The sequence below is a fragment of the Bifidobacterium sp. ESL0728 genome, from assembly GCF_029392015.1.
Taxonomy (GTDB): domain Bacteria; phylum Actinomycetota; class Actinomycetes; order Actinomycetales; family Bifidobacteriaceae; genus Bifidobacterium.
Genome location: NZ_CP113925.1, coordinates 115,343 through 230,685, shown reverse-complemented (window position 1 = coordinate 230,685; position 115,343 = coordinate 115,343). Strand labels below are relative to the sequence as shown.

The 115,343-nt window shown below is 56.8% G+C and carries 43 protein-coding genes, 6 rRNA genes and 3 pseudogenes (1 of these 52 cut by a window edge); 20 read left to right on the top strand and 32 right to left on the bottom strand.

Annotation, left to right across the window (positions count from 1 at the left end; genetic code table 11):
- Positions 1–140 precede the first annotated feature (140 nt).
- The gene (locus tag OZX67_RS00665) at positions 141–782 is read right to left on the bottom strand and encodes an iron transporter (RefSeq protein WP_277143200.1); all 642 of its coding nucleotides are present in this window, start codon (positions 780–782) and stop codon (positions 141–143) included.
- A gap of 105 nt (positions 783–887) precedes the next feature.
- Positions 888–2,657, bottom strand: coding sequence for an FTR1 family protein (locus tag OZX67_RS00660; protein ID WP_277143198.1), 1,770 nt, complete (start codon positions 2,655–2,657; stop codon positions 888–890).
- Positions 2,658–3,606: 949 nt separating this feature from the next.
- Between OZX67_RS00660 and OZX67_RS00655 the strand changes: the two genes are divergently transcribed.
- Positions 3,607–4,602: an alpha/beta hydrolase gene (locus OZX67_RS00655; RefSeq protein WP_277143196.1), complete on the top strand. Its 996-nt coding sequence runs from the start codon at positions 3,607–3,609 to the stop codon at positions 4,600–4,602.
- Between the two features lie 190 nt (positions 4,603–4,792).
- Here the strand turns inward: OZX67_RS00655 and rrf (OZX67_RS00650) are convergent.
- From rrf (OZX67_RS00650) to OZX67_RS00615, 7 genes are all read right to left on the bottom strand, one after another.
- Positions 4,793–4,909: ribosomal RNA gene (rrf, locus tag OZX67_RS00650) — 5S ribosomal RNA — on the bottom strand.
- Positions 4,910–5,072: 163 nt separating this feature from the next.
- Positions 5,073–8,140: ribosomal RNA gene (locus OZX67_RS00645) — 23S ribosomal RNA — on the bottom strand.
- A 419-nt stretch (positions 8,141–8,559) separates the two neighbouring features.
- A 16S ribosomal RNA gene (locus tag OZX67_RS00640) occupies positions 8,560–10,083 on the bottom strand.
- The 16S, 23S and 5S rRNA genes sit together here, the layout of an rRNA operon.
- A gap of 1,175 nt (positions 10,084–11,258) precedes the next feature.
- Positions 11,259–11,522 carry a type II toxin-antitoxin system Phd/YefM family antitoxin gene (locus tag OZX67_RS00630; protein ID WP_277143192.1) on the bottom strand — a complete coding sequence of 88 codons (264 nt, stop codon included), beginning with the start codon at positions 11,520–11,522 and terminating at the stop codon, positions 11,259–11,261.
- 887 nt (positions 11,523–12,409) lie between these two features.
- Positions 12,410–12,526, bottom strand: a 5S ribosomal RNA gene (gene rrf / locus OZX67_RS00625).
- Positions 12,527–12,689: 163 nt separating this feature from the next.
- Positions 12,690–15,760, bottom strand: a 23S ribosomal RNA gene (locus tag OZX67_RS00620).
- A 419-nt stretch (positions 15,761–16,179) separates the two neighbouring features.
- A 16S ribosomal RNA gene (locus OZX67_RS00615) occupies positions 16,180–17,704 on the bottom strand.
- Positions 17,705–18,575: 871 nt separating this feature from the next.
- Between OZX67_RS00615 and OZX67_RS00610 the strand changes: the two genes are divergently transcribed.
- Both OZX67_RS00610 and OZX67_RS00605 read left to right on the top strand, forming a co-directional pair.
- The gene (locus OZX67_RS00610; RefSeq protein ID WP_277143190.1) at positions 18,576–18,932 is read left to right on the top strand and encodes a hypothetical protein; all 357 of its coding nucleotides are present in this window, start codon (positions 18,576–18,578) and stop codon (positions 18,930–18,932) included.
- Between the two features lie 114 nt (positions 18,933–19,046).
- Positions 19,047–19,805, top strand: coding sequence for a Sir2 family NAD-dependent protein deacetylase (locus OZX67_RS00605; protein ID WP_277143188.1), 759 nt, complete (start codon positions 19,047–19,049; stop codon positions 19,803–19,805).
- Positions 19,806–20,389: 584 nt separating this feature from the next.
- Here OZX67_RS00605 and OZX67_RS00600 read toward each other — a convergent pair.
- From OZX67_RS00600 to OZX67_RS00590, 3 genes are all read right to left on the bottom strand, one after another.
- Positions 20,390–50,209, bottom strand: coding sequence for an InlB B-repeat-containing protein (locus OZX67_RS00600; RefSeq protein ID WP_277143186.1), 29,820 nt, complete (start codon positions 50,207–50,209; stop codon positions 20,390–20,392).
- 854 nt (positions 50,210–51,063) lie between these two features.
- On the bottom strand, positions 51,064–52,329 hold the full coding sequence (ilvA, locus tag OZX67_RS00595) for a threonine ammonia-lyase (RefSeq protein ID WP_277143183.1): 1,266 nt from the start codon (positions 52,327–52,329) through the stop codon (positions 51,064–51,066).
- Positions 52,330–52,387: 58 nt separating this feature from the next.
- Entirely contained in the window at positions 52,388–55,093 is a 2,706-nt protein-coding gene (locus OZX67_RS00590) for a bifunctional alpha,alpha-trehalose-phosphate synthase (UDP-forming)/trehalose-phosphatase (protein WP_277143181.1), read from the bottom strand.
- Between the two features lie 395 nt (positions 55,094–55,488).
- Between OZX67_RS00590 and OZX67_RS00585 the strand changes: the two genes are divergently transcribed.
- The gene (locus OZX67_RS00585; RefSeq protein WP_277143179.1) at positions 55,489–56,409 is read left to right on the top strand and encodes a sulfite exporter TauE/SafE family protein; all 921 of its coding nucleotides are present in this window, start codon (positions 55,489–55,491) and stop codon (positions 56,407–56,409) included.
- A gap of 295 nt (positions 56,410–56,704) precedes the next feature.
- On the opposite strand, the pseudogene OZX67_RS09575 reads toward OZX67_RS00585, so the two are convergent.
- Together OZX67_RS09575 and OZX67_RS09570 are read right to left on the bottom strand one after the other, a co-directional pair.
- Positions 56,705–56,950 (bottom strand): annotated as a pseudogene (locus OZX67_RS09575) (nucleoside deaminase); the annotation flags it as partial.
- Positions 56,951–57,118: 168 nt separating this feature from the next.
- Positions 57,119–57,298: pseudogene (locus tag OZX67_RS09570) on the bottom strand (deaminase); the annotation flags it as partial.
- A 398-nt stretch (positions 57,299–57,696) separates the two neighbouring features.
- Between OZX67_RS09570 and OZX67_RS00575 the strand changes: the two are divergent.
- Positions 57,697–59,775, top strand: coding sequence for a Na+/H+ antiporter (locus OZX67_RS00575; RefSeq protein WP_277143177.1), 2,079 nt, complete (start codon positions 57,697–57,699; stop codon positions 59,773–59,775).
- A 242-nt stretch (positions 59,776–60,017) separates the two neighbouring features.
- Here OZX67_RS00575 and OZX67_RS00570 read toward each other — a convergent pair whose 3' ends face one another.
- Together OZX67_RS00570 and OZX67_RS00565 are read right to left on the bottom strand one after the other, a co-directional pair.
- A complete protein-coding gene (locus OZX67_RS00570) occupies positions 60,018–60,905 on the bottom strand; it encodes an alpha/beta hydrolase-fold protein (protein WP_277143175.1) in 888 nt (295 codons plus the stop codon).
- 355 nt (positions 60,906–61,260) lie between these two features.
- Positions 61,261–61,926 (bottom strand): hypothetical protein, encoded by a 666-nt coding sequence (locus OZX67_RS00565; RefSeq protein WP_277143173.1) that lies wholly within the window; start codon positions 61,924–61,926, stop codon positions 61,261–61,263.
- 1,212 nt (positions 61,927–63,138) lie between these two features.
- On the opposite strand from OZX67_RS00565, the gene dcd reads away from it, so the two are divergent.
- Together dcd and rlmB are read left to right on the top strand one after the other, a co-directional pair.
- Positions 63,139–63,720 (top strand): dCTP deaminase, encoded by a 582-nt coding sequence (gene dcd, locus OZX67_RS00560; RefSeq protein WP_277143171.1) that lies wholly within the window; start codon positions 63,139–63,141, stop codon positions 63,718–63,720.
- 353 nt (positions 63,721–64,073) lie between these two features.
- On the top strand, positions 64,074–65,078 hold the full coding sequence (gene rlmB / locus OZX67_RS00555) for a 23S rRNA (guanosine(2251)-2'-O)-methyltransferase RlmB (RefSeq protein WP_277143168.1): 1,005 nt from the start codon (positions 64,074–64,076) through the stop codon (positions 65,076–65,078).
- A gap of 1,155 nt (positions 65,079–66,233) precedes the next feature.
- Here the strand turns inward: rlmB and OZX67_RS00550 are convergent.
- Both OZX67_RS00550 and ugpC read right to left on the bottom strand, forming a co-directional pair.
- Positions 66,234–67,592 (bottom strand): annotated as a pseudogene (locus tag OZX67_RS00550) (DUF4032 domain-containing protein); the annotation flags it as partial.
- Between the two features lie 578 nt (positions 67,593–68,170).
- A complete protein-coding gene (ugpC, locus tag OZX67_RS00545; RefSeq protein ID WP_277143167.1) occupies positions 68,171–69,298 on the bottom strand; it encodes a sn-glycerol-3-phosphate ABC transporter ATP-binding protein UgpC in 1,128 nt (375 codons plus the stop codon).
- Between the two features lie 620 nt (positions 69,299–69,918).
- On the opposite strand from ugpC, the gene OZX67_RS00540 reads away from it, so the two are divergent.
- Entirely contained in the window at positions 69,919–70,269 is a 351-nt protein-coding gene (locus OZX67_RS00540; RefSeq protein ID WP_277143165.1) for a hypothetical protein, read from the top strand.
- Positions 70,270–70,541: 272 nt separating this feature from the next.
- Here OZX67_RS00540 and OZX67_RS00535 read toward each other — a convergent pair whose 3' ends face one another.
- Together OZX67_RS00535 and OZX67_RS00530 are read right to left on the bottom strand one after the other, a co-directional pair.
- The gene (locus tag OZX67_RS00535; RefSeq protein WP_277143163.1) at positions 70,542–74,387 is read right to left on the bottom strand and encodes an ABC transporter permease; all 3,846 of its coding nucleotides are present in this window, start codon (positions 74,385–74,387) and stop codon (positions 70,542–70,544) included.
- Positions 74,384–75,085 carry an ABC transporter ATP-binding protein gene (locus OZX67_RS00530; protein WP_277143161.1) on the bottom strand — a complete coding sequence of 234 codons (702 nt, stop codon included), beginning with the start codon at positions 75,083–75,085 and terminating at the stop codon, positions 74,384–74,386. Before OZX67_RS00530 ends, OZX67_RS00535 begins: the two co-directional genes overlap by 4 nt.
- A 286-nt stretch (positions 75,086–75,371) precedes the next feature.
- Here OZX67_RS00530 and OZX67_RS00525 point away from each other — a divergent pair, with 286 nt between their 5' ends.
- Positions 75,372–78,431, top strand: coding sequence for an InlB B-repeat-containing protein (locus OZX67_RS00525; protein ID WP_277143159.1), 3,060 nt, complete (start codon positions 75,372–75,374; stop codon positions 78,429–78,431).
- Positions 78,432–78,688: 257 nt separating this feature from the next.
- Here OZX67_RS00525 and OZX67_RS00520 read toward each other — a convergent pair whose 3' ends face one another.
- The 3 genes from OZX67_RS00520 to OZX67_RS00510 all read right to left on the bottom strand — a co-directional run bounded on the left by OZX67_RS00520 (position 78,689) and on the right by OZX67_RS00510 (position 87,492).
- Positions 78,689–79,720 carry a class C sortase gene (locus tag OZX67_RS00520; RefSeq protein ID WP_277143157.1) on the bottom strand — a complete coding sequence of 344 codons (1,032 nt, stop codon included), beginning with the start codon at positions 79,718–79,720 and terminating at the stop codon, positions 78,689–78,691.
- A 216-nt stretch (positions 79,721–79,936) separates the two neighbouring features.
- Positions 79,937–81,919 carry a hypothetical protein gene (locus tag OZX67_RS00515; protein WP_277143156.1) on the bottom strand — a complete coding sequence of 661 codons (1,983 nt, stop codon included), beginning with the start codon at positions 81,917–81,919 and terminating at the stop codon, positions 79,937–79,939.
- Positions 81,920–82,017: 98 nt separating this feature from the next.
- On the bottom strand, positions 82,018–87,492 hold the full coding sequence (locus OZX67_RS00510) for a hypothetical protein (RefSeq protein WP_277143153.1): 5,475 nt from the start codon (positions 87,490–87,492) through the stop codon (positions 82,018–82,020).
- Positions 87,493–88,112: 620 nt separating this feature from the next.
- On the opposite strand from OZX67_RS00510, the gene OZX67_RS00505 reads away from it, so the two are divergent.
- From OZX67_RS00505 to OZX67_RS00495, 3 genes are all read left to right on the top strand, one after another.
- Positions 88,113–88,445, top strand: a complete 333-nt coding sequence (locus OZX67_RS00505) for a hypothetical protein (RefSeq protein ID WP_277143151.1) — start codon at positions 88,113–88,115, stop codon at positions 88,443–88,445.
- A 623-nt stretch (positions 88,446–89,068) separates the two neighbouring features.
- Positions 89,069–89,449, top strand: coding sequence for a hypothetical protein (locus OZX67_RS00500; protein WP_277143149.1), 381 nt, complete (start codon positions 89,069–89,071; stop codon positions 89,447–89,449).
- Positions 89,450–90,328: 879 nt separating this feature from the next.
- Entirely contained in the window at positions 90,329–92,026 is a 1,698-nt protein-coding gene (locus OZX67_RS00495) for a dicarboxylate/amino acid:cation symporter (RefSeq protein WP_277143148.1), read from the top strand.
- Between the two features lie 80 nt (positions 92,027–92,106).
- Here the strand turns inward: OZX67_RS00495 and OZX67_RS00490 are convergent, their stop codons facing one another.
- The 5 genes from OZX67_RS00490 to OZX67_RS00470 all read right to left on the bottom strand — a co-directional run bounded on the left by OZX67_RS00490 (position 92,107) and on the right by OZX67_RS00470 (position 97,113).
- A complete protein-coding gene (locus OZX67_RS00490; RefSeq protein ID WP_277143146.1) occupies positions 92,107–93,237 on the bottom strand; it encodes a hypothetical protein in 1,131 nt (376 codons plus the stop codon).
- Position 93,238: 1 nt separating this feature from the next.
- Entirely contained in the window at positions 93,239–94,639 is a 1,401-nt protein-coding gene (locus OZX67_RS00485) for a hypothetical protein (RefSeq protein ID WP_277143144.1), read from the bottom strand.
- Between the two features lie 2 nt (positions 94,640–94,641).
- Positions 94,642–95,019, bottom strand: coding sequence for a hypothetical protein (locus OZX67_RS00480; protein ID WP_277143142.1), 378 nt, complete (start codon positions 95,017–95,019; stop codon positions 94,642–94,644).
- On the bottom strand, positions 95,016–95,228 hold the full coding sequence (locus OZX67_RS00475) for a hypothetical protein (RefSeq protein WP_277143140.1): 213 nt from the start codon (positions 95,226–95,228) through the stop codon (positions 95,016–95,018). The genes OZX67_RS00480 and OZX67_RS00475 overlap by 4 nt, the downstream gene beginning before the upstream one ends.
- Before the next feature lie 376 nt (positions 95,229–95,604).
- The gene (locus OZX67_RS00470; protein WP_277143138.1) at positions 95,605–97,113 is read right to left on the bottom strand and encodes a hypothetical protein; all 1,509 of its coding nucleotides are present in this window, start codon (positions 97,111–97,113) and stop codon (positions 95,605–95,607) included.
- A 384-nt stretch (positions 97,114–97,497) separates the two neighbouring features.
- Between OZX67_RS00470 and OZX67_RS00465 the strand changes: the two genes are divergently transcribed.
- The 4 genes from OZX67_RS00465 to OZX67_RS00450 all read left to right on the top strand — a co-directional run bounded on the left by OZX67_RS00465 (position 97,498) and on the right by OZX67_RS00450 (position 101,707).
- Positions 97,498–98,217 carry a LytTR family DNA-binding domain-containing protein gene (locus tag OZX67_RS00465; RefSeq protein ID WP_277143135.1) on the top strand — a complete coding sequence of 240 codons (720 nt, stop codon included), beginning with the start codon at positions 97,498–97,500 and terminating at the stop codon, positions 98,215–98,217.
- Positions 98,214–99,560, top strand: coding sequence for a sensor histidine kinase (locus OZX67_RS00460; RefSeq protein WP_277143133.1), 1,347 nt, complete (start codon positions 98,214–98,216; stop codon positions 99,558–99,560). Before OZX67_RS00465 ends, OZX67_RS00460 begins: the two co-directional genes overlap by 4 nt.
- 178 nt (positions 99,561–99,738) lie before the next feature.
- Positions 99,739–101,091 carry an ATP-binding protein gene (locus OZX67_RS00455; RefSeq protein ID WP_277143131.1) on the top strand — a complete coding sequence of 451 codons (1,353 nt, stop codon included), beginning with the start codon at positions 99,739–99,741 and terminating at the stop codon, positions 101,089–101,091.
- Entirely contained in the window at positions 101,072–101,707 is a 636-nt protein-coding gene (locus OZX67_RS00450; RefSeq protein ID WP_277143129.1) for a hypothetical protein, read from the top strand. Before OZX67_RS00455 ends, OZX67_RS00450 begins: the two co-directional genes overlap by 20 nt.
- Positions 101,708–101,928: 221 nt before the next feature.
- Here the strand turns inward: OZX67_RS00450 and OZX67_RS00445 are convergent, their stop codons facing one another.
- The 4 genes from OZX67_RS00445 to OZX67_RS00430 all read right to left on the bottom strand — a co-directional run bounded on the left by OZX67_RS00445 (position 101,929) and on the right by OZX67_RS00430 (position 109,999).
- Positions 101,929–102,951 (bottom strand): LPXTG cell wall anchor domain-containing protein, encoded by a 1,023-nt coding sequence (locus tag OZX67_RS00445; protein WP_277143126.1) that lies wholly within the window; start codon positions 102,949–102,951, stop codon positions 101,929–101,931.
- A gap of 669 nt (positions 102,952–103,620) precedes the next feature.
- Entirely contained in the window at positions 103,621–104,196 is a 576-nt protein-coding gene (locus tag OZX67_RS00440) for a GtrA family protein (protein ID WP_277143124.1), read from the bottom strand.
- Complete coding sequence (locus OZX67_RS00435; protein WP_277143122.1) at positions 104,193–106,793, bottom strand: glycoside hydrolase family 3 C-terminal domain-containing protein; 2,601 nt, start codon at positions 106,791–106,793, stop codon at positions 104,193–104,195. Before OZX67_RS00435 ends, OZX67_RS00440 begins: the two co-directional genes overlap by 4 nt.
- Before the next feature lie 281 nt (positions 106,794–107,074).
- Positions 107,075–109,999: a glycoside hydrolase family 3 N-terminal domain-containing protein gene (locus OZX67_RS00430; protein WP_277143120.1), complete on the bottom strand. Its 2,925-nt coding sequence runs from the start codon at positions 109,997–109,999 to the stop codon at positions 107,075–107,077.
- A 542-nt stretch (positions 110,000–110,541) separates the two neighbouring features.
- Between OZX67_RS00430 and OZX67_RS00425 the strand changes: the two genes are divergently transcribed.
- From OZX67_RS00425 to OZX67_RS00410, 4 genes are all read left to right on the top strand, one after another.
- The gene (locus tag OZX67_RS00425; protein WP_277143118.1) at positions 110,542–111,507 is read left to right on the top strand and encodes a hypothetical protein; all 966 of its coding nucleotides are present in this window, start codon (positions 110,542–110,544) and stop codon (positions 111,505–111,507) included.
- 528 nt (positions 111,508–112,035) lie between these two features.
- A complete protein-coding gene (locus tag OZX67_RS00420) occupies positions 112,036–112,872 on the top strand; it encodes a histidine phosphatase family protein (RefSeq protein WP_277143115.1) in 837 nt (278 codons plus the stop codon).
- A gap of 255 nt (positions 112,873–113,127) precedes the next feature.
- Entirely contained in the window at positions 113,128–114,513 is a 1,386-nt protein-coding gene (locus OZX67_RS00415) for an ATP-binding protein (RefSeq protein WP_277143113.1), read from the top strand.
- 286 nt (positions 114,514–114,799) lie between these two features.
- Positions 114,800–115,343 carry the start of a serine/threonine protein kinase gene (locus tag OZX67_RS00410; protein ID WP_277143111.1) on the top strand. It continues 1,865 nt past the right edge of the window, so 544 of the gene's 2,409 nt are visible here — the first part of the coding sequence; it begins with the start codon at positions 114,800–114,802; its stop codon lies beyond the right edge, outside the window.

Sequence of the window (115,343 nt, the reverse complement as noted above, 5' to 3'; positions counted from 1 at the left end):
AAGCAAAATCAGAGATTTTGCCTTCGCGCTCGATACATCGCGCTCACCAAACCTACAGACAGCCCACAGGGCTGTCCGCTTAACGGTTTGGCCGGTAAGGGTTCCGAAGCAAGTATGCCTTCCTCCACCACGTCAGTTGGTCACCACTGATGCACGACGTAATTCCAATCGAAACTGGCCACAATCGGCTTCGTCCAGAAGCGGCCCTTGACGCCCGTATCCGGGTCGACGTGCAGCGTCCAGCCATTGGTTTCAGGGCTGTAGATGGTGTAGGTGAGTTTGTATTGCCCGGCCTTGTCGAGCTTGATGTTGGCGCCGTAGTGCGGCCCGTCGTCGGCGTTCATCTCCATGAACGTGCCGTCCTGCTTGTTGTTCGGGTCGTTCTTGTCCTGAATCTGATACTTGACGGTGAGCTTCGGAATGAAGTCGCCGGTGCCGTAGCCAAGGTTGTTGTCCTTGAGCGCATGGATGTCGGCCTCCAGGTGGAGGTTCGATTCGGCCGCCGAAAGTCCCATTCCCTGCGGATACATATCAACCGGCTGGAAGTAAACGGTCGCGATGTTCAACGGGAAGATCTGCTGGTCGTGCCCGATCGGAATCTCCTCGAACTTCGCACCGTTGCTGTTGGCCTTCTTCTGCGCGTTCTGCGAGGACGACGAGCTGGACTTGCCCTTGTCGCCGGAAGCAGAGCCCGAGCCGTTCGACCCGCACGCTGCGAGTGAGAACGCGAGCGCACCGGCGACGACTGCGGTCAGCAGACCGGTCAGTTTGTTCTTCTTCATGATTTTCTCCTGTTTATTTTGGAATATTTATTATCAAATGTTTATAAAAGGGATATACCAAGCGAATCCGTATGACGAATTCATCTCGTTTTCCCAAAGCCACGTCTATACCATGGTTCCAGCGGAATGAGCCGATTCCACAGCTTTCATCATTTTTTCGTGATGCTTGTGAATCCCGAAAACGACGAACAACGCGATAATCACCACGGCCGCGATAATCTGCGCGACAATCGTTTCGGTATACGGGTAAAGCCCGAGCCATTCGTTGGTCGGCATACTCGCCAGATAGGTTCCGTTGATGGCATCGCCTTCAATGAGCGAGTGCACGCCGCCGCCGGCAAACGTCACAGCCAAAACCGCGAGCAGCGCCGAGGTGATCAGGAAGAACGGATGCAGTGGAATGTGCACGGAAGTGAAACGAATCAGCACAAAGACAAGAACCAGTACGACCGCGGCCGCCAACCCGCCAATCCACATGCCCTTCGAATCCTTCGTCATCGAGTAGACGCTTTGATAGAACATCACCGTCTCGGCGCCTTCGCGGAAGACGGCCAGGAAGCTCAGCATCGCGAGCGACACCACGCCGGCGAACGTCAGCGAATCTGCAGCGGACACATCAGAAACGGCCTTTTTCGCCTTGCTTCCGATGTAGCTTTGCCACGCGTCGGCATCGGATTTCGAAAGCATCCAGTTGCTGGTGTAGATGAGCATGCACATCGCGATCAGCGCGACCACGCCCTCCATGTTCTCCTGCTGCGGCCCGTTGCCGTTGAAGAACACCGCGAACAGCACCGCCATCAGCCCCGAGCCCAGCAACCCGACGACCACGCCGAGATAAATCCACTTCACGAGCTTCTTGTTGTCGCTTTTGAGCATGTAGGCGATGATGGCGGCGACCACCAACAGCGCTTCGAGCCCTTCGCGCACCAAAATCAGGAACGACTGCCCGATTGAGCTGGTGGCGAATTTCGTGGCACCGTTGACCTGATCTTCGGCTCCGCCGTCGAGTTTCTTGGCATCGACGTTAAGGTTGGCCTTGAGCTCATCGGCCTGCTTCTTGATACCGGCCGGTGCATCCCCGCGCACCATGGCCTTGCGCAGTTCCTTGAAACAGCTTTCCATATAGGAGACGCGCGAGCCGGAAATCGCGTTCATCACGTTCTTCTCGAAACCGAGCTTTTCATAGTACTGGTAATAGGCTTCGTTGACCTTGTCGGCGCCTTTTTCGCCATTCCCGGCTTTGGCCGCGGCAACGCCCTGGTCGATGACCTTGCCCATCTGTCCGGCGACCTCAAGCCAAGTACGGTTCCCCTTGCCGTAGAACTTGGTTTTCTTGTTCTTCTGCAGAACCTTGCGCTGTTCCTTGACCGTCTTCTCGATTTGAGCCGCATATGCCTTGGGCTTGGCGAGATTTGGGCTGGCATCGAGCTGCCCGGCAGCCGCATTAAGTTCGTTGGAAAGCGTACCGATTTGCGCGGCCAAATCGGCACCGTGCCCGTCGCTATACGTCAGTTGTTGCACAGACTGGAACTGGTTCATCTCATTTTGCTGACGATCCGCGCCCAGAGTTTCCTGCACCGCACGACTGAAATTGGAAGCGGTATATCTGGTCGAAACCGCGCTCATCTGCGAGGCGGCCGTGGTCCTGTCCCCAGAAGCATAAGTCCCATTGACCTGCGCAAGTCCCTTGCCCAAGTCTTTGGCCACCCCGCTCCAATTGTCATCTTCCGCCGTAACGGTGTCCGCTGCAGTCCGTACCGAATAACCCTGATTCCCGCCAATCACCTGACCCTGCGACGTGGCAGCACCCGCAGTAACCACGTCCACTACAGAACGTATGAAATGACCTAAATCTCCGACCTGAGCCTGCGACATTTCAGCCCCAGCAACCGACCCGCTGAATCGAACCTGCCTCTCGACCGTATTCGCACCATTAGTCGTTACGGGCGTATCAACCGCAGCCCGCACTCGCGAAACAGAATTCCCGATGCTTGAATGATTTCGTACTTGTGCATCGTTTCGGGAAACACCAGCAGTGACCACTGAACCAGCAAGTTGTAATTGATTTTGATTCGACACTTCCTCATCGGAGTATTCTCGCTCTGCAGCTGTTTGATTACTTTGCACTAGCTGATTTGATTCGACTCGGCCATCCGAATCATAAGAAATATTCGAGCTTACAACATTCGAAGATTCCCTATCCGCCGGAATTGTTGGGTTCTGCGGGACCAGTAGCGACGCAATCATCGCCACTACCGCCAACAGTGGCAACAGTGCCACAAACTTGGTCAGCCTTGTCTTCGCACGCATTGGCGCTCCGCTTCACTCTGTTACGCGACACTATTGTGTCGTTGTGTCTCCAAATAGAGTAAAGGAAAACAAGAAAGAAAAAAAGACTTGTTTTTTAAATTTTTTTATGGTATTGAAGCCCGAAATTTCAACCTTTTGTGAGATTCTACATAATTTATGCATCCTGTTTTAAACGTCTGTAGAAATTAAAAATATCACTATTGAAGGGCTAGGATTTATTCTCCATTTTTATATCGTTTTCGTTGTCTGAAAGCGTTTGGTTTACTTTCCTGCAGAAAAGCGGAATTTGACCTTTTACAGAACCGAAAACAGCACCCGTTTTCAACTTCTTACCGATTAGGGCGTAAGGCCATTAAACCACTTTAAATCAGGTAATAAAATATAACGACTAACTTTTCTGAAGAAATTAATTGTCACCGACAGCAACAACAACATTTTATTTAGCAGACGCTTGAATTAAGATTTGAGTTACTTCGATTTTTCAGCTACTTCGGTGACAGATAGGAGATGGGCGATGGCACATGTCAGCGACGAGATGATTGACCTGGAACTTCGCAGCACCGGAAGAATAATCCGGCGGGTTTTGCCATATTTCACGCCCACATCCATACGTTGGGCGAATCGTGTGACGCATCTGCTGAACGGCGTCAACTACACCCATTTGCATTATGAACAGCGGCATCTGCGCAGACCGGACGGAACCGATCTTCGTATCTGCATCTATCGGCCAAAGGCAAAACTTGCTGACAAAACGTTCAATACAGATTCGTTTTTTGCTCCGGCACCCGGCATCCTGTGGATACACGGCGGAGGATTCGCCCTTGAATTCCCCGAACTCGAGGCCTTTTATTTTCAAAAGATAGTGGATGCCACCAATGCAGTTCTCGTCGCTCCCGATTATCGCAAATCCACCGAAGCGCCGTATCCTGCGGCCCTTGAGGATTGCTATTGGACTTTGCTCTGGCTGAAAGACCATGCCAAGCAGCTGGGCGTGCGCTCAGATCAATTGATTGTCGCAGGAGCCAGCGCAGGCGGCAATCTCACAGCCGCGGTCAGTCTCTTGGCACGAGACCGAAAGGACGTCAATATCGCGTTCCAAGTACCGATTTGCCCCATGCTGGACGACCGGGAAACTCCAAGCTCATGCGACAATGATGCTCCTGTCTGGAACACCGCTTCAAATCGTCTGTGTTGGAATATGTATCTGGGAAAGCGCAGAGTCACCGCCGCCGTACCGGCATATGCTGCTCCAGCCAGGGTTCAAGATTTAAGCGGACTTCCGCCGACACTGAGCTACGTAGGCGATATCGAGCCGTTCCATGATGAAACAGTCACCTATATGAATCGTCTGACCGCAGCCGGTGTAGAAACGAGGTTCCGTGTCTTCCCCGGCGCGTTCCATGTCTTTGATGCGCTTGTTCCACATGCGGAGATCTCAGAAGATGCGGCAAAGTTCCTGCTAGATGGTTTCGAATACGGAATTAAAAACTTCTTTGCCAACCAAAATTAATTGAGATTGCGGTGTTTATTGGAGTGCGGCAGAATCGTTCCCTGGTTGTCGTGTTGTGGCGGGAGCCCGGTTGGTGTGGTTTCCGGGTATGTGCGGGAGGGCCCCGGGCGGATCGTGTGGGCCCGGCCGTGGGGGCCCGGATACGGGAAAAGGGGAGCGGCCCTTGCGGGCGCTCCCCTTGTGAAGTGTGGTGCGGCGGCGGGCTACTCTCCCACACCCTGTCGGGTGCAGTACCATCGCCGTGCCAGGCCTTAGCTTCCGGGTTCGGAATGGGACCGGGCGTCTCCCCTGGGCTATGGCCGCCGCAAATCTTGAATTGTACGCAACCCGTGGGCTGCGGGATAGTGGCGGCTCGGGAACCGGAAAGCGGACGCGTTAGATGCAGATGAATCGTAGTGCGGTCATTCAGCGCTCATGCTGTCTGAATGTCTTTCGCAGAGGATGCCTCACGTCCCATCAATGGAGATGGGAGTGTGATTGCCTTTCGGCCGTTAGTACCGGTCGGCTCCGCCCCTCGCGGGGCTTCCACGTCCGGCCTATCAACCAGGTGTTCTGACCTGGGGCCTACAGGGACTCTAAGGTCCCAAGGAATACTGATCTCGGAGCAGGCTTCCCGCTTAGATGCTTTCAGCGGTTATCCCTTCCGAACGTAGCCAACCGGCCGTGCCGCTGGCGCGACAACCGGCATACCAGAGGTTCGTCCACCCAGGTCCTCTCGTACTATGGGCAGGTCTCCTCAATATTCCAACGAGCGCAGAGGATAGAGACCAAACTGTCTCACGACGTTCTGAACCCAGCTCGCGTGCCGCTTTAATCGGCGAACGGCCGAACCCTTGGGACCTGCTACAGCCCCAGGATGCGACGAGCCGACATCGAGGTGCCAAACCATCCCGTCGATATGGACTCTTGGGAATGATCAGCCTGTTATCCCCGGGGTACCTTTTATCCGTTGAGCGATGCCGCGCCCGTGCGCCGGCACCGGATCACTATCTCCGACTTTCGTCCCTGCTCGACCCGTCGGTCTCACAGTCAAGCCCGCTTGTGCGATTGCACTCGACACCCGATTGCCAACCGGGCTGAGCGGACCTTTGAGCGCCTCCGTTATCCTTTGGGAGGCAACCGCCCCAGTTAAACTACCCGCCAGGACTGTCCCTGACACGGATGACGTGTCGAGGTTAGACATCAAATGGAGACAGAGCGGTATTTCACCTTGCGGCTCCACGATGGCTGGCGCCACCGCTTCGAAGCCTCCCGCCTATGCTACACAGTTTCCACCTAATGACAATACCAAGGTATAGTAAAGGTCCCGGGGTCTTTTCGTCCTTCTGCGCTTAACGAGCATCTTTACTCGTACTGCAATTTCGCCGAGCTCCTGGTCGAGACAGTGGGGAAGTCGTTACGCCATTCGTGCAGGTCGGAACTTACCCGACAAGGAATTTCGCTACCTTAGGATGGTTATAGTTACCACCGCCGTTTACCGGGGCTTGAATTCACCGCTGCCCCCGCGCGAAGCGGGATGACGGATCCTCTTAACCTTCCGGCACCGGGCAGGCGTCAGTGCATATACAGCGGCTTGCGCCTTCGCATGCACCTGTGTTTTTGGTAAACAGTCGCTACCCCCTGGTCTGTGCCACCCCCGAGGCTCCCGCGCAAGGCGGTTCACCCCAGGGGGTCTCCCTTATACCGAAGGCACGGGAGTGATTTGCCGAGTTCCTTGACCAGGATTCGCTCGATCGCTTTGGTATTCTCTACCTGACCACCTGTGTCGGTTTGCGGTACGGGCGCCGCAGCACCTCGCGCCGAAGCTTTTCTCGGCAACGGAAACCACCGGGTTCGGCCCCAACGGGCCCCACCATCGCGCCTCACCCTCGATGCACCCCGGATTTGCCTGGGGTGCGGGCTGCACGCTTGGCCACGGACTACCACCGCCGCGGCCGGCTCCTCCATTGCGTCACTCCTGCGCTGGCCTACCGGAAGGTCTGTCCCAACCACCGAGCATCAGGCACCCCGAAGGGAGCCATCCGCAGGGCGGGAGGTTAGTACCCGACTTTCGGCCCGGACGGTCCTGCGCCGGTACGGGAATATCGACCCGTTCGTCCATTCGACTACGCCTGTCGGCCTCGCCTTAGGACCCGACTCACCCGGGGACGATGAACGTGGCCCCGGAACCCTTGGTCATCCAGCGGACGGGATCCTCACCCGTCTCTCGCTACTCATGTCTGCATTCTCGCTCCCGCACGGTCCACGGCGAGCTTACGCTGCCGCTTCACCCCGTACGGGACGCTCTCCTACCCAGCAACAAAAGCTGCTGCCGCGTCTTCGGTGGCGTGCTTGAGCCCCGCTACATTGTCGGCGCGGAACCACTAGACCAGTGAGCTGTTACGCACTCTTTCAAGGGTGGCTGCTTCTGAGCCAACCTCCTGGCTGTCTATGCGACTCCACATCCTTTCCCACTTAGCACGCGCTTCGGGACCTTAGACGACGATCTGGGCTGTTTCCCTTTCGACGACGGAGCTTATCCCCCGCCGACTCACTGCCGCGCTCTACCACAACGGGTATTCGGAGTTTGGTTGCCGTCGGTACGCGATACGCGCCCTCAGGCATCCAGTAGCTCTACCCCCCGGTGGAACCACGCGACGCTGCACCTAAATGCATTTCGGAGAGAACCAGCTATCACGGAATTTGATTGGCCTTTCACCCCTAGCCCCAAGTCATCCCCCCAGTTTTCAACCTAGGTGGGTCCGGTCCTCCACGCGGTCTTACCCGCGCTTCAACCTGCTCAGGGCTAGATCATCCCGCTTCGGGTCCAGGACAAGCGACTCAAACGCCTTTTGAGACTCGCCTTCGCTACGGCTCCCCCACGACGGGTTAGCCTCGCCACCTGCCACTGACTCGCAGACTCATTTTTCGATAGGCACGCCGTCACCCCACAAGGAGGCTCCGACGGTTCGTAGGCGCACGGTTTCAGAAACTGTTTCATTCCCCTCCCGGGGTGCTTTTCACCTTTCCCTCACGGTACTCGTTCGCTATCGGTCAGACAGTCATATCTAGGCTTACCCCACGGTCGGGGCGGATTCACACGGGATTCCACGAGTCCCGTGCTACTTGGGAACCTGGATCGGAAGGCAGCGCGCGACCGGCTACGGGGCCATCACCCTCTACGGCCGGGAATTCAATCCCGTTCGCCTAGCACGCCGCTTTATGACTTCCGCCGGACGCTCCAGCATCCGGGCACCAGGCCCCACAACACCCGCCGCGCAACGCCTGGAGGCTATCACACGCGGCCGGTTTGGCCTGATCCGCTTTCGCTCGCCACTACTCACGGAATATCCTTTCCTGCAGGTACTGAGATGTTTCACTTCCCTGCGTACCCCCCGCACGAATGCGGTGCCGGCCCATACGGCCGGCGGGTCCCCCCATTCGGAAATCCTCGGATCAAAGCCCTGTCGGCGGCTCCCCGAGGCCTATCGCGGCCCCACACGTCCTTCATCGGTACTGTCTGCCAAGGCATCCACCATACGCCCTTACCAGCAACACACACCCATACAGGCTGCATGCCGCAAGGACCTTCTGCGAAAAACTCTGGACAACACATCATCACACTATGAATGATCACAAAACGATCGACCAAATCCCCGATTGGAATCGGAGACCGGTCTTAAAAATTGCATCTAACAAAGCAAGATCAAAATCTTGCTCGCGTCCACTATCCAGTTCTCAAGCCACCACGCACGACCGGATCAGACGCCCCATCCGGGGCCGCCGTCAACGGAAGGCATCGAATCGCACCCGCACTAAGCGGGGGTGGCGATCCGGGAGCCCAAAAGCATGCCCGCACCACAATGTACGTGTAAAGTTGTGATTCTCTGATCTTTTCCACACCAGCAGGACCACACCAGGGAACATCCCCGGCAGGCCCGACACCGGCCACCATACAGTGGCCTGAATTCTCCGTAGAAAGGAGGTGATCCAGCCGCACCTTCCGGTACGGCTACCTTGTTACGACTTAGTCCCAATCACGAGCCTCACCTTAGACGGCTCCGCCCACAAGGGTTCGGACACCGGCTTCGGGTGCTGCCCACTTTCATGACTTGACGGGCGGTGTGTACAAGGCCCGGGAACGCATTCACCGCGGCGTTGCTGATCCGCGATTACTAGCGACTCCGCCTTCATGGAGTCGGGTTGCAGACTCCAATCCGAACTGAGACCGGTTTTCAGGGATCCGCTCCGCGTCACCGCGTCGCATCCCGTTGTACCGGCCATTGTAGCATGCGTGAAGCCCTGGACGTAAGGGGCATGATGATCTGACGTCATCCCCACCTTCCTCCGAGTTGACCCCGGCGGTCCCTTGTGAGTTCCCACCATAACGTGCTGGCAACACAAGGCGAGGGTTGCGCTCGTTGCGGGACTTAACCCAACATCTCACGACACGAGCTGACGACGACCATGCACCACCTGTGAACCGGCCCCGAAGGGAAGCGCCGTCTCCGACGCGATCCGGAACATGTCAAGCCCAGGTAAGGTTCTTCGCGTTGCATCGAATTAATCCGCATGCTCCGCCGCTTGTGCGGGCCCCCGTCAATTTCTTTGAGTTTTAGCCTTGCGGCCGTACTCCCCAGGCGGGATGCTTAACGCGTTAGCTCCGACGCGGAACCCGTGGAATGGGCCCCACATCCAGCATCCACCGTTTACGGCGTGGACTACCAGGGTATCTAATCCTGTTCGCTCCCCACGCTTTCGCTCCTCAGCGTCAGTAACAGCCCAGAGACCTGCCTTCGCCATTGGTGTTCTTCCCGATATCTACACATTCCACCGTTACACCGGGAATTCCAGTCTCCCCTACTGCACTCAAGCCCGCCCGTATCCGGCGCAGACCCATCGTTAAGCGATGGGCTTTCACACCAGACGCGACGAACCGCCTACGAGCTCTTTACGCCCAATAAATCCGGATAACGCTTGCACCCTACGTATTACCGCGGCTGCTGGCACGTAGTTAGCCGGTGCTTATTCGAAGGGTACACTCACTCTCGCTTGCTCCCCAACAAAAGCGGTTTACAACCCGAAGGCCTTCATCCCGCACGCGGCGTCGCTGCATCAGGGTTCCCCCCCATTGTGCAATATTCCCCACTGCTGCCTCCCGTAGGAGTCTGGGCCGTATCTCAGTCCCAATGAGGCCGGTCGCCCTCTCAGGCCGGCTACCCGTCAAAGCCTTGGTGGGCCGTTGCCCCGCCAACAAGCTGATAGGACGCGACCCCATCCCATGTCGGTAACCCTTTCCCGCGATCACATGCGATCACGCGGAACACCCGGCATTACCACCCGTTTCCAGGAGCTATTCCGGAACATGGGGCAGGTTGGTCACGCATTACTCTCCCGTTCGCCACTCTCACCCAAGTGCAAGCACCTGGGATCCCGTTCGACTTGCATGTGTTAAGCACGCCGCCAGCGTTCATCCTGAGCCAGAATCGAACCCTCCACAAAAAACATGAAAGGCCGAACAAATCGGCTCTATACAAAATAATTGACGGAACCATTCCATAAGGGGGAATGGCCCCCACTAAAAACCCCGACACGAATTAAGCCCCCTAGGACACCCCGAAAACGGGGCACGCGCCGGACTGGCAATCAAAAAAAGCTTTACAACAAAAAGTAGTACAGACACACTCTTGAGTTCTCAAACCACCACCACACCAATGATTTCAACTAATCTCGGGGATTTGTTGTCGCCATCAGGCAGCAAGTAGATAACTTACACTAGGTTGCCCCCAGACGCAAGTCCTATCCGAATAAAAACCCTTAATTCCTTGAAACGACAGCGTTTCAACGGCGTGTCGGAATTTGCTTTAATAATCAGTTTACGCTTGTTTAAAATATATAAAATCCGGAAATTAGCTAAAAAATACTTCTAATAATTCTGAATCGGCGTGTTTCCTTAGAACGATACAAACAGTTCTAACTTTTATCTTATAACCATGAAAGTCAACATCTTAGAAAGTCGGACAACGAGCGTCAGATCTTAGAAAGTATTTATAGAAATCCGATAATGGACATTATGTTCGTTTAAGTTGCCCCAGTTATGATCAACACCGGAGCGGAATATCGAAGACCACTCAAATACCGGTCTGTAAACCTCTAAAGCGCCAAAAGACTTAGACGTTTAACAACAGGCAAAATCATCTTTGAAGATTCAGGCTTCGCTTATTACGCAATCCGAATTTTCATTTTAACTGCTACACAAGTAGAAATTCCTGGTTCCAGACTAACTCTCATCGAAAAACCTGACTTCTTTCCTCGCAACTTCTCCGGTTCATCTCAATTCCGTGGTGTTTTAGAATTGATGATTTGCCAGATGTTGAATAGTGACTCGAGCATGAACAGAGCAAAATGGCACCGCTCTTATTCGTAATGGCTCCATGCTGCATATATCGTTACCGTCTGCGTATCGTCATCGATATCGTAAACCACACGGTGTTGGCTGTTGATCCTTCGAGAATACAATCCTCTGCTGGTCGGCTGCAGCTTTTCGAATGATTGGGTCGGTTGATATGGATCTGATTTCAGATCCGCAACGACCTGCATGAATGATTGCTGAAGATGTGAACGCTTGAGTTTTTTAAGATCGGACTTCGCTGAATTCTTGATGACGACGCGATAGGTCACAGCGTGTCCCAATCAATGTCATCAATATCTGTGGTTCCGCTGTCATCTGCACGACGCTTTTCAGCTGTGGCGAGGGTGCCGGTGTTTTCCAGATAGAGGGTTTCCATAATCGAGTTCCAATCGGCACGATTGACAACCACAGCTTCCTCGTCCTTGTTCCCCCTAGCGGGAGAGATAACTACAGGCTTGCGCTGCACGTTGACGTCCTTGAGAATCTGATACAGATTCTTCCTTGCCGCCGTCGGAGTATAGGTATCCATATTTGCCACCTGTATTGAAGTCTGAACATTAATATAACGTACGCTACACAAGTACGCTTATCTAGAGTGTAACATATTTAATTTTGTCATCAAGTTTATCGAACTTGCATACGGTTCTGAGATTTGGTGGCCAAGGACGACTGTCTCTATCCTCTAGCATATGAAGAGTTGAAGCTGTAACAATCGCGCGAGAGTCCGGAACGAGTTCCTATACGGGACCAAGAACCTTTCCGCCGCCCAGCATCGAGATTGCACGTGGTTGAGAATGCAGGACAGGTTTAATCTTGTCTTCCCATCATCATGTTTTGGTGAGAGCATATCGGCCGAATATCCTTCTCCTGCTGAAAGCATCGAGGATACACTTTCGTCGGTTTCCGGTATGGGAACATGAATCTTTCCGACGGCCAAAGTTGAGGCTGCCGCAGTCAGATGAAAACCTGGATCAGATTCCAGCTTGTGTTTTAAGGCCGACGTCCTAGTAAGCCTTAATCGCGACTTCATGCACGCCTGTCGTGATTCGGGCTGAGCGGTTACGGTGTGAATCAGGAATTTGATGATGCCCGATCGTGGGCTGTGGCGTATAGGCGGGCATTTCACGCCGATGCCCCAGCAAAGAAATCCGGCGGCGATTCGGCCGTCGAAAAGAGCCAAAACGAGCACGTGATCCGGGACCGGACGCGCCGGATACTGAAGGAATCTCGAAGAAATCACCATTCTTACAGTTTCGGCTGTGCGCCTTTGTCGTGTCCTGTGTTCGGGGTGTGGTGCCTCGTGGGTGTCCGGGTATGTGCGGGAGGGCCCCGGGCGGATCGTGTGGGCCCGGCCGTGGGGGCCCGGATACGGGAAAAGGGGAGCGGCCCTTGCGGGCGCTCCCCTTGTGAAGTGTGGTGCGGCGGCGGGCTACTCTCCCACACCCTGTCGGGTGCAGTACCATCGCCGTGCCAGGCCTTAGCTTCCGGGTTCGGAATGGGACCGGGCGTCTCCCCTGGGCTATGGCCGCCGCAAATCTTGAATTGTACGCAACCCGTGGGCTGCGGGATAGTGGCGGCTCGGGAACCGGAAAGCGGACGCGTTAGATGCAGATGAATCGTAGTGCGGTCATTCAGCGCTCATGCTGTCTGAATGTCTTTCGCAGAGGATGCCTCACGTCCCATCAATGGAGATGGGAGTGTGATTGCCTTTCGGCCGTTAGTACCGGTCGGCTCCGCCCCTCGCGGGGCTTCCACGTCCGGCCTATCAACCAGGTGTTCTGACCTGGGGCCTACAGGGACTCTAAGGTCCCAAGGAATACTGATCTCGGAGCAGGCTTCCCGCTTAGATGCTTTCAGCGGTTATCCCTTCCGAACGTAGCCAACCGGCCGTGCCGCTGGCGCGACAACCGGCATACCAGAGGTTCGTCCACCCAGGTCCTCTCGTACTATGGGCAGGTCTCCTCAATATTCCAACGAGCGCAGAGGATAGAGACCAAACTGTCTCACGACGTTCTGAACCCAGCTCGCGTGCCGCTTTAATCGGCGAACGGCCGAACCCTTGGGACCTGCTACAGCCCCAGGATGCGACGAGCCGACATCGAGGTGCCAAACCATCCCGTCGATATGGACTCTTGGGAATGATCAGCCTGTTATCCCCGGGGTACCTTTTATCCGTTGAGCGATGCCGCGCCCGTGCGCCGGCACCGGATCACTATCTCCGACTTTCGTCCCTGCTCGACCCGTCGGTCTCACAGTCAAGCCCGCTTGTGCGATTGCACTCGACACCCGATTGCCAACCGGGCTGAGCGGACCTTTGAGCGCCTCCGTTATCCTTTGGGAGGCAACCGCCCCAGTTAAACTACCCGCCAGGCACTGTCCCTGACACGGATGACGTGTCGAGGTTAGACATCAAATGGAGACAGAGCGGTATTTCACCTTGCGGCTCCACGATGGCTGGCGCCACCGCTTCGAAGCCTCCCGCCTATGCTACACAGTTTCCACCTAATGACAATACCAAGGTATAGTAAAGGTCCCGGGGTCTTTTCGTCCTTCTGCGCTTAACGAGCATCTTTACTCGTACTGCAATTTCGCCGAGCTCCTGGTCGAGACAGTGGGGAAGTCGTTACGCCATTCGTGCAGGTCGGAACTTACCCGACAAGGAATTTCGCTACCTTAGGATGGTTATAGTTACCACCGCCGTTTACCGGGGCTTGAATTCACCGCTGCCCCCGCGCGAAGCGGGATGACGGATCCTCTTAACCTTCCGGCACCGGGCAGGCGTCAGTGCATATACAGCGGCTTGCGCCTTCGCATGCACCTGTGTTTTTGGTAAACAGTCGCTACCCCCTGGTCTGTGCCACCCCCCGAGGCTCCCCGCGCAAGGCGGTTCACCCCAGGGGGTCTCCCTTATACCGAAGGCACGGGAGTGATTTGCCGAGTTCCTTGACCAGGATTCGCTCGATCGCTTTGGTATTCTCTACCTGACCACCTGTGTCGGTTTGCGGTACGGGCGCCGCAGCACCTCGCGCCGAAGCTTTTCTCGGCAACGGAAACCACCGGGTTCGGCCCCAACGGGCCCCACCATCGCGCCTCACCCTCGATGCACCCCGGATTTGCCTGGGGTGCGGGCTGCACGCTTGGCCACGGACTACCACCGCCGCGGCCGGCTCCTCCATTGCGTCACTCCTGCGCTGGCCTACCGGAAGGTCTGTCCCAACCACCGAGCATCAGGCACCCCGAAGGGAGCCATCCGCAGGGCGGGAGGTTAGTACCCGACTTTCGGCCCGGACGGTCCTGCGCCGGTACGGGAATATCGACCCGTTCGTCCATTCGACTACGCCTGTCGGCCTCGCCTTAGGACCCGACTCACCCGGGGACGATGAACGTGGCCCCGGAACCCTTGGTCATCCAGCGGACGGGATCCTCACCCGTCTCTCGCTACTCATGTCTGCATTCTCGCTCCCGCACGGTCCACGGCGAGCTTACGCTGCCGCTTCACCCCGTACGGGACGCTCTCCTACCCAGCAACAAAAGCTGCTGCCGCGTCTTCGGTGGCGTGCTTGAGCCCCGCTACATTGTCGGCGCGGAACCACTAGACCAGTGAGCTGTTACGCACTCTTTCAAGGGTGGCTGCTTCTGAGCCAACCTCCTGGCTGTCTATGCGACTCCACATCCTTTCCCACTTAGCACGCGCTTCGGGACCTTAGACGACGATCTGGGCTGTTTCCCTTTCGACGACGGAGCTTATCCCCCGCCGACTCACTGCCGCGCTCTACCACAACGGGTATTCGGAGTTTGGTTGCCGTCGGTACGCGATACGCGCCCTCAGGCATCCAGTAGCTCTACCCCCCGGTGGAACCACGCGACGCTGCACCTAAATGCATTTCGGAGAGAACCAGCTATCACGGAATTTGATTGGCCTTTCACCCCTAGCCCCAAGTCATCCCCCCAGTTTTCAACCTAGGTGGGTCCGGTCCTCCACGCGGTCTTACCCGCGCTTCAACCTGCTCAGGGCTAGATCATCCCGCTTCGGGTCCAGGACAAGCGACTCAAACGCCTTTTGAGACTCGCCTTCGCTACGGCTCCCCCACGACGGGTTAGCCTCGCCACCTGCCACTGACTCGCAGACTCATTTTTCGATAGGCACGCCGTCACCCCACAAGGAGGCTCCGACGGTTCGTAGGCGCACGGTTTCAGAAACTGTTTCATTCCCCTCCCGGGGTGCTTTTCACCTTTCCCTCACGGTACTCGTTCGCTATCGGTCAGACAGTCATATCTAGGCTTACCCCACGGTCGGGGCGGATTCACACGGGATTCCACGAGTCCCGTGCTACTTGGGAACCTGGATCGGAAGGCAGCGCGCGACCGGCTACGGGGCCATCACCCTCTACGGCCGGGAATTCAATCCCGTTCGCCTAGCACGCCGCTTTATGACTTCCGCCGGACGCTCCAGCATCCGGGCACCAGGCCCCACAACACCCGCCGCGCAACGCCTGGAGGCTATCACACGCGGCCGGTTTGGCCTGATCCGCTTTCGCTCGCCACTACTCACGGAATATCCTTTCCTGCAGGTACTGAGATGTTTCACTTCCCTGCGTACCCCCCGCACGAATGCGGTGCCGGCCCATACGGCCGGCGGGTCCCCCCATTCGGAAATCCTCGGATCAAAGCCCTGTCGGCGGCTCCCCGAGGCCTATCGCGGCCCCACACGTCCTTCATCGGTACTGTCTGCCAAGGCATCCACCATACGCCCTTACCAGCAACACACACCCATACAGGCTGCATGCCGCAAGGACCTTCTGCGAAAAACTCTGGACAACACATCATCACACTATGAATGATCACAAAACGATCGACCAAATCCCCGATTGGAATCGGAGACCGGTCTTAAAAATTGCATCTAACAAAGCAAGATCAAAATCTTGCTCGCGTCCACTATCCAGTTCTCAAGCCACCACGCACGACCGGATCAGACGCCCCATCCGGGGCCGCCGTCAACGGAAGGCATCGAATCGCACCCGCACTAAGCGGGGGTGGCGATCCGGGAGCCCAAAAGCATGCCCGCACCACAATGTACGTGTAAAGTTGTGATTCTCTGATCTTTTCCACACCAGCAGGACCACACCAGGGAACATCCCCGGCAGGCCCGACACCGGCCACCATACAGTGGCCTGAATTCTCCGTAGAAAGGAGGTGATCCAGCCGCACCTTCCGGTACGGCTACCTTGTTACGACTTAGTCCCAATCACGAGCCTCACCTTAGACGGCTCCGCCCACAAGGGTTCGGACACCGGCTTCGGGTGCTGCCCACTTTCATGACTTGACGGGCGGTGTGTACAAGGCCCGGGAACGCATTCACCGCGGCGTTGCTGATCCGCGATTACTAGCGACTCCGCCTTCATGGAGTCGGGTTGCAGACTCCAATCCGAACTGAGACCGGTTTTCAGGGATCCGCTCCGCGTCACCGCGTCGCATCCCGTTGTACCGGCCATTGTAGCATGCGTGAAGCCCTGGACGTAAGGGGCATGATGATCTGACGTCATCCCCACCTTCCTCCGAGTTGACCCCGGCGGTCCCTTGTGAGTTCCCACCATAACGTGCTGGCAACACAAGGCGAGGGTTGCGCTCGTTGCGGGACTTAACCCAACATCTCACGACACGAGCTGACGACGACCATGCACCACCTGTGAACCGGCCCCGAAGGGAAGCGCCGTCTCCGACGCGATCCGGAACATGTCAAGCCCAGGTAAGGTTCTTCGCGTTGCATCGAATTAATCCGCATGCTCCGCCGCTTGTGCGGGCCCCCGTCAATTTTTCTTTGAGTTTTAGCCTTGCGGCCGTACTCCCCAGGCGGGATGCTTAACGCGTTAGCTCCGACGCGGAACCCGTGGAATGGGCCCCACATCCAGCATCCACCGTTTACGGCGTGGACTACCAGGGTATCTAATCCTGTTCGCTCCCCACGCTTTCGCTCCTCAGCGTCAGTAACAGCCCAGAGACCTGCCTTCGCCATTGGTGTTCTTCCCGATATCTACACATTCCACCGTTACACCGGGAATTCCAGTCTCCCCTACTGCACTCAAGCCCGCCCGTATCCGGCGCAGACCCATCGTTAAGCGATGGGCTTTCACACCAGACGCGACGAACCGCCTACGAGCTCTTTACGCCCAATAAATCCGGATAACGCTTGCACCCTACGTATTACCGCGGCTGCTGGCACGTAGTTAGCCGGTGCTTATTCGAAGGGTACACTCACTCTCGCTTGCTCCCCAACAAAAGCGGTTTACAACCCGAAGGCCTTCATCCCGCACGCGGCGTCGCTGCATCAGGGTTCCCCCCATTGTGCAATATTCCCCACTGCTGCCTCCCGTAGGAGTCTGGGCCGTATCTCAGTCCCAATGAGGCCGGTCGCCCTCTCAGGCCGGCTACCCGTCAAAGCCTTGGTGGGCCGTTGCCCCGCCAACAAGCTGATAGGACGCGACCCCATCCCATGTCGGTAACCCTTTCCCGCGATCACATGCGATCACGCGGAACACCCGGCATTACCACCCGTTTCCAGGAGCTATTCCGGAACATGGGGCAGGTTGGTCACGCATTACTCTCCCGTTCGCCACTCTCACCCAAGTGCAAGCACCTGGGATCCCGTTCGACTTGCATGTGTTAAGCACGCCGCCAGCGTTCATCCTGAGCCAGAATCGAACCCTCCACAAAAAACATGAAAGGCCGAACAAATCGGCTCTATACAAAATAATTGACGGAACCATTCCATAAGGGGGAATGGCCCCCACTAAAAACCCCGACACGAATTAAGCCCCCTAGGACACCCCGAAAACGGGGCACGCGCCGGACTGGCAATCAAAAAAAGCTTTACAACAAAAAGTAGTACAGACACACTCTTGAGTTCTCAAACCACCACCACACCAACAAACAATCTCAACTCTTGGAGGAGAAGTTGCCGTGTTGAGCAGCAAGAGATAAATATACGCGTTAAATCGATTATGCGCAAGTTGAAGGGTGCAAAAATCTTAAGAACCGTTGCAATGATGCGGTTCTTTCGGCGTGTCACTACAGGTGCCTTGCACCTCTAAGTAATATGTTAGACCGAAAATATCAAGAATCAAATCGGCATAATTCTTTTTTCACGGCGTGTTGAAGCTACAGTGCCGAAAACCAAATAACCGCACGTCTTAAACCCTCCTTTTCCGTCTTGGATATTGAGATAAGCCAGCTGACATCGAAACATACGTATGCTATTTGGCGCTAGACCAACTCGTAGCAACCAAGTGTTTCGATACGTCAGATTCGCAGCTGATACGGTACCGACCGGTTAGCCAGCATCACCTTCCAGGAATGCTTGCCTTATTGCACGCCCTATTTTCATTGCGGCACGCATTCCCCACCTTGCACCTTGTTGCTTATCGGGTACCGGCCATAACCCAACACAGTTCTTAAGAAGCTCACCCTTGGCAAAAGCTCGATTTTGTAAAGCCCGCCTCATAAAGCAGCGCAAAAGAAAAATTCGATCATTGCCGGAAACCGAGCGGGAATCGACGATAAACGTCCAAGTAATATACTGTCTGTTATGGGCCCCAGAAAACACCGACGCAAACTCCACTTGCCTTGGTGGGCGTATCTGCTGGTTGCATTGCTGCTCGACGTGGAATGGGGAAGCGCTCTGGTGCTTAGCCACGGATTCGATAAAATTTCCTATGCGATAGCGTCGTTGGTGGGTATGGGTTTAAGCTGCCTATCCATTTACGCGGCCGGGGAGCGGGTCGGGGAGGAACACCCCAATCATTCGGTTGCCGGTCTTCTCGCTATGCTCAATATCTTAGTGGTGGCGTTCATTACCATGCACGTTGAAATTCCGGCAAGCTTCCTCGTCTTCATAGCAGTCGCGGCGCTCGTGATTTTCCTGGTGTTATTCTGCTTGCAATAGTGAATCGGCAAAAGCCACATTCCGCACAGAAATCGGGAGTGATTCCCCGTTTTTACCGCAATAGCGCGGCAATCGCAAAACCAAAGTTGCTCAAGCACGATTACAATAATATATATGACTAAAAAAATTGCGGTATTGACTGGTGCTGGTATTTCGACTTCGGCGGGAATCCCCGACTTCCGCGGGCCGGACGGGGTGTGGACCAAGCACCCGGACCAGATGAGCGTTTACGACATCGACGCGTTCATGCGCGACAAGAAGGCGCGTGAGTATTCGTGGGCTTGGCAGAAGGCTTCGCCGGTGTGGAACGCACAACCGGGCAAGGCGCACAAGGCGCTGGTCAAGCTTGAAAAGGCAGGGCTGCTGACGCTTCTGGCCACGCAGAACTTCGACGCGCTGCACGAGAAAGCCGGCAATTCCAGCGACCTCATCGTCAATCTGCACGGAACCATCGGCACCTCGCACTGCATGAAATGCCACGCCGAGTACAAGACGGCCGACATCATGGACAATCTCGACAACGAGCCGGACCCGCACTGCCACCGCAAACTGCCGTATAGCGGCAACACGACCTGCAATGGACTCATCAAAACCGACGTGGTCTACTTCGGCGAGATGCTGCCGGAAGGCGCGATGGAAAAGTCGATGGCGCGAGTGGCCAAGGCCGACGAGTTCTGGGTGATCGGCTCGACGCTTGAAGTCTTCCCCGCCGCATCGCTGGCGCCGACCGCGGTGCAGGCCGGAGTGCCGATGACCATTATGAATATGGGGCACACGCAATACGACAACATCGCCACGCGACTGATTCACGACGACATCGCCAAGGCTCTGCCGGAACTGGTGGACGAAGCCATCGCCGAAGCCGAGAAATAAACAAGGCGCGTGACGTAATTGGGGTGCCTGTCAAAGACATCCCGAATTCAATCATGAACTCTCCACTTGCATGAGGCCTTGATACGCAGTGATCCCCACTGGCTTGAAACCGGTGGGGATCACTGCATTTACTTATTGGGCCTGGCCTTGGTCACGTCCGATTCAACGTAAACGCGCCAAATGCAGATGCCGATGAATCATCGGATGCGGCTGGTCACGTTCCGGTCGAATTGGGTTTGGAACGTGTCTCATTCCGTTCGATTCAAATCCGGAATGCAACCGGACCGGGTCAAAATACTGGTCGAACTCGGTTCAAATCAAATCTAGAACACGACAAGATCGGCTCAGGTCAAGCTCGGGTCTGGGGCAGGGTTGGATCCGCGTCAGTTCGGATCTGGGTCAGGATTAACTCGGGTCAGTTCAAATCCGAGTTAGTCCGAGTCCGGGGTGGGGTTAGGTCCGGTTTGCGCGGGCCAAAAGGCGGACGCACAAACCGGACCCGATTGCGACCGATTGAAGACGACTCCGAAGGCTTCTAGGGGCCAGCCGAACCGCCGCCCATAGGGGGCCGACGCCGGTGGCTCTTAGAAGGCTGCGGGACCGACACCGGAGGGGCCGGCACCCATAGAACCGGGACCTACCGGACCGGCACCCATGGGACCAACGCCAGTCGAGTCGGGACCTGCTGATGGCGGCAACGTCGTTTCATCTCTCTGCTGCTGACCGGGGATCGGCCGCGACTTGCGACGCAGGTAAATCCAGAAGGCTGCCAGCGAGACGATGACGGCGATGGTGAGCACCGTGAAAGCGACAAGCGCGACAATCGCGGCGACCTCCAATGGCGTCAGGCCAGAAAGACCCTTCGGAGACTGATAAGCGGTATTGTTCGCCCTATCCGAAGAACCGCTATGGCGGGTGGAGTTGTTAAGAGGAGTTCCTCTCTTCTGCTGTCCCTGCGGCCCAGAAGCATTGGCTGGAGCCTTGCCCGCAGCGCTATTTTCGCCGGAACGAGCACCTCCGCCGTTGATCGTGACACGGTTGTCGGCGTTACGGCTGGCGTTGGAACCGCTACCGAGACCAGCTCCCGCACCGAAGATCGGGGAAGAACCAGCAAGGCCGTTTGCACCAACGAGACCGTTCGCGCCAACGAGGCCATTGCTGGTAGCCGGGAAGCGTCCACCGATAATATTCGGGTTTGAACCGTCACCGAAACCGTTTCCATTTCCGAAACCGTTTCCGTTTCCGAAACCGTTGCCGTTGTTGCCGTTGCCGTTACCAGAACCGTTACCGTTACCGCCGTGGCCGCCGTTTCCGTTACCGTTACCGCCGCCGTTTCCGTTACCGTTGCCAGAACCATTGCCGTTGTTGCCACCGTTGCCGGAATTGTCACCGTCACCGGAATTATTCGGCTTGGCGACGAGCGCCGCAAGGGCACCCAGCAGAGCAACCGTAGCGTTATACACATCAGCCTGAGACGCGTTGGACGGGTCGTCCAGCAGACCTTCAGCGGTATCAAGTGCATCGCTCAAACCAGCCCACGAACTACTCGTGTACTGATTCTTGTTCTTGCCCTTCGCTACCTTGACGGCCGCCTTCAATTTCTCCCAATCCGCTTCGCTCGGCTTCGTGTCGGCGCTGGCCGGCTTGAGCTGGAGGCGATTGATGGCTGAATTGAGGGCATTGATGGCATTGATGACGTCACTCTTCGAGGCGTTATCCGAATTGTTCACCACACCCTCGGCACCGTCGAGAGCATCTTGAAGGCCGTTCCACGAACCACTCGTGTAATCGTCCTTGTGCTTGCCCTTGGCCGTGTTGATGGCAGCCTGCAGCTTATTCCAATCATCCTGACTCGGCTTCTCATTCTTGTCGACCAGGTTATTGAGAGCATTCTGCAAATCGTCCGCAGCCTGCTCAACATCATGCTTGGACGGAGTATCGGCAACAGCCACTTCCTTGGCGTGGTCAAGAGCATGCTGAACTTCATTCCAGGACGCATCGGTGTAATCGCCCTTATGCTGTTCATCCTGCTTGGCTTGCTCGATGGCATCCTGCAGATCACTCCAATCGTTGGCGTCAGGAGCCTCGACCCAGACCGCCGAGACGACCGTATCGGCCGTGACGGGCTTGTCGAAGTCGAAGGGCTGGCCGTCGGGGCCGTGCCACCCGGCAAAGAGATAGCCGTTGCGGACCGGATTCGGGGTCGGGCGATGAGCCTTGGAGCCAGTGGGGATGACCTGATCAGGAACCGTGGAAGCATCCTTTCCGGTATTGAACGAGACCTTCACCGTGTTCTCCTGCCGCTTCCAGCCGGCCTGCAGCGTCAAGCTGCTACCGACCGTGTTGAGGTTGAAGTCCCACGGATTGTTGGAAAGCGAACCATTGGCGTTGACGACATACCAACCGGTGAAGTCGTAACCGTTGCGGTGCACCGCGTGCTGGCCGGGAAGCATGCCGGCATCCGGATCGGTCAGCTTGCCGTTGAAGGCAACGTTCTGATCCTTGACGCGTGACGGGTCATCGGCAATGCCGCCGTTCAGGTTGAACGTGACGAGCAGCTTCGCGGACTCACCGCTGCCCGGCTTGGTCAGCGTGAAGGAGATCTCGGACTCGTTGCCCGAGGCATCGGTCGCAGTGACCTTGACCGTTCCGGTGTTGTTCATGCCAACAGGTCGATCGAGGAACCAGTAACCATTGCTGTCACTGAAGTTCTCGTTGACCAGATTGCCGCCTTGCGCCAGCGAATCAGTCACCTCGACGCCCGGCTCATACCACTTGCAGGACGCGTTGGTGCACATCCAGCTGCTGATGCCGTTGAACCAATCGGCGGAGAGACCGCTTGCGGAGATGGCAGGTGCCGTCATATCGACGAATACCCAACCGGACGTGGCGGTCACCGGCTTGGTCAGGCCGGACCGCTTCAACGTGACGTTGAAGATCCAGTCATCACCGGTACCGATGGAATCCGTGAAGGTATGGACAGGGTCGTTGAAGGAGTAGTGCCAGGTGCCGTTATCGAGGTTCGGCACGATATTCGTAACCGTGATCTCGGGATGGGCGACGCCGCTGCGACGAGCCGTCAGGGTGAGGGTATCGCCGGACTTGCCGCCAGCGATGCCACCAGCCACATCGAGCTTGCCGCCATTGTCCAGCACGCCGTTGCGGACATGCGGGATCATGACCTCTTCGAGGCTGACCTGCGCATTCTCAACAGGAGTAGGTGCCGGGGCGGGCGCCTTGTCCTTCCAAACCGCATAGAGCGTCGTGTTCTGTGTCAACGTGGTGTTGAAGTCGAACTCGGCACCGCCCTTCGTGGTGGACCAATAGCTGAACTCCTTGCCATCGGGGCCAATGAGGGTGCGCGAAGGCTTGGCGATCTTGCCGTTCTCCGTTTCGGCGGTGAATTCGGTCTTGCCGGCGGCGGTCATGCCACCGTTGAGATCGAAGGTCACCTTGAACTCGGCAGGCGCAGGAGTTGGAGCCGGGGTGGGCTCCGGACGACCCTTCCAGTGCGCGTACACCGTAGTGTTCTCGCTGAATACGGTGTCGCCAGTGATCTGGTCGCCACCGGACCGCTCGGTGTACCAGCCGTCGAAGGACTTGCCGGTAGGAGCGACTGCCGGGCCGTCGGGCACGTTGGTAAGCTTCTTGCCAACGGTCTTCTGAGCCACAGGAGCACCGGAACCACCGTTCGCGTCGAAGCTCACGAGGAACTCGCCGGAATCAGGAACCGTGTTTACCGCCCAGTGCGCGTGCACCGTGACATCGCCGGTAATCGGGGCATCGAAATCGAACTTGTCGGAACCGTTGGCGGCCTTGAACCAGCCGAGGAACGAGTATCCGGGCAATGTCGGGTCCGAAGGCCGTGTGGCCTTCTGCCCATCATCCACCTGCTCGGGCTCGATGGTCGAGCCACCGTGCGTGTCGAAGGTCACCGTATGCTTGCCGGCAGGGGCGGCCTCGACGGTCTTCCAGTGGGCGTACACCGTCGAGTTCGCAGTGAACTTGGTGGACGTGGTCACCTTGTCGCCGTCGGAGGGCTGGGTATACCAACCGTCGAACGACTTGCCGTCAGGAGCAACGCTCGGTCCGGCAGGAACAACCGGCAACATACCGCCGACCGTGGCCACAGGAGCAGGAGCACCGGAACCGCCGTTGGCATCGAAGCTCACGAGGAACTCGCTGTCAGCGGGCGTCTCGTTCTTCTGCCAATGAGCGTAGACCGTGATATCGCCGGTAATCGGGGTGTCGAAGTCGAACGGTGCGCCGCCCTCTGCCTGCTTGAACCAGCCGAGGAAGGTATAGCCTTCACGCGTCGGATCGGTATTGGGCCTGGAGGCCTTCTTGCCGTTCTGGACTTTCGACTTCAAAGCAGGCTGGCCGTTGCCCATCTCGAACGTCACCGTGAACTGGGTGGACGCCGTGGGCTTGTCCTTCCAGACCGCGTAGAGCGTCGTGGCAGCGGAGAGCTCGGTGTTGAAGTCGAACGCCGTGCCACCCTTGGAAGCGGACCAGTGATCGAACTGCTTGCCAGCGGGAACAGTGAGCTTGCCCATTTCCTCGTCGGTCGGAGCCACGGCCTTCTTGGAGGCGGTGGACTTGCCGAAGGCCTGCGAAGCATGGCCGTTCTGCGGATCATAGGTGACCAGGAACTCGCCGTCAGCCGGAGTAGGCGGAGTCGCCATCCACACCGCATAGAGCGTGGTGTCTTCGGTGAGCTCGGTGTTGAAGTCGAACGCCTCGCCGTCGGGAGTCGCGGACCAGTGACGGAAGGTCTTGCCCTCCGGCACCGTGAACTGCGACATCTCCTCATCAGTCGGAGCCACGGCCTTCTTGCCGGACGTGGACTTGCCAAACGCCTCGGACGAATGGCCGTTCTGCGGGTCATAGGTGACGGTGAGCTCTTCGTCGGACGGAGCCGGAGGAATCGCCATCCACACCGCATAGAGCGTGGTGTTGGCGGAAAGCGGCGTAGTGAAGTCGAACGCCGGGCCATCCTTCGAAGCGGACCAGTGCAGGAACTGCTTGCCAGCAGGCACCGTGAGCGCCGCCACTTCGGACTCGGTGGGCTCGACAGCCAACTTGTTGACCGTGGACTTGCCGAATGCCTGTGAACCGTGGCCGTTCTGCGGGTCATAGGTGACCAGGAACTCACCGTCCGGCGTCACCGGCGGCTCGTCCATCCACACCGCGTAGAGCGTGGTGTCGGCAGCGAGCGACGTGGCGAAGTCGAAGCCATCGCCATCGACCGCCTGAGACCAGTGCAGGAACACCTTGCCATGCGGCGCGGTGAGGCTTGCGATCTGATCGGCGGTGGGTTCACCGACCTTGCCTGCGGAAGTGAACGCCTTGAACGAGGTGTCGCCGCCGGCTGTTCTGCCGCCTTGCAGGTCGAAGGTGACCGTGTGCTCACCATCGGCGGGTGCCGTAGCACTCATCGAGTAGTGCGCAGTAAGGGTCGTGTCTTGCGTGAACGGAGTGTTGGCGAAGTCATAGGCATGGCTTGCACCAGGCGCGAACCAGCCATCGAACGTATCGGCACCCAGCGGGACCTTCGGCGCGGCCGGCTGGCCGAGCTTCTGGTTGGTGGTGTTCATAGTGAAGTCTGCGTCAAGACCACCGTTGGCGGGCTTGAACGTGATCGTGTACTCGCCCTCGGACGGAACCTCGGTCTGCGCCTTCCAGTGTGCATAGACCGGCATGTCCACATTGAACTCGGTGTTGGTGGTGACCTTCTGGCCGCCTTCCTTGGCCGTGTACCATGCGTCGAACTCCTTGCCGATCGGCGCCGGGGTGGGCGCGTCGGGCAGCGAAGTCAGCTTGTGGTCTGTGGTCTGCATGGTCTTGTACGGGAGGGTGTCGGTGCCGTTGTTGGCATAGAACGAAATCTGGTACTCGACCGGAATCTGCTTCCAGATCGCATAGACCGTGGTGTTCTCGGTGAACACGGTGTCGGTAGTCACCTGATCACCGTTCTCGCGCTGCGTCGACCAGTGATCGAAACGCATGCCTTCCGGAGCGACGCTCGGGCCATCAGGCAGGGAAGCAAGCTTTCCGTCATTGGTCGTCTGGGCCGCAGGGGCACCGGAACCGCCGTTCGCGTCGAAGCTCACGAGGAACTCGCTGGGAGCGGGCGTCGCGTTCTTCTGCCAATGAGCGTAGACCGTGGTGGCCTTCGTAATCGGGGTGTCGAAGTCGAACTTGGCATCGCCATCGGCCGCCTTGAACCAGTCCACGAAGCTATAGCCCGCACGAGTCGGGTCGGTTTCAGGACGGGTGGCCTTCTGGCCGGAAGTCACGTTCTGCGAGGCGACCAGCGAAGCGCCGTCACCCGTTTCGAACTTGACGAGGAACTGGCCGGCCGGGACGCTCGACGAGGAAGACGAGTTCTTCCAGTGGGCGTAGACCGTCGTGTTCTGCGTGAATACGGACGATGTAGTGACGGACTTGCCACCGACCTTGCGCGTGTACCAGCCGTCGAATTCCTTGCCGTCAGGAGCCGTGGTCGGGCCGTTGGGCACGCTAGCCAACTTGTGGTCGATTGTCGCCTGCGGAGCCGGGGCACCGGAGCCGCCGTTCGCGTCGAAGCTCACAAGGAACTCGCTGGGAGCGGGCGTCTCGTTCTTCGTCCAGTGGGCGTAGAGCGTGACGCTTTGCATGACAGGCTTGCTGAAGTCGAAGACATCGGAACCGTTCTCCGACTTGAACCAGCCCGCGAAAGTATAGCCATCGCGCGTCGGGTCCTTCGGCTTGCTGACCTTCTTGCCCGCGTCGAACGCATCGGGCGAAGTGACATCGGAACCGCCGTTGGACCTGAACGTGACCTTGACCTGCCTGACCCAGCCGGCCGTCAGCGTGACGTTGGCCGTCACCTTGTCGGCGGATTCGCCTTGGTCGCTGAACTTCCAGGCCTTCGACTCGTCCTTCGGCGAGCCGTCGGCGTTGAGGTCGCCGGCGTTGGCGTACCAACCGGCGAACCGGTAGTCGTCCTTCGTCGGGTCGCCAGGATTGTCGAGTGTCGCATTGTAACCAACCGGATCGGATGTCGGGGCCGCGGAGGCTCCGTCACCGGTGACATACGTAACCGTGTACGAGCTGGCCTTCCAATGGGCGTAGACCGTGGTGGCCTGGGTGATGGAAGTGTTGTCGAAGTCGAACTGGTCGGAACCAGCGTCCTTCGAGACGAACCAACCCTTGAAGTCGTAACCGGTCTTCTTCGGGTCTTCAGGCTTGCTGGCCTTCTTGCCGCTGACCACATACTGCGGGTCAATCGTGGAGCCGCCGTCGGTGTCGAAGTCCACCTTATAGGTGGTGGCGCTCCTCCACTTGGCCTGCAGGGTCATGTCGCCGGTAACGGCAAGATCGAAGTTCCATTGCGTCGAACTCGGGGTGCCGGACTCCAGCTTGTACCAGCCGTCGAACTCGGAGTTCTCCTTGGTCGGATCGCCAGGCTTGGATGCCTTGCCATTGACGTCGAACGTCTGCTTGTCAACACTGGTGCCGCCGTTGGAATCGAAGGTGACCGTGACCTGCTTGATCCAGTGGGCATAGACCTCGGTGGGTCCGGTGATCGCGGTGTGTTCGAAGTCGAACTTGCCCGCAGCATCGTCAGCCGAGACATACCAATCGTCGAAGCGGTAGCCGCCGGACTTCGTCGGATTCTTGGTCGGACGCTTGGCGTGGCCCTTATAGGTCACCGACTGCGTATCCACCACGGAACCGCCACCGGTCTTGAACGTCACGTCGTAGCTCTTCGCTGTCCAATGGGCGAAGAGAGGCGTATCGGCGTCAATCGCGTGGCTGTCGAAGTCGAACTTCGTGCCGCCGTCCTTGGCATCGAACCAGCCCGCGAAGTCATAGTGCGGACGAGTCGGATCCTTGGGCTTCGAGGCGAAGCCGTCCTTCAGCACCTGCTGGTCGGCCTCGGCGTTCGAGCCGTCACCGGCCTTGGCCGGGTCGTCGTTGTCGCCATTGAGGTCGAAGGAGACCTTGAACTGCTGGGTCCAGTGGGCGAAGAACTCGACGTTGGCGCTCACCTTGTAGGGGAAGGTGACCTTGTCGCCGCCATCGGCCTTGGTGTACCAGCCGTCGAAGTGCCAGCCGTCACGCACCGGAGCGCCAGGCTCGGTGATGGTCTTGCCGTAGCCGACCGTCTTCGCCTCGGTGGTGGTTTGGCCGCTGGGATCGGTGAAGGTCACCGTGAGCTCATCGGCGTTCCAATGGGCGTAGATCTTGGTGTCCTGCGTGATCGGGGTGTGCTCGAAGTCGAACGCAGCAGCACCATCGTCAGCCGAGACGAACCAGCCGCCGAAGCTGTAATGGTTGCGGGTCGGATCGGTTTCGGGCTTGGTGGCATTATCGCCGTCGACAACCGGCTGGTCATCGACGTGCGAAGCACCGGCGCCGGTGATGAACTGCACCGTGTGCGCCTTGCGCCAGGTGGCCTTCAGCGTGATGTTGTCCGTCACATTGTCGGCGTCAAGATCGAAGTCCGTACCGTTGTGCTGCCACTTGTCGAACTTGTAACCGGCCTTCTTCGGATCGGCCGGCTTGCGAGCGCCGACAGGGGTGCCGTCGTCCACAGTCACCGGATCGATGGCGTTGCCGCCGTCGGTGTCGAAGCTGACCTTCCAGACCTTGACCCAAGTGGCCTTGAGCGTGATGTCCTCAGTCACCGGGGAGTCGAAATTGTAATCCATGCCGTCTTGCTGCCACTTGTCGAAGCGGTAGCCGTCGCGTGTCGGATCCTGCGCCGGCTTCTTGACGGTGCTGTTGTAATCGACGCTCTTCGAAGGAACCGCGGAACCGCCCTCGCCTGTATCGAAAGTGACCGTGTACTTCTTCGGCGTCCATGTGGCCTTGAGCGTGATGTCGCCCTCGACCTTGGTGTTGGCAAAGTCGAACGGATGCTTGCCGTTGGCGGGCTTGCCGCTTTCGTCAAGATCGGTCGACAGGTACCAATCGCCGAAGTCGTAATGGTCGCGCGTCGGCTTGCCGGGCCTTGTGGCCTTGCTGCCGGTGTCGAAGGTCTGCGGATTGACCGAGGAACCGCCGTCACCGGTATCGAAGGTGACCGTGACCTGCTTGATCCAGCCAGCCGTCAACGTGGTGACGCCTGTCACCTTGTCGGCGTCGGCCTGATCGCTGAACTTCCAGGCCTTGGCATCCTTCGCAGGCTTGCCGTCGGAGTCAAGGTCGTTGGCACCGGCGAACCAGCCGGCGAACCGGTAGCCGTCCCTGGTGGGAGCGGCCGGACGACCGAGAGTGCTGTTGTATGGCACCTCGGTGGAGCCGGGAGCCGGGGAGGCGTCCGGACGGGTCACGTACGTGACCTTGTAGGAGGAGGCGGTCCAGTGCGCGTACACATCGGTGTTCTTGTTGATGACAGTGGCGCCGAAATCGAACGCAGCGGCACCATCGTCGGCCGAAACATACCAACCGGCAAAATCGTAACCGGCCTTGGTCGGGTCGTTGGCAGGCTTCTGCGCCTTCTCGCCGTCCACCACCGTCTGCGGGTCAACATCGGAACCGCCGTCGGTATGGAACTTCACCGTCCACGTGGTGGCGTCGTCCCAATGCGCGTAGATCGTCGTGGCGCCGTAGATGGCAGTGGTATCGAAGTCGAACTTCGTGCCGCCATCAGCCTTGGTGTACCAGCCGGCGAACTTCTTGCCTTGCAGCGAGTAGGTACCGGTCGGTGCCTTGACCTTGTCACCCTTCGCAACCTGCTGCGCGGCCTCTTGCGGAGTGCCGCCCTGCATGTCGAAGTCCACGGTGTAGAGCTGCTTCCACTGCGCGTAGAGCGGGGTGTCGGTGCCGATGGTGTCGTTGAAGTTGAACTTCGTGCCGCCGGTCTTCTGCTTGAACCAGCCCGCGAACTTGTAGCCGTCGCGGCTCACCGCACCCTCAGGAGGCTCGGTGGCCTTGTGGCCGCCCGCGTCGACATACTGCGTCTTCAGGGCGTCCTTGAACTGCGGGTCTGTGGAGGCGGTGCCGCCGTTGACATCGAAGCTGACCTTGTAGGCACGAATCCAGTGCGCATACACATCGGTATTCTTGGTGATTTCGGTGGAATCGAAGTCGAACTTCGTACCGCCGTCAGCCTGGGTATACCAATCGTCGAAGCGGAAGCCGTTCTTGGTCAAATCGGTGACAGGCTTGGTGGCCTTGCCCTTGTAGACCACGGACTGGTCCTTCACCGCGTCGCTGCTGGCAGCGTCGCCGCCTTCGAGGTGGAAGGTGACCGTGAAGGTCTTCGGCGTCCAGTGAGCGTGGATGACGGTATCGGAATTGATCGCGGTGTGCTCGAAGTCGAACTTCGTGCCACCGACGGCTTCCGTATACCAATCGTCGAAATCATAATGCGTACGCACTGGGTCGTCCGTCGGGCGCTTGGCGTGACCGTTGCCCCCGACCGTCTGCGCCGGAATGGCCGCAGAGGTGACCGGCGATTCGGGATCGCCGCCCAAGTCGAAGGTGACCTTGGACTGCTGGCTCCAATGGGCGTAGAACTCAACGTCCTTGGTGACCTTGTAGGGGAAAGTGACCTTGTCGCCGCCGCTCACCTCAGTGAACCAGCCATCGAATTGGTATCCCTCACGCGTCGGGGCCGGGGTCGGCTCGTCCACGTTCTTGTTGTAGGAGACCTTCTTGGAGGGCACGTTGTTGCCGCCGTCGAAGTCGGTGAACTTGACGGTGTATTGCACAGCGACCCAGCCGGCCTTGAGGATCAGCTCGTCGTTGACCTTGCTGGCCGCCTCACCCTGGTCGTTGAACTTCCAGGCTGTGGTGGAAGGCTTCGGCTCGCCGTCCTCATTGATATCGCCGGACTTGAACCAGCCCTTGAACTCGTAGCCGGCCTTGGTGGGATCACCCGGGTTGTCGATGGTGGAACCCTCGTCAACGGTGAGCCCCGCGAGCTTGCCGCTGTCGGCAGGAGTGCCGCCGGCCACGTCGAACTGGACGTTGTGCTGGCGCACCCAACCGGCGGTGAGCGCCAGGTCGGACTCGATCAGGGTGTTGTCGAAGTCGAACGCCTGAGTGCCGTCCTTCGGCCTGCCGTTGCCGTCAAGATCGCTGGCCTTGTACCAGCCGGCGAAGCGATAGCTGTCCCTCTTCGGGTCGGTGGGCTTGGAGGAGCTGCCGATGGCAGTGGCGTCATCGACGGTCAGAATCGTCTTGCCCTTGCCGTTGGCCGGGTCGAACGTCACCTTGTGCTTGGCGTCGGTCCAGCGGGCCTTGAGGTTGAGGTTGTCGTTGCCGTCGAGCAGATCGCCCGCAATCGGGGTGTTGAAGTCGAACGGCGTCGCGCCATCTTTCGGGTTGCCTGCGGGATCGAGGTCGGCGAACTTGTACCAACCCTTGAACTTCTTGCCATCCGGCGTGAAGCTCGGGGCGGCCTGATCGTTTGCGGCGACCTTGTTGCCACGAAGCAGGGTGACCTTGTTGACATCCTTGCCGTTGTTCGGATCGAAGGTGACGGTGACATTGTCATCGACCCAGTTGGCCACGAACTTCGTGTCCTTGTCGATCTTCACACGGTCATTGCCCTCGAACTTGAGAGGCTCACCGGTAGGATTGCCGTCCTCATTGGCAAGATACCAATGATCAAACTTCTTCTTGTCGGGAGCGTGCGCCGGGATGCCAGGATCGTCAACGAGGCCCTTGCGGCCGACCGGCCTGGTGAAGACCGGATCCAGACCGCCGTTGTTCGGGTCGAAGGTGGCGGTGAAGCTCTGCTCCAGCCAGTGGGCGTGCAGGGTCATGTCGCCGTCGGCGACGCTAGGCACATCACCGTCGAAGAGGAAGCGTGTGCCACCTTCAGCCTGGGTGAACCAGCCGTCGAACTTGTAGCCTTTGCGCTTCGGATCCTGCGGCTTGTTAGGCGTGGTGCCGGCGGGGATACGCTGGCTGTCGATGGTGGTGGAGGTACCGTCCGCCGCGGTGGCGGGGGCATCCTCGGAACCGTTGAGATCGAAGCTCACCGTAGCCATCTTCGCCCACTTGGCGTAATACGTGACGGCCGAGGTGATAGGACCGGTCTGCGTGGCTTCGTCGGGGAACACCTCGTCGCCGGTGCCGTTGCCGGTCTCCGCGTCCTTCGCCTTGTACCAGCCGGCGAAGTCGTAACCGTCGCGGGTCGGGTTGGTGGCGGGCTTGGTAGCCTTGTCGGCATCGTAGACCTGATCGACATGCTTGGACGGCGTGCCGTCCTCGGAAGCGAACTTGCCGTCTCCCGCATCGTAGGTGACCGACCAGCGAGTGCCGGTGTAGGTCTTGATTGCGGAATAGGCGGATTCGTTCTTGTCGGTGTCAATGGCATAGGCACGAAGCTTGCCGTTGTGTGCACCTTGCGGCAAGTCGAGCGTCCAGTTGCCGTCCTCATCAGCCGTGGCTTCTTGGGTGGCGTCAACTGTATTGAAGGTGGAATCGCTGACAGGATCGGTCCAGTCGAAATCGACCTTGACCTTCGCGCCTGCCTCAGCCGTGCCCTTGACCACGCGGTTGCCGGACTTGTCGGGCACCGCGTCGACCGTGAACTTCGGCGGCACCATGTCGACATGGACCTTCTGCCAATCGTCGGAGGTGGTCGGCGAAAGCCGGTCGCCACCGTTGAGGATACGGCCCATGAGGTAATAGTCGCCGGGGACGGTGAACTTGGAGGTGTCAACATCGCAGGTCCAAGTCTGCAGTACCGGTTCACCGAGCGTCTGCCGGCAGCCTGTAAGTTCGGTGTTGTCACCCGGTTCGGCGGGCAGCACCAGGTCTTGAGGCGCGACACCGATGCTCGGCGAGGCAAGCCGGCTTGCAGACGCAGCGGAGAGGGAAGACGGGGCGGCAAGAGACTGCCCCGAAGCGGTGTCCGCAAGCATATAGAGCCTAAGCTTCGCACCCCTCACGTTTGGTATGGCAGCGCCGGTAATCGTCACCTTGGAATTGGGGGCGAGCTGGCCGTTATTGCCAACGGTGGTATGCGGAACACCGGCCTCGGTTTCGGGGACCTTGATCTTGGGTCCGGCGTTGACGATATCGACGTAGACGCCGGCGGAATCGATCAGCGAACCACCCACGTGCTGACGGGCGTAGTAGATACGCCTGCCCAGCCCGTCAAGACCATCGGCACGGGTGTGCCCAGCGCCTTCGGCCGCAGCTGCAGCCTTGGCCGTGCCATCATCGGTGACCTTCCAGGTGCCGTCTTGGGCGACCGTGTCGGTGCCGATCGGGATGAGGTCGACGCTTTGGGCGGATGCCGTCGCATCGAACGTGCCCAACGGATTGGCCGCGTAAAGGTCAATCTGCTGGCCGGGCATGCCGGAACCGGAGACGTCAAATTTCCACGTATAGACCTTGTGGTCTGGCGCGCCGGAAGTAACCGGACCGGTGATGACCGGCTTGTTGCTCTTGGTGGTGACGCCTATGCCGTGCGAATACTGGGACCAACGTCCGTCGCCGAGCTTCTGCCGCACATAGTAGACGGCTTGGCCCAGGGCGTTGACATGATCACCGAAGTGATTATCGGTGAAGGTCCAGGTGCCTGCCGCAGCATTGGCGTTGACGGGATCCTCAGCCGAGGAAACCTGATCCAGTGTGGCAGTTTCGCCGGGCACATTCGCACCGACGGAGCTGCTGGACGGGCTGGCCGCGTAGACCTCGACCTGCGCGCCAGGCAGATAGGTGCCCTCAAGGTCAACCTTCGAGCCGGAAATCTCGGCATCCTGCAACGGCTTGGTGATCGTCGGAGTGACGTTGCTAATCGTGATCGGATGGGCCGCCGAGAACTGGTGGTCGCTGTCGTCGTGGGCATCGCGCATCTGCTTGACGTAGTAGATGCGATGGCCGTCGGAAAGACGGGTGGTCTTGGCCGTGCCGTCGTCGGTGACGGTCCAATTGCCGCCTTCGTCGACGGTGGCTTCGCCGACCTTGACCAAGCTGCCTTCCTTCAGCTTGTCATCGCCGGTGGCGCTGGTGCTGAAGTTGCTCTTGTAAGGGTCGGCCGCGTAAAGCACAATGTGCAGTCCGGGCAGGCCATGACCGGTGACGTCGAAGTTCCACTTGTTGACGGTGGAGCCGGCGGCCGGCGAGGTGATCGTCGGAATCGCGCCCTCGAAGCGGGTGGAGATGGCACGGGAATACTTCTTCATGCCGTTGACGCCGGGCTGGGTCTGCTGGACGAAGTACCAGCGCACGCCGTCGGAACGGGTGCCGGTGAGGCCGCTGATCTGATCGGTGCAGGCCCACTTGCCGTCGCCGCCCACGGTGACCGGCGCGTTGCTGCACTGCACTTCCGTGGCGCCCTTGGTCACACCGTTTTCAGCGTTGTTGATGCTGCTGGACGGGTCGGAGTCCTTGTCGAACGCCTTGCTGGTATCGGGGGTCTCGAAGACCTTGATGGTGGAGTTGGTGTAGCCGGTGCCACGCAGGGTGATGGAGGTGTAAGGCACGGTGGAACCGGAGGTCGGCTCGACGATGACCGGGGTGGTGTCGCCCACGGAGTAGAGCACGCCATGCGAGAAGGCGTGCGCCAGTTCCGTGCCGGAATGGTCGCCGGAAGTCAGCGACTGACGCACGTAGTAGACACGCGTGTTGTCGCTTGCGGTGGCCACGCCGTTGGCATCGGCATCGGGAATCGAATAGGAGCCGTCGGGCTTGACCACAATGCCCGAAGCCACCTTCACCAGCTCGACGCCATCGGACTCGGCCGGGGCGTTCGGGTCGAAGACCCTGCCTTCATGGCCGGTTTCCTTGGGCTGGGCGGCCCAAAGTTCGAGGTGCATGCCGGGCACGCCCTTGCCGGAGATGATGGCGGTGCTGACACTCTCGCCGGCGACCGCGCTGTCAACAAGCGGGGTGACGTTGTTGACGCCCAACTGCTTGCCGTCGGAATAGAGCGATTGCACATAGTCGGAAGGCACAGGCGGTACGGAAGGCGTGACCGCGGAGTCGAGCTGCGGGGTGGTCTGGCGAGCGTAGTAGATACGGTGACCGCTGTCGAGATCGGTGGTGACGTTGCAGCCTGCAGCGCCCGGCGTGCAACCGTCGCGCAGATGCGAGCCGTCGTCGACGATCGACCAGCGGCCGTCGTTGCCGACCTTGCCGGAGCCGATCTTGATCAGGCCGACGGCCTCGGAGCCAGGAGTGACGGAGCTGAAGCCGGGCTTCTTCGGGTCGGCCGCGTAGAGCGTGACCGTCGAGGAAGGCACACCGGTGCCGCTGATGGTCTGCTGCCATTGATCACCGGGCAGCGTAGGAGTGTCGATGACTGGCCGCACTCCGGCGATGCTGGTTTCCATGCCGGAGGAGAAGATCGAGTACTTGGTCTCGGCGGGGGTGGAAGAGCTGCTGCTCTTGTCTTGCGCGGGGATGGTCTGGCGCGCGAAGTAGACGCGCTTGCCGTCGTCGGGCCGGGTGTCGCCGGTGTGACCATCGTCGGTGACCTGCCAGGAATGGGACTTCTTCTGCGCGTCGGTGACGGTAGGATCGACGTCATCGCCGATCTTGGCGTGGCCCACCTCGATAAGCTTCGAAAGGTCGAGCTTGCTCGGGTCGGCGTCGGCCGCATACCAGTTCTTCGGATCGGCGGCGTAGAGCGTGAGCGTCTCGCCGGTCAAGCCGGTACCGGAGACGTTGACCGTCCAGCCGTTCTTGTCGCTGCCAGGCGCGAACTGCGGGGCCTCGACCTTGGTGATGGACGGGTTGGAATAGAGGAAGTGAACCTCAAGCGCCATGGAGTAGAGCGACTTGTTCTTCTCCGAGGTGGACTGGCTGACCCAATACCAACGCACGCCGTCGGAACGAGTGCCGTCGTCCTTGGCATCGTCGTGGAAGCTCCACTTGCCGTCGGAGCCTGCAATCAGCTTGTTGCCCTTGGTGATGTCGTTCAGGGTGACGGACGAGTTGGTGTTCGGGTTGTTGTTGCCGTGGTCGAGCACGTGGTTGATGTCGGCCATCTCCCAGACGTGGATCTGCGCGCCGGGCACGCCGGTGCCGTTGAGCTGCACATCCCACTTATCGAGACCGGTGTTCTCCGCACCTGGGCTCGTAATCTGCGGGGTGGCTCCGGGCATCGTGTACCACTTCGGGGCGGAGTAGCGAGACTGCTTGACGCTGGACTCGCTGGAACCGGGCATCTGCTGCGTGGCGTAGTAGATGCGCTTGCCATCCTTCAGGCGCGTATCGCGCTTGGTGTGGTCGATGTTGCCGTTGTCTTCATCAGTGAAGTTCCAGACGCCGTCGTTGCCCACAGGCGCGGTTTCACCGAGCTTGATGAGCTTGACCGGGCCTTTGTCAACGCCGTCGACGATTGAGTTGTTATTAGGACTGACGTTCGGGTCGAACGGGCCGTCTTCAGGGTCGACCGCCCAAACGGTCACCTTCTGGCCGGCGATGGCCTTGCCCGTCAGCGGCACCTTCCAGCCACCGGCGTTGCCGGGGTTGTAGAGGTTGTTGGCGCCCGTAGGAGCCGGGCCGGTGATGGTGGGGATGACGTTGTCGACGTTCATCTTCACACCGGCCGAGTACGCGGAATACGCTTCGGGGTCGCTGCTAGACTTCGGCTTCCTCGGCAGGGTCTGGCGCGCATAGTAGATGCGGTGGCCGGTGCCGGTGGCGTCGCCGGAGTCGGTGTCCGGCTCGGTGCCGGAGTCGACGACGTGCCACTTGCCGTAGTTGTCTACCTCGGCGGGCACGCCATTGAGCTTGTGCAGCTGAATGCCGCTGGCCGTGTTGTTGGCGTCGACGGTCTCGTTGAATGTGCCGTCGTGCGGATCGGCATAGAAGACGGTGAGCTTCGAGCCGGGCACACCGGTGCCGGTGATGGTCTGGGCCCACTTGCCCTGGCTACCGTCACCCGCAGTGGCGTCGATGGTCGGAGTCATGTTGCCGAACTTGACGGAGACGGCGGTGGTATAGACGGAACGCTTGCCGCCGGGCAGCGTCTGCCTGACGTAATACCAACGCACGCCGTCGGAACGGGTGGTGCCGTCGCCATTAGAGCAGGCGGCAGTGACGCCCTCGCCGCAAGCCACTGTGGCAGGAGCCACGGGGTCGGTGGAATCGTTGGCCGGGTCGGTCCAGGTCCAGGTGCCATTGTCCTTCACTTCGACGTTGCCCTGCACGAGCACCGGATCCGGGTTGGAAAGAATCTGCGAGTTCGGGTCACGGGACTTGTCGAAGGCGCCACCGTTGTCGGGGGTCTCCCAAATCTCGATCTTCGACTTCGGCACACCCTTGCCGCTGACCTTCACACCCCATTCGATCTGGCTGGAGCCATGGACCGGGGTGAGGACCTGCGGGACAATGCTGCTGACCATGCCGTCAGAGGCATCAGAGAAATTGGCCACCGAATAATCCGGCTTGCTTTCCTTCACACCGGGCAGACCAGCACCGTTGGGCAGGGTCTCCTGGGCATAGTAGATGCGCTGGCCGCCGTCGGAGGTGTCGTCGTGGTCGCCGTTGTCGGTGATCGACCATGTGCCGTTGTTGTCGACGGTCATGGTGCCGTCGCTGTTCGGCTTGTCCTCACTGGTGGGGTCGATGGCGATGAGCTTGACCTTGGGGTTGGCGGCGGAGGCCGTCGGGCTGAAGGTGTCGCCCTTCGGATCGGCTGCATAGAGGCGAATCCTGGCTCCGGGCACACCGGTGCCGCTGACCACGCTCTTCCAGTCGATGGCACCGCCGTCCTTCGGGGTGAGAATCTGCGGGTGGGCGTCCTTGACCTTGGCGCCCTTGCCCACGGAGTAACCCAAATCAACCGGATGCGCGGTATCCGCCGGATTCGGCGCATATTGGCGCACATAGTAGATACGAGCACCGTCGGAGAAGCGGGTATAGTTCTCGGGCTTGGGGTCAGGTGGGTCGGAAGCGAAGTCATACAATCCGCCATTATCGGGCATGTTCCACGTGCCGTCGTCGCCAACAGTCACCGTGTTGCCCAGAGGCAGCAGCTTCACGGCGCTATCGGCGGTCGGGTCGAATTGCACGCCGAACTTGCCGGAGGCGCTGGCCACATAGAGCTGCACCTTCATGCCGGGCACACCACGGCCGCTGACGGTTGTGCTCCAGCCGTTGATGGGCTTCGACCACCACTTGCCGTTCTCCCTTGGATCGGAGCTTGTGGCCCACTGGCCGTTGTCGCCGCCGGCCGCAGAGGCCGTGGGCCGGTCGATCACCGGCTGGGTCAGGCGGAACTTGGCGCGGATGGCCTTGGAATACTTGGAGGCGGTACCTTCGGGCAGGATCTGCTGGGCGAAGTACCAACGGGTGCCGTCTGTGGCGGTGCGTCCCTTGACGTTGGCTTCGTCGAAGTCCTGCCAATTGCCTTCGTTGACCTTGTTGGTGGAGGAGGCGTCGGTATCGTCGGCCACGAGCACGGGGTTGAGCTTGTTCCAATCGTCCTGGCTCAAATCGTTCGGATCCGGGTTCTGCGCGAGGATCTTGTCGGGGTCATCGGCCTCGTAGATCTTCATCTTCGAGTTGGTGATGCCGGTGCCGTCGAGCTCGATGTGCATGCTGTCGAGCATGCCGTTGGCCGTGTCGGTGACGTTGTTGGTCGGTGTGGTGATGGTGGGCACCACGTTGCCGATGTTGAGGCTCAGGCCGTTCGAGAACTTCGAGATCTGCAGGTCCTCTGCGGCGACGCCGTCCTTGTTCGGCAGGGTCTGGCGCACATAGTAGATGCGTCGGCCGGAGTCGGAGAAGTCCTTGGTGAGCCCGGAAACGGTGCCGTTATCGGTGGCTTCCCAAGTGCCGTCATCGTGAATCGGGATCTCGTCGCGAATCAGCTTCAGCTTGGTGGTGGCGTCCGGATTGGTGATGGGGTCGACGATGGTGGTGTCGGTGCCGTTGGTGACGCTGTTGACGTCGATCTCGGAACCGAAGTTCTTGGAGGTCTTGTCGACACCATAGAGCGAGAGCTTCTCGCCGGGCACGCCGCGACCGGTCAGATGCTTCACCCAGGAGACGTCCTTGGTGCCTTCGGCGGGCGAGGTGATGGAAGGCACGGCGTCCTTGATCTTAATGGTGGACGAATCGGAATAGACCGAATTGCCGCCGTCCTTGTAGGTCTGGCGGGCATAGTAGATGCGCTGGCCGCGAGTGTCGAGCCTGTGGTCGGGCGTGGTGCCGATGCTCAGCTTCGTGTCCTTGGACTTGCCGGAATCGGAAATCGTCCAAGTGCCGTCGGCCTTCACCTCGTCGGTGCCGAGGTCGATCAAGGTATGGGAGTCCTCATAGGCCGAACCGTCCTTCGAGGGGTCGAAGCGCGTGTCGGTGGGATCGACCGCATAAAGGTGCATGGTGGCGCCGGCCACGCCGGTACCGGAAATCTCATGGTCCCAACCGCTCAATTCGCTGCCGTTGCCGGGCGAGGTAATCTTCGGCACCATGGCGTCCATATAGACGGCCAAGCCGTCGGAGTAGTTGTCGCCGGGCAGGTCGGTCTCATGACCGTGCTCGGGGGGCTGGTCGTTGGGCAGGGTCTGGTGTGCATAGTAGACACGCTTGCCGTCGGACTGCCGGGTGACGCCCTTCGCGTCGCCGAGGTCGGTGGCACTCCATGTGCCGTCGTCGCCGACGTTGGCATAGGCCACCGCCTTGAGCTTCACACCGGAACCGGTGCCCGCCGCGATGGACTCGTCGAACTTGGTGGTGTCTTGGGCGTTCTCGGGCACCTGGGCGGAGTAGATGGTCACGCGCTGACGCGGCACACCGCGTCCGGCGAGGTTGAGGCTCCACGTCTGGCTATGGAAGTTCTTGGCCGGTGAGGTGAAGGAGGGCTTGGTGTCCTCGAAGCGGGCGGAAGCGGGCTTGGAGAACTTGGAGACGTTGCTGTCGCTGGAAGTGCCCTGAATCACCTGACGCACGAAGTAACGGCGAACGCCGTCGGCACGGGTGCGGGTGTCGAGCGCAGGGTCTCGCCACGACCACTTGCCGGTCAGCGAATCGACGGTGACGTGGGCGAGCTCCTTGGACTTGGTGGCGTCCTGGGCTTCGTTCTCGTTCCATTTCTCGTTGGGGTCGTTGGCATCGGGGTCGAACTGACCCTCCTTTTCGAAGAGCCTGTCTTTATCAGGCGTCTCATAGATGTGCAATACGGCTCCGGGCACACCGGTACCGCTGAGGTTCATGCCCCAGTGGTTGACGGTATCGACCGAGGCCGAGACGGTGGGCACGGCCGACTTGACGATGATCTTGATGGAGCTTGAATACACCGAGTTGCCGCCGATGGGCAGGGTCTGACGCACGAAGTAGATACGTGAGCCGTCGGAGAGACGGGTGTCATTCTGGGCACCGTCGTCACGCAGGATCCAAGTGCCGCTGGGGTCACTTAGAGGAATCACGTAGCTGGAAATCGCGATGAACTTGTTCTCGTCCTGATGATTGGCGTCGAAGGAGCTGTCGAACGGCGTCTGATCAGGTTTGACCGCGTAGAGGGTCACCGTCTGGCCGGGGATGCCGGTGCCGGTGAGCTGCGACTTCCATTCGGTCTGCGAGCTGCCGTCGGTGGGCGTCAAGATCTTCGGGGTGATCTGGGTGAACTTGGTCGAGCGGATCTGCGAATACCACGACTTGGTGTCGTTGTCCGGCAGGGTCTGCTCCACCCAATAGGTACGGTTGCCGTCCTTAACGCGGGTGGATCCGGCCACGGAGGCCGGGCTGGTGGTTTCGTCGTTCACGGCGCGGTCGTTGAAGACCCAGCGGCCGTCGGTCACCGGAATGTTTTCGGCGAGCTTCTTGCCCTTGATCTTGGTCTTGGTGTCCGTCGAAGCGTCATAGGGGTTGAGGTCCGCGGCGCTGGTGGCATTGTCGAACACGCCGTCGTTGTCCGCGCTCTCCCACACGGTGACCGTCTGGCCGTTCATGCCGGTGCCGCCCAAGGAGATGGTCCATGGGATGGAGCCGAGTTTGTCGTCGGCGGGCTTGTCGATGGTGGGCATCACGTTGCTGATGGTGAAGTTCGACTTGTTGGAATACTGCGAGAACTTGGTCTTGCTCGGCAGGGTCTGGCGCGCATAGTAGATGCGGGTGCCGTCGGCCTTGAAGGTGTCCTTCAGAGTGCCCGGATCCTCGAGATGCCACTTGCCTTCATCAACAGCGCCCTTGGCACCGATGGTGGTGGTGCCGATGACGATCAGGCTCTTGTCCTGTCCGAACTTCGGGTCCGTGCGATCGTAGGGGTCGGGCTTGCACTTCGACTGGTCGTTGTCGACCAAGGCCGGGTTGCAGGCATAGAGCGTCAACGTCTCACCGGGCACACCGGTGCCGGAGACGTTTTGGGCCCAGTTCGGCTTCTGGCCGTTGGGCTGGGGGTCGATGGTCGGACGGATGTTGGAGTAGACCACACGCCGGGCCTGGCTGAACTGCGTGGTGGTGCCATCTGGCAGCACCGCACTGACGTAATACCAACGGGTGCCGTCGGGACGGGTCCGGTCGTCGGTCGACATGTCCTTAAAGCTCCAGTGGCCATATGTCGTCGGATCGGAGACGTCGTTGCCGACCTTCACCTTGACGGTCTTGAGCGTGGTCTTGCTGGGATCCGAAACAACAGGAACTTCCTCGACGTTGACCGGCTTGCCCAAAGCCTTCTTATTGTCCGTGAAACGAATCTTGTTCGGGTTGGGGTCGGTGTCGTAGACGCCGGTGTGGTCGTCGTTCTCGTCATCGTCGGTCTCATAGATGGTGACAAGCGAGCCGGGCATGCCGTCGCCCTTGAGCTCGGTGCCCCACGGCACGCTCGTGTCCTTGTCGTTGGGCGAGGTGATGGTGGGTACCGCGCGGTCGACGGTGGTCTGATTCGGCTGGGAGATGCCGGAAGTGGTGCCGTCGGGCCAGGTCTGCTGCACATAGTAGATGCGGTTGCCGTTGGCGGCGATGTCGCGATACGGTTCATCCTTGGCGTGGCTGTAGGTCTTGCGGGCCACGGTGTTGACGCTGCCGTCCGGGTTCGGATCGCCCTTGGCGATGGTGGACGTGGTATCGCTGCATGTCTTGGAGTTGGAAGGGTTAGCCGGGTCGCAGCCGAGCGAGGTATCGGTGTCGCCGGCTTCCTTGTACTTGCCGTTGTCGTTGATGGACCAGGTGCCGTACCAGCCGGAGTTATAGTCCCATCCGTCGGTCGGGGTCTCGCTACGCGTGACGTCGGAGGTGCCGACCTTGATGAGGTTGATGCCGTTGGCCGCCGCCTCGGCGAGGTTGTGGAAAGTCGCCTTCGCGTTGGCCTTGTCGAAGCCCTTGTCGTCGAAGGAATCCTGAGCGAACGCAGGGCTGCGCGGGTCGGCGGCGTAGAGCGTCACCTTCTGGCCCCAGGTGCCTTCGCCCTTGATGGTCTGGCTTTGGTTGCCCGGCCAGTTGTTGGAACCGTAAGAGGTCACCGTCGGGATGGACTTGTTGTAAACCCCATAGTTGCGGACGTCGGAGAACTCGGAGAAGCGCTCCTGCGGGACTCCCTGATTATCCTTGACCTTGGGCAGAATCTCACGCACGAAGTAGAAGCGGGCGCCGTCGGACTGGCGGGTGCGCCCGTCCTTGGCCTTGTCCCAGAACTGCTTGCCTGCGTAGACGCTGCCCGAGGTGTAGTCGTTGACCTTGATGTCATCGTCATCGGTGGTGCCGACCGTCATCTTCTTGGCGCCGAGCTTGGCCCGGCAGCCGCCTTCCGCGGTGTCGGCCATGCACTTGTTGATATCGAAACCGTCGGCGTCAATGACGTGCTTATTATCGGGAGTCTCGTAGAGCTCCATGCCGATCTTGGTGTTATCGGTATCGTTGAGCGTGCGGAAGCCGAAATTGGTGCCCCACGGACCCTTGCGGTTCCTATTCCACTTGTCGCCGTCAGACCATGGACGCGCATAGGCGAAGTCGACACGGTTCTCCTGGATTGTGGACTGGTTGGTATCCGGGTACTGCTGACGCACGAAGTAGGTACGCCGTCCGTTCACGTCGTTGAGCTTATAGGTGCCGTCGTGGTCGCCTGGATCAACCATGCTCCACGTGCCGGCTCTCTTGCCATCAGTGCCGTCAGAGACGGTGACTGTACCGATCTTATGGGCGTGGGCGATGGAGTCGGCAATCTTGTCGTCGCTGCTGGCGTCGAAGACTCGGCCGGTACCGTCAGCCTTGTTGGTGGGCAGTTCGACATACAGCGTCATCTTGGAGCCTGGCACACCATAGCCGGAGAGAGTGCGCTCCCACGGACGGTTGTAGTAGTCGTCATCCACGCTGTTGATACTCGGCTTCCAGTAGTTGAAGCCCATGAATTTGGCGCCGGAGTAGTTGGAATGTACGCCGTTGGGGAGGGTCTGGCGGGCGAAGTACCAACGCGAGCCCTCATCCAGGCGGGTGCGGCCTTTCTCCATGGCGGTGTCATCGAACGACCATGTACCATCGTTCTGTACCGTAACCGAGCCAATATTCTTGGCGTCGAGCTTGTCTTTGGCCTCCTGATCGATGGCATCATCGTCGAAGTCGCCGTTGGCCTTGGTCTTCTTCGCGCTGGCGAAGGAGTTCGGGTTGTACGGATCATGGTTGGCGTCGTCAGGGGTCTCATAGACGAAGACCTTCGCGCCGGCCACACCGGTGCCCTTGACCGTGTAGGTCCACGGAGCGGTGATCCAGTTGTTGGTAGGCGCGGTGATGGCGGGATCCATGTCGGAGACGCGGGTCATGCGGCCAGGCGAGTACGCGGTCACACGGTTGTCAGGCAAGGTCTCCTTGACGTAGAGCACACGCTTCATGGTCTTCTTGTCGACCTCGCAGCCGTTGTTTTCCGCCTCGTTGGGGCAGCCCTTGTCGGTGGAGACGCTCTGCCACTGGCCGGAAGGCAATGCGCCCTCGCCGGTGCCGTCGCTGACGGTCACCGGGTCGCCGATGGTGATGAGGTGGGGCTCCACATCCGGGTCGGTGGCCTGAAGGTCGGTGCCCTTCTGGTTGTCTTTGACGAACTTGTACTTCGGGTCGGCGCCGTAAAGCTGAATCTTGGCACCGGGCACGCCATGGCCGGTGATGGTCTGCGCCCACTGGTTGACGGCCTGGTTCTCGGTAGGGGTGTCGATCGTAGGCACCGCGCCGTTGATGTAGATGTAATGGCTGCCGGAATAGGCCGTGGTCTGGCTCTCGGCGTTCGCTTCAGTGGCCTTGGGCAGGGTCTGCCTGACATAGTAGATACGCCGGCCGTTCTCGTCGGTGTTGATCTGGTCATGGTCGTCCTCGTCCCTGAACGTGCCGGGGTCATCGATGCTCCACCGATGGTAGGTGGCGGCATTGGTCGAATCGGAACCGACGACGCCGGTGCCGATCTTGCGCAGGCACACGTCCTCATCAGTGGCGGAAGCGTTCGGATCGGCCTTGCAGCCCTGGTCGGCACGCGCGGTGTAGAGCGTGATTGTCGCGCCCGCGATGCCGGTGCCGCCTACGGTCTGCTTCCAGCCGTTGACGGTGCTGCCCTTGGTGGGGGTGTCGATGGTGGGAATGTAGCCGGCCACGGTGACGGTGATGTTCTCCGAATAACCGGAGATGCTGTCGTCGGGACGCTTCTGGCTCACGTAGTAGGCACGGCGGCCGTTGGTGAGCACCGTGTTGTTGTGCGAACCGTCATCGGTGAAGGTCCACTTGCCGAAGTCGGGCTTGCTGGAGTCGCTGCCCACGGTGGCATGGCCGATGTCGCGCAGGTGCACCTTCGAATCGGTGGCTTCGGCACCGTCAATCACCTTGCCGCTCGGATCGGCGGCCCAGATGGTGACGTCGGATCCGGCAACACCGGTGCCTTCGATGGTGTATTCCCAGCTCGGCGTGGTCTTGCCTGTCGGCGTGGTGATCTTGGGCTCCATGTTGTCGACCTTGAGCGAGACGACATTCGAAGGTGCGGAGATGGAGCCATCGGGCATCTTCTGATCGACGTAGTAGTAACGCAGGTACTTGCCGTCGCCCTTGTTCGGGGTCTTGGACTTAGTGCCGTCATCGGTGGCGTTCCATGCGCCGGCAGCTCTGCCATCGGTGCCGTCGGAGACGGTGACCGTGTCGAGCAGAATCTTCTTGACGCCTTCGGCCTCGGGGTCCGTGGTGTTGATGACACCACTCGGGTCCTCCTGATAGAGGTAGAGCGTCATGCCGGGCGTGGCCTTGCCGGAGAGAGCCTTCTTCCAGCCGGCGTCGTGTGCACCGTCCGCAGGGGCGTTGATGGTGGGTTTGACGTCCTTGACGTTCAGGTAATAGCCCTTGGCGCTGTAAGCGGTCTTGGTACCATCGGCGATGTCGTCGGTATCAGGCAAGGTCTGCTGGGCGAAATACCAACGGTTGCCGTTCTTGTCGGTGGTGTTGTGGCTGCCGTTGTCCATCGCCTGCCAGTCGCCATTGTCGTCCACGTCGCCGGAGCCGACGAGGATGAGGCAGTTCTCGCCCACTTCAGTGGCCTCATGGTCGGCGTCGGCCTTGCAAGGAGCCTTCGGATTGACGGAATAGAGGTCGATGTGGCCTCCGGGCACACCACGGCCGGCGAGATTACGCTGCCAATTGGTCACCGAGTCGCCGCTGGCTGGAGTGGTAATGGTAGCCACCGTCTCGTCAATCACCACGGCCATGCCGGGAGAATAGTGCGAGATGGTTTTGTCGGGCAGAGTCTGCTTGGCATAGTAGACACGGTTGGCATCCTTGATACGGGTGTTGGCGTGCTTGCCGGAGTCCACGGCCACCCATGTGCTGTCGTCCTGTACCTGGCCTTTGCCCACCTCGATGAGGTGGACCTTCGAGTCGTCGCCAGACAACCCAGCGTCGAAACCATTGGCCTGACTGGGATCGGCCGCGTAGAGCGTCACAGTGCTGCCAGGCACGCCGAGGCCCTTGATGGTCTGCTTCCAACCCTTGACGTGCATGCCGTTATCGAAGTGTGTATACACATCGTTGTTGGACTGGTCCTTGCCGGTGAGCACATCGGTCAGGGTCGGCGTGAAATTGTTCATTTCCGTATGCATGGCCTTGGAGTAAGGCGTCTTCACCGTCGTCGTGTCAGGGTTCTCCGGATCAGCGATAACCTCCTGACGTGCGAAGTACCAACGGGTGCCGTCCTCGGCACGGGTGTTGCCGGCCGAGTGGCCGTCGGCGGTATCGCTCTCATCCTGGGCGTCATCGTTGATTGTCCAAGTGCCGTCGTTACCGACCTGTGTACGACCGACGCGTGTGGCATACGTGGAGGGCACATCATCACCGGCGTTTGGTTCGGTGGTGGCGACGACATCCTCAGGATGCATCCGGTTAGGGGTAAGAGCGTTGGGATCGGTGTACTTGGTCGGATCCGTCTCACCCTTTGCAGCGAGCTTATGGCTTTCGTCGCCGGTCTCATAGAGATCGACCCACTGTCCAGGCACGCCATGGCCGGTGATGGTGGTGCGCTTCGGACCGGTGGTGCCGTTACCCCAGTCGAACTTGGTGCCATCGGCAGTGTCGATGGAAGGAATGTAATACTTTGGGACGATAGAACTCATCAAAGAATAGTTGGAACGGGAGTTGGCGTGGTGTTGTTCGGTGTCCACGTCGCCGTTCTTGTAAGTGGTGCGCACCCAATACCAGCGCTGGCCGTCCTCATAGCGGGTCTTGCCCTGCTTGTCGGTAAATGTCCATGTGCCTGTCGTGTCAGGAGCGGTGGGATCGCCCTCGACGGTGGCGGTGCCGAGCACTTCGGTGTGGAAGGTGGGGGCGCCACGGGTCTGCGCCGACTTGGCACCGAAGAGGGAAAGCACTTTCTTCTTCACAGTGGAGAAAAAGCCAGCCTTGGGCGCGGCGGAGAGGGTTGCAGCATCATTGAAAACGCCGGACTCATCCTTGGCCTTCAGATCCTTGCCCATGGTGACACTCACCGTTTTGGCAGCGGCACCCTGATTTTGGGCAGAGTTCTCCCCGGAAACGGCACTTGCCGGTGCGGCGAATGCCGCTTTGGACTTGACCAACGGTGAAGCGGGTTCAGGCAGCATCTGGCCTCCGGCTTCTTCGGCCGGGCCCTTGTTGCCTTCGTCCTCGCCTTCGGCATCCACGCCATCGACGTTCCATGTGGCGTTGAGATCACTGCTGTTCGGGTCACGATTGGCGGCCGTGAAAGCCGCATCGGAATCATCGGTCTTGTCGCCATCGGCATCGGTGATGCGACGCTCGGTGGTACGCAGGATGGTGACGGTGGATCCAGGCACACCCTTGCCGCTCAATGGCGTGCTGTAAGTGTTGTAAGTGCCGGTCTTGCCTTCCCCGTGCTTCGGAGAATCAATCGAAGGTATGGCGTCGGTGACATGCACCGTAATCGGGTCGGTGTAGAGCCACTGCTTGCCGTTGTGATTCACACGCACGATGTAGCGACGCGTGCCGTCGCGACGGGTTGTGAACTGCGAGTTCGCGCCCTTGTCCAGGAACGTATACGCGTCATCGGAACCAGTCGTCGTCGTGGTCGACGAACGGTAGACCTTGCACCCAGCTCTGCCCTTGACATCTTCCGTCTTCGGATTGCCATCCGCATCAACCGGCATCTCGCCATCGGATTCCTTGTTTTCGTCGTCGCAAGCCGCAATCATCTTCTCGGGATCGGTGGCGCTGCCCTTGGCACCCCATGGATGCTTCGGGTCCTCAGCCCACAGCTCCCAATTGCCGGCCTGATTGCTCGGCCCGGTAACGGTGGTGTTATACACGACATTCGTCTTGACTTCAGCGGTACTGTCCACCGGGGAAGTGATGGTCGGCTTATCGAGCGTGCGATCCTGATCATAGAAGGCGGTGCCGGCAACCCAACCTTTATTGATAAGATCCTGCATCTGGGACTGGCTCATACCGTCAGTGATTTGTACCGACGAATTGACCGGATCAGAGCTACGACCGGTACCAGGCCATGTTACCAGTTTGAAGTAGCCGTCAAGCCCTTGGTCAGCAGTTGCTTTACCAAAGTCGATGGAGCCATCAGAGTTCTGAGCGGGGCCAGGAGAAGATAAATCATAGTCTCCTGTAGCGGTCCGCGTAAAATGGCCTGCCGTATAATCACAACTTAATCTGGACCAGCATCCCCAATAACGGGCACTATGATCAGCTGCAGCAAAATGACCGATATGATTATAGAATGGCACCATGGTGAAATCATGATTAAACTCGATTTGACTGGGCTTCTTCGTTAAAGACGTAACGGGAACCCATTTTCCGTCTTTTAGTCCCATCCATTGATAATATACCGATTTTACGGCTACAGAATCACCTGCGTTCCAAACAAAGTTAAAAGAAGCAGGTGGTGCAATGCCTGGCTTCGCGGGGTTAGTGGTCCAAGCCGAAGCAGCTAAATCAAAATCGCCCTCATCGTAATACCGATATACACCCCAAGAGTCCCACCTTCTGTCATTACCGCCAATAGCGTACTCGCCTTTGCCGCCTTGCAACCCAGGCATTCCTCCAGTCAGGCCCAATCCGAATCCAAAATTTTCTTTTGCATCTTTTATGGAAGGAGAATTATAAGCGGCGACTCTTCCCCATGCCCCATATGCGATATAGCCTGATGTTGCTGCATTAATGCCTTTCTCATTATGCGTCGCACTCGGTCCATTTTGGCCGTTGAAATACACGCTCACCGGGCCAGAAGCCATGTTGGCGACCACATCGGGGTGACCGCTCAGCAGCGCATCGCCGTCAAGACCAGCAGCGGGAGCATCGGTGGGAACCGTAGCATCGTCGCGCAGTTCTTGCGTATCAGGGAAGAGGTTGTTGTCGGAAGGCGCGGTAATCGCGTCGCCTGCCCCCATGTAGGCCAAAATCTTGTTCGACACCGAGGTGCCGCCCTCGGTCGTTTTCGGCGTGACATCGGTCAAGGCAACCGTATTGTCATCCGCAGCCGCAATCGTGTATTTCAGGCTCACATACAGATCGGTGAGCGAGGAATCTTCCTTGTCATCGATGGTCTTCTGGATGGTCCAGCCGTTCTTGCAGTTGGCGTAGTTCATGGCGCCCTTCTGCTCCGAGCCGGCGCCATCGGGAATCATGCTCACATACGGCAAAGACCACCATGGGGTGGCCGCAACGTGGGTCTGCACAATGAATCGTAGTTTCGTGGAGACCGTGGGCTTGCTCGCCAACGGATTGCTGGGAGCGGGAGTCTCGCCGTCTTTGGTCAGGCTCCGATCGCTGAGCATCTGGGTGGTGACCTGGCCCTTGGGCACGGTCATGATGAAGTCGTAGCTGAAGTACGCGGTCTGGCCTTTGCCGCCCTGCACCTTGTTGGTGTAGCCAAGCATCGTCTTCAACGCCGGGCCGTTGCCCGACTGCGCCGAAGGCTTCTGACCGGCCTTCGCTACCTTGGCTGACTTCGTGGATTTAGTAGCCTTGGCAGACTTGCCGGATTGCGCATTGACGGCCTTGGCCGCCTGCTGCTGCTCGCTGGCGTTCATCGGCACCTGCGTGACCTTGCCGTTCTTGTCGACCATGACCTTGGTGAGCCCGGAAATCTGGTTATTCGCCTGCTGAGCCTGCTGCTCCTGCTGCTGCTTCTGCTGCTTACGCATCGCGTCGGCCTGCGCCTGCACCGCGTCGGGCCCGCCGTTCTGCTCCACCTCGGTGGCCGAAGCCATGCCCGGCAACGCCATGGACGCGGCGGCCACAATGCACACCAGGTTGCCGAAGAGGCCCAGTCTGCGGGCATACTTCGAGTGCGAATCGGACTTCGAGCCTCGGCCGAACCAGCCCATCACGGTGGCGCCGACGCGCGCGAACCAGCCGGACACCGCCTTCCCCAGACGCGCCATACTCGGCTTGGTGCCCGATGCACCTGAAGCGTGCGTGGAGCCCTTATCGATGCTGTTCATATCCGTGGCGTTCATGCCCCTGTCACTTTCACTGCTGTTTAAATCCGAGACGACTTCATTCAAAGAATTGTTCGATATATCTTGTATTACAGATTGAGGTTTCGGTTTCATACCGGATCCCGTTTTCGGAATCTTCGTGTTGCTTCGCTGCTCCGTTGCAGCCGCTTTCGTGAAAGTCCCTTCGGCATCGTTGCCGATACGGCCAGTGTGCATATCTGGTGTCGTGGTCATTTTTTCGTTAGCGTTGGTGATTTCTTCGGCAACTGCCGGAGGTCCCAAAATCATGGCGTAAAGACGGTCTCCGAGACCCTTCTTCTGCACGTCGCCCTCGGCGGCCTTCGCGCCGCGCACGCGGTTCCTCAGCTTGATCGACTCCACATCGTCGCCGTCTTTGCTGTCCAAATGGCACCAATAATCAAGGATGTGGCGCTTGGCCTTGCCGGAATGTTTCGTTTCAGCCTTTTTGAACGCATAGTCGTCCCCGCTCAACGACTTCTTCTCTCCAGACATGGCCGCACCTCTACCCTGACCGGGGACAACCTTGCCGTCGTCACCATGCACCTGCTTGTCGCGCGACACACCTTCGACGTCAGACATGGGCTGCCTCCCAATCTTTTTCACTTCTAACCGCAACTTCTCAACTGCAACTACAAACTGCCACGGGGCCAACCGCACGCTCCGCTTACTGCTTCACTGCTCAACTGCTCGTACTGCTAACTGCTCAACTGCTACGACGCCGAAACTGCGCACCGCACAACTACTCTGCGGCTTCGGCACCGCTGTCGGACCGCTACTGCATCGGCTCGGCACGACTGCTGCTTGTCACATCAATCCAAAGAAAGGTATGACAATACGCATACTTTATTATTATTTAATCCATCGCAAGGGACAATAAAATCCAGACATAACACCGTTTGACGCGGCTTCAAACGCCTAAATCGTTGATATTCCGTCATTTTTAAAATCTAATTTTAAAACGTCAAAGGTTTTAATAAAAATGTTATACTGTTGAAAATATTGCAGTTTATTGTTTGATGCATATTTGTCTAAGCAGATTAAATTACACCGTTGATATTTGTGACAAAAAGCACGACACGCCTCAAACTAAGCCGTTCTTGCCCGTGTCCGACAGATTCATTTATTAAATCAAACATTTCGGAATTTTTGCACAATATTGCGTGATATTTCTGTGACGGTTTCCCATTGAAGCGCCATCCGCGCTCAAAACTGTCGCAAACCGGGCCTCAGGATGCAACGTATTTTTGTACTTCTTCCCGCTTCCCTACCTTGATGCCAAGGAATATTTATCGGTCGCTTGCGGTCGCGTTATCGGTCGCACGCGGCCGATTCGCGACCGAAATGCGACTGAAAAACTGTAAATGCGCCGCAAAACGACCGCAAAGCGCAAATATGGACGCGGGCGAACGAAACTCAGCTGGGCGGAAACTCGGTCAGTAGATGCGCTTCGGGTCGAAACCGGCTTCTTTAAGGGCCTTCAAGACCTGGGCAATGTGGTCGGGGCCGTTCGTTTCGACGGTGACGCCCAATGAGACGGAATCCGTATAGTGGCTGGAAGCCTTGAACTGGTCGTGGTTGAGCTCGATGACGTTGGCGCGGGCCTCGGCGAGCACCTGCGCGACCTTGACCAGCTGGCCGGGGGTATCGGGCAGCTCGACCTCGAAGTTCATGATGCGGCCGCGGGCGATCATGCCTTTTTGTATGACGGCGCCGATGGTGACCGTGTCAATGTTGCCGCCGGAAATGATCGGAACGATGACGTGCTTGCCCTTGGCCGAGGCGAAAACCCGCGAGCGCAGGCTCAGGTGCTCAAGCGCGGCCAGCGAAACGGCGCCGGCGGCCTCGACCACGAGCTTGTGCTTCTCCATCATCAGAAGGATCATCTCGTTGATGTCGCGTTCGGTGACGGTGATCAGATCATCAAGGTATTCGTTCAAAATCGCGAAAGTGAGATCGCCGGGATGGCCGACCGCGACGCCTTCGGCGGAAGTGACCACCTTATCGGCCGGAACGACCATGCCGGCCGCGAACGAATTCTTGAAAGCGGGCGAGCCCTCCGGAATCGCGCCGATGACGCGAACCTCCGGCTTGAACGTCTTGATGGCGAGCGCCACACCTGAGCCCAGGCCGCCCCCACCCAAGGGAACGACGACGTCGGTGACGTTCGGGACGTCCTCGAGGATCTCCAAGCCGATGGTGCCCTGGCCGCAAAGCACCTCGTAATCGTCGAACGGACGGACGTAGACCAGGCCGTCGCGCTCGGAAAGCTCGGAGGCGTATTCGGCCGCGTCGTCGAAGAGATTGCCGTGCAGGACGACGTCGGCTCCGTAGGACTTCGTCGCGTCGACCTTCAGCGGCGGAGTGCTCTCGGGCATGACGATCGTCGCTTTCGCGCCGCGCTCGCGGGCCGCGTAGGCGACACCCTGCGCGTGGTTGCCGGCCGAGGCCGTGACGATGCCCCTGTCCAACTCCTCGTCTGACAGCGAGGCGATTTTGTTGTACGCGCCGCGAATCTTGAAGGAACCCGTGACCTGAAGGTTCTCCGGCTTCAGAAGAACCTCGTGGCCCGTGGCCTCGGAAAGGGCGGGCGAAGGGATAATACGCGTATGGCGCGCGGTCCCTTTCAGTCTTTCGGCGGCCTTCTTCAACTCGGCCGCATGATCGTGCTGCAGCGCTTTGACAACGTCAACTTGTTTCATACGCCGATTCTACGGCCGCGCCGCGCGGCATCCAGCTCAATGTTCCAAAATACGAATACTACTTTTGGGACTTTGAAGCGGCCTTGGCCTTAGACTTGGCGGAAGTCTTTGACTTGGCTTTGGACTTTGACGCGCGCTTCGTCTTGGGCTTGGACTTGGGAGCCTCGGGAACTTCATCAGGAGCGGTGCCGGCGGCTACGGCCTCGGACTCGGCTACCAGGTAGCCCAGCAGGCGGGCCGTATCGGTCGGGGTGGCAATGCGCGAACGGGCGTTCGTATCTCCGGCGCCGACCTTGATGGTCCACGCAACGGAAGGCTTTGCGGACTTCTTCGCAGGCTTCGAGCCATCGGCTTCAGACGCTGCGCCGCCATCTGCGGCTGAGGTCTGCGCGGAATCGGCCGTCTTGGACACACCAACGTTCTCGACATCGCGCTCATCGAGCAAATTCTCACCATCACGAGCGGAATCACAACTGGAGACGGCGGCGAACATGGTCTCGTCGGTGGTATCGTCGCCCAACGCAAGCGCGAAATCGTAACGGCCGCTATCCAGCAACGGCTTGACGGACTCGCCCTTGCTGACGTTGGCCGGGCAAACCTCGATGACCTTGGCGTTGCGCATGACCATCAGGCCGTACTGCGGGCAGACCTTCTGCAGCTCCGTCACCAGACGCTCACGCTGCTCCTTGGCAAGCTTCGGGTCGCTCATACGATAATGCCAAGCCAAATCCGTGGACTTGTATTCGATGAACGACTGCGGAACACGGGAGACGAACTTGTTCATAATGGTCTCGATGATCGGGCGCCATTCGTCGGGGTCGGGAAGATCACTGGCACGACGCCAGTAACGCTTGGGCTCAACCGTCTTGCCGTCTGCGGATTTGGCGGTGCCGTCCCCAAGCGGCTTGCTGTGCCACGCACCGTGTTCGGCGATGAGACCAACCGGCAAATCGCCGAACCATTCGTCCATCGTCTCGCGCATACGGCCGGAAACAAGATACAGATCGACATCGGGAATGGAGCCGACTTCACGCAGCAAATCACGCAGGCGTCGCGTCGGCTTTGCGCGGCCGGGCGTACGGACGATCTGCGTCAAGGTGCCGTCGTAATCGCACAACACCAACTTGTGCTTGGAAACACCCCATTCGTGAACCAAGCGGTCGCGCTGGGCGCTCTGCAGGCGGCGGTCGGCCATGCGCGGGTCGCTGACCTGACGCAACGTGCTCAGGAACTCGGCGCTCCACAGGCCAGCGGTGCGATACTTGAGCCTGGCCTGCATGGCGGCGTTGCGGCGCTTGGCCTCGCCCGAGCCGATCTCCAAGGCCGAGTGCAGGGCCTCGCAGACCGCTTCGATGTCGTAAGGATTGACGATGAACGCATCCGTCAGCTCGCGGGCCGCGCCGCACTCGTCGGAAAGCACCAACGCACCGTCGGAGCCGTCGCGCGAAGCCAGGTATTCCTTGGCGACCAGGTTCATGCCGTCGCGAAGCGGGGTGACCAGCGCCACGTCGCCCGCGGTATAGATGCCGCAAACCGGCTTGATCGGCAGGGAACGGGTGATGTAATGGATAGGCGTCCACGAAAGCAGCGAATATTTGCCGTTGATCTCGCCGACGAGCTGATCGACCTGATTCTTGAGCTGGCGATATGTTTCGACATCTTCACGCGAGGGCGTGGCCAGCAGGTAATACGTGACATGGCCGACCCATTCCGGGTAGCGGCTGAGCATCAGGGCGAAGGCGCGCAGACGCTCCGGAAGGCCCTTCGTGTAATCGAGGCGATCAACGGAGACGACGACCTTGTTGTCTTTGGTACCGCGCTTGGCCGCCGCGGACTGCGCCAGCTTGACCTCGGAGAGATCGTCTTCGGTATAGGCGCTCCAATTCTCGCTGACTTCGGCGGCAGCTTCGGATTCTGCGGTAAGAGAAGTGCTCAAACGCCTCGTACGTTTGCCGCTGACGGCCTCGATGCCGTGGCGCATGGCCTGCGCAAGGCTGGAATGGGCGTTGCGGCGGTAGAGGCCATAATCGATGCCGATGGGGAAGGCGTCCACGGTGACGAATCGTTGAGTCTCGCCGCTCTGAACCGGGATGCGGCCGTCCTTATCGACTTCGACATGCAGCAACGCGCGTACCGAGGCAAGGAAATTCATGCAGAAATCCTCGGTATGGAAACCGAGCAGATCGGCACCCATCAAACCTTCCAAAAGCTCCTTGCCGTTGGGAAGCTGGTGGAATATCTCGGGGCTCGGGAACGGAATATGAAGGAACCAGCCGATTTTAAGCTTGGGGAAACGCGAGCGCAACATGGCCGGCAGGAGCATGAGGTGATAGTCCTGAATCCATACGGTGTCGTCGGGATTAACCAGCTCGGCGATAGCGTCGGCGAATTTCTGGTTGACCTCCTGATAGATCTTCCACGTAGACGAATCGAATTTGGCCTCGTGCGCGAAATCGTGGAACAGCGGCCACAACGTATCGTTGGAATAACCGGCGTAGTAACCGTCGATCTCCCTTTGGTCGAGGAAAACCGGAATACAACGATTATTGACAAATTCGTCGCTGATCTTGTCGATCTCGGCTTTGCTGCGGGTTTGGGGATTGATGCCGCTCCAGCCGACCCACAGGCAATCGTTGTGGGACTTGTGGTAGGGGCCGATGGCCGTGGCAAGGCCGCCAACATTCTGGCTCAGGGCGTATGTGCCATCTGCTTTTGCGTGCAAAGACATAGGTAGTCTATTGGAAACGATGATCAAACGCGCCATGAATACTCCTTCGTCACTGAAACCCTTGTATGTGAGAAAGCAATGACGAGCTCGCCCTCATACAGGCATGTTGCTTATATTTGTATTCTAACTCACAAAGCCCTTACAGGAGAATTGTTCGAGCAAAGGCATAACCCGTCAGCACCCGGCACGAAACGGAAATAACAAAACTTATTTGACCACATCATGATTTTTATGCGGTAATCGGGGCAGAAACTTTGCGGCACTCCATAGAATATCCATAGAATATAAGGCAACGGTTATCGGTAACAGTTATCGGCTTGGAACAACGAAAATCGAAAGTACGAACTACGAGCAAGACTACAGGCCGATAGCATAAAAGGCCGTAGCATAAAGGCCGATAGCACCGAAAGAGCAGAAAGAAGCGGGAAGGTATGGGCGAGCAGGAACGCGCGGCGGACGACGAAGCGAAGGCCGGGAAGAAAAGCCGCGAAACGGAAGCCGGGGCTGAGAAGGAAGTCGGGGCCGATGAGGAAGTTCAGGAGGAATTGCCTGTTACGCGCGGGCCGGTGCAGCAGATTGTCATCATGATCGTGGTCGGGCTTATCGCCGGTTTCTTCTCGGGGCTTTTCGGCATCGGCGGCGGATCGATCATCGTGCCGGCGCTCGTTTGGCTCGGCATGACCCAGCGGCATGCGGCGGCGACCTCGCTGGCGGCGATTATTCCGCTTTCGATTTCCGGCGTGGTTTCCTACGCGATGAGCGGGCACGTCGATTGGATCGCGGCGCTGCTGATGGTGGTCGGCACGATTATCGGCTCGCAAATCGGCAGCTGGCTGCTCTCGCGGCTTTCCGAAGTCTTCCTGCGCTGGTTCTTCGTCGCGTTCCTCGCATTCGTCGTGGTCAGCCAACTGATCTTGACACCTTCGCGCAATTCCAGCATTCACTTGACCGTCATCAAAGGCATTCTGCTGGTGCTGCTCGGCATATTCATCGGTATGCTTTCGGCGCTGCTCGGCATCGGCGGCGGGGCCGTCACCGTTCCGGCGCTTTCGCTGCTGTTCGGGGCGAGCGATCTGGTCGCGCGCGGCACCTCGCTTTTGGCTATGTTCCCCAGCGCCATCACCGGCACCATCGCCAACTGGAAGCGTGGGCTGGTACATCTCAAAAACGGCCTGATCATTGGCATCGCGGCTGCTTGCGGCACACCGCTGGGCGCTTGGGTCGCCGCGTTCGTCTCCGCGAAAGTGGGCTCGTACCTGCTCGCGGCCTACCTCTTTATTATTATGCTGCGTTCCGCTTGGACAGCTCTGAAGATCACGCCCGGCATCGGCCCGAAGCTGCCGAACAAATAGAATATCCGGCTGTTTATTTTGGCAATGAAGAAGCACGAGCAATCGGTAAGTACGACTGTACGTAGTACGCAGCACTAAAAGCTAAAATACTCAAAACAGGGGTTCGCTGCTGCATTTGTATGACAATTATTGAAACCGAAAATTTCGAAACGGCATAATTTCAACGATTTGATAGTTCACTATCAAGTCCGACGTAGCAGGGAGCGGCAAAAGATTCATATCGTTCATTCAGTGCTGTAAAAACGACTTGCTCTTCACAAATTCATCACATACTTGATGAATGAAGACACCACCGCTACCGTTTTACAGAGAAAAACCCCGCGAGCAGCTGCGCACACTCGCTCTCTCGCACGCCACCGATGACCTCGGGGCGAGCGCCGACATGCGGGTCACGCGGAATATCCCACACCGAGCCGCACGCGCCCAGTTTGGCGTCCCACGCACCGAAAACGATTCGGCCGATGTGAGTTTGTAATGCAGCTCCGGCGCACATCGGGCACGGCTCAAGGGTGACCACCAGCGTGCAATCGGCGAGATTCCAAGCGTTCTGCACCGGTATATTTCGATTTTCGCCCACAGGTTTCGAATCTGCAGAATCATCGATATCGGCATTATCCGCATTGATTCTTTCATCAATTTCATTATCCGAGACATGAGAATCATCGATACGCATTACATGAGTTTTCCGGAGATTATTCGGCAGCTTTCTGCGGCTTGCCGCCGCATCGCGCATCGCCATCACCTCGGCATGGGCGAGCGGATCGCCGTCAGCCTCACGCCGGTTGCGGCCGCGTCCGATAATCCTGCCGTCGGCGTCGAGCACGAGAGCGCCCACCGGCACCTCGCCGGCACCTCCCGCCTCGCGCGCCAAATCCAGCGCGGCATCCATCGCGCAACGCAAACTCGCAGTGTCCATGACTCCCAGTCTAAAAGCAATCGGCAACCAAATACGAAAACAAGCGGGTTCGATTAAAGCCGGCGGCCGATTTCGGGGATGTCATTGGTAATGATTGCAAAAGTGTGAAAATTGTACAGAATATCGTATTACTTCTTGAGTCAAGAAACATTAGCCTCACAACGTTTAACGCAGAAAATCAGGACTGTTTTCAAAAGAATCCTCAAACGTGCGGGCGCAGACCCCGCGTTCCTTTAAAACCGCAAAGCTCGCGGCATAATGCCGAAATAACGATTCGATATAGTGAATATATATAGTGTCCGAAATCTTTGAAATGTCCGAACCGACGAGCAAAACGCAACGAAGCCGGACCAAGAAAGGAATCGAAATCCGTGGCAATTTTCGAGCTGATTCTCTGCATCCTGGGGGCCGTCGTGCTCTCATCGTTCATCAGCCGGTTCATTCCGCGAATATCGACCCCACTCGTGCAAATCGCGCTCGGCGTCGCGCTTGCCTTCCTGCCCGCGTTCCCGCACGTAAAGCTCGACCCTGAACTTTTTATGGTGCTCTTCATCGCACCGCTGCTTTACGTCGAAGCGCACGAAATCGACAAGCGGATGCTCTTCAAAACGCTGAAATTCTCGCTGCCCATGGCCATCGGACTGGCGCTGGGAACGATGGCCGTCGTGGGCTTCATGCTGCACGCGGTGTGGCCGGTGATTCCGTTGGCGGCGGCGTTTGCGTTGGGCGCGGCGCTCGGGCCGACCGACGCGGTGGCGGTCTCCTCGCTTTCCAGCGAAGCCTCGTTTACCAAGGAACAGGCCGGAATACTGACCGGAGAATCGCTGTTCAACGACGCTTCCGGCGTCATCGGCTTCCAGTTCTCGATTCTCGCGGCCGTCACCGGCTCGTTCTCGATGGCCAACGCCACCAAGGATTTCCTGCTTTCGTTCTTCGGCGGCATCATCGTCGGCGTTCTGATGGGCTTCCTCGCCAACTGGGTCTTCACTTTGGCCCGGCAACTGGGCTGGGAGACGATGACCACGCGCATTCTAATGGAACTGTTCCTGCCGTTCCTCGTCTTCCTGGGTGCCGAAGAACTGCATATTTCCGGCATTCTCGCGGTGGTCGCCTTCGGCCTGACCGTCCATTTCGACCGCAACGGCACCGGCCGACCCAACGTCGCGCGCACCAATATCGTCTCGAACAGCGTGTGGACGGTGCTTTCGTTCGTGTTGAACGGCACCGTATTCATTTTGCTCGGCATGCAGCTGCCCGACGCCATGCTGGCCAGCTGGAACGACCACCATGTCAGCAACACCGCGCTGGTCTGCATCATTCTTCTGGTCACCATCGTGGCCATCGCCATTCGGTTCCTGTGGGTCTGGCTTATCGCCGCGCCAACCCGTGACCCCGAAACCGGCAAACGTATTACTCTGAAGCGGCGCTCACTACGCGACGCGGCGGTTATGACGTTCGGCGGGCCGAAGGGCACCATCACTCTCGCGTTGATGTTCACCATTCCTTACACCGTCGCTTCCGGCGACGCGTTCCCAATGCGCAACGAACTTATTTTCATCGCTTCCGGTGTCATCGTCCTGACGCTGCTGCTGGCCAATTTCATGCTGCCATTGCTCGCGCCGGCCAAGGACGATGCCGAGGAATCCGAAAAGCTCACGGAAATCACCATCGAAGAACTCACACGCACCGTACAGGAACTTTCCGAGCGCGTCAACGATAGCAATCGCCGTGTGATTCTGCCGGTCATCGATTCATACAACAACCGCATCACCCGCCTGCGCCAACGCATCAGCGGCTTCAATGTGGAGGAATTCGAGACGCTGCAGATCGACGCACTGCACTGGGAGAAGGACTACGTGCGGCAGCGGTTGGCGGACACTCAGGCCGACACGGAAATGAACGAGCACAATCGTCAGCTGCAGATCGAGGCGTGCGAACGCATGCTCGACCAGATCATGAACACGCTGCGGCACACGGCCGACAAGAAAACGCATCATCGCGCGGTTTCGCAGATTCGCGGACGGGCGCACGCGCTGCGCCGGCAAATCCTTACGCTTGCGCGACGTGCCAACAACAAGTTCCGTCGCACCGCGCCGATGCTCAATGAGAATGAAATTTACTATTATCTGCGAGCCACACAGATCGACGCCATCGACCACGTCATCAACCGGCTGTATGAGGAAATGCGCGGCGACACCTACAAATCCGAATACTGCACGCTGCTGCTGCGCGACTACCAGCGCGCACGGGCGGAACTGCGCAGCCGCAAGGACATCGCCGCCGCCGCTAAGGCCGCGCCGCAAATCGACGAGGTCAAGCACGAGAGCTATTCCATCGAGCTCGGAGTGATTCAGGACATGCTCGACTCCGGCGAGATTACGCGTAATCAGGCGAAGCACTTGCGCAGGAACGTGTATGTGATGCAGGTCGATGCTGAGGCCGAATTATAAAGGTTTCCAATTCTACAACCACACTAATTTCGACCTGCATCCTTCGCACGCTTAGCGCGTGCTCACCTCGCCTACGCGGAGCCCACAGGGCTAGTGGCGTTGAAAAAACAGACTTCGGTTGGGTTCTCATCGCTCTTTCGCGCTCGAAAATCGCGCTCTCATCGCCTACAGAAAGTCCACTGGACTTTCTGCTTAACGGCTCAGCGGTTCAGCAAGTTGATGCGGAAGCGGAACTGTAGAGCTCAGACGACGCCGGAGGAAATGTCGTTGAGGAGGAGCCACTGGGTGAGGTCGGTGAATTCTGCCGGGCTCACGGCGTGATCGAGCTGGTGATAGTTCTTCACCGTCAGCCACGTGTGCTCCTCAAGCCATGCGGTCGCGCCGTAAATCTCGTATTTCGGCAGGACGTTGTCGCGGTCGCCGTAACCGTAGAAAACCGGCTTTTCCATATCCGCAAGCCGGTCATCGGCCGGAGCCGTGCCCGGAACCTGCGCAGGGGCCACGAACCCGGAAAGCGCCGCAACCGCGCGGTAACGCTCTGGGTGAACGCGCAAAAGATGAATCGCGAGCGCCGCACCCTGCGAGAAGCCGATCGGCACAAGCTCGCGCTCAGGATCGATGTGCTCGCCGACCCAATTATCGACCGCAGTGGCCGCCGCAAAAATGTCCCTGTCCAAATCCTCGCCGGTGGGCACGCCGTCGTGGAACCAGCTATACGCGCCGGACCCGCTGCCGAACTCCCCCGGCCCCTCGGCCTGCAGCACCAGCGGCGCGCGCAGCGAAACGTAATCATTGCCGGGCGCGACGTAGCGCATCATCTGCGCCAGATCCTGCTCGTTGGAACCCCAGCCATGCAGGCACAGGAACATCGGCCGCGTCGGGCGAGCCTTGCCGCCGCCCTGTGAATAAATGACGTGGGCAATCTCCATCGGGTCGCCGAAGCGGCCTTCAATGGCATCGGATTCGCGGCCAATCAGGCCGTTGCCGCCGTTACCGTTGTCACTCCCACTGCCCGCATTACTGTTGCTGCCGTTACCATTACCATTCCCGCTGCCCGCGTTACCGCCGATTTTCTCGTTCGGTTCGTCTGGTTCGCCGGAATATTCGCTGTTCACTGCTTCATCGCTCATAGACACCATGATAAACGGCAAGTGTTACAGCAGCCCAAAATGTTCACTCGCGGATTCGGAACAAACCGACGACAACATACTGACTAAACGTCAACTGATAAGGGGCGGTAATAAGAGGACAGGCGCACAAGTTTCGTTCGGATTGACCGCATTCTCAGAACCGGTACGCTCTGGTTGAAGACATGCTTCATGCCAATCATGCCAATCATGCCAATATAGTCGCGAATTCTCGCTGAAAGGTTCGGGAAGCCGTACTCGTCGCTAAAGCATAGATAGCGCCATTCCCCAGTTAGAATCGGTCAGAATCGCCAGAATAAGCCAGTCCTCAGTCGGAATCGCCAGAATAAGCCAGTCCTCAGTCGGAATCGCCAGACCCGATCTCCTCCAGCTTGCCACCCCACTGCTGCTGCAATGCCTTCATCGCGTCGGTCTTGCCAACGGCCATCCACTGGTCGTTGCTCAACACACGCAAATCGTTCTGGTCGACCTTGCTGCCGGCGTACTGGTCGATGAGGTTCGGAGCCTGCGAGCGAACCATGTCTCCGTCCATCGAAGCCGCGGCCTTGGTCTGGAACGTGATGAACGCGACCTGGGTCGAAGTGCAGAACGACGCGGGGCCGGCCCCGGGCAGTTGGCCGGAAACATCCACGTCCATCCAACCGCTTGAGCAGGTTCCGGCGAATTGTTCGATGCCCTGCTTCATTTGGTTGGCGTCGTTTTGCGGAGCCTTGGTCTTGCCCTTGACCACCGTGGACGTATCGTCTCCGGTCAACGAACTTGTGTTATGTTTGAGCGTTTTGAGCGACACCAACAGCGCCACGACAATCGCAATGATAACGACGATAACGACGATCGCGCTGATAATAAAAGACTTGCGGCGACGGGCTTTGCGCAGCTCCTCGGGCCTATCGTGACGTAGCTCGTTGACGCTGTAAACATGCGCATTGTCGGGCCGGGAACCGTTGTGGGGGTCCGGGCGCGAAACACTGCCCCGATTGTCGCGATGGTCGGAATCCTTCATATCCTCGTTTGTCCCGTCTGCCCGAATCCGTATCCGTGATATAAACTCACGATTCCATACAACGGATTTATGGCGTCATCCGTCTGCGAAACGAACTGTTTGTTTTAGTTTACCTCGCGCGAACGCGATATGCCGGATAGCGTACGCGACACGGTCACATTGCGCGCCGCACGCTGCACGCCACACACTGCACGCCGCACGACTTACACTGCACAACTTACGCCAAATGTATTTATTATGCGTGGGTTAAATGTCGAGTTACATGTCTGAATGCAAATTTTTTGCGTAGCATAACATTGCCCGTTTCCGGGATTATTGGCCTATAACCCCCAATAATCCCGCTTCCGCCATACCGCACACGCGGCAACCCGCGTCGAGACCTGCAAAGCCCGCGGAAAAGAGAAACCCCGGTGCTAGAACGCACCGGGGAAGAGAAGAGAGAAGAAGAAAGGGTTCAATTATCGGAAAATCCAAACCTCAAGATCACCGGCCAGCTCTTGCTGACAACTCTTATATAACTCCACAATCCTTGACGCAAGAATCGGATTACCTGAAAATTACCTGAAAATTTTGGTTTTTTGACCATTTTTTTCGGTTTTCCTGCGGAATTTCGGACGAACGAGCATACGAAACCTCCGAACAGGTCGTGGTCAGTGTAAAACTTTCGTGACACAGCAGCAAAAGCACCAACACAAAGGCATCGCACACCTCAACGATCAAAGCCAAGCACCAAACCAAGCGCCAGACATCAAACACAAACACCAAACTCCAGAGCTCAAACACTGAACGGCAAACGCCGCGAATCGAATCAAGGCCGAATACATGTTATCCGGCAAAAACAAGTGTCAAATACAACTGGCCGACACAAGTTCTCAGCATAACCAAAACCGATATCGAACGGGATTAAAGCGAGCATCCCGCGAATGTCCCGCCCACACAACAGCTATGTCCAACCCCCACCCGAGTTCAAGCCAGAAGCGCAACACTGTTGTTTCCCTTGATTGTATCCTGTCCGTTTCGATAGCGAGGTATGAGCGAGACTGAGCCCGCCGAGCGCCTTCATGGAACGGCCGTTGATCTCCCGCCAACTTCGACGCCGGTAACGTCTACACTTGAAAGCAGGAAATAATCTAACGTCGGCAGGCACTATCGCTGATTTCCGCGGCTCTGCCTGATCGACCGTTGGGCACATAACCCAATCTGGAGGAACGTATGCTGCTGTCAGATCGTGACATCCTCGCCGCCCAGGCCGACGGCCATATCTCGCTGGATCCGTGGACGCCCGAGATGGTGCAGCCCGCCTCCATCGATGTGCGGCTCGACCGGTATTTCAGGCTTTTCAACAACCATGCCTATACCTACGTCGATCCGGCAGAGAACCAAGGCGACCTGACCGAGCAGTTCGAGGTCGGGCCGGACGAGCCGTGGATCATGCACCCCGGCGAGTTCGCACTGGCCTCCACTTGGGAGTACGTCAAGCTCGACGGCACCATCGCGGCGCGGCTTGAGGGCAAGAGCTCGCTCGGGCGGCTCGGCATTCTGACGCACTCCACCGCCGGTTTCATCGACCCTGGCTTTGAGGGGCACATCACGCTGGAACTTTCCAACGTCAGCACGCTGCCGGTGAAACTCTGGCCGGGCATGAAAATCGGACAGATGTGCTTCTTCGAGCTCAGCTCCCCCGCCGCGCACCCCTACGGTTCGACCGGCGTCGGCTCGCACTATCAGGGCCAGCGCGGCCCCACCCCGTCGCGTTCCTACGTCAACTTCTACAAGGCCGAGATCAAGGACTGAAAGCGGGCGCGGCAATGCTCGCCGTTCCCGCCATCGCTTGCTTTGCTATCGCCGTCACGTCAAGCCAGTGAGAAAAGCACCAAAATCGACCCATAATGGTGCTTTTCTCACTGGAACCAGCTCTTGTCGAGGCGAAAAGCACCTTTTCAGGGCATTTTTGGTGCTTTTCGCACTGATTGGCGCTTTTACCGAGGAGAAAAGCACCTTTTCGGGGCATTTTTAGTGCTTTTCGCACTGATTGGCGCTTTTACTGAGGAGAAAAGCACCTTTTGCGGATAGAAGAGGGACAGCAGCTGAGCTGACACGCGCGGACTGCTGGCAAGGTTGGCGCGGGGTGCTGGGACAATTGGGGCATGACTAACAAGAAGGGCCCGGTCAAAGGTTCGGGCGGAAAACATCGCAACGCGTTGAAAGGCCGCGGGCCGACGCCCAAGGCCGAGGATCGTGTGTATCACAAAGCGTATCGCGCGAAGAAGCAGAACGAGAAGCGCCGTTTCGCCGATCCGCGGCTGGCGGCACGTCGGCGCGCGGCAAGGTACACCTCCGAATCCGACGATCTGGTGGTCGGCCGCAACGCGGTGCTTGAGGCGCTGCGCGTTGGGGTGCCGAGCACGCAGCTTTATATCGCCAATCGCATCGAGCACGACGATCGCACCCGCGAAATCGTGAAGCTCGCCGGTATGCAAGGGCTGAACCTGCTTGAGGCCGACCGGCTGGAGATGGACCGCATTGCGCACTCGCGCAACCATCAGGGCATCATTCTGAAGGTGCAGCCTTACCAGTATCACACACTGGCGGAGCTCGCCGATCGCGCGGATAAGAAATCGCACGCCATGGAAGAGGCCGATTCGCAAAGCGCCCGCATCAATGCCCGCCCGCTCTTTATCGCACTGGATGGCGTCACCGACCCGCAGAACCTCGGCGCTGTCATCCGTTCGGCGGCGGCATTCGGCGCCAACGGCGTCATTCTTCCGGAACGACGTTCGGCCTCAGTCAACGCCGCAGCCTGGAAGGTCTCGGCCGGCGCGGCCGCTCACCTGCCCGTGGCCCGCGTGGTCAATCTGACCAAAGCCATCGAGGCGATGAAGGAACGCGGCTATTACGTGGTCGGACTTGACGGTGGCGGCAACGCGATTGTCGGCGAAAGCGGCTTCGAGACCGACCCGCTGGTGGTCGTGCTGGGCTCGGAAGGCAAGGGCCTGAGCCGCCTGGTGCGCGAGGCTTGCGATTCCATCGCCGGCATTCCGATTTCCAGCGAAGTCGAGTCGCTCAACGCCTCCGTGGCGGCGGGCATCAGCCTCTACGCCGTCTCCCGCGCCCGCAGCAAGGCCGGGGAACAGGCCGACAGCAGCAAATAAAACCGGCGACAACACGCTTATCCGCTTACGCCCGAATCTCATCCCCATTCACGAGATGTGGTTCGGGTTTATTTTTGCAAATTTCGAACCCAGATTTTGGGCTATCGGCTAAGACATGCATCGAACTCAGCTTTAAAACGTTCTGCCATATGGTATCAAAGCTGTTTAAGATTGGGTCAGAAAGATTCGACCCCTTCTTCCGCTACTCTTTCAATGCCTAGGGCTGATTCCGGACGCGTATTTCGGCAATAGCCTCAGATCTAAAGGCCGCAAGCCCGAAAGGTAAAATCCGGATTGGAAGATTTGGCCTTTCACATGGCAATACCGAATGCAGCCGTACGGTGGATAAAGGGTTCGCAGGCTCTCGGATTCAGTTCAAGTCCACGTTTATGCCTGCCCACCACTTCGTATTTGTGTCTTTTTACTTGCTTGCTCGTACCGACTAAGTAAAAAGACACAATTAGCGTGCTCAAATGTGTCTTTTTACTTAGTAACCCTCTTATCGCAAGTAAAAAAACACAGTTAGCGCAGAAATCTCGAGCTTCGGACCTTCGGGATCGCTCAGTGGCTCCAGACGGCGGCGTCCTGGTCGTATTCGGCCGGATCATAATCGTCGTCATCGTCGGAATCGCCGATATCAGAAGCGTCGACGCCAACACCATCCCCAGTGGCATCAGAAACGCCAGCGTCAGAAGCGTCAGAAGCATTGGCATTCGCATCATTCAGAGCAGCACCAGCACCATCCCCAGCGGCGCCGGAAACGTCAGCGTCGGAAACGTCATCCCCAGCGACACCAGAAACGTCGGCGCCAGCGGCGTCGGAAACTTTGGCACCAGCACCATTCCCACCGCCGGCGCTTTTCTTTGCGTGGCCGGTTTCTGAGCCGGCGTCCGTCATGGGCCCGCTATTTGCATTACGCGCAGCAGCCGTGGCCGGGTCGGGCTGAGTCGGCCAGATGTCTTCCGACACGTCCGAATCGGTATCTAGGTTATTGAAATCCTCGCCGGTGGTTTGCGTTGCGCCTAGATTGCCCAGACCGTCGCCAAGCGCGCTGTAATCGCCACGCCCGATGCTGTCGACATCATCGTTGTCGGAACCCACGGTGTCCGCAGCGTCCTCGCTATCCGTATCGTCCGCACCCTCTGCGGCCTGGTCGTAGGTCGAGCTGTCGTCGACCACGCCGGAATCTGCGTCCGCATTGATCTCGGCGAGCGCCTTGGAGTCAAGGTTGTACTTTGGCAGATTGTGCTTGATGTAATCGCTCGCGGCCACGGCCGTGGACACGTCGTGCCCGGCCTTTTCGGCCATATACCAACGATTTTGCAAAACCTCGTGGAAGAACTGCGCCGGCTCGATCTTGGAGCGGTATTCCTTGGGGATCATGCGCACGACGGGCTCGAAGACCTCGCGCATCCAGTCGGTCGCCACGATTTCCAGCTCCTCGCCGTCACGCCAAGTGGAGGCGCGGTAGGCATCCAAATCGTTCAAAAGCCGGCGTGCCTGGTTCTCCTGAACGTCGAGGCCCGTGAGCCGCAGCAGCTTGCGGGAGGCATAACCGGCATCGACCACGCGCGGACGGACCAGCACGCGCTTGCCATCGTCGACGGTTTTGACCTCAAGCTCGTCGACGTCGAAGCCCAAGTCGTTGAGCTTGTTGACGCGCTTCTCGATCTTCCACATCTCGTCGGGGCCGAAGTCCTCCTGATCGGTCAGCGCACCCCACAGCGAGTCGTAGCGCTCGATCAACCGGTCGCCGACCTCGACCTCGTCCACCTCATCGGGCAGCAGCTTGCCGGAGCTCAGATCCATGAGCTCGCCGATGATATTGGTGCGCGCCAGGTCCATGTCATAATTGCGCTGGCCCTCGGTAAGCGTTGTATAAAGCGCGCCGGTTTCCGCGTCAACCAGGAAAGCCGAAAACGCGTCGGCGTCGCGCAGGAAGAGCACATTGGAAAGCGAGACGTCGCCCCAATAGAAACCGGAAAGGTGCAGACGGACCATCAAGACGGCGAGCGCGTCGATCAAACGGTCGGCGGTATCGGGCCGGAGATTTCCGGCGAACAGCGCACGATACGGCAGCGAGAACTTGAGCTGCTTGGTCACCAGAATCGATTCCAGCGGCTCGCCCTCGCGGGTATGCCGGCCGGTGACCACGGCAATCGGCGTGACGGTGGGCAGTTCCAGCTTCTGCAGACGCCGCAACAGCTCGTATTCGTGCGCTGCCACGCGACTGGTGATTTCCTTCATCGCGTAGATCTCGTCGCCGACGTGTACGAAACGCACGACGTGCCGGGAGATGCCTCGCGGCAGATTCGCAAGAAGCTCCTTGGGCCATGTCGCCAGCGGCTTTTCCCATGGCAGGGTGAACATCTTCGGGTTCGAGCTCGCGGCAGTGATCTGCAGCGCGTGGGGTTCGGCGACATCTTCATCGCCGGCCTCGGCGGCCGTCACGGACGTCGCCTTCAGCGCCCTGGGGTCCATTTGCATTCCTTGCATCCCACCACTTATTTTCATACCTCTCAATCTACCGCCCGCGTAGGATAGTCCAGCATCGTTGCGGACCGGTAGCAGATAGGCACACCCGCGTGCCGTCATATTGCGTTTGCGACGCCACAGCAGCCAAACCCGTCGCAAACGCAACCCCACATTGCACATACGACACCATAAACACCATCAGCGACGCAAACCCAATCACACATCACTTATTCACAGTAGCTAGCCCCGCCCGCAACACAAACCGACAATTGCAGATACGACGCAACTGAGGCCCATTGCAACACATCCGCAACCCCACCTTGCACACACGACGCAACCGACACCACCAGCGACACATCCGCAACCCCACATTGCACACACGACGCAACCGACACCCATTGCGACACATCCGCAACCCCACCTTGCACACACGACGCAACCGACACCCATTGCGACACATCCGCAACCCCACATTGCACATGGGACGCTATAGGCGCCATTTGCGTCGCAAACGCAATTTCGGCACTGCGATTGCGATTGCGCCGAAACGCAAAAAGACCCGCACACGAATGTGCGGGCCCTTTTTAAACGACGCTAAACGCTGAAATGTCAGCGAATCAGTTCAGGCGCAGCTCGGAAGCCGGGGAGAACAGGTGCATCTTGGACGGATCGATCTTGATCTTGACGGTCTCGCCGACCTTCGGCAGATCACGCGGGTTGACGCGAATCGTGGTCAGCTTGTTCTGATCTGACATCGTGGCGGCGGACTCGGCTGCGGAACCGTCGGTGATGATATCGCCGTAGATATAGCCGTCGCTTCCCAGATCCTCAACGTTCTGGACCTTGAGCGAGAAGGCGTTGGCCTCGTCAGGAGCGGCGAGCGAAGCGTCCTCAGGACGGAAGCCGACAACGATGCGGCCCTTGTCTTCCGGGGTGAGCTTGTCGACGGCGGCAGGATCGAGATCGACGGTATCGCTGCCGATCTTCGCCTTGCCGTTCTCCACCGGGTGGGTGTTGATGTTCATGGAAGGCGAGCCGATGAAGCCGGCGACGAAGACGTTCTGCGGCTTGTCATAGAGATCGGTCGGAGCGCCGACCTGCTGGAGGATGCCCAGCTTGATGACGGCGATGCGGTCGCCCATCGTCAGAGCCTCGGTCTGATCGTGGGTGACGTAGAGGGTAGTGACGCCGAGCTGACGCTGCAGTGCGGCGATCTGGGTACGGGTCTGCACACGGAGCTTCGCATCCAAGTTGGAAAGCGGCTCGTCCATCAGGAAGACCTTAGGCTTACGAACGATTGCGCGGCCCATGGCGACGCGCTGACGCTGACCACCGGAAAGTGCCTTCGGCTTGCGGTCGAGGAACTCGGTCAGATCGAGGACCTTGGCGGCCTCCTCGACGCGCTGGCGAATCTCGGCCTTCGGAACGCCTGCAATCTTCAGGGCGAAGCCCATGTTGTCGGCGACGGTCATGTGCGGATACAGTGCGTAATTCTGGAAGACCATAGCGATATCGCGGTCTTTCGGCTGCATCGTCGTGACGTCCTTATCGCCAATGAAAATCTTGCCTTTGTTGACTTCCTCGAGGCCCGCGAGCATACGCAGGGTCGTTGACTTGCCGCAGCCGGAAGGGCCGACGAGCACGAGGAATTCACCATCTTTAATGTCAAGTGAGAGATCGGATACCGAGGGCTCCGTGTTGCCCGGGTAGATACGAGTGACATGGTCAAATACGACTTTTGCCATAATTAATATTTCCTTTCATCGGCAGGTACGTGCCGAACGATCCGTAGTGAAGGGGTTCTGCATCCACCCGCAAGCCAACTTCGGCAAGCGAACTTCCGCACTTTCATTCCATTATGAGTGGAGCCTTCCGAGGTTCCTCCCCCGTGAGCTCAAGGCCCACTATACACGGTCAGCGGCACAATATCGCGACAACACGCCACATAACGCACAAGCGCGATGGAGTGGTCATCAGATGCTCGGCACACGGTAGGAAACACGTCGATGCGTGATAAAACGGCACAGGAACCGCCGATTTTATGCTGTCAACGAAAAAATCAAGTCGTTATTCTTTTTTAATAATTTTTTTGACAAATTTTTAAAAATCTTTTGACGTAAACTTTTATTCGCAATTTCGCATTCCGATTTTACGTTGTACATTTACAACCAAGTCAACGATATTTTTTTTGCAACACAAGCGGCAGTAAGCCTAACTGCCAATTGAGTTTTTAACTCAATAGAATAACAATTATCACTAAAGAAATCAAGGCTTCAATCAGCCGAATCGTGATACACGTAAACGTCAAACGTAATCACTTTTTTAGGGTCTTACATTTTTCAAGTAATTATCAGAAAATAAGAACATGACAAAAACAAATACAGCAGGCAACCGGATTGCTTGGTTACGCAGAATCACCCACGACGACTCCATCAACAGCATCGCGAGGCGCACAAACATCCCATACGCCACGCTTTACAAGCGGTTCCAGTCCGACGAGCTGACGACCAACGAGATCATCACCATCGCGCGTTGCTACGGGATCAACCCAATCAACGCCTTGGTGGACACCAAGGTCATCAGCACCGACGAGGCTTCCGGCGTGCGCGGCAACAACTCGCTGAGGCTGTGCAGCATCGAGTCCCTCGCGGATGAAATCGTGCGGCGCAGCGGTGAAGGTGCCGCCGCCCCGCTGAACACCGTCAGCGCCGACTGAAAAGTAGGCTGCAGGCGCAGCGGCTTAAAGGGAAACGGCTTCAAGGAAGCAACGGAAAAGCAGGCTTCCAGAAAAAGCACGGCCGAAGAGCCCAGTTACTCCCCGGCGAAACCCCGGTTACCCCGTGTCGAAAAGCACGGTTACTCCCCGGCGGAAGCCCCGGTTACCTCTGCCGAAAGGCTCGGCTATCCCCGACGCAAGCCAGGTCACTCCCCGGCGAAACCCCGGCCACTCCCGGCGCAAGCCCGGTCACTCCCCACGAAAAAGCCCGGCTACTCCCTGGCCTGCAGGGCCTTGAGCATGTTGATCCTCGCTATTCTCGCCGACACGTAGAAAGCGAGGACAAGCGTGACCGCCACGATCAGGAGTATCGGGAAGCCGAATTGCCCGATGGTGAGGCTCGGGCTGAACATCATGCTCTCGGGGGCAACCTTCCTGATGATGCGTTCGTGCAGCAGAATGCCGACACCAGCACCCAGCAGGACGCCGACGGCGGTGAGCCCAAGGGTTTCGCGATAGACATACATAGTGGCCTCGCGATTGAAATATCCAAGCACCTTGATGGTACTCAGCTCACGCACGCGTTCGGAAATGTCGAGATTGTTCAGATTATAAAGAATGACGACACTGAGCAGAACCGAGACGGCAATCAACAGCTCCATCAAAAGGTTCAGCGAGCGCACAAGCATATCGGTCTGGTCGATGAGCATCGAATTCTGCGAGACCTGCGTAATGCCGTCGAGCGCCATGAACCTTGCCGCTTCACGCTTGGCATTGGAAGAGCTGCGGTCTTTCAGCCCGACCATATCCGCGTTGGGAACGTAACTCTGATGGAATATCTTTTCGTACGATTGCGAATTCATGAAGACGAAATGGCCGATATACATCTCGCAAACCCCGCTGATGGGGACGACGCGATCGTGGCCGCCGGAATCCTGGATGACAATGTTGTCGCCCGCCTTGACCTTGTTGAGCTTCGCAAGCCGTTCGGAAATCACGGCGCCATAATTATCAAGGTCAAGATGACGGCCGCCGGCCCTCTCGTGCAGGTTCACGTAACCGTCAAAGGACTTTGCGCTCCTTGCGGCGATAACCGTCAGGCTCTGTTTGTTGCGGTAGGGGCCGGCCTCCATGGTGCTTTGCTCATAATGAATGGGGGCGAAACGCTTGACATTGTTGCCGTGCAATTCCTGAGATATTTGTTCTTGTTCATCGCTGGTCACCCCGTCTTTCTGCCCGGCGATGAGATCATATTGGATGACATTGTTATATTGCAGATCATTGATCGAATCAATCGAACGCTGCACACCGACGCCTGCCACGAGCAATGCAAGCGCCCCGGCGACGCCGATTATCGTGGTGAAGGTACGAATCTTATAACGGAAAACGTTGCGCAAGGTGATCTTGTTTTTGAAATTAAGCTTGTTCCAGAACCAACCGACCTTCTCCAAAGCGATGGAAGCCCCTCCTTTGGGAGGTTTCGGAGCAAGTAGGGCACTGGTTTTTTCTTTCAGCTGACGATGAGCCGCGACATACGCCGGCAGCACCGTAGCAGCAAACGCGAGGACGAGCGCGACCACAGTGGCTATCACCCCAAGTCGCAGATGCGCGGGCGGCACGTCAAAGGCAAAGCAGTAGGCGCGATAGACGATCTGGGGCATAAGCAACTGCCCCGCCACGGCACCGATGATGCCGCCGAACAGTCCTGCGATGAAACCATAGACGATGAATTTCTTCATCACATCCCAGTCCGAATAGCCGAACGCCTTGAGCGTGCCCACACCAACGCGTTCCTCGTCGACGAAACGAGTCATGGAGGTGAAGGTCAGAAGCGCGGCTATCAGGTACATGAATATGGGGAAGATGCTGCCCAACGAGCCGATGATCCTTGAGATGGAATCATAGGTCACATATCCGGAGCTACCGGGGATATCGCGCCTTGAATTGATGGTGTAGGTGGGGAGCATAGATAGTGGTTCAGTCTGGGCCACAGATTGGGTTTGAGCCTGAGCCTGCGCCGCTGGGCCGCCATTGAAGGAAGCGGAGGCGGGACTGGCGGAAGGCTCGGCAAGCGTGGAAGAAGTCGGCGAGACACCCGTATCGCGGTTTTCGAGCGAGTCGGCAAGCAGGTCCTTTTCCTGTTGGACCTTTTTGTCGTAATCGTTCGAAATATGATCGGGCATATCGTCAAGGACCTTGTACCGCAACCTTGCAATATTGTATGACGGAGAAACGAACGCCTGCGGAGTGACCACCCCATAGCCGTCAAGAGAGCCCGAGCCCGAATCCGAAGGACCACGATTGACCGAACTGACGATTTCGACGGAATCGACCACACCGGTTACCTTAAATTGTGTGCTTTTAAGCATGGTGCGTCCGTCGGCACCGGACTTCTCCAGGAAGGAGATGGTGGAACCGACCGGGTGCTTTTGGGCCTGCTGTGCGTCGATGGCGATCTCATTGGATTTCTTCGGCATCGAACCGCTGCGCAATTCATAGGTGGAAATACTGCCGGTTTCCGAAAAGATACGCATGCTCTCATCGCGCTGGTTGACGGCGACATCCTTGAAAAAGCCGTATTCGACCTTCGTGACCCCGGAGGCGTTTCTGATCGCTTCGAGCTGGGAGGAGTCCAAACCGATTTTGCTCATCACGGAGATATCGGCGAGCTGGTGTTCTTCGAAATACTGGTCGGCGGTGCTGCGCATATCCGGACCGGTGACGTTCAAACCGACGAGCGCAAACGAACCCAACGCCACCATGCACACAATCGAGATGAAACGGCCCAGCGATTTGCCCAGCGAACGACGCGTATCACGCCAAAGCATGCGGTGCGAGATCTTGTGTTTGCCGCTTGACTCGAAATCATCCCAGGGCTCAACATGAGGTCTGGAAGATGGAAGCGCCGCGACAGTAGAATCGTCGGAGACGCCGGCAGAGTAAGGCTGCGCGGGGGTGGGCGGCAAAGTGGAGGGAGCGCCCTCGCGTCGGGCCGGAACGACACGGCGTTGGACGGGCGGGGCCGAAACCGACCACGATAGCGATGTGTCATCTTCCGGGGTATGGAAGGAGAAGGAATCATTCTGATTGTCATACGACTGACGTTGTGCTCTTGACGACCCTTGCGCCGGCGAATGCTGGTTGGTGAATCCCGACACTGGCGACATCCGCTTGGGACGGGGCAGCGGAACCGAACCGCCAGCGACCTCACCGCCGGTCAAAGCCCACGGATCGTACTCCGCCCATGTATGCACGGCATGAGCCTGCTGAGGCTGGGCCTGCGACGGCTGAGACTGCGGTGACTGTGGTGACCGGCTTTGTACCTGCCGCACGCTCGGTGAAGCCTGCTGCTGCCACGGCTGAGACGCACCCACCGTAGTAGCCTGAGGAACCTGATGCGCGGCAAAGAAATGGTGGCGTTGCGGCAGGGGAACCGAACCGCCGGCAACCTCACCGCCGGTCAAAGCCCACGGATCGTACTCCGCCCATGTATGCACGGCATGAGCCTGCTGGGGTTGGCCCTGCACCCGCTGTATGCCCTGCGGCGCGAATCTGGGGAGTTCCCCTTGGTTATGCGCGGAGTTTTGCACAGAATCTTTGCCGTCCGATTGTGGGCGCTGGGGAAGAATGACGGTTTGATCGAAGTCTGGACTAGACTTCCGCGATGCTCCCGACTTCGCCGGCAAATGGGGGATGGTCGGCGTGACCCGAAATTCGGATTGAGAATTGTCAGGTTCATTCTTTTTCTTTTCGCCCTTTTCTTCCTTTTCCCCTTTTTCTCCGACTTCTTTCTTTCCCTCCTCTTCTTGCTTGTTCTTTTCCTTTTCTCCGACTTCTTTTTCTTTCTTTTCCCCTTCTCCCTGCTTGTTCTTTTCTCCTTTTTCTTTCTTGTTCTTCTCTTCCTTTTTTCCGGCTTCCGGCTTCAGGACAGATTTCGCCTCCCGGTCACGCTGTTTTGAAGGTTCCGGCTTGGCGCCATTTTCAGAAGGCGCGGATCCCTGGGCTGCAGTGTCCACAGGCTCTGCCACGGCATCAGACGCATTTTCATTGGTATTTGAGTCAGCGGAAGCCGAAGAATGTGCTTTGGAACTGCGCGAAATCAGGAATTGCAAGATCACCACTCCAATTGATCGACATTACGAGGGTTGGCATTGCGATTGACGCTGGCGATACGTGCATCACGCATCCGTATAACGCGGTCGGCAATGGGGGCGATGGCTGAATTATGGGTCACGATGAGGACCGTGGCGCCGTGCTTACGACTCATGTTCTGAAGGATATGTAGCACTTGCTTGCCTGTTTTGTAATCAAGGGCACCGGTAGGTTCGTCGCATAATAGGATTTTTGGCCTTTTTGCCACGGCACGCGCGATGGCCACACGCTGCTGCTCACCGCCGGAAAGCTGGGATGGGAAATTGTCGCAGCGATTGGACAGGCCGACGCTGGCCAGCACTTCCATGGGGTCGTTGGAATAGGGGACGATTTCGGAGGCCATTTCGACATTTTCCAGCGCGGTCAGATTCGGAACGAGATTGTAGAACTGGAAAACAAAGCCGACATCGAGGCGGCGATATTCGGTGAGTTCCTTGGCGTTGTATTTGGCGATGTTCTCCCCGTCGACAATCACATCGCCTTCATCGCAGCCATCCATGCCTCCGATGACATTGAGCAATGTCGACTTACCGGTGCCGGAGGCGCCAAGAATCACCACCAGCTCACCTTGCAGAATGGAAAAAGTGACATCGTTATTTGCAACCAGACTAGCACCGCCACTTTTATATCGTTTGACTTCATGAATTACGTCAATATAGCCCATTCCCTGTTCTTTCCCGAAAAGTCCGGCCCCTACCTATTTTTATAGCAAACTGGCTAAATTGTATCATGATTAAATACAAAAACATCTCGCTCTGCGAAATAGTTATTACTTCGTGATATTATAATACATACCATAATAAAGAAAGAGGAAATTATACTCATGGCTGCGTAATGCATTCAACCAAAAGTGTAGCCAGGAAAGAGAAAAAATGAGAAAACCAATACGGCCTCCGTATAAAAAGTTAATCGTTACACTAACAACATTAATGACTTCGGTTTGTATGGTAATGGGCCCATCAATAGTCGCCAACGCAACGCCAGAGAACTCCTCTGCCGAAAGCGCCCAAGCACAAAGCGCTCAACAGCAGGGCGCCGAGGCCAGCAAGCCTTCGCAGACTTCGCAAACGCCAAGCACTAATGGACCTGCAGCACCGGCCACACAAATTCCCGCAACCGGCAACCCGGCTTCGGGCTCAAAAGAGACGGCAACTTCTGCAGATGCCGCCAAGACGGGTGCGGCCTCGAAGGAAACAACCGGCCAGGGGCAATCTGAAAGCAAGGACAGCAAAAACGCCGAGCCGCAAGCGCCAAGCGCACAAAGCGCCCCGCAGCCCGCAGCCCAGGGCGGCGAAGCTACCGTTCCCTGCGGAACGCTCCGTAGCTGCTTCCCCAACCAGAACTTCCGCAAATACCTTAAGAAGTTCATCAATACGACGCAGTACCCAAATCCCACCGGTCAGACCGGCTGGGGTATTGAAAACAAGGATTTCGCCGAGGATTTCCCCGTGACGCAATCGTGGCTCGACTCGATAACCGCCATCTCCAGCGATGGAATTCCGAACGGGCCCAATGAAGGCGTTGAGATAACGGATGTGAGAGGTATAGAGCTTTTCCGGAACCTCAAATCCTTCAATACGGATTTCGACAGCACAGACCCGCAAGAGACGAAGCATTACTCGGCCGGCTTTTACGCACTCACTGATTACAGTCCCCTTGCTTCGGCCAACATGCCCAATCTGGAGACCCTGAAACTTAATAACTTCAACGGTGCCGTAGCGCAGAGCTGCAGGAATTTCACAGCAGCCAAGGCGCCAAAGCTGGCCAATATCTATACTTACGATGTCGACCACGCTTTCTCCGACGTGAGCATGTTCTACGGCCTCCCACAACTCAAGACGTTGTCGCTGGGCAACACCAATGTCGGCCTGAATGGCGCGTCGGACGTCCAGGCAATCGTCGACCATTTCCCCGATTTGGAAAGCCTGTCGTTCAGTAATGCCTACCACATGAAAGCCAAACCGGAAAGCGTGCTGCCGCTGAAGAACCTCAAGCATCTGACGTCGTTCGGATTCGTTGCGCTGTTCCTTTATCAGAACACTATTCTCAATTACATCGCACAGCTTCCGTATGTCACCGATCTCGATCTGAGTTCCGACAGCATCTTCGACCTCAGCTTCCTGTCAGGCATGACCAATCTCAAGACCCTGAATATCAACGACAATGAGATAACCGATCTGAGACCCCTCGTGTCTTTGTCGAATCTTGAGCACGTTCAGGCGGTTAATGAGATACCTCGCGTACCCGACGCCTCCATAATCGACGCAGGGGGAACCGCCAGGTTCGACTACAGCAAAAACTACAACATCGACGGAACGGTGCCTGCCTTGAACTCGATAGAGTACGGGGCATTCGGCTTGATGAATGAACTCATCCCACAAAACCAATACACGAATGACACCGTCAACCACATCATCACGATACCGAGCATCAATCAGAATAAGGATGAAGCTTGCATTACGCTCCTCGGCTCCATTATCCACAACGGCAAGAATCTGGGTTCTCTTCAGATCATCCTCAACCATGACTTCCATAATCCGCAGGTCACTTTCGATTTTCGCGGGGGCAGAACCCCGAACGGATACAACACCACGACCGCGCCCAGAAATACACCATACGGCCAAAAACTGCCAGCGATGTGGCATCCGTGGATGTTCAACGCAGATGGGTCCAGGGACGAGACGAACAACCTGTTCCAGGGATGGGTCGCCTGCCCCACTGACAGATCAATCAATACGGATTATGATTTCAGCCAGAATCGTGGAACGCCATATACAGACGGATGCACCTTCGAGAAGGCCGAACCCTTCGACTACACGAATACCGTGATGACGCATGACTGGACGCTCTTCGCACTGTGGAGCAGCGACAGCTATGACGTGACGTTCGATTCACAAGGCGGGCCGGCCATTGCCAAACAGCATATCATGCGCTTCAAGACGGCCACAGAGCCCACGGACTCCAAAGGCAATGCTCCGGTCTTCACCGACGGCAAGGGCAACACCCATGCCCTGCTCGGATGGTATACGTCCAACGGCAGCAAATATGATTTCACCCAGCCGGTAAAGGAACCCATCACGCTGCACGCCAGGTGGGAAGGGATTACGACCACCTACACGGTGAGATACCTTTCCGAATCCGGTTCACAGATCAGCAGCGAGACCGTCTATGAAGGCGAGAAAGCGACAAATGTGCCCAACCCCGGAAAGAAGGACGGCTACAAGTTCGACGGCTGGTACGAACAGGGTGCAACCACCCCATTCGATTTTGGCACCCAGACCATCACCCGCGACGTCACCGTCTACGAGCACTGGACTCAAAACCAAAACAACGGCGGAGGCTCCGGTAACAACAACAACGGCAACAACAACAACAACGGAGGCTCCAACAACGGCAACAACAATGGTGGAAACTCCAACAACGGCGGAGGCTCCGGTAACAACAACGGCGGAGGCTCCAACAACGGCAACGGCAATAACAATGGAAATAACACCAACAACAATGGTGGAATTCCCGGCCCTGCCGGCCGGCCTGGCCCCATGGGCCCTGCTGGATCAGCCTTCGCATCACGCACCCGTGTACTCGGCAATCCCCGCGTTCGCGTGCTGAACGTCACTCGGAACACTTACATCGGTGCCGCCCCCAACGCAGCCACGACTCCAGCTCCGGTTCCTGCTCAGCAGCAGAATGACCAGAGCCAGGACAACAGCTCCAAGAGCAAGCAACCCAAGAAGAAGCCTCTACCCGTGTGCCCAGAGGGCTACGTCCTGGAGCAGTCCTCCTACTTCGAGAACACCGACGGCAGCGTGGAGATGGCCAAGATCAACCCCAAGTGCGTTCTCGCCAACCAGACCACCACGCAGGCCAAGCAACACCACTCCTTCATGTGGCTCTGGTGGCTGCTGCTCCTGCTCCTTCTTGTGCTAGTGGCGTTGTATGCATACCACCGTTACGAGAAGAACAAAGAGGAGGACGAACAGCCTGAAGGTTCTCAGCACGTGGCCTACTGAGCCAAGCACCAGGGTTTCTCTCCTACCCTGAAATAAGTAAAAGGCCGGTCGCCTTCCAACAGCGACCGGCCTTTTACAATGCCCAAACAAGTCAGAACCAGAGCCGGTAAACATAAACGGTTCGGCCTGCATGCTTATGCTTAACACACTTACCGGCAGCTACTCAATGAACCATCTCCCGCATTTCAGCAGGCTCGCGTGTGAAACCGAATGTAAAAGAAAGATCCGGCCTGCGATTCAGAGGGCTCGACGACCCGTCAGCGCGAGAACTCGCCGGAGAAGTGCCAGGGAACCGGCGAGAAGTTATAACGGGCATGGCGCACCATGACGATGGCCACCCCGCCAAGCAGCACGGCAGCCGTCGTCAAGAGCCCCAGCAGCAACGCGTCGCCGGCCGTCGACGAAGGGATGTCTTCGGGAATCCTGCCACGCTCGGCGGTGATGACGAGACGGTGCGAATTGACGCCATAGGGGGTGCAGGTCATCAGTGTGATCAGATCTTTGCCGGGAACCACCTTATAAAGGTGCGTGTCGTCAGGCAAGATCACATGAATGCCGATGACCCTATAACCCATCGTGTGCTGAAGCGAATCGATATAGATGATGTCGTGTACCCGCAGCTCGTCGAGACGCGTGAACATCGTGGCGTTGGCTAGCCCACGATGCCCTGAGATCACCGCGTTGGTGGACGCTCCTCCCACCGGCAGGCTGGTGCCATAAAGATGACCGGCACCTTGCGCAAGAGCCGTATCGGAGGTGCCGTGATAGATCGGCAGTTTCACCGATATCTTGGGAATCCTGATGGTTCCCATAATGCCTTCGACGGTGTTGAGCCTGGCCTGATAATCCTTGTCATTGGCCGATTGAAGGTCCTTATGGGAGTCGTCGTTGGAAAAGGGATCGATCTTGTCGCCCAGCAACGGCTGGCCGGACTGCGCGATTTTGGCGTTGTACTGCTGGTCCGCATTGAGTTCGCCTACAATACTGCTCTGGGGCCATTTGCCAACCTCACGTTCCGACATGGCGATGGCCTTGCTCTCCTGCTGAGAGCTGTAGACACGGTTGATGGGTATCCAGAGCACGGCGACGATCAGCGCAAGAACGACGACGTCGTGAATAATCTGAATGACCATCCCATAGACATCTTTGTCGTTTTCTTTGGCATTGTCGATAAATTCCTGAAATTGCGGAAAATGGTAGGCACCATCGTCAGATGGCTTAGTTGAGACAGGGTTCAGCGTTGAATCGTCTCCAAAGTGCGAGGTTTCAGTCAATCTAACGTGTGCCATTCCCTATTCGCCTGGAAGTATGAAATCAGTGAGCGGCTTCAAACCCACGGATAATTTCTATTCTGTTAAATTATATCAATATATATAACAAGAAAGCGTCTGCCGGGACGGGGACTAACCCATTCCGGCAGACGTGATATCAAGGTTCTTACCTCATTCTCTCGCGACGAATGCCGGAAACATCAACGTGACATTCATCTGCGGAGAAATCAGCAATCACTTGGCTTGGCGAGCCGCATTGTGACGACGCTTGAGCACCGTAGTGCCTGCTGCAACCATCGAAAGCGCAACGACCGCGAGGACGATCAGCGCGATTCCGGCGCTGCCGGTGAGAGGCAGCTGGGAGATGGCGGCCACGTTGTTGACGGTGACGGTGCCGTTGGTGGCATTGTTGCTTGCAGTAACCAGGTTCAGGTTCCAGTTGTCGCCACCGTTCTTGACGAACGGAGCGCCGGCGGCATCGGAGCCAACGGTAAGCGTGAACTGCGGCAGGAACAGATTGCGCACGTTGGTCGCGCCCTTGACCTGCTTGACGACATAATCGCCGCCGTCAAGATCCTTGAGCTGAATCTTGCCCAGGTTGTCGCCGCTAGCGGCAGGCGTCAAGTTGGTCAACGTGTCAGCAGGCTTGGTCGACAGCGAGTAGACGCCGGGGTTGCTGGGATCAGCTGCGAAATGAAGCGGCGTGGTCAAGTCATCGGACCTGAAGAGCCTGAATTCCGAACCGACCAATTTGGCCCCGTCGTCACCGTAGAGCTTGTTGAGCAGAGAGACGCCATAGAGCGTGTTGTCGACTACAGAAATGCTACCGCTGGTACCGTTAGAGTTGTTGCCATTATTGCTGGTGGCACTGCCGGAACCGCTTGTATGACCGTTGTTGGGAGCGTTGTTGGCGTTGCCGTTGCCCATCATGTTCGCCTGATTGTTCACATCGTCAGAATATTCCAGCATTGCCTTGTTCTTGACGTTGTTGCGATCACCGTTCAGATCGTACTTCATCCAATAGGAGATGACGATCGGATCACCATGGGTGTAATGGCCCACGAACGTATCGTAGAAGTTGAAAACGATGCGATGAGCATAATTCGTGCTCGGCATACCGGTCACCTCAGTGCTATCGATGTCGCTGTTGGTGATGTTATAGGAATTGGACGGGATTTCTGCATCGTTGTCCACATCCACATTCTTGACGAAGACCTTGGTCTTATGGTTGCCGTCGTTGACATAGGTCAACGGAGTGGTGGAATCATCCTGAACATTGAAGACATAATGCTGGAAACCTGTCGTCAGCGGCACCTGAGTCTTGATGTAATAATGGATATAGCCGCCATCAGCGCCCAAAGGCTTCTTATCCACACGTTCCTTGGTGACCGTGGGCAGATCGTTCTTCATGCTCACTTGGCCCAACTGACCTCCGTTGGCGACAGCGGTATAGGCCTTTGTACTGCCTGAGCCGAGATCCGAGTACACAGCGGTGCCCACAAGCATCGGGATGGAATTCGTGCCACCGTTGGTGCTGCCACCAGTTACATCCTCAATCACATACAGGCCAGGCTCACCAACTGGAACCTCGAAGGAGGAGCTGGTGTTGTTCACCGGAGCCGTCATGCCCGAATTCGGAGTATTGGCGTTTGCCGCAGCAGCTTGCTGCCTTGCTACGAAATCGGTTTGCTGGGTCAGGGTAGTGACGAACTGACGGACGCCACCGGCCCACATCGAGGTCTTGTTGTCCGGAACGGTCGGATCGTAGGAGGTCGTATCCTTGTTCATCGAATTGTCTGTAGGGGTGAAACCAAGATACTTCGAAGCCAGCTCACCGACAGGATTGTTCAGGGAATAGTTGTTGTCGTGCTGGAAACTGGAGATGCTGTTCAGCGCGGTCTTCGAACCTGTGAGCACACCAGGATCGGTGTCGAGCACGAAACCGGTCAAAGAACTGCTATCAGCGGAAGCCGCCTTGTAGGTTCCAACGCGGACGGCCGCGAAAGTGTGCCCGGAGATGTACTTGGGAGAAGCCATCACCTTGATGGTCGCCCCTACGTTCGCACCCGGATCGACCAGGGTGAGCGGCGTTGAACCGTCGTTGTCACCACCGGTTGCGGGACCTGCGTTCGCCACACCGAAAGGCGCGAACGCTAGCAAGGTGGCTGCGGAGACGACCGCTCCCACGATTGCGCTCAGCTTTTTCTTCTTATTCATTATTTATCCTTTACTTCTTGTGATTGTTTGCATTCCCACAACACGGAGGTCTCAAGGCCCCAGCGCTGTACAACATTCAACGATTTGCGGTTTCTTCATCAGTGCGAAGACCCTTCTGAACCGATGGATTTCATTGAATGCTTCTTCTGAGGCCGCTTTTGGCTCATGAAGTATGCAAAGGCAAGCGCGGCTGCTGCCAGGAGAGCGGCTACGAGGGCCCACCATCCGCCGGTGATCGGCAGGTTCTTGGTGCGCGTCAGGTTGAGCTTCTTGGTTTCGACACCGGACTGGTTGGTCTCCTTGTCGGTGACCTGGATCTTCACGTCGCCTTGGGTCGTGCCCTTCGGAATGTCGAAGGACCATTTGCCGTTGGTGCCGGTGAAGGTCTTGCTGCTCGTCTGCGTGGTTGAACCGCTGGGCCAGGTCACCTGCACGGTGAACCCATCAGGCAATGGTTCATTGTCCGACGTGTCGGAAGCATGCCAGGCGGTACCGCTCAGGCCGTTCCACCCTGCGGAGGAAGTGCCAGGGTTCGGGGCACGCATGTCGAGGACCGCGTTCTTGGTGGCCGGGTCGGATTCCACGCCGTCCTTGTTGACGAGCACGGCGGTGAGCACATAGTGCGTGCGTTTGTCGGTGACGTTGCCGTTGGTGCCGACACCGTTGTTGAACTGGTTCTCGTCGAGATCAACGGACCATGTTCCGCCGGTAACCGGTACCGTATTGCATACCGGAGCTACGGGGGTGCTGGTCCCCGGCTTATCGACAGGCTGGTAGCCGGCATCGGCCGCTTGGGCACAAAGCTTGACGGAGGCACCGTCCTCGTTCCAGGAGTATGTTCCCGAAACGTGGAGCTTTGCATTCTGCGGCAGCTTGCCGTTGACCGTGTGCGTGTAGGTGATCGAGCCGACCACGTTCTCACCATTGAAGGTCGGCGGTTCGCTGGGCTTAGGCGACTTGAAGGTGACGGTCTGCGCATTCGACATGGCCGAAGTGAGGTGGTACCCGCTGTTCTGGGTCTGCCGGGCACGGTACTGAATCGTCCTGTTTGCCGCATTGGTGATGTCCAAGTTGGCATCGGCATCGACAATCGACCACGTGCCGTCGGCGTTCACCGTCGCTTCTCCAACCAAGTCGTCGCCAGAGACGTCCTCTCCGGTAGCTCCGTTGCGCTCGCGGTAAACCATCACAGTGGAGTCCTTTGCGGCTCCAGAACCGGTAATGGTCCTCGCGACGCTCGGGCTCTCGAACGGGCTGCCGTCGATCTTATTGACGGTAAGGGCGTTCGGACGCGGCACATCGTAGCGGAAGTAGGCCGAATTATTGGTCCAGCTCTCATCAAGCAGCTTGTTGACCTGATCGGGATGGTTCTTCACCTTGTCCAAGGTGATGCCCTTGTCGCTGGGGTCGCCGATCCGATCGATCGGGTTGTAGATGTCCTGCGCCGCTTGGGTCTGGGTGCTGCAGGAGGAGTTGTCTTGCTGCTTGACGCCCTGTGGGTTCGTGGTCACCGGCCAGGTCACCATCTTGAAGTAGCCGGTCAGCTCAGGCTGGTCGGCTTTCGCCTTGGCGAAGTCGATGTCACCGCTTGCGGTGTTCGCCAACGGGCCACCGAAACGATTCTGCAGTTGGGCAGGAGCATACATGTTTGGATAATTCGTAGGGTTGCGGTGATCTTTATGTCCGCCGCCGCCATTGCCATCTGCAGGATCCTTGCCAACTGGGGAAAGCGTATTCGGGGTGTCGCTTACCGAAAGAAGGTTCTGGCTCAACTGGTAAGGCATGTTGTTAGTGCCAAGTGTGAAGTTACCTGAATTGAGCTCGCCGTTCATTGACGAATACCTAGCGATCTTATCGTTGCTCCAGTGCGAAAGCTGCTGCTGGGAACGCAACTGCGCCGTCGGGGTCAGATCCTTGACAGGCACCCAATTGTTGTTGTGATCCAGGCCAAGCCATTGGAAGTAGAAGTCATCGACTTCAGAGCAGGGATGGTTGCGTTGTCTATTATCTTTTTTGGATCTTGCACCATCATGTTCAGGGTCACGGCTTGAAGGCAATGACATGTCGTACCACATCGACCAGAACGAATTCATGGGAGCGACGCCTTTAGGCAGTTGGTTCTGCGGCGACTGGCTATAGCCGTTGTCGGTAACCAATGCCCAGTTGCTTTCACCGTGATTCCATGTTTGATCGACATTTACCGATTGTCCAGTCTTGGCGATTGGACCTGCAGCGATTCTCGGACCATTGCAGCCGGACGTTTGGTCGTCGCAGTCATCGGAGGCGTAAAGCTTGGTGGTGTAATGATGCACGGTGTGATCGCCGGCCTCGTCCTGATCGGCGTCGAACGTGTTCGCGACATCCACGGTTCTGGCGGAACTGTTGAGCGCGGCGTGGGTATGGTTGGCATCCGCCGCAGCCACGGCCTTCTCACCGGTGGTGACATAGACATACTGCATGTAATCCGTGCCGCCAGGGGTATCCTTGCTGATCTGGTCGGGCGTAGGATTCGCGCAACCCGGATCTATCTTGCTGCCGGAGCATTCAAGTTCATCGTTGGTGTAATCGACGTCGGCTTTGATCGAAACGTTCAGGTAATCGTAGACGCCGGAATTCAGCACACTGTTGATGGTGAAGCGAGGGTCGCTGCTCTGTGCGTTGGCCCAGTACTGCGCCGCTGGATAGTCGTCGATGGTTCTGGTGTATAGGGCCTTCCTCATCGCATCGTCATGACCCGAGCCACCGTTAAAGTCGTAATACACACCGATTGTTTTCTGCTTGCTGCTCGGATCGGGAACATTGGTCTGATTGCCGTTTTTATCGGTTTCGACATGGTAGCCCGTATCGGTGGTGTAATCGACGTCACCGTGGGCCACGCGAATCACAAAGTCCATACGAAGCTTGTCGTTGCCGGTGTCCATGCGGTTGAAGTAATTGAGCATCTTGAAGAGCATCGGCTTGTGGTCCACCGGCGTGATGGTCAAGGTCTTGATCGCCGAGAAATCGGATGGCATATCGCGACCGCCGCCCAGCGTTGTGGGAACCTGCTGCACGCGGTATTGATAGGTGTGTTGGTTGCCGTCTGCGGCTGGGGTATTGGTGTCTTTGAACTGCCAGATCCCGTTCGAGCCCACTATCACATCCTTAGTGTCCTGCTCAGTGAAGCCCTTGCCGTCAATCTGACGGTAAATCAGGACTTTGTCGCCGGGAGTGCCGTGCCCGGTCAGGGACGGCTTGTAGACCTCGGGGAGCTTGGCGTTATCGGCAGGGGTGTCGATGGTCGGAATCTCCGTGAAAGTGTTGAAGTTATAGAACGCCGAGTTGACCGACCAGCCCTTGGCCAGCCACTCATTGGCCTCAGAGGGCTGCATGCTCGAAAGAATGCCCTTGCTGCCGGTGCTCTGAGCTGCCAGCGGGTTGTAGACATCCTGGTTGGCGGAGCAGGCCGAATTGTTCGGGTTCGTCGTTTCAGGCCAGGCAACCAGCTTGAAGTAACCGGTGAGTTCCGGCTGGTCGATGCGCGCCATGGCGAAGTCGATGGAACCGTCTTGTAACTGAGCCGGGGCAGGGTCCGAACTTCCCTGTTTTTTGGCAACCAAGGGATCGGTGGTACGACCATCGAAGGACGGGGAAGTATTCGTCTTGTTGAACGCGGTGAAGTAGCCGTACTCGTTGTTGTCGGGCGAAGAGACGACAACTTGGTTGTTCTCTTGAGCCGTTGGGGTCAGATCTTTGACAGGCACCCAGTTGTTGTCTCTGTTGAGGCCCACCCACTGGAAGAAGTACTTGCCGACTTGCGAGCAATCATGCTTGCCTGCTGCCTTGGGCACGTTATTGTGCGGATCGGAGGGGCTTGCGGGGTTGTACCAAAGGTTCATGAACGTCGTGCTAGGAGCAATACCTGCTGCAGTATCGCCGGAGAAGCCGCGACCCGCCGTCGCCAGCCCTGAAGAGGTATCCAGGCCCCAGTTGGCGGAATCGCCCTTGGTCCCCGGGGTATCTTGGGAGTTATTGGATTTCCATGAACCGGACTTGCTGATATCCCACCAAGTGTCTACGGCGCCTTCCTTGCCGACGCCCAGACGCGGGCCGTTGCAGCCGCTGGTGGTGTCTGCGCAGGTGGCACTCGAATAGAGCTTTAGCGGTTCGGCTATCTCTGCGGCATAGGTCATATCAAGCGTGCTGCCGGTCGCATTCGAATCAACATTGTCGCTTTGTGTGGCGTAAAGATAAAGCTGGGCGTCCACACCGCCGGGTGTGCTCTCATTGACCGGAGTAGAGGAATAGTCAAGGTTGCCCTTTATCGAAACGGAGACATCGTCGAATTCCGGTTCGCCGCTTGCCACGGGCTCAACGTTGACACTGTGGATGGTGAATGCGTTGGAGCTGCCGTCACCGGCGACATTCGGGGTCTTGGCCCAGTCCGCAGCACCCTTCGAAGTGCCCATCGACTTAACGTACTTGGTGGGCACCAGCGCGGAATCCCTCTTGCCGTCTTTCGAGAACAGGAACGAGATTCCCGGCTTATCAAGGCTGGCGTTGACGGAATGATGCGGAACACGCAATACGAAATCGGCACGCAGGAAGCTGCCCGGTACCTCAACGCGGCTGACATAGTTGAGCATCGTCTTCAACGAAATTTGGGAATTCGAAGATTGTGCGCCCACTTCGGCGTTGTTCGCCTTGGAAGCCGCATCATTCTTTGCCGAACCCTGGGCCTGAGCGGCCGGCGTGGCGCAGGTGATGGAGGACTGATCGCCGCACCAAGACATGCCATCGGCGTTCAGGGCCTGCCCCTCGATGAGTTCTGCGGCATAGCCGGAATTTTCAAGGTCATCGGGGACGGCCACATCGGCGTCGGCTCCAGCAATGCTCGTGTCATCGAGCGCGACCGGGGCATGCGCCTCACCGTCATTGACCACCGCGTAGATTCTCAGCGCATTGGTGTCAGAGCTTTTCAGCGCGTCGGTCTTCAGGCCGATAGTCAGGTCGTCATAACCCTGTTCGGCGGAAGCGGCAACGGAATGAATAGTGAAGAAATTGCCGTTCGCATCACCGAACGCCTGCTTGGCCGCTGCAAGATCCTGCGCGGTGTTGTCGGCCTCTTTGCCGGCTTGCAAGGTGTTCATATAAGCCAACGGACGCATCATGTTCTTCGACTTGGCATCGGCCCCATCGCCGACGAAGAGCTGCAAACCACATTTGCCCTGCTCATCGAGTCCGGCTTCGGACGCCGATTTCACATCCTTGCCTTGGGCACCGGTGGCGAGTTTAACGCACTGCGGCGAGACATCGCCATGGCCCACTCGCAACACAAGGTCTGCTCGCAGACCTTGTGTGGTCCAGGAAGCGCTGGCGTTATAGCCCATCAGTTTTGTCAACCCGGGCTTGTGTCCGATGACATCGGAGGAAAGGGGCTGGGCTGCCTTCGAGGTCGCTGAATCCGCCTGCGAAGTAGCGGTCTGGGCACTTGCGCCGCCTACGACCGCCAACCCGATAACAGTTCCAACTGCAACTACAGCAGCCAAAAGCTTGGCGGATAAGCTGCGCCAGCTTGTCGTAGTTTTTTTCATGTTCAGACTTTCTCTCAACGTTATTAGTTTTCGATGATAATTATTACGGCAGAGAAATGCAAATCGGCAAGTCGTTTTTGATATTTCCGCAGCAACCCCGTTGCGGAACTGACAATTACTATAACATAGTAATAATTACTATTATCTAATTCTGTCTTCAGATATGTCTTTCACTCCGCCAAAAGCCAGCCACAAAACCGCGTCCCCGGAGGCAGAAACCTCTTTCTGTTGTTAAGGCAAACGTTTGATATTTACTAACTTTTGGAGTCCCTAAACTACGATGCACTTATTCACAGGAAAATCACGAATTTACGCTATTATCGAAACATGTAAAATCTCACAAATTCATAAACTTCACATTTCCTACACTTTTGTACAGCATGACATTCAGATTGGAAACCCTACCAACAGAGCATTTAGGACACGGACAAAGCCCATAATTCCGACGATATGGCGCAGAAGACCTTTGGAGGCAGGCCGTAAAGGCGGTTTTGACGGTAATCGATTTATGTTAATTATTATCTATCTATATTGTTTATTTTATGGCATATCTCTCTTTCACATCAAACGTTTCAGTTTAAATGGTTACTTTTTAAGGCTAAATGTCGCATAATGAATGCATGAATGAAAACACGCGTAACAATCCGACCGGCAATCCGATTGAATGGCTGAAACGCATCACGCATGACGACTCCATCAACAAAATTTCACACCTGAGCGGCATTCCTTACACAACCCTTTACAAACGCTTCAAATCCAACACGCTCTCCACCGACGAAATCATAGCGATTGCGCGCGGTTACAACATGAACCCCGTGGAGGCATTGGTCCAAAACAACGTAATCACCGCGGACGAGGCCACAGACGTACGCGGGGAAAACGCCCTGAGACTCTCCAGCATCACCGACATCGCCCATGAAATCGTGCGGCGAAACACCTCGAATAGGGGCTGACCGACACCGACAATCCAGCAGTGCCGGGAAATCTCAAAAACACGAAGCCGACTTTAACGAAAAACTCTGAGCCAGGAGATCCCTGGCATGCGCGGCAAGGCCACAGAGCTGAGTGCTAAAAGCAAGATGGTCGCAAGAAATCTCAAAGCCTTAAGAAACCCCATTGGGGTTGCGAGCTTATTTAGAAATAATCGTCATCGAACAATCGGATCGGGAAATCGGGAGTGCAGACACTCGGCACAGCACAACGCCTCATGCAACGGCGAAGATAAACACGCATTTTTGCATTAGACAAATAGCGCGAATTACGCTAGTAACTGAATCTCAACAATTGCGAACGTTTTACGTATTTTTTTTCAAATTTTTTTTTAAACGCTTGATTGAAGTCAAAAAATTTATGAACGGTTTTTTGTTGACAAATTATAAAAAACGGAATTCCAATTCAGGTTAAATTTGACTTCAGATTTCCCGTTTTTGCAACGATTAGCAACCAAATATTCGACAAATCGATATAAAGATAAACCCGTCTGTAAAATATCGCAAAATAAAGTTGCTACAAACGTCAAACGTTTAACAAATTTTTCCCTCTCACATTTTCACCTGAATTATCAGAAAATAAAAACATGGAAAAAATTCGACATAATCATATTGAATGGCTACGAGAAATCACACACGACGATTCCATCAACAGAATCTCGCAACAAGCCGGCATTCCTTATGCCACCCTTTACAAGCGCTTCAAGTCAGGCGAGCTGGCGACCGACGAAATCGTCGCCATCGCACGAAGCTACAGCATCAACCCCGTTGACGCGTTGGTGAAAACCGGCATCGTCAGCAACGAAGAGGCTTCAGGCGTGCGTGGGGACAACGCCTTGCGTCTGTGCAGCATCCAGTCGATCGCCAAGGAAATCGTCCGCCGCGACAACGAAAAGACGCAGCCAAGGGGCAACGACAAGCACAAGAGCGACGTCGAGGCACAGGATGCCAACACGATGGCCGCCTGAATACTTTCGCAAATTCTATCGGGTTGATGACATATCAGTCGTCAGCCCTTTTTTATTTTGGCTTTCGGCCACGCGGCACTCCACGTGCTGCTCCGCCTGACATTCCAAGCCTATTTCCCCCTACTCACTCCGCCTGCGCCGCCTTACACGGCACTCCGCACGTCACTCAGCGCCGCCCCAAGGTTACTCAGCAGACTGTCTAGGGCTACTCAGCACACTGCCACGCGTCACTTTGCACACCGTTCGCGTCACTCCGCACGTCAATCTGGGCATTGCTCTGCCGCCACTTTGCTTGCCGAACACTGCGTCAAAATGCTTTTCTGTTGGCACAAAAATCCAATTTCATAAGATTTACTATTGCAAATATCGCCGTCATCGGTTATTGTTGCATCCATGACATCACAAATTTCTTCTGCAGGCAGCAGCAACGGCTACGGACTCTATCGCTCCGCCGCCAGCTGTAATTCTCGTCTGCAAATGATGATGTCTTGTATGACGATGCCTTGTTGTCGCTGAATTTTCGATAATTCCGCCGCTGCATTTTTCGTATTCTTTTTAGAATTCATTCATTCGTCGCTTGTTGCGTCGGTTGATCTATCGATTCGTCATCGATATTCAATCGAATGAATAATTGATATCTGTTTCCAGAGAATTACGAATATATTCAAACCCTCAACGTTTCAGCTACGGGACCAGCCGACTTCTGTCATAGACCGCCAAACCTTGCCGAACGTTACGTATTCCGTAACGGATGCACGGATTCAAACGAGGCCGAACCCACCGGTCTGAACCCGCAAAAGCAGAGTTTCACGCCACCAAAAGCACATTTATTTCGTACATATATACATAATTTTATACAAACTGATTGAGAGGAAGATCATGACCGCAATTACTTGGAACTGGCTGGCGCTCGGCGTCAGCGTTCTGCTTTTCGCCGGGCTGGCCGTGCTGAGCCGCACCAAAAAGGCCGGGTTCAGCGCCCGCGTCATCATCGCCACCGTGCTCGGCATCGCGATGGGCCTGATTTTCAAGGGCCACACCGACTACGTCGCCGCGTTCGGCACCGTCTGGTCGAACGCCATCGGGGCCATCGTGGTGCCGCTGCTGCTGTTCAGTGTCATCGCCAGCATCACCAACCTCGGCTCATCTTTGAGACTGAAAAATATCGGCGTGAAAACCGTGGTGTTTTTGCTCCTGAACACACTGACGGCCTCGCTGATCACGCTCGGGCTCGCGCTGGCATTCGGCGTGGGCAAGGGCTTCGACGTGGCCATGCCACAGCACTACCAAGCCAAGCACGTGCCGGCGGTGCTCGACACCATCGTCGGGCTTTTCCCCTCGAATCTCGTGGCCAACTGGGCCGCCAACCAAGTGGTCCCGGTCGTTATCTTCGCCATTCTCGTCGCGCTGGCCTACAACGCCGCCGCCTCGACGCCCAAGGGTGAGGCCGCAGTCAAGCCGTTCAAAACTTTCGTGGACGCCGGCAACGTCGTGCTCTCCAAGGCCACGCAGATCGTCGTCGGTTTCACGCCTTACGCCGTGCTCGTGCTGATCGCCGCCGCCATCTCCAACAGCAACCTCGTCGCCTTGCTTCCACTGCTGCTCGTGCTTGTGGTGGCCTATATCGCCATCGCGCTGCAGATGTTCGTCGTTCAGCCGGCCATCCTCGGCGTGACCACGCGCACCAATCCGCTACGATTCTTCAAGTTCTTCTGGCCCGCCGGCGTTGTCGCTTTTACCTCCGAATCCAGCATCGGCACCATTCCCGTGACCGTGCGCCAAATGCGCAAGGGCGGAGTCCCCGATGACATCGCCTCATTCGTCGCCTCGCTGGGCGCCAACCTCGGCATGCCCGGATGCGCCGGTGTGTGGCCGACGCTGCTCGCTGTGTTCGCCGTCAACTCGCTGAATATGCATTACACTCCGTTGCAGTATCTGCTGCTCGTCGCCCTGACCCTGCTGGTTTCCATCGGCACTGTTGGCGTGCCCGGCACCGCCACCATCACCGCGACTTCCCTGTTCGCGGCCACCGGCCTGCCGATCGCCTTCATCGCCATCGCCCAGCCAATCTCGCAGATCGTCGACATGGGCCGCACCGCCCTGAACGTGGCCGGCGCCACCAACACCGCCTTCATCGTCGCCGCCACCGAGCATCAGCTCGACCGTGACCTCTACGACGGCCGCAAGGAATTCGTCGATTCGGACTTGGATACAGACGCCTTGGATGCAGGCGCCAAGCAGGATTCCGCCAAGGTGCCGGCCGGCGTCAGCGCTTCCGCAGCAACCGGAGACGCAACCGCAGAAGACGCAGAAGCGGTTGCAGGGCCCAGCGGCAGTGGAACGGATACGGATGCCGACACCTCTGCTCAACTCGACGCAACGCAGAACAATCCCAACGCACAACCCGCTGTCGATGCGAACGCCGCCAGAACCTCAACCGCAACCGCCAGCCCGCTGCATCTCTCCGCCGCCAGCAACCTGCTGAGCTTCTCCCCGTCCGCCGCGCTAGACGGCCAAGGCGACGACATGTGCGGCCTTCGTCCGTCCAACAACAGTAAGGACGCCGAAGCCGAATAATCCAGTACCGTCTAGGTCTTGCTAATCAACAACCCGAAATTTCCTGTGCGCCGCAATCACCTGTCACGGCGCACAACGGTTTATTTCACCGGTGTAACCAGCAACGTAACGCCCTGTTCGCCATCCACTTCAGTCAGCGCAACCAATGTCACTGAACACTTGTATTTTTCTGACGTCTTCGTTTCTCCGATCTTCAGCCCTATGTTGTGATCATAAGTGCTTCCGATTTTCGGATTACTACATAGAATCAAACCGATTGTTCTCGTATCGTAATTCAAAAAGTTGGGATATACGTGAAGGTCGGCATATCCCAAGTCGATATCGTTACCCATCTTCATCGTAAAGACCTGGCCGCGGTCAAGCTTCTCCCGAGGAATATCGGCCTGCTGACGAAAGATGGCTTGGCGCCCAGGAACCGCTTGCAGAGTTATGCCTTGCCGTCCCTTAATCTTAATGAAAGCCGAAAGGGTAAAGACCCATCCAATTCTGTCGGATTTTTTAGCCTGTCCAAGTTCCAATGTCATGGCGTCAGATAGGTTTGTCTTTGTATCATATACATCTATCGATACTGTGGGTTCCGCATTTCCAGACTTGTTTAACGACCAAGGAACATTGATACGCATTCTTCCAAAATCAATAGTCTCCCCCAAACAAGCACTTTTAACCATGTCAAGCGCAGCTTGATTCTGCGACATGTCAGCTTTCCGCTCAACGACAGGCCCCTTTTGGTAAGGCTCAACCATGACCTTCACCCCCTGCACACCGTCAAAGTCGATAAGCGCAGTCAAAGTCACCGAAACGCCAAGTTCAGCACTACTTTTCGTTTCGCCAACCTTCAGTGCATCAGACCAGCCTCCTTTGTGGCTAGAATTGCCAACCATGAGTTCGACGCTGTACCCATCCTTATCCTGGAACAGGGCGTTCTGTACGCCTATCCTGAGATCCCCGAATCTCATCTGTCCATCAAGCTGAGTTGACTCGACATATCCGTTATCAAGCCGTTGCTGTGGAATATTGGCTGATTGTTTCACGATTGGATGCAGAAACGCGTTCATTATCCGTCCTTTCGACGTCACATATAAAAACCCGAATAACAGTCCGCCGACCAAGGAAACGACTAAGACGACGATACCGGCAATGAGCCAACCCCGATGACGCGACCGCTTATTAATCTCTTGCCTTCCATGACTATTATCGGTTCCCTGTTTCATATTATTGCCGAGATTCACTATCAAACATCCGGTCAAAGTCACTTTTGCTAATCCAGAAGACACCATTATTCTGGTCGCTGAACTTCCCATCTGCCTGATTGCCCTGCCCCCAAGGATTACGTAGAGCCACCATGCCACCTCTCGCATCCACGACCTCATAGGCGTGGTTATAAACAATCTCGACCGTTCCGCTGCCTGAAGCTTCTGGACTTATTTTGGCCTGAATGGAACCAGAATACTCTTCTGTTTTCTGCCACGGCCAACACAGGGGTGCCGGCTTACTGCCAGCGACAGATATAGTGCCTTCGCCCTTACCGATGCGTCGTTCGACATTCGTAGGCATTGAGCCTTGTGATTCCATCGCTTCGTTACCAGGATCACCGCCCGTTTTAAGCGGTTTTCTGCCGGTAATGGCTTCCCAAGCGCTATCCGGATTATTGCCATTCAGTGCACCATTCTTAAACTGGTCCTCAATCGCGGCCTCATACAATGAAGCAATTGATTGGCCACCGTTAAACCACTTATTGCCATTTCGGTCCAGCATATATTGGTTACCAGAAAGTCCCATAACGCCTACACCGTTCAATGGTACTTGAGACACCTTCACCCATACAGGTTTGCCATCATCATAAATCCTAACAAGATAGTACGGCGGTTTTTCATCCGTATGATCCTGGATACCGGCCCTAAGCTCATCGTCCATACCAGCATCAATCATCGCATTGATTGTGGAAAGCAACCAACAATCGCCAATACCACTCTGTCTTAACTCACCAGCGACTAGTGGATCGTTCGCCACAATCCCTGATTCTACAGTTTCGCTCCAATCAAGGCTTGAGTCATCATGTTCCCAGAATTGCCACCATTGATGATCGTGAAGATTCCCAGTATCGCCATAACCGTTTTGTCCTCCATAGAGGCCGGCAGTGGCTTGGTCAAATTCGTGAAGGCGATCAATCTTTTGTTGAAGCCACGCATTGGTCTTGCGATCCCGAGCAAGTAGATTATTCAGATTGGGAGAGAGCAGAGCACGCGTAACCGGGGGAAGAAGCTCTTGGGCTATTTCGATGATGCGGCCGACCTGCCGAAGACGATCCTGGGCTTGGACGATAGCATCCTCTGCGATGAAATCGTCCTCGATATACTGGTCGAGCATGCGCGACAGGGCGGCATGGTCACCAAGTATGGCGCGGTCATAATCAAGAGTTGCGCTGATTTTCTGTCCAGTGGTTTCAGCTTGCCGCTTGACGGCTTGCCACGCCTCACCGGTCAACTGACCTTCATTCGCCAACCTGTCACACGCGAGAGCAGCTTCTTCCAACCGCTGGTCACGTTCCGTGATAGTTCTAACAGATGTAGCGAGCGCCGCATGCATTGCGCCCTTGTCTACAATCAGACCCACTATTACCGCCTCTCCAATTTGCCTCGCCTCGCGGCACCCTGCTTCTTAAGCGCAGCCTGACCTCGTTCAAGTTCCTCATCGCGAACATGTATCCTGCGAGCCTCTGCGTCACGATCCTCGGCTTCCTGCTCAATCTGGACGGAAAGATGGCTTACAATACCTTGAAACTCCTCTTCAATCCTGCCAAACTCCGCGTATGTAGCGTTACCCCGCAATCCTTCCGACAGACCCATCCACACATCGTGATGAAGAGTCTGAGCCTGCCGAACCGTATCCGATGCATCATTCAAAGACGCGCACTCACGGCGAAACGTGTCCGTTCTCTCCTTGTCGGCGCGCAGACGCCTGTCAATTCCGGTATCACCACGCTCGCCGCTCATTTCAGACCCTCGATGGCATCGGCTACTGTCTGATCCGCCTCACACAATCCCTCGTGGGCCCAAGACGTCCCAACCGACAGTGCGCGCATCATACCCGCCAGCAATCCCGCCGCTTGTGAACTGGCCGCACAAGCCGAAGCCGCACTTGCCACCGCACAGATATTCGTGGCACCGGCATAGAAGACAGGCCCAGCCTCCGCAGCATCCATAACATGCTCCAAGGCGTCAGCACAACTTTGCGCGGTAGCCGAAGCACTCCGTATCTCACCCATGAAGAAACGATACCACAAGAAATTATATTATAATAATTTATATTATTAAATAAAACCCACCCGTTCGACACCTAGCTCAACCGTCCATCAGGCAACCATTCGCCACTTCTCTGAAAAAAAACGAGGACGTGCAGGCGAAAGGCTGAAGACTTGATTTAGAAGGTTCGGTCTTTAATATTCCGTCCGCACCCTAAGACGCATAAAGGTCGGCCGACAGGCTGCGGGAAATGGTGAAACCCATACCAAATCCGTATTACCTGTCGGCCGACCTTCTAAATGGCGAAGCTGTCGTTAACGACGAGCGTGCTGGTTGCTAGGCACGCTTGCGATCGACGAGCTTGATAGCGGCACCGGCGGCTGCGAGCAGCGCCATGATGCCTGCGACGATGGAAACCGCGGCACCGGTCTTTGCCAGACCGGCCTTGTTGCCGGCAGCTGCGCCACCGGCTCCACCCTTACCTTGAGTCGGGGAAGCCTTACGGACCAAAGCGGACTGGGCGTCCTCGAGCTCCACGTAGTTGTAGGTGTAATCCTCACCGCTGTCACGCAGCAGCTGAGACTGTGCATCCGGGTTGAGGGCTTCCTTGGCGTCCTTCAATGCCTCGGCGAAGACCTTCCAGGAAGCCTCGGTGTAATCGGCCTGCTTGAGCTTTTCGGCTTGGGCGACCAAACCACTCAGGTCGGCCTTGGTCTTGGGAGTAGTGGGAACATCCGCACCGGTCTTCTGACCGGCAATCGGGGTCTTCAAACCGGCGAGATCCTCGTCGAAAATGCTCTGGGCAGTGCTGACATCTTCTTGAGTGGCGTCTGCATCATTCACGATGCTTTGAGCGTAGGGGACGTCGAGAGTGACGAGGTACCAAGTGAACTCGGTATAATCGGCAGGCTTCAACGTGGCGACCTTGGCGATGTCGGCCTTGAGTCCGGCGATGCTGATCAGAGCGCCTGCCTTCGTGTTGAGGGCGGTGGCTTCGGCGTCGAATGCGGCCTGGGTATTGTCGGTATCGAGCATGGCCTTGGCCTTATCACGCTCGGTGGTGAACGCAGCCCAAGGGGAGGCGGCGGTGAAATCGCTCTGCTGATAATTCTTCACCTTGTCATAGGCGCTGCGCAGTCCGGCCTTCTTGTCGACAGGAGCGGGAGCCGGAGCAGGTGCAGGGGTTGAGGATCCACCCTGACCAGGAGCCGGCGCAGGAGCGGACGGCAGCAGCGAGGGATCCAGATCCCTTGTGGCCTTATACAAAAGGTCATACGCTAAAGTGATATCATGCACATTACTATGGTTAGTGGGCTCAAATATCCAACTAGCCGACGTACGGCTTAGCTTAAAGCTTGTCCAATTTTCATTACCGGGATAGCTGCTTTCCTGTACGTCTTTGACCTTGTTGTAGAAAGCAAGCAAGTCATCCTTGGTTTTCCATGAGTCGGCGCCAGTCGGCAGACCGGCAACGGCAGGCTGGAGCTTACCAGGATAGGATTTAAGTATTGCCGTTTGATTGTCAACGTCGCCTTGGTGCCCGGCACCCTGTGTGGTGTGGTCGTTGGCATCATTGAGCATGGCTTGTGCAGTATCCAAATCATTGTACATAACTGCCCAAGAGCTCTGGGTGTAGTTACCACCGGGATATGTATTCGCGATATTAAGCACCCTATTGTATTCGGATTGAAGCTGCGTCTTATCAAAATCAGACGCCTGCGCCGAAACCGACGGAGTTGAACCCGGGGCCGGGGTCTCGGCCGCCGATGCGAAACCAACACCTGCAAACAGGGTGCAAGCTGCCGCAAACGACGCGACAACGACCATCTTCTTCGTCTTCTTCATATATCAACCTCCGTTGGAAAATAACCTAACGTCAAACTTTTTACTCTCTTTTTTGCGATTTGTCCAATCCTGTCCAATTATCGGCACAATAACGCCGATAAACGGTAAAAAAATAATCATAAATACGTATGGCAAACTGTTGCCATACATTTTTCCCAAATTAGACTTACATCAATTTTCTTACCTACAATTATTCACTCACACCAAAACCCCTACTGTGATATGCGATAATTAAGATAAAGCTGAATTATTTAACTATTTATTATGGATATAAAACAAATTGGGAACTCATAACGACAATATAGCAATCTGCCCGGCTATGCCATCAAACTGTGCTATAGAGAAATATTATGAGGCAAAAACCTCAAGCGAAAGGCGGCGACGATGCGCAGCATACGAATCGGAGTAGTGGAAGACGAGCCCGCCGCATGTCAGAAAGTACTCGATTATCTCAACCGTTACCAAAGCGAAAACAGCGAGAACTTCACGGTTTCGGTCTTCGACGACGGCGCGAAAATCGTTGAAGGCTACCGGCCCATTTACGATATCCTCCTGCTCGACATCGAAATGAAGCAGATGGACGGCATGGAAGCCGCGCGGCGGATCCGCAAGGTCGACAGCAGCGTCGTCATCGTGTTCATCACCAACGCCTCACAATATGCCATCAACGGCTACGAGGTGCAGGCGCTCTCCTACCTCCTGAAACCGGTGCCGTACTTCGCGTTCAGCCAGGAAATCAAACGCTCAATCGAGACGGTGCGGCGTCAGGCCGACGATTCGATGCTCTTCGAGGCCGGGTCGCAGCGTACGCGCGTCGAGCTCAAATCGATCGTCTACATCGAATCAATTCGTCATACAATCATCATTCATACGCTCGACGGCAAACTTTCCATCACCTCGACGCTGAAGGAACTGGAAGCGCAACTGGACGGGCACGACTTCTTCCGCTCCAACTCCTGCTATCTAGTCAATCTGCGGCACGTCACCGGCATCGAGGACCAGGACTGCATCATGAGCAACGGCGAGCGCCTGCGCATCAGCCGCCCGCGCAAAAAGGCGTTCGTGGCCGCTCTGGCCGGCTACATCAACGGCGGGCTGCAATGAACACGCTGAACACCATCACCAACGCGCTGCCCAACATTCCGCGGCTCTACACCGGCATCTGCGAATGGCTGGCCTGCGTGGTCTACTTACTGGTCATCTACCGGCGAGCGCCGAAATGGCGTAGCGTACTTGCGGCCGCGATCGGTTTGCCTGCGATTATCGGCATCCAATACCTTGACGGGGCGATGAGCATTGATTTCTGGATTCTGGGTATGCTGCTTGCCGTAGCCGGAATGTACCTTATTATTTTTCTCGGCGCACAAACCACGCCGCGCGAGGGGCTTTACATCACTGCCCGCGCGTTTGTGCTCGCGGAACTCGTCGCATCGCTGCACTGGCAGATTGCGACGTTCATCGGGTTCGACAAACACAGCCACGGCCACACCTCGGTTTCGGGCCTGGACTTGCCCACAGCGATACTGGCCACGATAATCTACCTGATCGGTTTCGGCCTGGCTTGGGCCATCGAACGCCACAATTTTGAATGCGACAAGCCCATGAACCCAAGCCGCACCGCGGTGGCCGGTTCCATCATCATCACCATCGTCACGTTCGCAATGAGCAACCTGAGCTTTGTCTCGACCAATACACCTTTCTCCGGCTCGGTGGGGCAAGAAATCTTCTATATCCGCACGCTGGTCGATCTGTGCGGATACGCAATTCTCGGCGCGCAACAGGAACAGGCCAGGGTGACGCGGGCGAACGTCGAGCTCACCTCCATCGACGCGAAGCTGCAGAGCGAGCACCAGGAATACCTGCAATCCAAGGAAAACATCGAATCGCTCGGGCGCATTTCGCACGATCTGAAACACCAGATCACGGCGCTTCGGGCCGAGGTCGACCCCGAGCACGCGGCCGCCGGCTTCGAACAGCTTGAGGCGTCGGTCAAGGAATACAGCGCGCAGGAGCACACCGGCAACTCCGTGCTCGACATCATTCTCACCTCGAAAGTGAATGCCTGCGCGAAGAAGGGTATTACGTTGACGACGGTGGCCGACGGCAAGTTGCTGAGCGACATGAGTTCGATGGATATCGCCACGCTTTTCGGCAATGCGCTCGACAACGCCATCGAGGCGGCTTCCAAGGTCTCGGAACCGGAACGGCGGCTGATCAAGCTCGCGCTTTACAAACACGGTCAATTTACGGTCATCCGCGTCGAAAACTATTACGAATCGGCTTTGCAGACGGACGACCAAGGCGACCTGCGCACCACCAAATCCGACCAGCGCGCCCACGGTTACGGCGTGAAATCGATCAAGCACATCGCCGATCTCTACCACGGCGACGTCACCATCAAGGCCCGCGACCACTGGTTCATCCTGACTGTGCTGCTGCCGCGGTGAAGTCTGAGATACAGAAAAGTCCATCAGAATAAACAGGATTTGCAATCAAACCCCTATAGGTAGCCCAAAAATCTACCGTCAGCTAAGAGACAAACACAAACATCACACTAAGAGAACTTACCTTTTGTGATATACTGTAAACAGAAAAAATGTTTACAGCTATCAAAAAGGATGTAAAATGCGTTTACTACACGTTTCTGTAAGCGGTTCAGAACCTTACAGCGATAAAACGCTAGATCTTGATTTCTTTGCGGAAGATCAAGTACGCTCCTATGGGCCAGCCTCCGGAATCACCAGACTCGGCGGGGAATCAAGTTCGGTTTATTCCCAAAACGTCATCGCGCTTACCGGCGTCAACGCAACCGGCAAAACCACGGCACTTCGTCTCTTAAGCTTCGTCATTTCTGCGTTGACGGACAATATTGCCCTTTTCCAACAAGTACATCCGTTATCAACTTGCGATAACTCCATACATATAGAAACCATATTCGAAGCAAAAGGAATATTTTATCTACACGAGGCAAGGTTGCAACCAGTATCTGATTTAGAGGACGGCATTTCAAATGAGACCAAAAGATTTGCCTTCACTTTTGAAGCACTTTGGCGTTTTGACAAGAAACAACCATCTCGAGCGCAGCTAAAAGATTTCGAAGCTTTCATGAGATCGGCAACTCTCACTCAAGTGCGAGACTTTGAGCCTGAGGAAAACAGGAAACACGATAAATACTTCGATGCAACTGTGCGTTTACCAGACATCGTGCTTCCATATCTATCACCATATATGAGCACAATCGTAAATATTGCACAAGAAGCGAAACCCTCGCCTTCACTAACTCACATTGCACCCAATCCAGTTCTTCAACATCCGGATATTTTTATGCCCGCTACACTCGATGACCATAACCCGGTAACAACCATTGCAGACCCAATTCTGCATGTTTTCGATGACAGCATAGATTACTATCACTTGGACAAAGACAGTCAGCAAGTACACATTCGTTTCACTGGAGACCCAAAAGAATATGTCATGGCTCGCAGCGAAGCTCATTCAATACTGTCTTCCGGAACTGAACGCGGCTCAAGAATGGTCGCAAACGCGCTATCCGTATTGCAAAAAGGCGGATATCTCTTGGTCGATGAAATCGAAAACAGCATCAACAAAGAGCTGGTCCACATGATCATCAATCTTTTTGTGTCCAGAAAGACTAATCCACACGGTGCAACTCTCGTTTTCACTACCCACTATCCCGAGCTGCTCGACCTACTCAACAGGAAAGACAACATCTACTTCTTGCGACGCAATAATCAAGACGGCAACAAAGTCGATGCGGTGAAATATTCCTCGGCAGTCAAGCGCGGAGAGCTCAAACGTAGTGAAGTCTTTGCGTCGAATTTTATAGGCGGCACAGCCCCCAAAGCCAGCAGCCTCAAAGCCATACGCGATTATATTGCCACAGAGGTCAACAAGCCATCGTCCACTCACCACGCACTTCCAAAGACGGGAGAAAGACATGAAAAGCCGGCAAAATGAGCTTGCACGCCGCATTGGCGACTCCCACGTTCTGTTCTCTTGTGAAGGTGTGGCCGAATCCGTCATCATTACAGCGCTGGTGGAACAAGACCTGACATTCCTTGACATCGATAACATCATCACCGACCCACTGACGGATGCCTGCTATACCTTGGAACGCAAAGGTTCCAGCATAGTCCAGCAATACCTTAATCAGGATTACGGCAGTGACGTCTTCGTGCTTTGCGTGCAGGACCAAGTCAATCACAAAATCAGCCTAGGACCGGCACGACGGAATGGGTTGACTTTGGGTCCTGGCACCCAACCCGTGCATCAATCAGTCGCTTTGAATATCACTACTCACCCCGAAATCGAAATGCTCGTGATTTGCCGTGAAAACGCCACAGAACAATATGAGCACTGGAAACAGAGCAAACGACATAAGAAAGAAACCAAACTAAAGCCGAGTCTTTTCTGCAAGGAAGAACTCGGAATGAGTGACGTAAAAGAACGACGCTTCCTTGCAGAATATTGGCGAGATGGCGACAAGCTCGTGGAAACCTTGCTGAAATATCAACACATAGCAAGCCGGAAGAAACAACACAACGACTTTATGCTCGCTGATTTACTGAAATAACTCCTTTGAACTGAGTGAATTAAATCTTTGTAATCCGAGACTAACCAAAGACTGCGTTCATTAATTCACGCTGAAAGTTAAAGACCAACGTAAAAGGCCGTTCCACCGGACATGTATCCGACGAAACGACCTTATACAGCTCTCTCTATTCTTTATTCACGCATTTCGAGGATTTTCGACGCTATACACAAATAGGAATAAGAGCAGAGAATCCACTCGCCTCAAACGCGTTTGCGCAGCAGGCTCAGCGAACCAGCCGCTGCAAGAGCCGCGAACATCACCAGCGCCACAACGGCAACGTTGGAACCGGTATTCGCGAGCTTTCCGCCCTTGGCCTTGTTTCCAGCGTTCTGCTGACCCTTATTGGGAGTCTGTTGCGGACCAGGAGCAGGAGCAGCGGCCTTCTTGAGACCAGCCACGGCAGCCTTCAACTGGTTGTCCAAAGCCTCATAGCTGGAGCCGGATTGCGGACCCGATTGCAGCGCAGCCTTGCCCGCAGCGCGAGCCGCGTCGAAGGCCTTCCAGGAATCGGGAGTGTAATCTCCCTGCTTGTAGTTGCTGCCATACGCATTGTTTACAGCCGTCTGCAGGAAGCCTTTCCAAGCAGTTTCGGTATATTTCAGATTGTCGAGAGCCTTCTGAATAGCCTGTGCATCGGCATCGAGTGTAGCCTGGGTGACAGTGGAATCCCAGACATCGGTATGGCCCTTCGAGATTGCGGCATCATAAACAGCCAATGACTCCGCAGTGTAAGGATCCCTTATAAGATGAGGGGCATTATTGATATACATCCACACTTCATACGAATACACGGCAGTTGCAGTTTTGAACGCAGTGGTAAGTGTAGCAGCCTCATCGTTGATGTCGGCAGCAGTCGCGCTCTGATCATCGTAGACGCTTTTCGCCGTGGTCAGTTCAGCTTCAACACCGGAGGTGCGCCAAGCCGGGTAATAATCCTTATCCACTACCTTATTACTTACCTGATCGATAACGGCTTTCAGCGCAGCCCTGGCCTGATCGGTCTCAGCGTCCTGAGCGGACGGAGTCGGAGTGGCTTCTTCGAGATCCTGACTTGCTGGCTGCTTCGCATTGCCTTCGGCAGCGGGAGCAACCTGCGAGGTGGTCGGAGCAGCAGGAGCGGTCTGCGTCTGCGTCTCATCCGCGTTCGCAATACTTGCGGTTGACAACAGCACGCAAGCAGACACAAACGCCGCAATTCCGGCAGCTTTCATTCCTTGATGCATTATTGAATACCTTTCTTTTTCTCGCCTCATTGCGTGATTTCTATAAATCTCTTATCGCGTGATGGACTTTATTGCCGTACAACAGTTCTTTCTAATTGCACAAAACAGAAAGCTTGAATATTTTATCATACGATGGATAATTATCTGGCATATTCAAGAAAGCGGAAGTGAAGAGTTTGTAAGACCTTAGTATTCCGGTTCTGGCCTCGTTCGTTAGCCATATTCGCACAATCGCATTCAACCGGTCGCATTCACACAGTCATTTGACCGTGACGTTGACCGCGTGAACGCTAAAATACCGCCGAACACGACTTCGCCAATCAACAAAGCCGTTTCGGACATACCTACTTTGCAAGGCTTTCAGAACTTGACGATCACTGCCAATCTACCCTGAGCACATTCACACAGTAACATTACGACCACACAGTCAGATTCACACGGTTATATGACTGTGTGAAATGACCGTCATCATCGTAGCCAGGTGACCGTCAGCATTCTCAAATGACCGTGACGCTATTCGCCACAAACGGCGCCGACGGGATATCCGATAACGCACAAGTCGGCCAATAGGTTATCCACAATGGCGGAATTCCGCCAATCTCATTTTCCCATTAACCGACTTGTGTGTGCTTATACGTCGGCACTGTACTTAGCGGCACCACAGCCTGTTTACTTTTCGGCTTTGTCGGCTTTCTTGGCGGGGGCAATCCACCACTTCAGGAGCGGATAGCTGATGATGACCGCGAGAACCGTGTTGACCACCGAGGCGAGGGTGGAAGAAACGGCGTCATTCCAACCGAAGCCCTTGCAAAGCGTGGTGATGTAGCCCGGCAGCAGCAAGCCGCAGACCACGATGATGATGGCCAGGATCGCATACTTCCACGCGGCGGATTTGAAGCTCGCGTCGGACTTGAAGACCCACTTCATCTGCACCACAAAGTTGACGGCCTGCGCACAGATTTCCGCGATAAGGAAGGTGAGGAAGCCACCGAGACCGTTGGTGCTGGGCTTCGAATAGTTGAAAATCAGGAAGCTGAAGGGCTGGGTCAGGTGCATGGCGTGTACGAACAGCGCGGTCAGAATCCACACGGCCACGAAGCGCGTTATGGTCGAGATGTTTGAAAGCACGTTGAATTTGATGAATTCCCACAGATTCGGATACTTGTTGATCAGGCGCTTGCAGGCGGCGATGAAGCCCGTGCCCTCGACCTGCTGTTCTGGTTCGTTCTCGCCAATATTGCTCATTTCTTTTCAAGCTCCTTCGCCACACGCTTGTTGGCCGAGATATTGCGGAAATAGCCCACGACGAACGAGCCCAAACCACGGAAAGTATGGCCGTTCGCGATCTTGACGACGGCCTGGACCATCGCCGAATCGATGATGCCCTGCGTCATCTTGCACATCGCACGCGGCGGCATGTTCAGAATGAAGAGGGTATTGAGGTCTGGCTGGCCGGTCTTCTGGCGGATTTTGGCCTCGCGCTTGCTCAGCGTCTTGGCAACGGTGCGCGCAACAAAACCACGCGAATCAACCCACGAGGAAATCGGGTCGTTCTCTCCGAAAACCGTCGGCTTGCCGGGCGCAACCACACCATGACCAAAGAGAGCCGTCATCTCGTTGTCGGTGACGTCCTTGACCTGACCCTTGAGATAATGCCCGAGAACCGGGTTCGGCGGGCAGAGATCGATGTCGCCCTGAACCATCTGGGTGGTCGAAAGCGGCAGATTTTCAACGCTGTCGCCGACCAGAATCTCGCGTTCGCCGGTCTCGGTCTTCCAAGTGCCGGGCACGACGTCGTAGTGACGGAACGTATAGCGGTCGAATGGGATCGTAATCGTCTTGGTCTCGTGAGCGTCAAGGAAGACCTTCCTGAAGCCTTTGAGCTCGCGGTCGGGACGCATCGCACCGCCCACCGGCCCGCGGACGTACATCTGCGCGACGGTAGCACCGGGAATGTCGGAATCGTTGGTCACCGTGAACGCAACGCCCTTCTCGTCGCTGGCCAGGCCAGAATATGTGAACGCGCTGTAGCTCAGTCCGTAACCGAACGGGAAGCGCACGGGCACGCCGGCGGTTTCGTAATAGCGATAGCCGACGAACGGACCTTCACGGTAGATGGCGTCGCGGCCAATGGCCGGGTACCAGCTGGAGCTGGGGGAGTCCTCGTATTTGAGTGGCCAGGTTTCGGCGAGATGACCGGAAGGATTGACCGCGCCGGTAAGCACGCGAGCCGCGGCCGAGGCGCCGGCCTGACCGGAAAGACCTATGTATAGGAGTGCGGAAATATCGTCGAACCAAGGAAGCTCGACGGGGGAGCCTGCCACAAGAACGATGACCACGGGCTTGCCGGTGGCCGCCAACGCCTTCACCAGCTCGTTTTGACCTTCGGGAATGGCCATGGTGGAACGGTCAAGACCCTCGGACTCGCTGCGTTCGTCAAGGCCCACAACGGCGACGACCACATCGGTGGTGTCGGCAGCGGCCAGCGCGACGGCGTCCTCAATCAAGACGCTGTTCTTGCCGCCGTGGCGCTCGTAACCCTGCTGATAGCCCGCGACTTCGATGCCATCGATCTTTTTGAGTTCGTCAAGCAGGTTTTCCTCCTGCGTCGCGTTGACCTTGGAGGAACCGGAACCCTGATAACGCGCGGTTTTCGCCATGTCGCCGATAACCGCGACGCGCGTACCGGGCTTGAGAGGCAAGACGCGGGTGCCGGACTCTTGGGAATTTGCTACAGACGTATTACGCGACTTGTTTGTTATCGCAGCATCCGTAGCCGTAGCCGCAGTCCCATTGGCGGAAATCGGCTTTGCGCGATTATCGGAATTTGATACGGAATCCGCAGTGCCTCCGCTCTTGCCGACTTGCGTAGCTGCTATAACATCGTTCTTGAGCAGCACAGCGGTATTTTCGGCTACGTGACGCGCAATCTTGTGATGCTTTTTCGCGATGTCATCGCTCAGCAAATCGTCACGGCCGACGCCTTCGAAACGCGTGCGTTCCGCAAGTTTGGCGACTTCGCCAGCCCGCACGTTGATATCAGCTTCGGATAGTGTTCCAGCCTTCACCGCGCCTACCAGCTCACGCACGGAAGTGTAGCCAGGAGAAGGCATCTCAAGCGTTCCGCCGGCTTTCACCGCGGCGACGGCGGAATTCGAGCCGCCCCAATCGGAGATGACAGCACCGTCGAAGCCCCACTCCTGGCGCAAAATCTCAGTCAGTAGATGCTTGTTTTCGTTGGTATACGTGCCATTGATTTGGTTGTAGGAAGACATGATGGCCCATGGACGGGCCTCGCGGATCATAATCTCGAAACCGGTGAGATACAGTTCGCGCAACGTGCGTTCGTCAACCACGGAATTGGATGCCTGCCGACGCAGCTCCTGGCTGTTGACCGCGAAATGCTTGGGGCAGGAAGCAACGCCATTGCTCTGGATGCCTTTGACCAGACCGGCAGCCATACGCCCGGCGACCTGCGGATCCTCGGAATAATACTCGAAATTCCTGCCACAAAGCGGGCTGCGCTTGATGTTCAAACCCGGTCCAAGCAGCACGTTGACATCGAGGTCGTGCGCCTCGCGCCCCAGCGCCTTGCCCAATTCCTCGGCGAGCGCCGGATCCCAGGAATTGGCCACGGTGCCGGAAGTCGGGAAGCAGGTCGCGGGCTTGGACGCGCCGATACCCAAGTGGTCGCCCACCCCGAGCTGACGACGTACGCCGTTGGGCCCATCGCTCATCACGAAGCTCGGAATCCTCGCTCGCTCATTACCCCGAGAATCCCACTCGGACGCGCCAGAGAGCAACGCCGCCTTCTCGGTAACCGAAAGCTCCTCAAGCTTCATGACTTCTCCTTATGCAAATTTTGCCGCTCAGCGCCCCTGCCGGGACCAACTGCAACAACTTCCAGTGAAACCAGTCGCACATATATGCCGTGCTGCACGATTACTGCCACATCGCATACAATCCACTACCAGTAAATTTACTTTGCTATCTAAATTCCCAAGCCTTGTAACACAAACCAGCCAAGGATGCTGGTGACGAATTCGGCAAAACCGAACCCGTCACCAGCCAATCTGCAAACCTCAGGAATCATCAATAAAGATTCCACGAAGCTTGCTTATTCTTATTCCTTGCTGTCGGTATCCGCTTCTACGACGGCCACAGCATCTGCGCCATTACGACGACGCATGAACCGTATGATAGCCAAGACTTCGAGCCCGATCGCCAGCACGGCCGTCACGCCCCAGACCACGTACATGATCTTCTCCCAGTACGGGTTGTCGCTCTTGGCCTTGTCGGCGCTCTCATAAGTCCAGCCATTCACCGTGGCATAGAGGATGTTCTTCGTGGCCCTACGCATCGCGATGACGGAGGTCGCGGATTTGTCGGTGATGTGGTTGGTGACCGTGGTGGTGGCCAGCATGACGTCTCCGCCGCCGCGGATGATCTGGTCGGCGTTCAGGAATCCGAAATTACCGAAGTAATCGGTGGAAACCATGCCGTGGAAGCCCCATTCGTCACGGAGCACCTTCTGCAGCAGAGGAGCCGAGGCACCGGCGTAAACCGGGCCGAGGAAGTTGTCGGAGCTCATCACGGCCTGTGCGCCGCCGGTCTTCACCGACATCTCGAACGGCTTGAGGTAGAGCTCACGCAGCGACTGCTCGTTGATCCACGTGGTCAGCATGCTCGTACGGTCGATCTCCTGCTCGCTCAGGACGAAATGCTTCATGAAAGCGTAGACACCCTTGGACTTGGCTCCGGCGATCTCGCTGGAGGCGATGGCACCGGAAAGCAGGCTGTCTTCCGAGAAGTACTCGAAGTTACGGCCTTCGAACGGCCCACGATGAATGTTCATGGCCGGCGCATACCAGCCGACGACATGCATATCGCGAGCCATTTCGCCGATCATCTCGCCGAACTGACGGGCGAGTCCCTTGTTCCACGTGCATGCCACTGCGGTGGCCGCCGGGAAACCGATGGAACCGACCTTGGTGAAGTTGTTGTTGAGAGCTGTTGGGCCGTCAACGAACGTGGTCTGGACCTTGCCGATGGACTTGATGGGCTTGGTGCCGTAGCCGCCGGTGGCGATCAGGCCGTCCATGTCATCGAACGTCAGCTCGTCGAGCAGGTGGTTCCACTTCGGGTCGTTGAAGGACTTGCCGCGCAAATCGGCCAGCTTCACGTTGTTCTTGGCACCCATCGTCGGCATCTTGTCGCTGGCCTTGTTGTGGTCGGCGACCTTATAGTTCTTGTTGTTGATGAACTCGGACTTCGCCTTGTCGCTCATCTTGAAATCGGTGGGCGCAGCGGAGGTCTGGGCATAATTCGCGAAATGGTTGGCACGCGAAAGATACTGCACGTCTCCAGCGGTGTAATCGAAACGATTCGTGGCCGGCGTCTTGTCGCCATCATGCGTATTGGACTTGGAGTTGTACTTGATGGTCTGCCCGATCTTCAACGACTGATGGTCGGTGACGTGGTGGGAATCGGACTGAATCGAGATGTCGTAGTCGCCCTTTTCCAGAACGTAGGACTTGGCCTTCTTGGAATCGTAGGAAGCCATGTCGGCATCGTTGAAGGAAACATTCACCGTCTGCGAGGCGCCGGGTTTCAGCACTCCGGTCTTCTCGAAGCCCACCAGATTCGTGGATGCCTTTTCGATGCCGCCGTTGGTGTACGGAGGGTTGTAATACGTCTCGACAACGTCCTTGCCGGGCTTGTTGCCGGTGTTCGTCACTGTGACATCGAAGGAAATCTTGCCATTCGCATAGTTGATCTTGCCCATCGACTGCTTGAACTTCGTATAGCTCAGGCCGTAACCGAACGGATATTGCACCACATCGTCGTATTTGATGAGGCCTTCCTTGGCAGCGGTCTCATAGAACTTGTAGCCGACGTAGATGCCTTCGGTGTAGTTGATGAAATGCGGCAAAGTGTGCAACGGTTGCCCTACAGGGCTCTTGCCGTCGATAGCGAATTCGTCTGCGTTCGTATAGGCGAAATCACCATAATTATTGAACGTGTTCGACTGCTTCGCGTTCTTCAGGAACGTATCCGAAGTCCTGCCGGAAGGATTGACCGATCCCGCGAGGACCTTGCCCAGAGCCGAGAACCCGGTCTGGCCTGCAGGCGGGCACCACAGCACGGACTTGATCTGCGGATACTTGCTCAGGAAATCGAATTGCAGGGTGTTCGCGCCGTTGTAGACGAGCGTGACGTTCTTGAAATTCTTGGCGACGACGTCAAGCATATCCTGCTCGGTCTTGCTCAGCTGCAGGTAGCTCTCACCGTTGGCGAAGTCCTGATAGCTCTTGGAATTGTCCTGATACAGGACGTTCTTGGCCTTCATGTTCGTCGGTAGATCGGCGTGCTCTCCGCCGCCACGGGCGATGACCACCACGGCCTGGCCCGAATACTTCTTCGCATTGTTCATCAGCGATTCGGTATAGTGATCGGCAGTGGGCTCGGGAAGAGTCCAATCAGCCTTCCACATGCCGATTTCGGGGCGGTCCTTGCGGTATGCGGTATACATCTGCGACAGTTCGGGGTTGGCTTGCAGGCCGGCCTGCTTCAAGCCGTCCATAATGGATACGGTCTTGTATTGCGTCGACATGGCGCCTGAACCAGACCCGCTGTAAATCGGGTTGGACGAAGCCCAACCGAACACGTTGACCTTCTTGCCGCTCAACGGCAGATTCGAGTCCTTGTTCTGCAGCATCGTAATGGCCTCGGACTGCACCTGCTCGGCAAGATGCTTGGCCCTGTCCTTGGTCTCGCTGGTAAGCTCGTGCTTGGTGGAAGCAGTGTTGTTGAGCAGCGTCGACAGCGGCCCGGAGACCATCATCGAAACGGCCACGACCATGCCGATCAGGACGACAATCCAGGACTCGGAATGAATCAGCTTACGATTCGCGGTATTTTGCACCGTCTTCTTGTTAACGGCAAACGTGATGATAAGTGCCAGCAGAAGCAGCACGGCCATGCCTATGAAATAAGGCACCAGCGAATGCAGCACTGCGACAACATCATCCATGTTGATTTTCAGCACGATGAGTCTTCTCCTTTATTTGCTCACACATGAATCTCGGCTTCAACAGCTCTGCTAAAACCATATACGCAATTTGCGGGCGGTGTTGCCCATCAGCGAATCGCGCACTAATCATGTCTATTCATGTCATTTTCATTGTGCCTACAGATTCCGGCACTTTCCACCGTTGCACTTAGCCTGTCATTTTTCGCGCATATTTTGCGATAAACCCACGAACCTGTCATCGCTCATGTTAAAAAAGTGCACTTTACAATATCCAAAATGCACTTTCTAGACGGCAATGCTGAAAAAGCGCACTTTACAGCTTGCTAAATGCACTTTTCTGACGGTGATATAAAAAACATGCACTTTGCATGCGCTAAGTTGCACTTTTCTGACGGCAGTATGGGCCCATGAGGCTGTGGATAAGTCATCATTCTCATATCCAAACCTGTGGATAAGTCAGCCGCGACACGCCCGGATTTGTGCATAACCCTAATCATTCGACCACAGTCGCCCGCGCAGCTTGCCTCGCCAGGCCTCGTTAGTCTAGCGTCGATTCCATGAAACGCAATCCGGAAATCGAGCGAATATCCGACGATGCCCAACAACGGCACCGCTACTTCTTCGGCGCGACCCCAAATCAGAAGAGGGCAATGCGCAAACGCTGGCTTGCCCACGAGTATGTTCGCCTACATCCGAACATCTACACGAAAAACGAGTATTACCAAACGCTCAACCCACAGGAACGCGCCATGCACCTGATACGCACGCTGGCTACTAAATTTCCTCAAAAAGTATTTGGCGCAATGAGCGCCGCACTGGTGCTTGGGCTCGAATGCCCTTGGTACAACGCTGCGTTGGAACACGCGCAAATCGCAACGGAAGAATCGATACCAAAGCACATGCAAGGAGTCATCGAGAAAATATACGTACATCCGTTAACGTTCGTCGTCCATGACGGAATCCGCGTCACCCCTCCTGAACGGACACTGGTGGATTGCGCTTTGCGGTACTCCTATAACCAATCCTTGGGAGTCTTCGATTCCGCATTGCGCGCCGGAATAGTAAATAAGCAAAAAATAGCCGAAACCTGTTCCAGCTTGCACAGAGACTGTTCTCCAGTGCAGAAACTTCTACATGACGTTGACGGGAAAAGCGAGAACGGAGGTGAATCATTGTGCCGTTCGGTAATTCTTGAAGCAGGGTTTGCGCGACCTGAGCTGCAACACGAATTCCGAGATCCTGCTAATCTGAGACACACTTTCCGCACTGATTTTTTATGGGTCTGTAACCGCAAAGTCGTGGTTCTGGAATATGACGGCATGCAAAAATACACAGACCAACATATGACAAATGGACATGACACCCGACAGGTGGTTTACAAGGAACGAAAGCGCGAGGAAGCGCTACGGCGCGCAGGCGTGACCAGCATTTTGCGGACGGATTACGAAGAGGTCATGCAGCCAAGATCGCTCATTCAAAAACTCATCAACAGCGGAGTCCCAATGAGCCACAACCCCCGATAACCCATCGCCTACAATTGCCATGAGGCTTCAGAACTACCATCTTTGAGGCCGTTCGTCTGCTTTTTGCATCAAAACGTGCACTTTTCTGACGCCAACGCCCCAAACACGCACCTCGCACACCCCAAGTTGCACTTTTCTGACGCTACTGTCCTAAACATGCACCTTGCGCACTCCAAGTTGCACCTTTCACACACTGATGCAGAAAAACCGCACCCTACATCAACCAACCCGCACGTTTTTGACGGCACCGTCAGAAACATGCACCCTGCACCAGCACAGTCACCCCTTCTGACGCCAACGCCCCAAACGCGCAAATTGTCGCACTTCAATCGCATGATATTATTTTACGATAATTATAATTTAAAAAGAATAAAACTGGGCAACTATACGTCTTTACCGCGAAACGCATACCAATCCATCGTAGGACGCATGGACGATAGTTTCCCACGCTGCATTCACACCCCAATCACCGACCTGCGCCATTCACAAAGAAGTAACGCCGGGAACTCAAAAGAAGGAAGAGACACCATGAAGAAAATCCTAGCGAAAGCAATCGCGATGCCGGCGGCAATAGCGCTGATCTGCCTTGCCGGCGCATGCGGTTCCAACACGAAGGCGAGCGCTCCGGCCGAGACTTCCGCCGCAACCCAAACCACCACCATCTACTTGGTCCGCCATGGCGAAACCACTGCAAACGTAATGCATCGCGCGCAAGGTTGGAGCGACTTCACGCTGACCCAAAACGGTGTCGATGGAGCCAAATACCTCGGCAAGGGTCTGAAAGACGTCAAATTCGCAGCCGCTTATTCCGGCGATCTGACAAGACAGGAAAAGACCGCCGACGGCGCGCTGGAAGCTTCAGGCAACAAAAACGTCAAGCTGAAGATAGACCCACGCCTGAGGGAATGCAACTATGGCAGCTACGAAGGCATGCCGGACCAGGGTCAGGCCATACCCGCCATCGCACAGCATTTCGGCTATGCGAACGCCCAAGACTTCATGAAGGGTGCGGGCAACGAGCTGATGAGCAAGATGCAGGAAGGATATTACGAACTCGACCAGGCGAACACCCTCAAAACCGACCTACCGGCGCAATACCGCGCCGAGAAGCCCGAAACCGTTGAAAACCGAATGAGCGAGGCCCTGACCCAAATCGCCAAGAAGCAGGACAAGGGCGGCAACGTCCTCGTGGTAAGCTCCGGAATGTCGATCGGTCTGTTCCTGGAAGCTCAAAAGATCCCCAACAACGTGGGCCCGCTGAAGAACGACTCGGTCACCAAGCTCACCTACAAGAACGGCAAGTTCACGCTGGTCGGCGACATCGGCAGCCTGCAGTATTACGACGCCGGCAAGAAGGCCGCGTAACGGATTGCGCACGTCAATCCCAGAAGAATTGACGTGCGCAATATTCCAACATCCCTGCGAATCCAGTAGAACGGACAGTGAAGAAGGCTGACTTCATCATTGCCATGCAGTTGCCCGGTTGGCGCACATAACACATAATAAGATTGATATACAGCCATGCTCAAGCTTCTAAAAATAATTAAGAAATTATGCTATAATCTTCTTAAAATAATTTAGAAGTATACTTGTCGACTTCAGTTTATCAATCGAGGCTCTATGTCCACAACGACACCAGCAACGTCATTGGCAACACCGGATTACCCGACTCTGGTTCGCGAAATGCGCGAGTACCAGTTCCCCATGCCGATTCGACGCAAACCAGTCATCGCCGACGGACTGCCCAAACCGGCCATGTTCAATCTGGTGCATATCCTCGTCGGCATGCGTCGCAGCGGCAAGACTTTTCACCTCTTCCAGCTCATACAGGATTTGCTGAAAGCAGGAACTCCGCGGGAGAATATCTTCTATTTCAATTTTTCAGACGAACGCCTGCAACCCATGCCTGACGACGTGCTTCAACAGGTCCTCGACGAATTTTGGCGTCAGGTTCCAGCGGCACGCAAACAGGGCGCATATGTCTTCTTCGACGAAATCCAGGAAGCGAATCATTGGCAAGGATTCTGCCAGCGCATTGCAGAACACGAAAACGTCACCATGGTAGTCACCGGTTCGTCTTCAAAACTTTCCAGCCAGGAAATCGCGACAAACTTCCGCGGGCGTTCATACTCACACGAGGTACTGCCCCTTTCGTTCCGCGAATATTGCAAGTTCCACGACATCGAGACACCGGAAGTCGGCGCGGATTCCTTCTCCCCGCAGACCGCAACCGCCATGGAATCGGCGTTCGACCGGTATCTCATCGACGGCGGCTTTCCTGGCATTCAAAGCATGCCCGCAGAAGCCAAAACCGACATGCTGCAAAGCTATATGCGCGACGTAGTGGCACGTGACGTCGCTGAGCGAATGGGCAACAGCGATATTGCCGCAGCCAACCAGATTGCGCTTTTCGCCTTGCGTAACACCGCCTGCGAGCTTTCCGTAAACAATTTGGCCGCGCAGCTTGACCAGCTCGGCTACCGAATGTACTGGACCAAGGCACGCGGCATCCTCGACCTTCTCGAACAGGCGTTTCTCTGCTTTGAAGTCGGCGAATACACCACAACGCTCAAACCCAAGTCGACAACCCCCAAGATCTATGCGGTGGACCCGGGACTGGTCTATGCCGTCTCACGCGCAAACCAGCAGGACATCGGCAAACGGCTTGAGACCGCAGTCTATCTGGAATTGCGAAGGCGCCAATCCGGCAGAAGGACGGACTTCATCACTTCCTTGACTTTGCCCGATGTACAAGGAGAAAAGGTCGATTTCGTCGTCGGCGACGCACTGGGCGCAGAACCTTATCAAGCCATACAAGTCACGGCAAATATGAGCAACGAGAAAACAAAGATGCGAGAAACCAGAAGCCTCAACGCTGCGATGAAACGTATGAAAAACATCAAAGGCACCATTATCACATTGCGGCAAAAGGACAGCTTGGCGTCAAATCTCGACGGACGCAACATCGAGGTCATTCCGGCCTGGCAATGGGCATTGCAGGATTAACGGCCTCGCGCCTACCCTTTTCAGGGTGCACTTTTGCAACGGTGCTGTGTAAAAAGTGCACCTTGCGCGAGGCAAAGCGCACTTTCCTGACACCAATGCGAAAAATATGCACCCCACACGAGCCAACCCGCACATTCTTGACAGCACCGTCAAAAACATGCACCTTACCTGAAGCAACTTGCACGTTTTTCACACCAGTACCGAAAACATGCACCCTATGACTCAGAAACAAACAGCATTGGCATCCAAACAGTAACGATGCAGCCACCTCGGTAGTATTAGGGGTATGAGCGACTTGAACGCGTTGGACTTGGAACCTGGGGAGATCGTCGGCGGATACACGCTGATCTCGCGGCTGGGCGGCGGCGCGATGGGCTCGGTCTGGCGCGTGCGCGACGACGGCGGGCAGGTCTACGCCATGAAAATCCTGCGGGATTCGCTCAAGGACGATGGCGAAACCGGTAGTGACAGCTATCAAAACGACGATATGTCATCAGAAGGCGATTCTGGGAGTTATGGAAACGCAGCCGACAGCAACGGGTCTGTGGGTTCCGGCACCGCAGGTTACGATTCAGCAAACGGCAACGCTGCCGGCAATAGATACGGCACCGACGCAAGTAACACACAGCACCATCACCACAGCCACGACCCGCACGTCACGGCCCGCGAGCGCATGCGGCGCGAGGCGGTGGCCATGCGCAAGGTCAACCATCCCGGCGTCTGCGCCATCGTCGACATGGAGCTTGACGATTCGCTGGCTTTCATCGTCACGGAGCTGATTGAGGGCAAGAACCTGCGCGACGACGTGGCGGCAAACGGGCGCTACGTCG

Excerpts from the sequence above, each read along its gene's own strand:
- OZX67_RS00665 (WP_277143200.1), bottom strand. The coding sequence starts at position 782 with ATGAAGAAGAACAAACTGACCGGTCTGCTGACCGCAGTCGTCGCCGGT.
- OZX67_RS00660 (WP_277143198.1), bottom strand. The coding sequence starts at position 2,657 with ATGTCGCAGGCTCAGGTCGGAGATTTAGGTCATTTCATACGTTCTGTA.
- OZX67_RS00655 (WP_277143196.1), top strand. The coding sequence starts at position 3,607 with ATGGCACATGTCAGCGACGAGATGATTGACCTGGAACTTCGCAGCACC.
- OZX67_RS00630 (WP_277143192.1), bottom strand. The coding sequence starts at position 11,522 with ATGGATACCTATACTCCGACGGCGGCAAGGAAGAATCTGTATCAGATT.
- OZX67_RS00610 (WP_277143190.1), top strand. The coding sequence starts at position 18,576 with ATGGGCCCCAGAAAACACCGACGCAAACTCCACTTGCCTTGGTGGGCG.
- OZX67_RS00605 (WP_277143188.1), top strand. The coding sequence starts at position 19,047 with ATGACTAAAAAAATTGCGGTATTGACTGGTGCTGGTATTTCGACTTCG.
- OZX67_RS00600 (WP_277143186.1), bottom strand. The coding sequence starts at position 50,209 with ATGTCTGACGTCGAAGGTGTGTCGCGCGACAAGCAGGTGCATGGTGAC.
- ilvA (WP_277143183.1), bottom strand. The coding sequence starts at position 52,329 with ATGAAACAAGTTGACGTTGTCAAAGCGCTGCAGCACGATCATGCGGCC.
- OZX67_RS00590 (WP_277143181.1), bottom strand. The coding sequence starts at position 55,093 with ATGGCGCGTTTGATCATCGTTTCCAATAGACTACCTATGTCTTTGCAC.
- OZX67_RS00585 (WP_277143179.1), top strand. The coding sequence starts at position 55,489 with ATGGGCGAGCAGGAACGCGCGGCGGACGACGAAGCGAAGGCCGGGAAG.
- OZX67_RS00570 (WP_277143175.1), bottom strand. The coding sequence starts at position 60,905 with ATGAGCGATGAAGCAGTGAACAGCGAATATTCCGGCGAACCAGACGAA.
- OZX67_RS00565 (WP_277143173.1), bottom strand. The coding sequence starts at position 61,926 with ATGAAGGATTCCGACCATCGCGACAATCGGGGCAGTGTTTCGCGCCCG.
- dcd (WP_277143171.1), top strand. The coding sequence starts at position 63,139 with ATGCTGCTGTCAGATCGTGACATCCTCGCCGCCCAGGCCGACGGCCAT.
- rlmB (WP_277143168.1), top strand. The coding sequence starts at position 64,074 with ATGACTAACAAGAAGGGCCCGGTCAAAGGTTCGGGCGGAAAACATCGC.
- ugpC (WP_277143167.1), bottom strand. The coding sequence starts at position 69,298 with ATGGCAAAAGTCGTATTTGACCATGTCACTCGTATCTACCCGGGCAAC.
- OZX67_RS00540 (WP_277143165.1), top strand. The coding sequence starts at position 69,919 with ATGACAAAAACAAATACAGCAGGCAACCGGATTGCTTGGTTACGCAGA.
- OZX67_RS00530 (WP_277143161.1), bottom strand. The coding sequence starts at position 75,085 with ATGGGCTATATTGACGTAATTCATGAAGTCAAACGATATAAAAGTGGC.
- OZX67_RS00525 (WP_277143159.1), top strand. The coding sequence starts at position 75,372 with ATGGGCCCATCAATAGTCGCCAACGCAACGCCAGAGAACTCCTCTGCC.
- OZX67_RS00520 (WP_277143157.1), bottom strand. The coding sequence starts at position 79,720 with ATGGCACACGTTAGATTGACTGAAACCTCGCACTTTGGAGACGATTCA.
- OZX67_RS00515 (WP_277143156.1), bottom strand. The coding sequence starts at position 81,919 with ATGAATAAGAAGAAAAAGCTGAGCGCAATCGTGGGAGCGGTCGTCTCC.
- OZX67_RS00510 (WP_277143153.1), bottom strand. The coding sequence starts at position 87,492 with ATGAAAAAAACTACGACAAGCTGGCGCAGCTTATCCGCCAAGCTTTTG.
- OZX67_RS00505 (WP_277143151.1), top strand. The coding sequence starts at position 88,113 with ATGAATGAAAACACGCGTAACAATCCGACCGGCAATCCGATTGAATGG.
- OZX67_RS00500 (WP_277143149.1), top strand. The coding sequence starts at position 89,069 with ATGGAAAAAATTCGACATAATCATATTGAATGGCTACGAGAAATCACA.
- OZX67_RS00495 (WP_277143148.1), top strand. The coding sequence starts at position 90,329 with ATGACCGCAATTACTTGGAACTGGCTGGCGCTCGGCGTCAGCGTTCTG.
- OZX67_RS00490 (WP_277143146.1), bottom strand. The coding sequence starts at position 93,237 with ATGAAACAGGGAACCGATAATAGTCATGGAAGGCAAGAGATTAATAAG.
- OZX67_RS00480 (WP_277143142.1), bottom strand. The coding sequence starts at position 95,019 with ATGAGCGGCGAGCGTGGTGATACCGGAATTGACAGGCGTCTGCGCGCC.
- OZX67_RS00475 (WP_277143140.1), bottom strand. The coding sequence starts at position 95,228 with ATGGATGCTGCGGAGGCTGGGCCTGTCTTCTATGCCGGTGCCACGAAT.
- OZX67_RS00470 (WP_277143138.1), bottom strand. The coding sequence starts at position 97,113 with ATGAAGAAGACGAAGAAGATGGTCGTTGTCGCGTCGTTTGCGGCAGCT.
- OZX67_RS00465 (WP_277143135.1), top strand. The coding sequence starts at position 97,498 with ATGCGCAGCATACGAATCGGAGTAGTGGAAGACGAGCCCGCCGCATGT.
- OZX67_RS00460 (WP_277143133.1), top strand. The coding sequence starts at position 98,214 with ATGAACACGCTGAACACCATCACCAACGCGCTGCCCAACATTCCGCGG.
- OZX67_RS00455 (WP_277143131.1), top strand. The coding sequence starts at position 99,739 with ATGCGTTTACTACACGTTTCTGTAAGCGGTTCAGAACCTTACAGCGAT.
- OZX67_RS00450 (WP_277143129.1), top strand. The coding sequence starts at position 101,072 with ATGAAAAGCCGGCAAAATGAGCTTGCACGCCGCATTGGCGACTCCCAC.
- OZX67_RS00445 (WP_277143126.1), bottom strand. The coding sequence starts at position 102,951 with ATGCATCAAGGAATGAAAGCTGCCGGAATTGCGGCGTTTGTGTCTGCT.
- OZX67_RS00440 (WP_277143124.1), bottom strand. The coding sequence starts at position 104,196 with ATGAGCAATATTGGCGAGAACGAACCAGAACAGCAGGTCGAGGGCACG.
- OZX67_RS00435 (WP_277143122.1), bottom strand. The coding sequence starts at position 106,793 with ATGAAGCTTGAGGAGCTTTCGGTTACCGAGAAGGCGGCGTTGCTCTCT.
- OZX67_RS00425 (WP_277143118.1), top strand. The coding sequence starts at position 110,542 with ATGAAACGCAATCCGGAAATCGAGCGAATATCCGACGATGCCCAACAA.
- OZX67_RS00420 (WP_277143115.1), top strand. The coding sequence starts at position 112,036 with ATGAAGAAAATCCTAGCGAAAGCAATCGCGATGCCGGCGGCAATAGCG.
- OZX67_RS00415 (WP_277143113.1), top strand. The coding sequence starts at position 113,128 with ATGTCCACAACGACACCAGCAACGTCATTGGCAACACCGGATTACCCG.